This is a genomic window from Streptomyces sp. NPDC047079, from assembly GCF_040643755.1.
Classification (GTDB): Bacteria; Actinomycetota; Actinomycetes; order Streptomycetales; family Streptomycetaceae; genus Streptomyces.
The window spans coordinates 228,479-329,730 of sequence record NZ_JBEYUZ010000003.1; the positions used below are offsets into that span (position 1 = coordinate 228,479).

The following is a 101,252-nucleotide window of genomic DNA, read 5'->3' on the forward strand; positions in this document are numbered from 1 at the left end:
CGCCTGCGCCCGCATCGCGCGGCAGGCCACCGACCAGGGCTTCGGCGGGGACTGGGAGCCCTTCCTGGACCCGGACAACGCGGCCCACCCGCTGCGGGACCGCCTCGGCTACATCAGCGAGGGCAACACCGTGGCCGTGGGCATCGTCCCGCCGCGCGCTCGGTAAGCGTCACCGACATACCCCATGGTTTCCATCCACTCCACGTCGGCTGAGAGAGCCGACCGACAGAAGAGACGAAGCGCCTTGGCCACCGCTCACGTCCACGGTTCGCCGATTCACTACACTGCGCGAGGCAACGGCCCCGGTCTGCTGCTCGTCCATGCCACCGGCACCGACTCCGCGACCAACTTCGGCCATATGGTCGACTCCTTCACCGCCTGGCGAACCGTCATCGCCCCCGACTTGGCGGGCAGCGGCCAAACCCCCCTGGGCCGCTCCCCGCTGACCGTCGACCTCTTGGCCGACCAGGTGATCGCGGCCGCGGCGGCGGTGACGGACGACCCCGTCGACGTGGTGGGCTTCTCCCTCGGCGCGGTCGTCGCGGCGGCCGCCACAGCGGCCCACCCCGACCGCGTGCGCCGTCTGATCCTGCTCTGTCCGTGGTCACGCAACGACGATCCACGGCAGCGCCTGCTGATGGATCTGTGGCAGCGGCTGCCCCACCTCGACGAGCGGGCCTATCGGGAGTTTACCGCGCTGTCGGTGTTCTCCGCGCCGTATCTGGCCGAGCTCGGCGCGGAGAACATCAAGGCGGGGGTGGACCTGATCACGGCGGAGACCGGTGCGCTGCGCCAGATGGAGCTGGCCGCCACGGTCGACATCCGCGAGCGGCTCGCCAGGATCGACGTTCCGGTGCTGGTCGTCGGCGCCTCGTACGACTACTGGATTCCCGTGCGGCACGCGCGTGAGACGCATCGTGCACTTGCCGACAGCCGGTACGTGGAGCTGGACTGCGGACACATGGCCGTCTTCGAGCGCCCGCTCGAAGTGGTGCGGCTCATCCAGGACTTCATCGACGGATGACTCTGCGCACCGTCTCCTGCGCCGGACCGGACTGCCCGGTCAGGCCGACGGCAGCCCGGCCGTGGCCGCGACGGGGTGCGCACTGATGACGGAGTCGAGCAGGCTGCGCGACGCCTCCAGGGCGTCGATGGAACGCGTGATCCGCTCCCGCTCGCGGCGCAGCTCGGCGACCAGGTCCGAACACACCGGGACCAGACGCTCGTCCTGCTCACGGACGCACGGCAGCACCTTCGCGATCGTGTCAGTGGTCAGCCCGGCGGTGAGCAGCATCCGGACCCGGCGCACGGTGTCGACGTCCTTCTCGCAGTACACCCGGTAGCCGCTGGGCAGCCGCTCGGGTGTCAGCAGCCCCTGCTCCTCGTAGTAGCGCAGCAGTCGCTCGCTGACCCCGGTCCGCCGCACCATCTCGCCCATGCGCATGGAGCCACCCCTCGCCGACTTGACTCTCACATTGATGTCAGACTCTAGCGTCACCTTATGAAAAAGAGCTCCGTGATTCTCGCGGCCCTGTGCGTCAGCGTGTTCGTCGTGGGGACGTCCGAGTACCTCATCGCCGGACTGCTGCCCCAAGTGGCCGAAGACCTCGGCGTCTCCGTGGGTGCCGCCGGACAGACCGTCACCGCGTACGGGCTCGGTGTGGTCGTCGGTGGTCCTGTCATGACCCTGCTCACCGCGCGCCTGCCGCGCAAGGGCCTCGCCCTGTCGTTGATGCTGCTCTTCGCGGCAGGCAGCGCAGTCAGCGCGTTCGCCGGCTCCTACGAGGTCCTGCTGATTGGCCGGGTGCTGTCCTCGCTCAGCCATGCGGCGTTCTTCGCCCTGTCGCTGGTGGTCGCAAGCCGGGTCGTGCCCGAGGAGCGGGTGGGGCGGGCGACTGCGGCCGTCGTGTCCGGCCTGACCGTGGCGACCCTGCTTGGCGTGCCGCTGGGGGCGCTGCTGGGCGAGCGGACCACCTGGCGCACGCCGTTCGTCGTACTGACGGCGCTGACGCTGCTCGGCATCGTGCTCCTGGCCGCGGTCCTGCCGCGTCAGGAAGCCGAGTCGGCGGGCGCCCGAGCCGAGATCAGGGTCATGGCCCAGCGCCCGGTGCTGCTCGCCATCGCCACCACCGCCATCGGATTCGCCGGCGTCGCCACCGTCTTCACGTACATCGCACCGCTGCTCACCGAGATCACCGGATTCCCCGCATTCGTCGTCTCGGTCCTGCTGCTCGCCTACGGCGGCGGTAGCTTCCTCGGCAACATCATCGCCGGACGCCTGACCGACCGGGCCCCGGCCGCCACCCTGCGCGGCGTCTTCGCGGCGCTCGCCCTGCTGCTCGCCCTCACACCCTTGGCGGTCACATGGAAGCCAACCGCCGTCCTGGCCGTGCTGCTGCTGGGCTTGCTCGCCACCGCCACCATTGCTCCCCTGCAGGGTCTTATCCTGCGGCACGCACAGCAGGCACCGACCCTCGCTGTCTCGGTCAACGTCGGGGCCTTCCAGCTGGCCACCGCCATGGGTTCGGCCGCCGGCGGCGTCATCGTCGCGGCCGGCGCGCTGCGCTGGACCGGACTGGCGGGTGCTGTGTTCAGCGCTCTCGGCCTCATCGTCTCGTGCTACGCACTGCCCCTGCGGTCCAAGACCGCCCCTGGCGCCGCCACAGAGACCAGCGCCGCCACCGCGGCCTGATTCCACCGGTTTCCCCCCGATTCACCGCCGTGCACCCTCATTCCCCTTTGATCCCAAGGAGTTCTCGTCATGCGAGCTGTGCAGATCGATGCCCATGGAGGCCCGGAACTGCTGACGGTCCGGGAGATCCCCGATCCGAAGCCCGGGCCCGGCGAAGTCTTGGTGCGGACGGTCGCGAGCAGCCTCAACCCGGTCGACTGGAAGACCCGGGCCTGGGACGTGGGGCCCGCCTTCCCGATGACACTCGGCTGGGATCTGGCCGGCATTGTTGTCGAGAGCTCGTCGGCCGAATTCGCCGTGGGCGACCGGGTGATCGCCATGTCCGCTCAGGTTGCCACGGGCCGCGGCACCTGGGCGGAACTCGTCAGCCTGCCGGAGCATCTCCTCACCCGCGCTCCGGCTGCCCTGGCTCTCGCGGAGGCGGCCACGCTGCCGCTGGCCGGGACTACCGCCCTGCAGGCCCTTGCCAAGCTGGGGCTGAAAAGCCGTAGCCGCCTGCTGGTCACCGGGGCCGCGGGTGCGGTGGGAGGACTGGCCGTCCAGATCGCGAGGCAGGTCGGGGTCACGGTCGATGGTCTGGTATCCCGGCCCGAGCACGCGCCGCAGGTGCGGGAACTCGGCGCGGAGAGCGTGGTCCACCGCGTGGCCGATCTGCCCGGGGGAACGTATGACGCGGTGCTCGACACCGCAGGGGTGGACGTCTCCGCGGCGCTCGCCGACGCAGCGCTGTACGTTTCGATCTCCGACGAGCCCCTGCCGGCCGTTCCGGGCGCAGCCAAGAGCTATGTACAGGAGAACAAGAAGGATCTCGCCGAGTTGGTGGAACTGGTGGACGCCGGTCGACTGCGGGTGCGCGTGGCGGAGCACTACCCCGTGACGGCGGTGCGCGCGGCCCACGAGAGCTTCGAGGCGGGCGGACTGGCCGGCAAGGTCGTACTGCTTTTCTGAGGCTGCTCTGTCCCGCCGCTCTGGTGTGGGGCCCCGCGAGGTGGCCCCACACCGCAGGCATTATTCAGCTGGGCGGATCCTGGTGAGGAACGAGGACAGGGACGGGGACAGCGCCGCCATCTCGAACGCGGTCTGCAGCTCTCGGCTGAAGGTCTGCGTGTACAGGTCCAGTTGCTCTCGCCCCAGATCGGTGAGCTGGATGACGATGCAGCGCCGGTCGTGCTCACTGGGTGCGCGCTTGACCAGTTCGCTGCGCTCGAGGCGAGCGGCGACCCGGCTCAGCGTCGACTGGTTGACGCCCATCTCCTCCGCGAGCTCCTGCATCTGCAGGGCCTTCGCGTCGCTTTGCCGGATGGTGCTCAGCGCAATGAAGTCGGTCAGGCCGATGCCGTGAGAACGCATCAGCTTGCGCTCGAGGATCTGGGACATGTAACCGGACAACCGGGAGAGCTGCCACCACAGCTCGATGTCGCGCTCGCGCTGACGGGACACTGTCGTCACGGCCCATCCCCTTCGGGCTCACTCCGCCTCGGCGGTGTCGAGAGCCTCTGTCATATAAAGCTCCCCGTAGCGAGACCTTAACACATGCAGAATCAAATATTAATAGAAGGGACATGCATGGTTGGGTCGAATCTCACAGCTCCTGAACCCCCCAGCGCCGACAGTACCTTCCCCGATACTCGTTGAAGAGACCGGGAAGTCCCTCGTTGAGGAGGTGGGGGTGCCCGCGGTCAAGGCCCTCCTCCGGAAACCGGGAGAACTGCCTGCACTGCTCCAGGGCACGCCGTTCCACACTGGTCGGCAGCGGTGTCCCCAGGAACTCGCAGATGCGCCGCAGCGTGAGCAGAGGCGTATCCACCAGCTCCGGGTAGGTGACGTCGAGGACCTCGGCGCCGATCGGCAGGGCTTCGTGCCACTCGGGCAGGAACAGGGTCGACAGCAGGCGCCCGGCCCATTCGGCAGTGACCTCCCGCGGGTCCACCCGGTGGGACCAGGCACGGCGGCGCAGGATGCTGGTGCCGACCACATTGGACAGGGAGGCCAGGGGGTCCCTGTGCACCCGGATGACGCGGGCGGTCGGATAGATCCTGAGAAGTTCCGGGAGCTTGAGCGAGTGGAACTCGTTGACCAGCACGGGAACTCCGCCGCTGACCCGCTCGAGAATGACGGTCAGAGCGTAGCGATGGAATTCGTAGGCGGTGGTGGCGTCCTGAGCCTCAAGCCAGTCCGCGTAGCCCGGTATTCGGTACTCCAGCGAGGCCGACGGCGTGTGGAAGGCATACGTCAGCAGCAGGTGGTCTCCGTACGGAGCCCCCAGGTCCGGGGGCCGAAAACCACTGCGCTGGCCCAGGCGCGCCCACAAGGCGTATTCGAACGGGTCGTTGGGGGGACTCGAGCGCCAGGGGCGCCACTCCATACCGGGGGAGAGGATCTCCCACAGGGAGGGGATATTGAGGGCGGAATGCTGGCTCAGGAGCCGCTGGAGGCGGTAGAGCCCCGTGCCCGGCAGTCCCAGCACGAACACGGCGTCGTGACCATGCAAATGGGACTCGATGTCCTGACGCTCGATGAGTTCACGCACCGTGAGCTGGTTGGCGAGCGCGGTGACGAGTCGTCGGCGGGCGATCGCCAGTCCGGTCGGGGTGAGATCGGCCTCATCGGCGAGCGACGCGGTGAGCCGTGCGTATGCGGGGAGGAAACACGGGGGAAGCGAGCACGCTTCGCCCCGTTGCTGCTGCACGGTCGTCAAGACCTCGTCCAGCGCGAACGGGAAGTTCGGCCGCCGCAGGCTCGGCGCGATCTCGACCTCGTCGTTCGTCTTGCAGGATAAAGCGTGCCGGCCTGTCATCCGTACCCCCGATGCGACGCCGTGGTGGCCTGGTTCCCATCGACGGTAACGCAAGGGCACGCTCCGCTACTGATTGCAGAACCAAACGTAAGATCGAACACAGTCGAACACGTCTGGTTACGGGGACGACTCGGCCGTACACGGTCAGGCGGTATGTCGGCCGCCTCTGGGCCTGCGCGGCAGCGGTCCGGTCCGCGCTGACAGTCGCTCCCAGTCCTCCCGGCGGGCGTGATCGAGCAGCACGGGGTCTTCGCCGATCACTGTGGCGCGCCCCACACTGCGCAGCAGGGACAGGTCGCTGGAGTGGTCGCCGTAGGCGAAGCAGTCCCGGGTGCTGAGCCCCGCCTTGGTCAGGAAGGTGTGGACCGCCTCGGCTTTCGCCTCGCCGATCATGGGACGCACCGTCTCTCCGGTGAGGCGGCCTGAGGCGTCGGTGAGCTGCTCGGTGCACAGTATGTCGTCCGCGCCCAGATCCTCCGCCAGCGGTTCGAGGCAGGCCCGGTGCGAGCCGGAGACCAGCACGACGGCATGCCTGGCAGCGGAGTGCTCGTACAGTGCGGACACTGTGGCGACGACGAATGCGTCCGGATGGCTGCGGTAATCCTCGTACCACCCCCGGCCGGCCGCCGCGAGCCGTGCCTCAGGCAGGCCGGCGAAGGCGCGGTAGTAGTCCTGATTGAGCTCCGCGCGCGAGCCTCCCAGCCGGGCCCGGGCAAGCAGAGTGGTGAGGGGCGGCAGTGCACCGGGCTCCCGGGCCGCCCACCAGGACCAGAAATCGATCATGCTCTTGGCCGAGATCAGGGTCTCGTCGACATCGAAGAACGCCACCCGGCGCGCGGGGCCCAGTCGTGTGCTCTGCGGAGGGAACGGCTCGGTGGACATACGGCTGCCGGGGGCGGTGGCCATGGTCGCGGGCGGACGAGTCATACGACGCCTCCCAGCTCGATGCGGGCGCAGTCCTCGGCCGCGGCATCGGCGTCCAGGGCCGCATGCGCCGTCACGGCAGTCACGTCGTGCCAGAGACGTTGCATCGTATTGCCCTCCACCAGGCCGCGGGCACCGCTGGCGCGGAAGAGCGCGTCGACAGCTTGCGAACACCGGGCTGCCGCCGCGGTGGCGTCCCGCCGACACTCGGCGACGGAGAGCGATGTCACGTCGGCGCTGTCCGCGCGTTCCGCCACGTCGGCCAGGAGCAGCCCAGCGGCATGGATCTCGGCTGACGCTTGTGCGAACGTGCGCCGGGGACCGGCCGGGAGGCTCCTCCCCGGGCCGTCGGCGGCGACCCGCATGCGTTCCACTGCCTGGGTCATCCAGGCCGAGCGGGCACTGCGGGCGGCACCCAGGGTCGGGGCCGCGAACATCAGCGCCGCCACCATGGGGTACGGCACGCTGTGGCAACGAGCGGCACCCGGCCGCGAAGTCGCCAGATCGGCAACGGTGAATGAGCGGTGGGCGGGCACGAAGACGTCCTCGGCCGTGACGGTGTTGCTGCCAGTGGCCCGCAGTCCCAGAGAGCGCCAGGTGTGGTGCACGTCGACATCGGCCCGGGGGACCGCGAAGATACGGTGCTCGTGATTTTCACCCGGTCCGTCCACAGGGGGCGTCCAACTGGCGAGGAGCACCCAGTCCGCCCAGTCGATCCCGCTGGCGTAGCCCCAACTGCCGGTGAGCCGCCAGCCGTTGTCACAGGCGGTCGCTCGGCCGCTCGGCGGCACGACCGCCGCCGCGATCCGGACGTCCGGCGACGACGCCCACACATCGTGCTGGCCCTCCTCTGGAAGATAGGCGGACAGTCGCCCGTGGGCCGCGAACAGGGTGGCGCACCAGGAGGTCGAGGCGCATGCTTCGGCTGTCTCGAGGGCGGCGTCGAGGAGTTGACGGAACGTTCCCGCTCGGCCGCCCCAGCGTTCGGGGACGAAGTGTCGGGCGAAGCCGGCCTCGCTGATCGCCTCGGCGACGTCGCCGGTGAGACGGCTGTCCTGGGCCATCTGCGCTGCGTCCCGCGCGGCGGCGAGAACCACGGGCCCCGGTATCGGCGACTGCTTCAACATCTTCGTGGACGAGGACCCGCTCAGCACGCGGACGCCTCCCCACGGGCTGGAAATGTCAGATGGGCACGGACTACTGTCCGGTCTCCCTGTTCGACAGTGACGATGAAGGCGCGGTGGCCGTGAGCGGCGTTGGTGGCGGCGACGAGGACCGGCGCGTCGAGATCGCAGAAGCACTCGAAGTCTGCGACGAGGCAGGAGGGGTGCGTGCCTCGGGCCGGCCCCGCAAGCCGGGTGTCGGCCGCGTGCGCCGCTTGCCGGACGGCTTCGATCAATACCATGCCAGGAATATGGTCCGACTCGTGGTCGAAGAAAACCGGGTGGGTACGGTCCATGGCCAGAACCCAGGCCTGGTCCGGCAGGCCCGCGGCCTCGGCCAGGAGAACGTCGCCCGACCGCCGACGTCCCACCACCTCCGGTGACACTCCGATGGTGGGCAGCGTCGCGAGGTTACGCGAAGTAGCAGTGGGTGTCGGGCGGTTGCGCATGCGCAATGCCGCGTACTGCCGGGCGGGCAGGATGTTCCATCGCACCGCGGCGTACGCGTGACGCACTCCGTCGACGATGACGTCGGCCTTGATCGACATGGCGGCACTCCCTGACCTGCGCTCGGTGTGGGTGCAGGAGATGTCCAGCGTCGTGGGGACGGCGGCGCCGGCCACATGGGGCAGGCGGGGTGAGGTTACGTCGACCTCGAACCGGCTCAGAACGAACGCCCACCCCCGGTCGGGTATGCCGAAGAATCGATGACTGAGATGAATCGCGGCTTGGCGGACCGACTCCAGGACGAAGTTCGGATCGCCGGAACCTGAGGAGTCGGGCTGGTAGAGCAGGTGGTCGCCGGGCCAGAGCGCCGCGACGAGGAAGCGGTTGTCACCGATCTGTCTCGCGTCGGTCAGGAGCACTTGGTCGCCGACTGCCTTGTGAACGGCGGCCGGGGGGAGGTGCTGATGGCGCGCTAAGAACGTGTCGTGGGCCGACTGCAGTGACACGGGCATCCTCGGGTGGTGGGGCCCTGACCGGGTTTCCCGTATTCTTGCATGGTCATGGAAAATTCGTGTACTCGTACGGGTATTGGACGGGCCGCTGCCCCCTTCCCTGCGGGTGGTCTGCCCACTGGGCACAGTCGGGGATCTTGAAGGTCCCAGGTCATTTGCCGTCCAAGCTCGATTAGAGGTAGTGCCCGGCTCGGGGCGCGAGGCGTCAGGGCGCCGGTACGTGAGGTATCTCACCGTGGGGCCTGCTGCTGGCTCGCGTTGCTTGTCGGGGAACCCGCGGACGGATCAGCGGGGACCCTCGATGAGCTGTTCGGACCAGATGGTCTTGCTGTTCTGTCCGTGGCGGCAGCCCCAACGCGCGCCGAGTTGAGCCACGAGGAACAGGCCGCGTCCTCCCTCGTCGGTGGTGTGGGCGCGCCGCAGGCGGGGCTGGCTGCTGCTGGAGTCGGTGACCTCGCAGACCAGAACGTCATGGCGGATCAGCCGCAGCTCCGCCGGCGGACGACCGTGGCGGATGGCGTTCGTGACCAGTTCGCTGACGATGAGTTCGGTGGTGAAGAGGAGGTCGTCCAGCCCCCACCTGGTGAGCTGACGGGAAGTCCATTCCCGGGCCTCGCAGACGGCGGCCGGATCGGCCGGGATCTCCCAGCGGGTGGTGTCCTGCGCCGGGATGGCGCGGGTGCGGGCCAGCAGCAGGGTCGCGTCGTCGCGACGCGTCTGGTTCCGCAGGCCGGCGAGGACGGCCCGGCCGGTCTCGTCCAGGGCGCGATCCGGACGGCAGGACGCGGCGAGAGCATCCGTCAGGCGCCGCAGGCCTTGGTCGATGTCGTGGCCGCGCCGTTCGACCAGGCCGTCGGTGCAGAGGGCGAGGACGCTGCCCGGCTCGAGCTCGATCGTGGTGGTCTCGTACGGCATGCCGCTGAGGGCCAGTGGTGGCCCCGGGGAGATCCCGACGGCCTCGGCGGTTCCGTCGGGCCTGAGCACGACGGGTGGCGGGTGCCCGGCACTGGCCATGGCGCAGCGCCTGGTGACCGGGTCGTAGACCGCGTACAGGCAGGTGGCGCCGATGACGTCGTGGTCGCCGGGTGGGGCTTCGGCCGCGAGGCGCTGGACCAGGTCCGCGATCCGGGTGAGCAACTCGTCCGGCTCCAGTTCCAGGTCGGCGAGGGTCTGGATGGCGGCGCGCAGACGGCCCATGGTGGCGCTGGCGGCCATGCCGTGGCCGACCACGTCCCCGGTGACCAGGGCCAGCCGCAGGGAGGGCAGGGCGATGGCGTCGTACCAGTCGCCGCTGATTTCCGCCCCGCCGCCCGCGGGCAGGTAGACGCCGGCGGTCTCGGCTGCCGGAGTGTCGCTCGTCGCGGGGGGAAGGAGGCGTTGCTGCAGCGCCACGGCCGCCCGGTGCTCGCGCGTGTAGCGGCGGGCGTTGTCGATGGCGAGCGCGGCCCGCGAGGCGATCTGCTTCATGAGATCCGCCTCGTCCTCGGCGAACGGGTCGGATCGGCCGCAGCGCCAGACCGATATGTTGCCGAGGATGAGGCCGCGGGCGTACAGGGGCGCCACCATCACCGCATGGGCGTCTCGCGGGAGGAAATCCTCGGCCGACTGTGGGCCGCCGATCAGGGCGACCATGTCGTCGCGGCCGTAGACGACTGTCCTGCCGTGTTGCGAGCTGCGCAGGAGGGGGTGGTCGGACAGTGGGGGGACGGGGTTGCCGCGCCTGATGCCGGCCGGCCACCCAGCGGCGGCCGGCGCCAGGGCCGCGTTGCGCAGACGGAGATCTCCTCCGCCTACCCGCTTGGGGGGTTCGTCACCGTCGAACACGGACTGCGCAAGGTCGACCGTGGCGAGATCCCCGAACGCGGGTACGAGTACGTCCGCAAGGTCCTGCGCGGTGCGCACGACATCCAGGGACCCTCCCACCTGCTCGGCCACCTCACGGGCGAGGTCCAGAAGACGGCGGGCGCGCAACTGGTGGGTGCCGTCGACGTACAGGGCGGCGACCCCTGTGGGGCGTCCTCGGGCGTCCTCCAGCCGGAACGCGGACAGCGACAGCGCGTGCCGCCGCGCCGGATCGTGCCGTCGGCTCACCTGAAGGCTTCTGCGGACTGCCGGGGCGCCCGTCTCGAGCACCTGGCGCAGTACCGCCTCGATGTTCTCGGCGTCCGCGTCGCACAGCACGTCGTACAGCCGGGTGCCGGGCCGTACCGGACGGCCGTCGGGAGTGTCCGGCGTGGCGTTCGTCTGCACGGTGATGAGATCCGTGTCGTGCAGGGCGACGGTGATCCGGTCCTGTGGGGACAGCGCGCGCAACAGCGCTGTGCCGTGCTCGTGGTCGGCGACGTGCGCACGTGCCGCCAGCACGAGGACCTCCGCCGAGCCGTTCACCTTGGTGGTACGGAAGACGACGTCGACGGTGTTGCCGCACCGGTGTCGCAGCCGTACCCGGCCGGATGCCGGCATCTTCGTGACATTGCGCAGTGCGTCGGGGACGCCGGCCACCAGGTCACGCACGGGGCGGCCGCAGACCTCCTCGGCGGTGAACCCCGTCAGGTCCGCCGCTGCCTCGGTCCACCGCACCACCGCGCCCCGGCCGTCGAGCACGGCGGCCGCCAGGCCGGCGAAGACGCACGCGCTGCCGCCGGGAGGGGCCTCGGAGACGCTCAGCGGCTTTCGGGGGGTGCCCACCGAGTCGGTGTCATGTGTATTGCTGGCCATTTTCGGACTTCCCTGCATGAGCATGGGGCGACGAGGTCACATCGCGATGGCTGTGGGGGGCAGGTCTTGTTCGGCCCAGACCACCTTGCCGTCCGCCCCGGAGCGCGAGCCCCACCTGCGTGACATCCGAGCGACGAGGAAGAGGCCGCGGCCGTACTCGTCGAGGGTGCGGGGATGGCGGGCGCGTGGCTGGCTGGTGTTGGTGTCGGAGACTTCACACGTCAGAACGCGGTGCCGGATGAGCCGTAGGCGGCTCGGGCCGTCGCAGTGACGGATGGCATTGGTGACCAGTTCACTGACGATCAGCTCCATGGGCGTCACGATGCGCTGGAGGAGTACGCGCAGGCCATCGGCGAACGTCTGCACGGCCTCGACGATCCGGCCGAGCGCCTCGCCGGCGGTGTCCGGCTCAGCACCCGCATGGCTGGGGCACACCCCGAGATCATGCGCATCCTGTGTCACAGCGGGCTCGGCCGCATCTACGCTGCCAGCGGACTGGCTCCGAGTGCCAAGCACGACGTGGAGCGGGGCATAGCCTCGGGCCGCTTCACGGCCGTGGTCGACCCGGTCGTGGTTCTGGTCGCGCTGAACGGCAGCCTGCTGGCGCTCCTGGAGCTGTGGTTCACCCAGCCGGAGGCGGACAACAGCCCGGCCTCGGACAGCATGGCCGAGATGCTGCTGCGCATGCTCGGCCTCTGCGCGGACGAGGCCCACGACATCGCCGGGCGCCCTCTTCCTGCCGCAGCGTGAACGGCGCCGCTGGCGCGTACGCCCCAGCCGCCAGTCGGCGTCCGGATCCCGGCGCATCGGCAGCTCGGTGGTGTCCGCCGTCGCCAGGTCCCTGGCCTCGTGCGGCCACGCCGGGCCGGTCCCACGGGCGTGCGGGCCGGCCTTGGTGCGGTCGTGGGCGAAGGCCGAGCAGGTCGACGAAGCGCCGGCGCGGACCCTCTTCGGCGAGATGCCCTCGACGCTTCCATACATCGTATGGTAGAACTTGAGGGTGCTTCCATACAGCGTATGGAAAGCTGCTCGACAACGCCGGGCCGTCTCACGCGCCTGCACAAGCAGCCGTTGGTGCGGACCGCGCCGACCGGAAGGAAAGACCATGAAGAAGCTCACGAAGCGCATCGCTGTCACCGTGTCCTCCGTGGCGGTCGCAGGTGTCGCCGTCCTCGGTGCCGGGGGCACCGCTTCGGCCGCGACTCCTGCCTCCGCCCACGTCGAGCGCCCGGCCGTAGGGGTCAAGGCCGACGGCTACCGCTGGGACCACGGTGTCGGCTATCTGCTCGAGCAGGGCTACTCCTGGGACCGAGACCACGGCCGGCGCCGCAACGACCGCGTCACCCGCTCGGCCCGGTACGGACGTGACGGTCACTTCCACCGCTGGGACGACAAGGAATGCGGGTGGAAGTCCGATTGGTCGTACCGGCACGACCGGAACTGCTACGAGCACGACGGCCGGGACCGGCACCACCACGACCGGAACCGCTACGAGCACGACGGCCGGGACCGGCACCACCACGACCGGAACCACGCTGACCGGTGAGACGGGTGCCGCTTGTGCCCGGGCTGTGCGCGTCGTCGTGTTGCCCGCCGGAGGCAGGGACGCGACCGCCGGCCCAGGCGTCAGCGGTGCCTGACCGCCGCCCAGGCGGCCGGCTGAGTGAGGGCTTGTCCCCCTCAGCCCCGCCTGCGGACACCCACCCCGGGTCGGGGGCTCGCGTCGGCCCATTGCCTCGACGCCACGAACCATGCGGTCCGGTGATGCCGTCGGGCGCCCGGGCCCTGCTGTAACGCCTCTCCTTTCGTCGCCTCTTCGCCACCGACCCGAGGCGGTCCGGCGACGGGGCTCAGCCGAGGCAGAGGCGCCTTGTTGGAGTGCAATTCGATGGAATCTCTGAGAACCGTGGTGCGCGCGGTGGTCGTGCAGCTTGTGATCTCGCGGGACTACTCGCTGACCTTGTGCATGCGCCTGCGGTACGAGCCCACTGATCCCTATGTCGTCCGTGCCTGCTTTTTCATCGGCAACGAAGAGCCGGTGGAATGGGTCCTGGGCCGTGATCTTCTGGCTGACGGCCTGAAGGGTTCGGCAGGCGACGGGGACATCCGGATCTGGTCGGCCGTCGGCCGTGGTGACCCCGCGATGTACATCACCCTCGGGTCTTGCGGGGGCACCGCCTTGCTCGAGGTTCCCGTACGGGACGTCAAGAACTTCCTGGAGAACACGGAGGCTCTGGTGCCGCGTGGCACCGAGTCCGGACGCATCGACTGGGACAGGGAACTGGCGCACCTGCTCGCGGGCAACTGAGAGAGGCTCGCGGCAACTCAGGGAAGCCCCCACCTGCCTCGGCCTCCCAACTGCCCTGCCGGACACATCTGTTGCACGCACACTCCGGTGCCGGTCCGGCCGTTGCGGCATCAGTCTGCGCTCCTCGGCTCATGCCACGCCTGCGATCTCGGCGGCGGCACGACGCCGGAAAAGCACAGCGGCCGGGTCGGCGTCCCGGCCACGACGACCGACGGCTCAGGACACCGATCCCGACCGGAGCACGACTGGAGTGTCAGGCGTTCCAGTGCGCCTCAAGGACTGCAGCAAGCTCGGCCGGCGCCCAGGGACTCAACGGCCGGCGGCCTGGCCGTCGCGATCGGGGGTGAGCCGGCTTTCCAGACCCGTGATGATCGTGTCCAGCACCAGGCGGAAGATCCGCTCCTCATCGGGGTCCGAATTCGTGGATCCGTTGTCGTCGGCAGTGGGGGCGATGAGGGGCTTGATGTTCGCCCACTGGTGGAGCGCGCCGTTGAGTTCGGCGGTGAGGACACCGGTGACGACGGCGCATACGACGGCGGCGGTCTCCGGGATCTTCGAGAGCGGCACCCCTGCGGCGTCCAGGATCGCGGTGAGCGCGACCAGGAACGGGTCTTCGCGCTGGATGAAGTCCGGCTGGTGGCTGAACGAGTAGGCCATCAGCTTGGGGTGGCGGTGCGCCAGCGTCCGGAAATCGGTGGCGAGCAGGCGGATGCGTTCCTGCCAGGGAGCGTTCTCCAGCGTCACGGTGCGGAACTGGCTGCCCACCATTCTCGTCACGCCGCGCAGCACGGCCTCTTTGTTCGGCACGTGGTGGTACAGCGACATCGGGTTGGCGTCCAGCACGGTCGCGAGTTTGCGCATGGTGAGCGCCTCGACCCCGTCCGCGTCGATGAGCCGCAGGGCGGCGGCGTAGATCCCGGCCTCGGTCAGAGGCACGTCTCTCTTCCGGGTTCCCCGCGGGGGACGCTTCGGCTTTTCCATACCACGTAAGGTATCAATTTCGTACGGTGTATGGAATGAATCTGGTGGCGGTGCTTGCTCGCGCGGCCGGGGTTGCGCTCGACTTTCCGTACTGCGCACGGTACCGATTCCATACGACGTATGTTTCGTGGTGCACCGCGGCATCGACGCGGTGCGGTACCGAGTGCACAGCCGGCCCTTACGACACGGTCACCAGCCTCGGCTCGCCCACCGCGGGCGTCGACGCGGCCCTGGCGGCCATGAGGTAACCCTCCGAATGCGAGCACGCGGGGGCCCGGAGTCCATCTGGACGCCGGCCCCCGGTGGTGAGCGGGGGTCGCGCTCAGTCGAGGTCGGGCAGGGGGCGTCGGGTGACCTCGTGGGCGTCGTCCGAGGCGAGGCCGAGCATGCGCAGAACCATTTCCGCCAGGTCCGAGGCGGCCTCGTCGCCGTCGAGGTCCGGGCGGGCCAGCCTCAGCGCGACGAGGGACAGCAGGGTCCCGCCAATGGCGGAAAGGGCCGCGGTGGGGTTGGTGCAGGTGAAGCGGCCCGAGGCGATGCCGATCTCCACGTCGCGCAGGGCTCGTGGAGCCAGTCCCCGTTCGGAGTGAATCTGGGCCAGGCCGCGATCACGCAGGATCCGCATGAGTTCCGGGTGGGAGTCGGCCATCCGGGCGGTGAGCCGGAAGCCTGCCGCGACGAGCTCGGCCGGGTCGTCGAACCCTTCCACGCGCTCGTCGATGACCTGGCCGAACTCCTCCAGGGCGTCCGTCACCGCGGCGTCGAACAGCTCCGTCTTCGATGCGAAGTGGTTGTAGAAGGACCCGAAACCCACGTCCGCGCGCTCGGCGATCGCCTGGATGCTGGCGCTGGTGTCCCCGGTCTCCGCGAGGATCTGCCGCGCCGCACGGACCAGTGCCTGGCGGGTCTCGGCACGGCGTCGCTCGAAGCGGTTCTTGGGCGGGGCTGACGTCGGCATACGCCGAGTGTAACAACCGCAGCGATGGGTCTTCCATTACTGATGAGAGCATCAATTATTTGGGCCAAAGCTATTAACGATGGGTAACAGCAAAGTTGATGATTTCCTCATTACGGCAGTGTTGCTTGGAGGACACCATGTCCCACGTTGGCGTTAACAAGGCCGCTCCCCCGACGCCCCACCAAGACCTCCACAGCGAGCAGGGCGCCCTGCGCGGCGAGCATCCCGGGCGCTCGCGCAATCCCGTGATCAAGGTGGCGGATCTGGCCTGGCTGGAGTTCGAGAAGCCCGACCTCGACCGGGCCGAGGTGTTCGCCCGTGACTTCGGTTTCGGGATCAGTGCCCGCACCGAGCGGGAGCTGTGGCTGCGCGGCTCGTTCGCGGGCTCACCGTGCATGGTCATCCGACGCGGGGGTGCGTCCCGCTTCATCGGGCCGGCGTTCCGAGCGGCCGAACGGGCCGATCTCGACCGGCTGGCCCGCGCCACCGGCAGTACCGTCCGCGACACCGGCGCCCCGGGCGGTGGGCAGTCGGTCACCCTGCTCGACCCCTCGGGCTTCCCGGTCCGGGTCGTCCACAGCGCCGAACAGCTGCCCGCGCTGCCCGGGCAGCAACCGCTGATCCTCAACACCGGCACCGAACACCGCCGTACGAACGCCACCCAGCGACCGCCACGCGAGCCCTCGCGCGTCCAGCGGCTCGGTCACGTGGTGCTGGAGACGCGCGTGTTCCTGCGGGCCCTGGACTGGTACCTGGACACCCTGGGGATGATCGTCAGCGACTTCCTGTTCCTTGACGGGCAGCGCGAGCGCGGCCCCACCATGGCGTTCATCCGCTGCGACCTGGGAAGCGTGCCGGCGGACCACCACACGCTGGCCCTGCACCTGGGCCCGGGCAACGGTTACGTCCACTCGGCCTACCAGGTCACCGACCTCGACGCGATCGCGGCCGGTGGGGAGTACCTGGCCGAGCGCGGCTACCGGCGCAGTTGGGGGATCGGCCGGCACATCCAGGGCAGCCAGCTCTTCGACTACTGGCGCGACCCCGACCACTTCATGCTGGAGCACTTCGCCGACGGCGACCTCTTCTCCTGCGACCTCGAACCCGGCTGGGCGCCGATGTCGGCGAGCGGTCTGGCCCAGTGGGGACCACCGGTCACCCGGGACTTCCTGGGCACCAACCCGTCCCCCGCCAAGCTCCGCGAGGTCATGACGGCCCTGCGCGGCGACAACGAACTCGACCCCGCACGCCTGCTGGGCCTGATGAAAGCGATGAACTCATGAGCACCAACGTTCTGCGCACCGCTGGGGGCACCTCCCGCTCGAGCGGAGCCGAGAGTGGGGGAGGCTGGTGGGCCGTCCGCGACGAGCGCGCCGTACGCATCGAGACCAAGGCCGTCACCACCGCCGAACTGCTCGCCGACCGGGGCGCGATACAGGAGGCCGCCTCCTCCGCCGACAGCGGCACGCCCGTCGCCGACCTGGTGGCGCTGCCTCCCGTCACCACCCCCTGCCGGGTGGTCGCCCAGATGGTCAACTACCGCAGTCACGCCCGCGATTCGGGCTTCACCGGTGAGATCCCGCCCACCTTCTTCCGCAAGGCGTCCGGCTCGGTCAGCGGCCCGCATGACACGATCGTCCGGCCCGCGCACGTGAAGTTCCTCGACTACGAGGTGGAACTCGGCCTGGTCATGGGCGCGACCCTGCCCGTGGGCACGGTCGTCGAGGAGCGCGACCTGCCGCACTACGTCGCCGGGCTGGTCCTCACCAACGACGTCAGCGCCCGGGACGTCCAGCTGACCAAGACCCAGTTCTACGAGAGCAAGTCCTACCCGACCTTCACACCGACGGGACCCTACCTGGCCCTGCTGGAGCCCGAGGACTTCGACGATCTGCTGAACCTGCGGCTGCGGCTGTCGGTCAACGGCGAGCCGCGCCAGGACCGCACGCTGGCCGACATGATCGTACGGCCCGCGCAGGCGCTCACCCTGCTCGCCCGCTTCCAGACCCTCGACCCGGGCGATCTGCTGCTCACCGGCACACCCGGGGGCACCGCCCTGAAGGCCCCGCCCAAGCCGGTCGCCAAGATCAGTGCCCTGTTGCCGCCCGCCATGAAATGGAAGGCGTTCTTCAACAGCCAGGCCAAAAACCCCCATTACCTGCGCAACGGTGACGTCATCACCGCCACGATCGCCACCCCTGACGGCCGAATCGACCTCGGCGAGCAGCGAACGTCTGTCACGGACGCCCCATGAGCGCCGCACCACCGTCGCCTCATTCTGGTGGCTCAACGCCAGACAGGGGCGCCTGAAGTCCTGGGAACCTCATTCCTTCGCAGCCATCTCCACCTACTCCCTGGCTCGCCTGCGGATTCCGCTCGTCCTTCACAACACCGGTGCCAAACCCATCGTCGTCCAGGATCTCAGGCTGACCTTTCCTGACGAGCCCGCCTCTCATCTGCCACTCCTGTGGTCGTCTTCACCATCACGTCTCGAACCCGGGCCGGACGAGGAACCGAAGTTGCCGGCCGGATTCGTTGTGGCCGGCAGACAAGCGCAACAACTCTTCCTCGAGTTCGAGGCACCGTTTCCCGGATTCCTTCCCGAGGCCCGCGACTACACGGTCCAAATCCAGGTGGGGGTTGGCCACCGCAAGGGGTGGCGCCCGCTTCTGACGTTCCCCTTGAGGGCCACCAACATCGTTCACCCCGACCGGTGCACCGTCTACAACAACGGACTTCTCGAACTGACGAAGGAAGACCGGCAAAAGGCGGACGCCGCGCTCCTTGAGTTTTTGCACGAGCAGGACAAGGACGACTCCGCCCAGGGTGAGACCAGGCGGCGGGACTCTTCGAACGACGAGGGCAGCGCCGGCAGAGACCCCTAGGCCCGGGAAGACGGTCAGGAGTTCAGCCAGGGCGAACGTGCCGGCGCCCAGCGGTCACGAGTTCGTACGCCGCCGTCCGACCGCCGGTGGGCGCGTGGCCCGCGCCCACCCTCGGGCCGCCCTTGCTCACCGTGCCGCCCTCAGCCTGGCCGCGAACCGCGAACCCGGCGGGCAGACCGCCGCGACCGCGGCCGCGTCGGCGGCGGTGTCGACGTCCCGCAGCGGAGGCAGATCCCGCACCCGCAGACCCGCGTCGGTGAACCGGCGGCGCTGGATCTCCCCCGTGCGGTCGGTGGACATCGGCACGCCCAGGATCAGCGCGGGAGCCAGTGCCGCCTCGGCCAGCCCGAGAGCCCAGAACCCGCCGTCCGCTGCCGGACCGAACCACGCGTCGCAGCCCTCCCAGCCGTCGGACCGCAGAGCGGGGGCGAGGAGTTCCGGGGTGACCTGCGGTGTGTCCATGCCGACCAGGAGCGCGGGCCCGCCACCGCAGCCGGCGATGCCCACCGCCAGCCGCTCGTCGAGACCGCTCGAAACCTGCGGCACCACATCGAAGCCGTGCGGCAGCCATGGGCCTGACGCCCCGTCGAGCAGCAGTACGCGCCGCCGCGCCGGTGCCCGGAGCAGGGCGTGCAGCGTGTCCTCGAGCGCGGCCTCGGCGAGCTCCGCGGCCTGAGCCGGGCTGTACGGCGGGGTGAGCCGGGTCTTGACCCGGCCCGGCAGCGGCTCCTTGGCGATCACCAGCAGGGTGACCGGCCCCGCCGGCGCGGCGTCGTGGCCGGGCACGCCGGTCACCGGTCCGGCTCCTCGGTCCGGGCGGTCGTCCCCGGGTCCCGTACCACCGGAGGCGAGGGGCGCCCCGCCGCCTCCGCCTCCCCGGCGGATCTCCGCGCCACCCCGTGCGGGGGCGGCTCGTCGAGCACCGCTCGCATGTCGCGCACCGCGTGCCAGGCGCCTCGCCATGTCCCGGTCACTTTGGACCGGCCGGTCCGTGGCGCGTACGGCACGTCCACCTCGCGCACCCGCCAGCCCGCGTCGGCGGCACGGACCACCATCTGGAGCGGGTAGCCGGAGCGCCGGTCGGTCAGGCCGAGGCTGAGCAGCGCCTCGCGGCGGGCGGCCCGCATGGGCCCGAGGTCGCCCAGCCGCAGACCGGTACGGCGGCGGATCATCCGGGCCAGCACCAGGTTGGCGGCGCGGGTGTGCGGCGGCCAGGCCCCTCGCCCGGTCGGCCGGCGGCGCCCCAGCACGAGGTCGGCGGTGCCGTCCAGTACCCGCCCGGCGACGAACGGGAGCAGCGCCGGGTCCAGGGAGCCGTCGCAGTCGCAGAAGCACACCACGTCGGCGGTCGCGGCGAGCAGCCCCGCATGACAGGCGGCGCCGAAGCCTCTGCGCGGCTCGCGTACCACGTGGGCGCCGAGGGAGGCGGCCAGTTCGGCCGAGCCGTCGGTGGAGCCGTTGTCGACCACGATGGCCCGGCAGCCGGGTGGGACACGCCCCAGGACCCAGGGCAGGGCGGCGGCCTCGTCGAGGCAGGGCAGCACCACGTCGAGCGCGGAGGGGGGAGTCCCGGTCACCCTTGACACCCTACGAATACGAAACGGACATACCGGTGCATGACTGCTGACGAAACGCGGGCGTCGAAGGCGGGGAAGCGGCGGTGGCCGAACGGCAGCCGGACAGCAGAGCGCGGTCACCGTCGCCGTCGTGGCGCCGGCCCGGCCTCAACGGGGTCGCCGCGGCCCCGAGCCGTGAGGGCCGAGCGCGAGAAAGCAGCGGTGATCGCTCGTCCATTGGCCGGCGACGCTGAGGGACAGCCCTTCGGCGACCCTGTGGAGCGCCGGCGCTCCCAGACGGGCCCAGGGGAAGGACGGGCCCCGGTGGCCGTAGTCGTCTTCGAACCAGGCCGTGCCGGTCTCGTCGATGTCGTGCGGGTCCACTTCGACGAGGAGGACACCGGTGGGGGCGATGAGCTGGAGGCAGCGGCGCAGCAGTGCGGACGGGTTGCCGCCGATGCCGATGTTGCCGTCGGTGAGCAGGACGGTGTGCCAGCCGCCCTCGGCCGGCAGCCGGTCGAACACCGAGCGGTGCAGGGCGAGTCCGCCGAGGGCGGTGGTCCGGGCGACCGCCAGGGGCGCGACGTCGACGCCGAGGGCGAAGATCCCGCGGCGCAACAGCGCTCGGCACAGCCGTCCGGGGCCGCAGCCGATGTCGAGGACGGGGGCGGTACAGCGGTCCAGCACGGTCTCGTCGGCCGTGGTGGGCGGCGCATGCCAGCGTTGCACGGGCATCCGGATCCGGCGTCCGTCCGGCAGCCGCAGGTACACCGGGCCGTGGCCGGTGCGCAGGATCAGTGTGTAGGGATCGCTGCCGGCGCTCGGCGGCCGGTCCTCGTCGGTCGTCATCGCGGTGCCTCGTGGCCGGGGGCGGGCCGTTGCCCCTCGCTGCGGGCGGCCCGGCGCACCCGGCGCAGGCGCAACGCCAGGGCCACCGCGGAGGCGCCGAACAGCACACCGGTGATGGCCAGCCATCTGCCCAGGTAGATGTCTTCGGGCAGCCCGGCGGCGCCGGTGTAGGGGACGGCGAGAGCGAAGACGAGAGGGAACCAGACGAGCAGGAGCACACCGGAGAGGAACGCGGGAACGCGCAGGTGGTTGATCCACGGCAGCTGCGGTACGCGGGTGGTCCGGTGCCGCAGCACGGCGGGCGCGGCCAGGTCGGCGAGCGAGTACAGCGGAAGCAGGATCAGGTCGTGGAGGATCGCCGCGCCGACGAACCAGACCGCCACGGCGAGCGGCCGGACGGCGAACAGGCGCACCATGGCGTAGCCGGTGAGGGCGAAGGAGCAGATCAGAACCAGCAGGTGCAGAGGGGTGGAGCCGTACCAGCGGACGAAGCGTGCCATGGTCACGTCCTGAAGATGAGCCGGTGCACCCACTTGGTGTTGTTCACCCCAGGGTTGGCCGGGACGATGATGCGGGCCGGGAAGCCGTGATCGACCGAGAGGTCCGCGCCGTTGACGCGCAGGGCCAGCAGCGCCCGGGGGTCGTGGATCTGGTTGCCCCGTAGCACCACCGAGCTGTAGGGGCCGGGCGGCTGGACGGATTCCACCAGGACGCTGCCGGCGTGGGGCAGCCCGGCCATGGCGGCCAGATCGGTCAGCCGCAGCCCAGTCCAGTGCTGGTCGGCGGTGGACCACCCTTCCACGCAGGCGATCGGCAGCGCGGCGGCATGCCGGCGCATCACGAGGAGCTGCCCTCGGGTGAAGACCAGGGGCGGCCCGAGGCCGCGGACTTCCAGCCGCCAGCCCGGGCCGATGCGCGCCGGGTCGACGCCGACGGCCGCGGCTGTCTTGTTGATCTGGAAACCGTTCGGGCCGCGGCCCGGATCGCGGTTGTGCGGCGCGAGCAGAGCGCTCTCGCGGAGCCGGCCGCCGATGCTCTGCCCGGCTGTCACCACGAGCAGGAGCAGCGATCCGGCCCCCACCATGCCCACCGCGCCGCGACGGGTCATGGTCGGTGCCTGGGGGGCGACCGGGACCAGGCCGTCGGGGTCGGGCGGCTCGGGCCGGGTATGGGCGAGGTCGGTGCGCAGTTCGGCGGCCAGGCTGCGGGAGCGCAGGGCGCGCGTCATGCGGCCGAGCCTGATGCTGACGTGGACGACGAAGGCGGCGATGAACACCCAGGCCCCGTAGAAGTGCAGGGTGTAGAAGGAGCCCGGGAAGACGTAGAAGAGCTGGATGTTGAAGATGCCGGTGACGAACTCGAAGATGACACCGCCCACCAGCATCAGCAGGGACAGCCGTTCCAGACCGTGCGCCACGGTCCGCACCGGCGGCCACTCGAACAGCTTGGGGATGACGGACCACAGCTTGGCCAGCAGCACCGGCACGAGCACCACGCCCAGCGTGACATGCACGCCCTGGGTCAGCCGGTACAGCCAGTACGGGTGCGTGGGCCAGGCGAAGAGGTAGAACCCCAGCAGCCCTTTGTCCGGGGTCTGGTCGTTGAGCGGACCCAGATCCGGGTTGTAGGCGGCGTACGACAGCATCCCGGTGATGAAGATCAGCGGGATGCCGACCAGCAGAACCAGGCCGAACACGGACGTCAGCCAGGGCCCGCGGATCGGACTGCGCCAGAACCCGGGACGGAAGGGCCCCGGCGGCGGGGGCGCCTGCATGGCCCGCCGAACGACCGCCCTCATGCCGGCGGTGGCCCGGCCGGCGAACGCCGCCGCGGCGGCACGGAGGCGCTCGATGCGCCCCGGCGCCTGCTCCTCGTCCGGCGTCGGGGGCCGGGACCCGCCGGGCGGCCGCGAGGCCGGCGGCCCGCCGCCACTGTCCATCGGCCGTCTCCTTGGTCAGACGTTTCCCAGGGGCCTGAGAGCTCCGAACAAAAAGGGAGCTCCGACCCCATGGCGTGATCAGCCCGTGCACCTCAGGCACGTACAAGCTGGCACAGGTCCCGGCGCCCGGCAGCCGCTGGAGTCCACCGGGGTGTCCGCCACCGGCCGGACGGGCGAACCTGCCGCTCTGCCGGCCTTCCGCCGCCGGACGTGGTCGGCCGCCCGCCCTCCTCACAGCCCGATGCCGGGCTGCGCCACCCGGGGACGGGCGCGCAGGAGCGCGCCCGCGCACACCACCGCGGCGGCCAGCCCATAAGCAGCGGCCTGGGCCAAGCCGCCCCAGTGCAGCGCATCGCCGATGTACAGCACGGTGCCGGCGGCGGGGACAGCGAGCCACTCCCAACGGCCCCCCAGCGCCACCAGGGCCACGACGAGCAGTGCGTACCAGTAATACGCGGGCGAGGTGAGCAGCAGCGCGGTGCCCGTGACCAGCAGCGATCCCAGCCATGGGCGCTCCGGATCACCGCGCCGCAGGACGTACACCGCACTCAGCGCGATCAGTATGGCGGCGGCCGGAGCAGCCCACACATCGGGAAGAAACCGCTGCAACAGCGCGAAACGGCCGACGGCCGCGCCCTCGTAACCCTCCTCCCGCAGGTAGCCGGGAAGGTAGCCCAGGACCGTGGAACCGGACGCCAGCACATACGGCAGATAGGCGAGCACCACGACGAGCCCTATCGGGAGCAGTACCCACGCCACCCGCCGTAACCGGTCGCGGGGGCTGAGACCGGGTCCCATGACCCCGGACAGCGCACCGGGAAGAGCGAGTGCGGGCAGCAGCTTGACGGCGATCGCCGCCCCCATCAGCGTCCCCCGGCGCACTCCCGCCGTGCCGAGCGCCGCCACCGTCAGCAGGACACCGAGTGTGTCCACATGGGCGTCGTTGACCGCGGCGAACGGGACCGCGGGACACCATGCCCACAGCGCCACCCGCCGGGGATCACCACGCTCACGCCGCTGGACCAGCAACAGCACCACCGTCGTGGCGACCGCGAGCACCGCACCGGCCAGCTGAAGCGGCTTGTGACGCCCGCCTGCCGGAGAGACGGCATGCAGCAGCAGGAACCACCCCTCGGCCAGGGGCGGATAGATCGTGTGCACGGACGGCCTGTTGATCCGCGTGCACACACCCTCCACGGAGCGCAGGTCCCATCCTTGGCAAGCGGTCCGCTCGGGGAACAGCCAAGGGTCGCGCAACCGGCTCAGCCGGGCTGAGTCCGGCGGATACGCGTAGGGGGAGATCCCCGCGGCCTGAACCCGCCCGTCCCACGCATAGCGATACATGTCGTCGCTGGTGCGCGGGGGAGCCGACAGAGCCGCGGCGCACAAGGCGACCCCTTCGGCGACGATCAGCGTCACCGCGGCACGCACCGGCACCTTTCGCACCGCCCATGCCGCCGCGGCGAACAGCACCCACGCGGCCGCGTACCCGTACAGCAACGCGGCCGGACGGCCCAGATCGCCGCCGACGCGGACGGTGACGGCGACAACGGCGACGAGAGCGGCGAGCAGTGCCGCCGTACACAGCGTGCGTCCATTCACACCGACACGGTGACAGCTGTGAACGTGCCAGACGCTTCGCAGCGCCGCATGTCCCAGGGATCAGGCCTCGTCGCCCTGCGGAGGTGTCGCGGTCGCCCTGCTGAGGTTCTCCAACCTGGGCCCGAACAGTGACCGGTCTGGTGACATCACGTGACTTTGGGACCCGCCCGCTCAGGCGCGGTCCAGGCGCAGGCGCAGGCGCGCGGCCCGTGGCAGGCCCGCGACGACCAGGTCGTAGGAGTCCTCGATGAGTTCCCGGACCAGACGGTCCGGCAGTTCGCCGTCCACCGTCACCGTGTTCCAGTGGCGCTTGTTCATGTGCCATCCCGGGACGATCAGCCCCGGGTGCTCACCGCGGAGGCGCAGCGCGTCCTCCGGGTCGCACTTCAGATTCACCGTGAGCGGGCGGGCCTCCAGGCTCGCCAGGGCGAACGCCTTGCCCTGCACCTTGAACACGGAAAGCTCCCGGGCAGAAGGGAAGGGGAACTCCTCCACAGCCGCGTTGAAGGAAAGGCAGAAGGACCGCAACTGCTCGGGGGTCAATCCGGAGCCTCCTCGTCCTTGGCTGCAGGGCCCGCCGGAGCGCCCCGGCCGGGACCGAGCGCGAGCGTGAGCGCCTGGCGGACGGCACACGCCCATTGGACCACGCCCGACCGGAAACGCCCCCGAACGCACCTGTGTGCGAGGCGGTGAACAACCAAGCGCCCGCGTCCGAAGTCCCCATGGTGTCCTCAACTCGCATGTAGTTCCCGGAGGTTACTCAATGCGCTCTCCCCTCGTCAGCCACCGTGCGTTGGGTGCCGCATCGGTGCTGACACCGGCCCTCGGCGCCGGCCTCGCCGCGTCGGTGCTCGTCGACGCCGGCAAGGGCAACGACGTGATCCACGGTGGCGCGGGAGCGCAGAACCTGTCCGGCGGCGACGGCAACGACAGCCTCTACGGCGGCCCCGGCAGGAACGTCGTCCGCCAGGACTGACGACTCCGACCGCCCCGGGCCGGCGCCGCCCGGCCACCCGTGCGTCCGCAGACGGTCCTGGGAACAGGCTGTCCACAACCGCGGAGTTGTCCACAGGCTCTGACGCTCCCCGGCCACCAGCTGTACGGTCATCCGCAGTTGATGTTCGTACAGCTGCGTGGACAGCGGACAACGGGGGGAGGCGGTCGGTGTGACCGAGGCCGGCACGGAGACCGGGGCGGCGCTGCCGCCACAGACAAGCAGGATTTCCACGGTGCGGGGCTTCGCGCGATGGCCCGCACCGGAATCACCCAAGGACGAGGGCAAGGCACTGCGCGCACGGGTCCGGCGCCGGGCGCACGCCGAACTCGTGGTGGACGCCGACCGCCCCGACGCGGTCACCACCGTCGAGGAGTCCAACCACGGCCGCCTCCCCGAGCTAACCCCCCTACGGGTCGGCAGGATGGCCGCCACCCCCTTCGCGTTCCTGCGCGGCTCGGCAGGCCTCATGGCCTACGACCTCGCCCGCACCCCGACGACCGGCATCCGCACCCAGATCTGCGGCGACGCCCACGCGGCCAACTTCGGACTCTACGGAGACGCCCGGGGCGGCCTCGTCATCGACCTGAACGACTTCGACGAGACCGTCCACGGCCCCTGGGAATGGGACCTCAAACGCCTCGCCGCATCACTGGTCCTCGCAGGCCGCGAGGCCGGGGGCGACGAGGACATATGCAGGCAGGCAGCGCACGACGCGGTCGGCGCCTACCGCCGCACGATGCGCCTGCTGGCCAGACTCCCGGTCCTGGACGCGTGGAACGCGATCGCCGACGAGGAACTGGTCTCCCACACGGACGCCCACGACCTGCTCGGCACCCTGGAGCGGGTCTCCGAGAAGGCCCGGGCCAACACGAGCGGACGGTTCGCGGCGAAGTCGACCGAGACGCTCGACGGCGGCGGCCGCCGGTTCGTCGACGCACCACCGGTGCTGCGCCGCATACCGGACGCGGAGGCGGCGGCGGTCGCCGCATCGCTGGAGCACTACCTGACGACCCTCTCCGAGGACCGCCTCCCGCTGCTCGGGCGGTACGCGATACACGACGTGGCGTTCCGCGTGGTCGGAACGGGCAGCGTCGGCACGCGCTCGTATGTGGTGCTGCTGCTCGACCACCGGGGCGAACCGCTGGTCCTCCAGGTCAAGGAGGCGCGTCCCTCCGCCCTGCTCCCGCATCTGGCAACGGCCGGCCACCCGGTGCCGCAGGAGGAGCACGAAGGCCGCCGGGTCGTCCTCGGCCAGAAGCGCATGCAGGTCGTCAGCGACATATTGCTGGGCTGGACGTCGGTCGACGGCCGCCCCTACCAAGTACGGCAGTTCCGCAACCGCAAGGGCAGCGTCGACCCCGCGGCGCTCGCCGCCGACCAGATCGACGACTACGCCCGTATGACCGGAGCGCTGTTGGCCCGCGCCCACAGTCACAGCGTCGACCCCCGTATGATCTCGGGCTACTGCGGCAAGAACGAGGAACTGGACGAGGCGATCGCGTCATTCGCCGTGGCCTACGCGGACCGCACGGAGGCGGACCACGCGGAGCTGGTGGCGGCTGTGCGGAGTGGGCGTATTGCGGGGGAGATGGGGGTCTGAAGGAGTTCTGAGGGGGCGGGGAGGGGAGGGGGGCGGGGGCGGGGGAGCCCCCGGCACTACGTCGATCTGCCCGGGGGCCCACGACCTGGACGGACCGCGCAGCGCCCCTCCCTCCGTGTCATACGCTGGTCCGGTGACGACGCCCGAAGCCGAGCAGAGCGAGTCCCTGTCCGCTGCCGAGGAGCCGCTCGCGGAGCGGGCCGCTTCCGGCGGAACGATGCGGACCGGCGAGGACTCCGCTGGTTCCGGCGTCCCCGCCGCAACCGATGAGTCTGCTGGTGCCGGTGGGGCCTCGGGAACCGATGAGTCCGCTGGTTCCGGTGAGCCTGGGGAGACGACCGTGCACGGTGGCGGGGCCGGCCCGCGGCCCGAGGAGCGGCTTGAGCAGGCCGTGCGGGTCGCCGAGCAGGCGTTGATCGAGTACGAGATCGCCGTGGAGACCTTCCGCGTGGAGGTCGAGAACTTCTCGCGGTTGCACCACCAGAAGCTGGGGCCGATGTACACGCGCCTCGACGAGCTGGAGGCGGAGATCGCCGAGGCGCGCGCTGCCCGTAGCGGGGATCCCGAGGACATACGCCGCGCTCACGAGGCCCGTGCCCGGGTCATGCCGATGCCGGGTGTCGAGGAGCTGTTCCACGGCTGGATGGACTCCGACGGGCTGTTCCCGGAGGCCCAGGCGATGCTCACGGACCAGCCCGTGCGACCCCCGCAGCGGGTGCGGCCCAGTGAGGAGGCCCGCAAGCTCTACCGTGAGCTGGCCCGCAAGGCGCACCCCGACCTGGCCCAGGACGAGGCCGAGCGCAAACGGCGGGACGAGTTCATCGCCCGGGTCAATGCCGCATACGCGCGCGGCGACGAGGCTCAGCTTCGCGAACTGTCCGAGGAGTGGGCTGCCGGGCCTGTCCCCGAGGAGCCCAGGCCGAGCCGTAGCGAGGAGCTTTATGCCCGCCTGGAGTGGCTCGCCCAGCGCAGGGATCTGCTCACGGTCGTGGCTCATGAGCTGGAGGAAAGCGCCATCGGCTCGATGCTGAGGCTCGCTCCCGACGACCCCGACACCCTTCTGAACGAGATCGCCGAGCAGCTGCTGGCCCAGGTCACGGAGAAGGAAGCCGAGCTGGCGGCGCTGCGCGGCTGATCCGCCCGGTATGGCCCGTCATCGGGGGCGAGGCGGGTCCGTGCCTGCGTCGGGTAGCGTCGGGGGTATGGATTTCGGAGCTGGTGTGCCCACGGTCGGGGTCGCGGACCTCAAGGACGGCGACTTCCTGCTGGACGTCCGTGAGGACAACGAGTGGCAGGCGGGTCACGCCGAGGGGGCGCTGCACATTCCCCTGAGCGAGTTCGTCGCCCGGTACGGCGAGTTCACCCAGGCGGCGCCGCAGGACGCCCGGGTCCATGTGATCTGCCGCTCCGGTGGCCGTTCGGCGCAGGTCACGATGTATCTGGCGCAGCAGGGTGTCGACGCGGTGAACGTCGACGGCGGCATGCAGGTCTGGGCCGCGGAGGGCCGCCCGGTCGTGGATGCCAAGGGCGAGCCGGGTTTCGTGCTGTAGTCCCTCAGCCCCTGTTCCTGTAGTCCCGGGAGTGGGCTTGGGTCAGGAGCGGGTTTTCGTGCCGGTCACCCCCTGGGGTGTGCCGTCAGCAGTTCGCCTGGCGGAGCGTCAAACAGAACAGAAGGGGACGGGTTCGGGCAGCGTCGAGCGGTACGGGACCGGGGGACGCGTCGGTGGGAGCGACGCTCACCGGTCGAAGTCCAGCTCCACCTTCTCCGTGACCGGGTGCGACTGGCAGGCCAGCACATACCCCGCGTCCGTCTCCTCCGGTTCCAGCGCGAAGTTGCGGTCCATGCGCACCTGACCCGAGACGAGGAAGGCCCGGCAGGTCCCGCAGACTCCGCCCTTGCAGGCGTAGGGGGCGTCGGGCCGGTTGCGCAGGACCGTCTCCAGCAGCGACTCTCCGTCGCGGACCGGCCAGGTTCCGCCGCGACCGTCGAGCCGTGCGGTCACGGTGCTGTGTGCGGGAGCGGGTGCGGACGGTGTGACGGCGGCGCCCGCGTCCACGTGGAAGATCTCCTCGTGGATACGTGACCGCGGTACCCGCAGTCCGCGCAGTGCCCGCTCCGCCGACTGCACCAGCCCGAACGGTCCGCACAGGAACCAGCCCGCGACCTCGTCCACTGGGAGCAGCGCCGGCAGCAGACCGGACAGCCGGTCCCCGTCGAGCCGGCCGGTCGGCAGCCCGGCCTGCTGTTCCTCCCGGGAGAGCACCGTGGCCAGCTGGAACCGCTCGGGGAAGCGGTCCTTCAGGTCGGCGACCTCCTCCAGGAACATCGTCGAGGCGGACGTCCGGTCGCTGCGTATGAGGCAGAACCGGGCGCCGGGCTCCCGCTCCAGCAGTGTGGTCACGATGGACAGGACGGGGGTGATTCCGCTGCCACCGACGATCGCCGCGTACAGACCGGGTGCGGGCTCCAGCGTGAACCGTCCCGCCGGGGTCATCACCTCCAGCTCGTCGCCGACGGCGATCTCCTTGAGCGCGTAGGCGGAAAAGGCACCTCCGTCCACGAACCGGACCCCGACGCGCAGTGTGCGCGGACCCTCGCCGTCCGGGGCCGGCGCGGGGGAGCAGATCGAGTACGTACGCCGTATCTCCGTGCCGTCGACGGTACGGTGCAGGGCCAGGTGCTGGCCGGGTGCGTGCCGGTACTCCTCGCGCAGTGCGGGCGGCACGGTGAAGGTCAGGGCTACGGAGTCGTCGGTGAGCCGGTCGATGGCGGTCACGGGGAGCGGGTGGAACCGGGCCATCACAGCTCCTTGAAGTGGTCGAAGGGCTCACGGCAGGCAAGACAGCGGCGCAGCGCCTTGCACGCGGTGGACGAGAAGCGGCTGAGCAGCTCGGTCTCGGCGGATCCGCAGAACGGGCAGCGCACGGTCTCCCCGGGCTCGGGGGAGCCCGTGGCCGTGGGTGCGGTGCCGGCGGCCCGGGGGCCCATGGCCGTGCGGGTGGGGCCGAGTTCCAGGGGCATGGGTCCGGATGCCGGCCGTACGCGGGGCGGTGCTATCCCGAACTCCCTCAGCTTGCGCCTGCCCTCGTCGGAGATGTCGTCCGTCGTCCAGGCGGGGGTGAGCACCGTGCGCACCACGACGTGCGGTACGCCGTGTCGGTGCAGTACGCGCTCTATGTCCAGGGCCATCGCCTCGATCGCGGGGCATCCCGTGTATGTCGGGGTGAGCTCGACCTCCACCGTGTCCGGGCCGTGCATATGGACGGCCCGCAGGACGCCCAGTTCCTCCAGGGTGAGCACGGGCAGCTCGGGGTCGGGGACCGAGCCGGCGAGCCGGCGCAGTTCCTCTTCGAGGATCGTGGTCGTCACCATGACGCCCCCGGGTGGCTCCGGTGCAGATGCTGCATCTCGGCGAGCATGCGTCCGAAGGATTCGGTGTGCAGGCCCTGTCGGCCGGCGCCCGCGGTCCACGCCCCGGACCGCGGTCCTTGGGGAATGTCCAGGGTGGCGCGGCGCAGGACGTCGCCCACCGACTCCAGCCACGCCGTGTTCATGTCCGTCCAGTCGATGTCCAGGCCGTCGACCGGCTGGAACATCTCCCCCGTGTACCGCCACAGCGTCCGGCAGGCGTGCTGCATCCGCTGATGGCTGATGTCCGTGCCGTCGCCGAGGCGCAGGGTCCACTGTTCGGCGTGGTCCTGGTGGTAGGCGACCTCCTTGACCGCCTTGGCGGCGAGGCCCGCGAGCTCGCCGTCCGTGGCGGCCAGGCGCGTGTAGAGAAGCCGTTGGTAGGTGGAGAAGTAGAGCTGGCGGGCGATGGTGTGCGCGAAGTCGCCGTTGGGCTGTTCGACGAGTTGCAGGTTGCGGAAGGCGCGCTCCTCGCGGAGGTAGGCCAGTTCGTCCTCGTCGCCGACCATGGACAGCAGTACCCGGGCCTGGCCCAGCAGGTCCAGGGCGATGTTGGCGAGCGCCACATCCTCTTCGAGTACGGGCGCGTGGCCCGCCCACTCCCCCAGGCGGTGTGAGAGCACCAGGGCGTCGTCGCCGAGGGCCAGGGCGGCCGTGGTGTGCAGGGTGGCGGTCACAGGTGCTTCACTCCTTCCGGGATGTCGTAGAACGTGGGGTGCCGGTAGGGCTTGTCGGCGGCGGGTTCGAAGAAGGGGTCCTTCTCGTCCGGTGAGGACGCGGTGATCGCGGCGGACGGCACGACCCAGATCGAGACGCCTTCGCCCCGCCGGGTGTACAGGTCACGCGCGTTGCGCAGGGCGAGCTCGGCGTCCGGGGCGTGCAGGCTGCCGGCGTGGGTGTGCGAGAGCCCTCGGCGTGAGCGCACGAAGACCTCCCACAGCGGCCACTCTTCGGTCGTCATGGTCACGCCTCTCCGTTCTCGTCGGCGCGGTCCGCCGACGGTGCGCCGGCCGTCCGCGCGGACGCGCCCGTCCCGTTGTGCTTCGCCGCGTATGCCGCGGCCGCGTCCCGCACCCAGGCGCCTTCGTCGTGTGCCTGCCTGCGCTGGGTCAGCCGCTGCTCGTTGCAGGGGCCGTTGCCCTTGAGGACGTCCCAGAACTCGGCCCAGTCGATGGGCCCGAAGTCGTAGTGCCCCCGGTCCTCGTTCCATGTGAGGTGCGGGTCGGGGAGGGTGAGGCCCAGCGACTCGGCCTGGGGGACGCAGATGTCCACGAAGCGCTGGCGCAGCTCGTCGTTCGAGTGGCGTTTGATCTTCCAGGCCATCGACTGCGCGGAGTGCGCCGACTCGTCGTCGGGCGGTCCGAACATCATCAGGGACGGCCACCACCAGCGGTCCACCGCGTCCTGCGCCATCGCGTGCTGCTCCGGCGTGCCGTGGCTGAGGGCCGTCAGCAGTTCGTACCCCTGGCGCTGGTGGAAGGACTCCTCCTTGCAGATGCGGACCATCGCGCGGGCGTAGGGGCCGTAGGAGCAGCGGCACAGGGGGACCTGGTTGGTGATCGCGGCGCCGTCGACCAGCCAGCCGATGGCGCCGACGTCGGCCCAGGTCAGGGTGGGGTAGTTGAAGATCGAGGAGTACTTCTGGCGGCCGGTGTGGAGCTTGTCGAGCAGTTCGTCGCGGCTGGTGCCGAGGGTTTCGGCCGCGCTGTACAGGTACAACCCGTGGCCCGCTTCGTCCTGGACCTTGGCCATCAGGATCGCCTTGCGGCGCAGGGAGGGCGCGCGGGTGATCCAGTTGGCCTCGGGCTGCATGCCGATGATCTCGGAGTGCGCGTGCTGCGCTATCTGCCGGACCAGGGTGGCGCGGTAGGCGTCGGGCATCCAGTCGCGCGGCTCGATGCGCTCGTCCGCGGCGACGGCGGCGTCGAAGGCGGCCTCGTAGGCCGCCGTATCCGTCTCTGCCGTGCCGTCCGCGCGGGCCGTCCGGTGCGCTGCTGCTGTCGCCATGCGATCCCCCTCGACCACTCGCCTTGCCCGACCGATCGTTCGGTCGTGTCGATTCAATGGTGGGACGCGGCGCCGTAGGGTGTCAACCGCTGTGGACAACCTCCTGGCAGCCGTCCGGCCGCTGTGCCCGATGCGCTGTGCGGGGCGGGTGGGCCTGGGTACCGTTCCGTGGACACGCCGCGAGTGCTGCGAACCGGTGATGCGGTCCGCTCGGCCCATGCGGAGACGGTCGCGGACAGGGCCCGCGGCACGGGCGGCACCGAGGGCACGGAAGCTCGGGAGACGGGGCGGGATGGACGCGTACGACCAGGGACCGGGCGTCCGGCTTGGACAGCCGGACGACCCGCTGTCCCCCCTGCCCGCGGGCGCCGTCCGCGACGTACCCGGTGATCCGCGTCCGGAGGAGGCCACGGGTGCGGATCAGGCGGATCAGGCGGAGGGGCGGGCGCCGGACGCGGCGGCCCCGCGCACCGGTGTCGCGGCCCTCTCCCTGGGCTACCGGATCGCCGCCGCGCTGGCGCTCGGGGTCGTCGCCGTCGTCGCCTGTGTGCACCTGGGCATGGTGTTTCTGCACGTCGCGCCCGCGAACGTCGTCACAAAGGAGCACGGCAAGGCGATCGACGACTGGATCTACCCCGAGTTCGAGCAGAACTGGAAACTGTTCGCGCCCAACCCGCTGCAACAGAACATCGACGTCCAGGCACGTGCCGAACTGCGCACCGGGGACGGCGGCGAACGGACGACCGGCTGGTACGACCTGTCCGCGCTCGACGGAGCCGCCATCGAGGGCAATCCGCTGCCGAGCCACACCCAGCAGAACGAACTGCGCCGCGCCTGGGACTTCTATGTCACCTCGCACGACGAGGAGAACCGTCCCGTGGGCCTGCGCGGCGCCCTGTCCGAGGACTATCTGCGCCGGGTCGTCGCGCTGCGCCTCGGCCGCGAGCACACCGCCCGGCACGGCGAGACCGTCGAACGCGTCCAGGTCCGCTCCCGCACCACCAATGTGCCGCCCCCGAAGTGGAGCGACGAGCGGGTCGGCACGGCGCCCGCGTACCGGCCGCTGCCCTGGTGGCCGCTGCCGGACGGCGAGCGGGCGGGGGCGAGCGCCCCGTGAACCGGTTCGCCGTGCGCGTCTCGGGCGGTATCGCCCGCGTCACCGACACCGCCCTCGGCCCGTACCAGACCGCGGCCGTCCGCATCTGCTTCGCCGCCACCTGGCTGCTGTTCCTGCTGCGCGAGCTCCCGCACCGCCAGGAGCTGTACGGGCCCGACGGCCCCTGGAGCTGGGACCTGGCCCAGCAGCTGATCGCGAACAACCACGCCTTCACGGTCCTGATGTGGTCCGACAGCCAGGCGTGGTTCGAGACCGTGTACGCCCTCGCCGTGCTGTCGAGCGTCCTGCTGCTGGTCGGCTGGCGCACCCGCACGATGTCGGTGCTGTTCATGGTGGGTGTGCTGTCGCTGGAGAACCGCAGTGTCTTCATGGGCGACGGCGGTGACAACGTCCTCCACCTGATGGCGATCTATCTGGTGTTCACGCGCTGCGGGCGGGTGTGGTCGCTGGACGAGCGGCGGGCCCGACGCGCCCGTGCGGCACGCGCGCGTGATCAGCGGCCGCGGCCCGATCGGGCGGGCCCCGCCCTGTGGGGTGCGCTCGGCCTCGCGCTCGTCCTGGCGACGGGTGCGGACCGGATCGGCGGTGCCTGGCCCGCCGTGTTCTGGGCTCTGTGGGCCGTGCAGGGGCTGTGGTGGTACGTCGGCCGGCGTGGCCCTCATGGGCAGCCCCGCATCCTGCTGGACGTCGTCGGCAACCTCGTCCACAACGCCGCCCTGTTGGTGATCATGGCGGAGGCGTGTCTGATCTACTCGACCGCCGGCTGGTACAAGATCCAGGGCTCGCGCTGGCAGGACGGCACCGCGGTCTACTACCCGCTCCACCTCGACTACTTCTCGCCCTGGCCCGCCCTGTCCCACCTGCTGTCCGCGCATGGCGTGATCGTGCTGCTGGTGACGTACGGGACGGTCGCCACACAGGTCGCGTTCCCGTTCACGCTGTTCAACCGGCGGGTGAAGAACGCCCTGCTCGCGGCCATGATGACCGAGCACGCGGTGATCGCCGTGGTGCTCGGCCTGCCGTTCTTCTCGCTCGCGATGATCGCCGCCGACGCCGTGTTCCTGCCGACGTCCTTCCTGCGGGGGCTGGGCGGATGGGCGGCACGCGCGCGTGCACGGCTCGTGACGTCCGGCGCCCGGCTCCCGCTACCCGGCCCGCGCGGGCTCCGGCCGCCCGCCGAGGAGCCGGCCGAGCAGCCGCAGGCGAATCCGACGGTGTGAGCGCAACAGCGGGGCGGCCCGGGTATGCGACAGTGTGAGCCGCCCGGTGGCGCGTCCTGGCCCCGGCAGCACGCCCTGGCCCCGGATGGTGCGCCCTGTTCACGGTGGCACGCTCTGTTCACGGTGGCGCGTCCTGGCCCCGGATGGTGCGCCTGGCCCCGGATGGTGCGCCCCGGCGTGGCGGTTCCTCTCGCACAGCGGCTTCATGGCGGAGCCGCGCCGGTCCCACCGCCCAGCCGCCGGGAGCCGTGGGGCCTGCGGCACACGTAGGCTGCACGGCATGACGGCCCCCCACCGCAGCACCGCCCATCCGTTGGGCACCTGGCGCAGGCTCGCCGAGGTCTCCGTCCTCCTCGACGGCTTCCACGCGCTCAAGCACGCGCTGCGCTTCCAGGCGCGCGTGGAGGTCGCCGTCACCGCCGACCGGCGGGCGGCGCTCGCCCTGGCCGACGAACTGGCGCCCGATGTGCGCAACGTGCTGGAGGCGCTCCTGGCGGAGATCCCCGAGGACACCTACCGGTCCCTGGTGCCACGCCCGCATCCCACGGGGATCGCCGCTCTCGCCGCACGCCCCTCGCGCGCGGCCAATCTCGACACCCTTCGGCGCACGCCCCGCACCGCCCCCGTCGTCGTCCTCGACAACCCGCGGAACCTGGGCAACGCGGGGGCGGTGATCCGGCTCGCGGCCGGCTTCGGCGCGACCGGCGTGGTGACGACCGGCACGCTCGACCCCTGGCATCCCACGGTCGTGCGGGGCGGGGCCGGACTCCACTTCGCGACCGCCGTGGAGCGGCTGTCCGTGGCCGAGCTGCCGCGGGGCCCGGTCTTCGCCCTCGACCCGGAGGGCGATGACATCCGCACCCTGAAGCTGCCCGACGACGCCGTGCTCGCGTTCGGCTCCGAGCGCACCGGGCTGTCGGCCGAACTCCGCTCCCGCGCGGACCACTTGGCGGCCCTGCCGATGCGCCCCCAGGTCTCCAGCTACAACCTCGCCACCAGTGTGGCCATGACGCTGTACCACTGGAGCGCCACCGGGGGCGCACCCGCCTGAGCCGCCGCTACGCCTCCCGGCGGACCTCCACCACGCGGAAGCGGTTCGCCACCAACGCGGCGTCGCACAGGGTCGCGTTGGCCGCCGGGTTGCCGCCCGAGCCGTGGAAGTCGGAGAAGGCGGCCGTCTGGTTGACGTACACCCCGCCGGTCAGGTTGAGCGAGAGCTGGGCGCACTCCTCCAGGCAGGCCTCCTCCACGGCCTGCTCGACCTCCTCCGAGGTGGTGTACGCGCCGACGGTCATGGCGCCCTTCTCCCGGACGGTGCGGCGCAGCAGCTCCACCGCGTCGGCCGCCGAGTCCACGGCGACGGCGAAGGAGACCGGGCCGAAGCACTCGCTCATGTAGGCGGCCTCCGCGTCGGGCTTGGTGCCGTCGAGCTTCACGATCACCGGCGTCCGCACGACCGCCTTCGGAAACTCCGGGTTGGCGATCTCCCGGGAGGCCAGCGCGACCTCGCCCAGCCCGGCCGCCGCCTCCAGACGGGCCTTGACGTCCGGGTTCACGATCGCGCCGAGCAGCGCGTTCGCGCGCGCGTCGTCGCCCAGGAGGCCGTCGACCGAGCGCGCGAGATCCGCGACCACCTCGTCGTAGGACTTCGGGCCCTCGTCGGTGGTGATGCCGTCCCGCGGGATCAGCAGGTTCTGCGGGGTGGTGCACATCTGTCCGCTGTACAGCGACAGGGAGAACGCCAGGTTCGACAGCATCCCCTTGTAGTTGGCCGTCGACTCCACGATCACCGTGTTGACGCCGGCCTTCTCCGTGTAGACCTGGGCCTGGCGGGCGTGGGTCTCCAGCCAGTCGCCGAACGCCGTGGAGCCCGTGTAGTCGATGATCCGGATCTCCGGGCGCACCGCGAGCGTCTTGGCGACGCCCTCGCCCGGGCGCTCGGCGGCAAGCGCCACCAGGTTCGGGTCGAAGCCCGCCTCGGCGAGCACCTGGCGGGCCACCTGCACGGTGAGCGCGAGCGGCAGCACCGCGCGCGGGTGCGGCTTGACGAGGACCGCGTTGCCGGTGGCCAGGGACGCGAACAGGCCCGGATAGCCGTTCCACGTCGGGAAGGTGTTGCAACCGATGACCAGCGCGATGCCGAGCGGCACGGGCTTGAAGGACTTGGTGAGGACGAGCGGGTCGCGTTTGCCCTGGGGCTTGGCCCACTCCGCGGTGCCGGGCGTGCGGACCTGCTCCACGTACGCGTACGCCACCGCCTCCAGGCCGCGGTCCTGCGCGTGCGGGCCGCCCGCCTGGAACGCCATCATGAACGCCTGGCCGCTGGTGTGCATGACGGCATGCGCGAACTCGTGCGTCCGGTCGCTGATGCGCTTGAGGATCTCCAGACACACGACCGCGCGCATCTCCGCGCCCGCGTCGCGCCACGCCCGCTGGCCGGCGCGCATGGCGGGCAGCAGGACGTCGATGTCGGCGTGGGGGTAGGTGATCCCCAGCTCGATCCCGTACGGCGAGACCTCGTCGCCCGTCCAGTCGTCCGTGCCCGGCTGGCCGAGGTCCAGGCGGGTGCCGAGGAGGGCGTCGAAGGCGGCCTTGCCCGCAGCGGCGTCCAGGCTGCCGTGCTCCCCGTAGGCCTTGGGGTGCTCGGGGTGCGGGGACCAGTACGCGCGGGTGCGGATGGCTTCCAGCGCCTGATCGAGGGTGGGCCGGTGCTGGGCGATCAGTTGGTGCGCGGTGAGTTCGGCCATGCGGGACCAACTCCTCGTCTCGAGAGCTCTTCGTTGAGTTCATGACCTGGGCAGGAACAGGCGGACAGAGTTAGAGTAACCGAACGATCGGTCGGGACAAGGGGGCCTGCCGTATCTGTGGAAACCCCCGTGCGGGAGGATCGCGCACATGACAGCACTCGACCTCAGCAGCCCTGTGGCCGTCGTGGGCACCGGCACCATGGGCCAGGGCATCGCCCAGGTCGCGCTGGTCGCGGGCCACCCCGTGCGGCTCTACGACGCCGTTCCGGGCCGCGCCCAGGAGGCGGCCGCCGCGATCGGCGCCCGTCTCGACCGGCTCGTCGAGAAGGACCGGCTCACCACGGCCGAGCGGGACACGGCCCGCGCACGCCTCCTGCCCGCCGAGAGCCTGGCCGAGCTGGCGGGCTGCGCGCTCGTGGTGGAGGCGGTCCTGGAGCGGCTCGACGTCAAGCAGCAGCTGTTCCGCGAGCTGGAGACGGTCGTCGACGACGACTGCCTGCTCGCGACCAACACCTCGTCCCTGTCGGTGACCGCCGTCGGAGGTGCCCTGCGCAACCCGGGCCGGTTCGTCGGCCTGCACTTCTTCAATCCCGCGCCACTGATGCCGCTGGTGGAGGTCGTCTCCGGGTTCGCCACCGACGTCACGTCCGCCACGCGCGCGTACGAGACGGCCCGCGCCTGGGGCAAGACGCCGGTCGCCTGTGCGGACACCCCCGGCTTCATCGTCAACCGGATCGCCCGGCCCTTCTACGCCGAGGCGTTCGCGGTGTACGAGGCGCAGGCCGCCGACCCGGCCACGATCGACGCGGTCCTGCGCGAGTCGGGCGGCTTCCGGATGGGCGCCTTCGAACTGACCGACCTCATCGGGCAGGACGTCAACGAATCCGTCACCCGGTCCGTGTGGGAGTCCTTCTTCCAGGACGTGCGCTTCACGCCCTCACTCGCCCAGCGGCGGCTGGTGGAGTCCGGCAGGCTCGGCCGCAAGGCCGGATGGGGCTGGTACGGCTACGGGGACGGCGCCGAACGGCCCGAGCCGCACACCGCGGAGAAGGCGCAGGCGCCCGCCTACGTCGTCGCCGAGGGTGACCTTGGGCCCGCCTCGGAACTGCTCGCACTGATCCGCGAGGCGGGCATCGGCATCCGTGAGGACGACGAGGACCACGGCACCCGCCTGGTGCTGCCCGGCGGCGGCCAGCTGGCCCTCGCGGACGGGCAGACCTCCGTCGAGTTCCGGGACGTCGTCTACTTCGACCTGGCGCTGGACTACCGCAGGGCGACGCGCATCGCCCTGTCCGCCTCCCAGGACACCTCGCCCACGACCCTCGCCGAGGCCATCGGGCTCTTCCAGGCGCTCGGCAAGGACGTCAGCGTCATCGGGGACGTGCCGGGCATGATCGTCGCCCGGACGGTGGCCCGGATCGTCGACCTGGCGCACGACGCCGTCGCCAAGGGCGTGGCCACCGAGGAGGACATCGACACCGCGATGCGCCTCGGCGTCAACTACCCCCTCGGGCCCTTCGAGTGGAGCCGCAGGCTCGGCCGCGGCTGGGCCTACGACCTCCTGGACGACCTGCACATGCGCGACCCCTCCGGACGGTACGCCCCGTCCCTCGCGCTCTACCGCCACGCGTACGCCTCCGAGAAGCGGGAGGGCTCCTGATGACCACGGGCAAGCGTGACACCTACACCCCGGAGAGCCTGCTCTCCGTGGCCGTGCAGGTCTTCAACGAGCGCGGTTACGACGGCACGTCCATGGAGCACCTCTCCAAGGCCGCCGGCATCTCGAAGTCGTCGATCTACCACCATGTCGCGGGCAAGGAGGAGCTGCTGCGCCGCGCCGTCACCCGGGCGCTGGACGGCCTCTTCGGGATCCTCGAGGAGGACCACGCGCGCGTGGGCCGTGCCGTGGAACGGCTGGAGTACGTCGTACGGCGCATGGTCGAGGTGCTCACCACCGAGCTGCCGTACGTGACGCTGCTGCTGCGGGTCCGCGGCAACACCGACACCGAGCGGTGGGCGCTGGAGCGGCGCCGGGAGTTCGACCACCAGGTCGCCGAGCTGCTCAAGGCCGCCGCCGCCGACGGGGATGTGCGCGGCGACGTGGAGGTGCGGCTCGCGACACGGCTCGTCTTCGGGATGATCAACTCGATCGTGGAGTGGTACCGGCCCGACGGTCGCGGCATGGGTGAGCGGGAAGTCGCCGACGCGGTCGTCCAGTTGGTCTTCTCGGGGCTGCGCACCGACCGCTGAGGAGCCGGTCGGCGCCGCCGCTCACCCGTTGGGCCCCGGCCCGACCCATCGGCCCTCCGGTTCCAGGTCCTCCTCCTCGAACACCAGCAGGGTGCGCGTGCTGAGCACTTCGGGGATCGCCTGGAGCCTGGTGAGGACGAGTTCGCGCAGTGCCCTGTTGTCGGGCGTGTGGACCAGGAGCAGCACATCGAAGTCGCCGCCCACCAGGGCGATGTGGGAGGCCCCGGGGAGCAGGCGCAACTGCTCACGGACCGTTCGCCAGGAGTTCTGGACGATCTTCAGGGTGATGTACGCCGATGTGCCCTGACCGGCGCGTTCGTGGTTCACCCGGGCGCCGAAGCCGCGGATGACACCGTCCTCGATGAGCCGGTTGATCCGTGCGTAGGCGTTGGCGCGCGAGACGTGGACGCTCTCGGCGACCGACCGTATCGAGGCGCGGCCATCCGATTGGAGTATGTGCAGGATGTCCTGGTCGATGGCGTCGAGGGGGCGCGGGGGCGGCAGGGCGGGGCCGTGCTCCGGTGGCTCGGCCATTTGTTCAGGTGCCATGCGCCCCCACCTCTCTACCATGGACATACTGCGTCCATCTCAAGTTGTGGAGAACCGTTTGTCCACAGCCTGAAGGGGCCTGTAGCCAAAATGTGTCGACGACCGAACAATCGGTAGGTGAGGCGCATCACTCCCGTGGCGCGTCCGAAGCCGCTCCCACGAGGAGGTGCCGTCATGACGGTCATGGAGCAGCGGGGTGCCTATCGGCCGACTCCGCCGCCCGCCTGGCAGCCCCGTACCGATCCCGCTCCGCTGCTGCCCGACGCACTGCCGTACCGCGTCCTCGGCACCGAGGCGGCCGCGAAGGCCGACCCGGAGCTGCTGCGCCGGCTCTACGCCCAGCTGGTGCGCGGCCGCCGGTACAACGCGCAGGCGACGGCGCTCACCAAGCAGGGCCGCCTGGCCGTCTACCCCTCCAGCACCGGGCAGGAGGCCTGCCAGGTCGCCGCGGCGCTCGTCCTCGAGGAGCGCGACTGGCTCTTCCCCAGCTACCGCGACACGCTCGCGGCCGTCGCCCGCGGCGTCGATCCGGTCGAGGCCCTGACCCTGCTGCGCGGCGACTGGCACACCGGCTACAACCCGTACGAACACCGGGTGGCACCCCTGTCCACCCCTCTCGCCACCCAGCTGCCGCACGCCGTGGGACTCGCACACGCCGCGCGCCTGAAGGGCGACGACGTGGTCGCGCTCGCCCTGGTCGGTGACGGCGGCACCAGCGAGGGCGACTTCCACGAGGCCATGAACTTCGCCGCGGTGTGGCAGGCGCCGGTCGTCTTCCTGGTCCAGAACAACGGCTTCGCGATCTCCGTCCCGCTCGCCAAGCAGACCGCGGCGCCCTCCCTGGCGCACAAAGCCGTCGGCTACGGCATGCCGGGCCGTCTGGTCGACGGGAACGACGCCGCCGCCGTGCACGAGGTCCTCACCGAGGCCGTACGGCACGCGCGCGCGGGGGGCGGCCCCACCCTGGTCGAGGCGGTGACCTACCGCATCGACGCCCACACCAACGCCGACGACGCGACCCGCTACCGCGGCGACAGCGAGGTCGAGGCCTGGCAGGCCCATGACCCGATCGCCCTGCTGGAGCGGGAGTTGACGCAGCGCGGCCTCCTCGAAGAGGACGGGATACGGGCCGCGCGCGAGGACGCCGAGGCCATGGCGGCCGACCTGCGGGCGCGCATGAACCAGGACCCGGCGCTGGACCCCATGGACCTCTTCACCCAGGTGTATGCCCAGCCCACCACCCAACTCCTCGAACAGCAGGCGCAGCTGCGGGCGGAGCTGGACGCCGAGGCGGCCGGGCCGGAAGGAGCCGGGCGATGACGACCGTTGCCCTCAAGCCGGCCACCATGGCGCAGGCCCTCACGCGCGCGATGCGCGACGCCATGGCGGCCGACCCGTCCGTGCATGTCATGGGCGAGGACGTCGGCACGCTCGGCGGTGTCTTCCGGGTCACGGACGGGCTCGCCAAGGAGTTCGGCGACGACCGCTGCACGGACACGCCGCTGGCCGAGGCCGGCATCCTCGGCACGGCCGTCGGCATGGCGATGTACGGGCTCAGGCCGGTCGTGGAGATGCAATTCGACGCCTTCGCCTACCCCGCGTTCGAGCAGCTGGTCAGCCATGTCTCACGCATGCGCAACCGCACCCGCGGCGCGATGCCGCTGCCTGTGACGATCCGGGTCCCCTACGGGGGAGGCATCGGCGGCGTCGAGCACCACAGCGACTCCTCCGAGGCCTACTACATGGCGACCCCGGGCCTCCATGTCGTCACGCCCGCGACGGTCGCCGACGCCTACGGGCTGCTGCGTGCCGCCATCGCCTCCGACGACCCGGTCGTCTTCCTCGAGCCCAAGCGGCTGTACTGGTCGAAGGACTCCTGGAACCCCGACGAGCCCGAGGCCGTGGCACCGATAGGCCGCGCGGTGGTGCGGCGTCCGGGCCGCAGCGCCACGCTCATCACGTACGGGCCGTCGGTGCCCGTCTGTCTGGAGGCGGCGGAGGCGGCACGGGCCGAGGGCTGGGACCTGGAGGTCCTCGATCTGCGCTCCCTGGTGCCGTTCGACGACGAGACGGTCACCGCGTCGGTGCGCCGTACGGGCCGGGCCGTGGTGGTGCACGAGTCGACCGGCTTCGGCGGGCCGGGCGGGGAGATCGCCGCGCGGGTGACCGAGCGCTGCTTCCACTATCTGGAGGCGCCGGTGCTGCGGGTGGCCGGGTTCGACATCCCCTACCCGCCGCCGATGCTGGAGCGGCATCATCTGCCGGGAGTCGACCGGATCCTGGACGCCGTGGGGCGCCTGCAATGGGAGGCGGAGAGCTGATGGCCCAGGTGCTCGAGTTCAGGCTGCCGGACCTCGGCGAAGGGCTGACCGAGGCGGAGATCGTCCGCTGGCTGGTGCAGGTCGGGGACGTCGTCACGGTCGACCAGCCGGTCGTCGAGGTCGAGACGGCCAAGGCGATGGTCGAGGTGCCCTGTCCCTACGGGGGCGTGGTCACGGCCCGATTCGGCGAGGAGGGCGCGGAACTTCCGGTCGGGGCACCGCTGTTGACGGTCGCCGTGGGCGCCGCCGCGGAAGGGGGCGAGGAATCCTCGGGGAACGTGCTGGTCGGGTACGGGACATCGGCGGCCCCCGCCCGGCGCCGCCGCGTCCGGGCGCCCCGGCCCGGCGCCCGCACCACGGACGGGATTGCGGGGACGGCCGACCCCGTCGTGGCCCCGGCCCCGCATCCCCATGCCGGACCCACGCCTGCCGCCACGGCAGCGGCGCACCCCGCCGGGGCCATGGTCTCGGCAGGCCCGGCCGCCACCGCCGCGGTCCCGGCGGCCTCGGCCCGCGACCACCGCGCTGACGCCCCCCGGCACGTCGACGGACCCGTCCCGGTGATCTCCCCGCTCGTCCGCAGGCTCGCCCGCGACAACGGCGTCGATCTGCGGCAGTTGACGGGCTCCGGGCCCGACGGACTGATCCTGCGCGCGGACGTGGAGGACGCCCTGCGGGCCGCCACGGCCCGCAACGGCGCGTCGAGGGTCACGGCGGACACGGCCGCGCGCGCCACTCCCGCCGCAGCCACGCCGGACGCGCTCGCGTCGGCGGCGCGCACCGGCACGCCAGGACCGGCCACCACCGCCGGCACCCGGATTCCCCTCAAGGGCGTCCGCGGGGCGGTCGCCGACAAGCTCTCCCGGAGCCGGCGTGAGATCCCCGACGCCACCTGCTGGGTGGATGCCGACGCCACGGAACTGATGGGCGCACGGACGGCCATGAACGCGGCGGGAGGCCCCAAGGTCTCCCTGCTCGCCCTGCTGGCCCGCATCTGCACCGCCGCGCTCGCCCGTTTCCCCGAGCTGAACTCCACTGTCGACGTGGCGGCCCGGGAGATCGTCCGGCTCGACCAGGTGCACCTCGGGTTCGCCGCGCAGACCGAACGGGGACTCGTCGTCCCCGTCGTGCGGGACGCGCACGCCCGGGATGCCGAGTCGCTCACCGCCGAGTTCGCCCGGCTGACGGAGGCGGCCCGAGCCGGCACGCTCACGCCCGGGGAACTGACCGGCGGGACCTTCACGTTGAACAACTACGGAGTGTTCGGAGTCGACGGTTCGACACCGATCATCAACCACCCCGAGGCCGCCATGCTCGGCGTCGGCCGGATCGTGCCCAAGCCCTGGGTGCATCAGGGAGAGCTGGCGGTGCGCCAGGTCGTGCAGCTCTCGCTCACCTTCGACCACCGGGTGTGCGACGGCGGCACGGCGGGCGGATTCCTGCGGTACGTGGCGGACTGCGTGGAACAGCCGGCGGTGCTGCTGCGCACCCTCTGAGCCCGGCTCCACGACCGTCCGGTCGAAACTGTGAGCAAACTCCCGCGCACAGCCTAGGTGCGCGGGGGTGGCACTGATCGACCCGGCGCCCATACTCGGGGACATGACCGAGTACGGAGCCTCGGGCGACCCGGGTGCCGACGCGTACGACGCCGTCGTCCTGGCCGGCGGTGCCGCCCGGCGTCTTGGCGGGGCCGACAAACCGGGTGTGCGCGTCGGGGGGCGGGCGCTGCTCGACCGTGTCCTTACGGCGTGCTCCGGCGCGGCCACCACGGTGGTCGTCGCCGACCCCAGGGGCACCGCGCGCCCCGTGGTCTGGGCCCGCGAGGAGCCGCCCGGCGCGGGGCCCGTTTCCGCGCTCGACGCGGGGTTGCGCCGCACCACCGCCGGGTGCGTCGTCGTCCTCTCCGCGGACCTGCCGTTCCTGGAGGCGGGGACGGTGCGGCGGCTGCTGGCCGCACTGCGGGCGAACAGCGCCGAAGGGGTGGTGCTCACCGACCCCGAGGGGCGCGACCAGCCCCTCGTCGCCGCGTACCGGAGCGCGGCCCTGCGCCGCGAACTCGCACGGCTGGCCACCGAACAGGATGGTCTTGCAGGTCTTCCACTGCGGCGGCTGGTCGCCCGGCTCGTCCTCACCCGTGTGTCCGACCCGGTCGCGTCCTTCGACTGCGACACCTGGGACGACATCGCCGCCGCCCGGTCACGCATCAGGGAGCATGGGCACGTGTTGGATGAATGGATCTCCGCAGTCAAGGACGAACTGGGCATCGACCTCGACGTCGACACCGGCGTCCTTCTCGACCTCGCCCGCGACGCCGCGCACGGTGTGGCCCGTCCCGCAGCCCCGCTGACGACGTTCCTCGTCGGCTACGCGGCCGCACAGGCACAGGGCGGCCCCGAAGCGGTCGCCGAGGCCGCCCGCAAGGCCGCCGCCCTGGCCCTGCGCTGGGCGGACGAGGAGGCCGCCGAGGTCAAGCCGGACGCAGGATGACGGGCAGGGGCGTCCGGGGCGGCCCGGACACCGGGGACCGGTTTGTGGAGGAGGCCCTGGCCGTGGTCGACGACAGCGGCACGCCCGGCCGGGCGGGCGAGACCCGCTCCGCCCGGCCGTCCGGGAAGGGGTACGACCCGGCGCAGCACGACCGGGACCTCGAAGAGGCCCTCGCCCTCGTAAGGGACCCCGGACCCGGCGAGGGCCGGTCCGAGCCCCGTACGCCCGGGTCCGGGCCAGGCGCCCCGGACTCCGGCCGGGACCGTCCGGCGGGGGCCGCGGTCCCCTCCTCGGCCACATCCGGACACCATCCGCACCACAAGGCCACGCCGTGGGCCGAGGCCCGCGCCGCCGCCGAACGCGCGGCCCGTTCCGTGCCCCGGCGGGAACCCGTCGACGTGCCCCTCGATGCCGCCCTGGGCCTGGTTCTCGCCGCGCCCCTCACCGCGCTGACCGACCTGCCCTCCTTCGACACCTCCGCCATGGACGGCTGGGCGGTCGCGGGCCCCGGTCCCTGGGAGGTACGGGAGGAAGGAGTCCTCGCCGGGCACACGGAGCCGGCTCCCCTCGGGGACGGCGAGGCCGTGGGGATCGCCACCGGTGCGCGTATCCCCCCGGACACCACCGCGGTTCTGCGCAGCGAACACGGGCGCACCGACGACAAGGGCAGGCTCCATGTAGCCCTTCCCTCTGCTCCCGGGTCCTCGGGAGCGGGGGCGACTCCCACGGTCGCGCACGGACAGGACATCCGGCCGCGCGGCCAGGAATGCCACACCGGTGACCAGTTGATCCCCCCGGGGGCCGTGGTCACCCCGGCCGTCCTCGGGCTCGCCGCGGCCGCCGGATACGACACGCTGCGCGCACTGCCCCGCCCCCGGGTCGACGTCCTGGTGCTGGGAGACGAGCTCCTCACCAAGGGCCTGCCCAGAGACGGTCTGATCCGGGATGCGCTCGGCCCGATGCTGCCGCCGTGGCTGCGTGCGCTCGGCGCGGAGGTGGTGGCCGTCCGCAGGCTCGGTGACGACGCCGAGGCCCTGCACCGGGCGGTTACCTCCTCGACTGCCGACGTGATCGTCACGACCGGCGGTACGGCTGCCGGTCCCGTGGACCACGTCCATCCCACATTGCGCCGCGTCGGCGCCGAACTGCTCGTGGACGGCGTGAAGGTGCGCCCGGGGCACCCCATGCTCCTGGCGCGCGTCCGGGACGACCAGCACCTCGTCGGACTGCCCGGCAACCCGCTCGCGGCCGTCTCCGGCCTGCTCACGCTGGCCGAGCCCTTGCTGCGCGGCCTGGCGGGACGCATCACCCCGGAGCCGTACACGCTGGCCTTGAGGGACTCCGCTCACGGTCACCCGCACGAGACCCGGCTCGTGCCCGTCGCCGTACGCGCCGACCATGCAGTCCCGCTGCATTACAACGGTCCGGCCATGCTGCGCGGCATCGCCACCGCAGACGCCCTGGCGGTCGTACCGCCGGGGGGTGCCCGGGCCGGTCAGGAACTGGAACTGCTGGACCTGCCCTGGGTATGGGCGGAGTGAGCCGGAGCGGGAGTGTTTCACGTGAAACGTCGGGAACCGGAGTCAGAGTGAAGGCGGGCCGAGCGCCATCCCGCCTCAGTCGGCGCACTTCTCGTGCGGCACCGGGAACTTGGGGGCGGCGCGGCCCACGGTGAGGAGAGTAGCGTCCCCCTCATGTACGCGATCACGATTCCTGAACCCGGTGGGCCCGAGGCGCTGGTGTGGGCCGAGGTCCCCGACCCCGTCCCCGGCGAGGGCGAAGTGCTGATCGAGGTGGTGGCCACCGCCGTCAACCGTGCCGACCTCCTCCAGCGTCAGGGTCTCTACAACCCGCCGCCCGGTGCGCCCTCGTACCCCGGACTCGAATGCTCGGGGCGGATCGTCGCGCTCGGCTCCGGCGTCTCCGGATGGGCGGTCGGCGACGAGGTGTGTGCGCTGCTCGCGGGCGGCGGCTATGCCGAGAAGGTCGCGGTCCCGGCCGGGCAGTTGCTGCCCGTGCCCGAAGGGATCGAACTGCGGCAGGCGGCCGCGCTGCCGGAGGTGACCTGCACCGTCTGGTCGAATGTCTTCATGATCGCCCATCTGCGCCCGGGTGAGACGCTGCTCGCGCACGGCGGCTCCAGCGGCATCGGCACGATGGCGATCCAGCTGGCCAAGGCGGTGGGCGCGAAGGTGGCGGTCACGGCGGGCACCAAGGAGAAGCTGGACTACTGCGCCGGGCTGGGCGCGGACGTGCTCATCAACTACCGCGAGCAGGACTTCGTGGAGGAGGTCCGGGAGGCCACGGCCGGGGCGGGCGCGGACGTCATCCTCGACAACATGGGTGCGAAGTACCTGGACCGCAACGTCCAGGCGCTCGGGGTGAACGGCAGGCTCGCGATCATCGGCATGCAGGGCGGTGTGCAGGGCGAACTGAACATCAACGCGCTGCTGCGGAAGCAGGCGGCGATCACCGCGACCTCGCTCCGGGCGCGGCCCCTCGCGGAGAAGGCGGCGATCGTGGCAGCGGTACGGGAACACGTGTGGCCGCTGATCTCCTCCGGCCGTGTGCGCCCGGTCGTCGACCGCGAACTCCCGATGAGCGAGGCCGCCACGGCCCACCGGGTGCTGGACGAGAGCGGCCACATCGGGAAGGTCCTGCTGGTGAGGTCCTGAGGCAGCTGACGGCCGGCGTAGGCCACGTCACTCCCGGCGCAGTCGCAGGCCGAGGAGCGCGAGGGCCAGGCCGAGGCCTATGAGTATCAGGCCGGTGCCGAGGGGCAGGATCTCGACCACCGGCTGCGAGGTGGCGGCCTGCCGAGCGGGTACGGCGGAGGCGTGAGGAGCGGCGGGCAAGGTCTGCGCGGGATCGGCGCCCCCGATGGACGCCTCCGTGGCCGCGCCCGTGTCCTCGACGTCCGGTTCCGTCGACGTCGTCTCGTCGTCCGCCGGCGGCGTGAGGTCGGGGTTCGCGTACCCGGACTCCTCGTCCTCGTCCTCGTTCTCCTCCTCCCGCTCGGGGTCCGTCCGCCCAGGCCGTACCCGTCCCTCATCGGCCCAGTCGCCGGGCCGGGACGGCTCAGTCGAGGGCCGGGAGGGAGGGGAGGGAGAGAGGGAACGGGGAGCGGCGGGAGGCCCGGAAGCGGGTGCGTGACCGGGACCGGAGGACGCCTTGCCTCCGGGGCCGGACGGGTGAGAGGGCGCCGTGGACACCGGGTGCTTCAGCGCGGCTGTCCGGGCAGGTATGGCCGATGTCCTGGGGCCCGATGCCGCTGTGCCGGGGGAGGCCCCGGTCGTTCTCGCGCCCGGCGTGGTCACACGGCCGGGGGGCACGGGGGCCTTCGCTCCGCAACTGTGCGACGGCGTGGCGGGCGGGATCACGGAAGGACGGGCGGAGTGGTGGGCGGGCCGGGTGAGGTCCGGCTGCCGGGCGGCCGTGCACGGGAGGCGGACGGCGGGTGCGGGGCGGCCCTCGGATATCTCGGATATCGGGGGCGGCAGGGGCTGAACGGAGTACGAAGCGGTCCGGCCGGCGTAGGCGGGGCGTATCCCGGATCCGGGCGGTATGCCGTGGGCGGCGGGTATCCCGTATGCGCCGAGGACGGCGGTCGTCGTCAGGACCGGCGGCAGGACGGCGGCGCGGAGTGCGCGGAACGTGGACGGCGTACGCAGCCTTGGAGTCACGCGTGTGACCCCCTCCCGTGCTCGGAGGGCAAGATCAACGCCACCAGCGTCACACGGAGCCCGGTGTCCGGCATCTCGACCGGGACCGCTGCAGCCGGTCCGGACCGCAGCGCGCCGCCGCCCCGCCGCGCCGGTCGTCGTCCGGCCGGCCCTCCCCTGCCAGGAGGACAGACCGATGCCGGCCCGGCGGCGGAAGCAGGGTGGATCATCCTTGCGCGAGGGCACATGGCAGATGTTGTGTACAGGTGCGAGAGAATGGCGGCATGGAGATGCCGAGGAACGAAAGGTCGTCGGAGAACGCCCAGAAAATCCTGGTCGTAGGCCAGGATGGAATGGCTCTCGGCGGCACCGGAGACGATGACTCCCGCGAGATCCCGGTGACGGAACAGGTGGAGCAGCCGGCGAAGGTCATGCGCATTGGCAGCATGATCAAGCAGTTGCTGGAGGAGGTGCGCGCCGCTCCTCTGGACGAGGCGAGCCGACAGCGCCTGAAGGAGATCCACGCCAGCTCGGTGAAGGAGCTGGAGGACGGTCTTGCTCCCGAACTCGTCGAGGAGCTCGAGCGGCTCTCCCTGCCGTTCACGGACGAGGCGATCCCGAGCGACGCGGAGCTGCGCATCGCGCAGGCGCAGTTGGTGGGATGGCTGGAAGGCCTCTTCCACGGGATCCAGACCACGCTGTTCGCCCAGCAGATGGCGGCCCGGGCCCAGCTGGAGCAGATGCGCCGCGCTCTCCCGCCGGGCGTGGGTGCGCCGGACGGCGAGGACGACCGCCGCGCGGGCGGCCGTTCGGGCGGCCCGTACCTGTGATCCGGCCGCGCGAGCCGGTCGCACCCGGCAGCGCGAGCCCGTGACTCCGGACCTGCGAGGGGCCCGGCACCATGACGGTGCCGGGCCCCTTCCGCAGTGTCCGGGCGAGCGGCGCGTCCACCGCGGGCAGAAGGGGGGTGTCCGACCGACGACGGAGCCCTCGGCTCCTGCGGCATATGTGCGGACGCGATCGCCGTGTGCCGAGCGCCGTGCCGGCCCGCGTCGTCGAGGCTCCCGCCGAGGTCGTCGCCGCCGGTGCCGAAGACGGAGACGGTGGCCGCATGCGTGAGTTTCGCCACGGACCGCGCCTTGCGGCGGAACCGCTCACGGAGGGCCTGTTCGCGACCCGGCGCGGTGTGAAGTGTCTTGATCGCGACTTGGCAGACGAGAAGTGGGTCCTCCCCGGGAGCCCGCAAGCCGCCGAAGCCGTCCCGCCCTCGCCGAGCACGTCGTCGCAACCGGCGGCGGACACGGGTGGACGAACGCCCGCGTACGGGCCCGGCGCGCCGTCCCTGGCTCGGGGTCTGCTGCCTCCGCGGGCTCATCGGCAGCGGCTCGGCGTGCTTCCCGGTTTGTCACAGGCCTGCGGGCCGCCGGTGATCCACGGCTGCCGTTCCTTGAGGGACTGCCTTATTCCGGCCAAGTCTCTTCCGGGCGGTGGCAGGCGGGCCCGGGGCGCCTTTCCGTGACCGTACGCGAGAGTAGCGTCGCGCAAGCGTCATGGGGGTTGTACGGCGGGCACACGGAATTTGCACTTGTGACCGGGTGCGGGGTTTGATGACCGGTCCGTCTCGAGCCCATCTCGGACCGGCGCCTTGCGTGGAGCCTGTAGCGTGGCCCGTCGGAGACCGTAACAACCACCGCGCAGACCGCGGGCAGAAACGACGGCGAGGACTGATGGCACAGACGCAGCGCGCCCAGGGCCCGTCCGACCCCGAGGCGACTGGCGGCGGGATGTCAGACGCGCCGGAGAACTGGGGCAACGGCGGGCTTGTCGGGGACGGCCGGTACCGGCTGACCCGCAGACTCGGCCGGGGCGGCATGGCCGAGGTGTTCGCGGCCGAGGACGTGCGCCTCGGCCGGACGGTCGCGGTCAAACTGCTCCGCTCCGACCTCGCCGAGGACCCGGTCTCCAAGGCCCGCTTCACGCGCGAGGCCCAGTCGGTGGCCGGTCTCAACCACCATGCGATCGTCGCCGTGTACGACTCCGGCGAGGACCACGTGGGCGGCCAGTCGGTGCCGTACATCGTGATGGAGCTGGTCGAGGGGCGTACGATCCGCGACCTGCTGCTCAACGCGGAGGCACCCGGGCCCGAGCAGGCCCTGATCATCGTCTCGGGCGTGCTCGAGGCACTGGCCTACTCGCACCAGCACGGCATCGTGCACCGCGACATCAAGCCGGCGAATGTCATCATCACCCACAACGGCGCCGTGAAGGTGATGGACTTCGGCATCGCGCGCGCCCTGCACGGGGCGTCCACGACGATGACGCAGACCGGCATGGTCATGGGCACGCCGCAGTACCTCTCCCCGGAGCAGGCGCTCGGCAAGGCCGTCGACCACCGCTCGGACCTGTACGCGACGGGCTGCCTGCTGTACGAACTGCTCGCGCTGCGGCCCCCGTTCGTGGGGGAGACCCCGCTGTCCGTGGTGTACCAGCACGTGCAGGACATTCCGGCACCCCCGTCCCAGACCTCGGAGGGCGCGGCTCCGCCGGAACTGGACGGGCTCGTGATGCGGTCCCTCGCGAAGGACCCGGACGACCGGTTCCAGACCGCGGAGGAGATGCGCGGTCTGGTCCAGTACGCGTTGCAGATGCTGTACGACCAGGGCGGCCACACGGGCACCTGGAACACCGGCCCGGTGGAACTGCACGAGGGCCGGCACACCCCCGCGGGGGGCTTCGCCGGTACGACGGTGATGCCGCACCCCGGGGAGCCCGGCACCACGCAGATTCCGCAGCCCATCCTGCCCACGGGGTACGGCTCCGGGGACGACGGCGGATTCGAGGGACACGGCAACAGGGGCAGCGGACGCGGCAAGCTGTGGATCCTCGCGGTCCTCGCCGTCATCGCCGTCGCGGCCGGTGTCGCTCTGGCGCTGAACAACGCGGGCGGCAGCGGCGGTGGGACGAGCACCACGCAGTCCCCGACCGCCACGAAGTCCAAGGACGACAAGAAGTCCCAGGAGACCCCGACGGACCAGGCGACCGACACGTCCACGGGTGACAACTCGAACACGGGCGGCGGCACGGACTACACGCCCTCGTACACCCCGTCGCGGACCCACAGCGAGCAGCCGCCGCCGCAGCCGTCGACGACGCCGGACCAGCCGACCGACCAGCCCTCCGAGACGGTGCCCTCGGACCAGCCGACGGACTCGCCCACGGGCGGCGGCGACACCTCCCAGCCGACGGCGACCGGTGGGGCAGGGGGCGGGGACCCCACGGACGCAGGGGGCCCGCAGTTGCCCTGACGGGACCGAGGTCCACGCCGCGTCGAGGACGGCGGGACCACCGCCGGACGCCACCGGCGGCGTGACCGCCCCCCGCCCGGCGGCACACGAGGGGTGGCCGCCCTCTGAAGACGGCCTCCACGCGCGCGTGGGACCCGGAAACGGGCTCCACGCGCGCGTGCGTCGTCCGGACCCGGAAACGGGCTCCACGCGCGCGTGCGTCGTCCGGACCCGGGCCCGCGCGAGTCCGGGGCCCCACGAGTCCGGCCCCGGGCCCCGCGACCCAGGCGCGCGTCGAACGGCCTCCTGAGTGCCTGGGCGCGCCCGGTCGCACCGCGCGCCTCCCGGTCACGCCGCGCCCCCGGCGCGGCACGCGAGCGCCGCTTCCACGGCACCGGCTCTGCGGCGCCGTCCCGGGGCACGGGCCGGCCGCCGCCCAGCGACACCGGCACCACCCCGGAAGACGTCTTCCCGTGCTCCAGGTGAGCGGGATAACGTGCCGTTGTTCCGGCCCCCTGCAAGGCTGTGACCAGCATCTGTGCCCGACTTACTCGATTTACTTGGAAATCCAAGCAAAATCCCAGGTCAGGAGGGGTTTCACAGAAATGTGTCGCACTGGGTAACGTGCCCTTTGCAGGGCGCTCGCCGGGGCACCTGTCACGTCTGTTTCGAACGAGTCGCACCCACCCCGTGCGTCCGTGCGCTGCAGGCGGAGCCGCTCCCACCGGCCCCAAGCGGGCCGAGGGGACCCCCAGGCACCCGGCGAACCCGGGGGCCGGACCGACGGAGGAGCACACGTGACCGTGGAGAGCACTGCCGCGCGCAAGCCGCGACGCAGCGCCGGAAGCAAGGCCGGCACCACCGGCACCAGGCGCACCACAAGCACCACGCCCAAGAAGGGCGCGGACACCGATCTCGTCCAGTTGCTGACGCCGGAGGGCGAGCGGGTCGAGAACACGGAGTACGACCGGTATGTCGAGGGCATCACGCCGGAGCAGCTGCGCGGCCTCTACCGGGACATGGTGCTGACCCGCCGCTTCGACGCGGAAGCCACCTCCCTGCAACGCCAGGGCGAGCTGGGTCTGTGGGCCTCGCTGCTCGGCCAGGAAGCCGCCCAGATCGGTTCGGGACGGGCCCTGAACGACGAGGACTACGTCTTCCCGACCTACCGTGAGCACGGCGTCGCCTGGTGCCGCGGGGTCGACCCCACCAATCTGCTCGGCATGTTCCGCGGTGTGAACAACGGCGGCTGGGACCCGAACAGCAACAACTTCCACCTCTACACGATCGTCATCGGCTCGCAGACGCTGCACGCGACGGGCTACGCCATGGGCGTGGCCAAGGACGGTGCCGACTCGGCGGTGATCGCGTACTTCGGCGACGGCGCCTCCAGCCAGGGCGATGTCGCGGAGTCGTTCACGTTCGCGGCGGTCTACAACGCGCCGGTGGTGTTCTTCTGCCAGAACAACCAGTGGGCGATCTCCGAGCCGACCGAGAAGCAGACCCGTGTGCCGCTCTACCAGCGGGCGCAGGGCTTCGGCTTCCCGGGCGTGCGCGTGGACGGCAACGACGTCCTGGCCTGCCTCGCGGTCACGAAGTGGGCGTTGGAGCGGGCGCGCAACGGCGAGGGCCCGACCCTGGTCGAGGCGTTCACGTACCGCATGGGCGCGCACACGACCTCCGACGACCCCACCCGCTACCGTCACGACGACGAGCGGGCCGCCTGGGAGGCGAAGGACCCGATCGCCCGCCTGCGTGCCTATCTCCTGGCCTCAAACCACGCGGACGAGGGATTCTTCGCGGAACTCGAGGCGGAGAGCGAGGCGTTGGGAAGGCGAGTACGCGAAGCGGTCCGTGCCATGCCGGACCCGGACCACTTCGCCATCTTCGAGAACGTGTACGCGGACGGGCATGCGCTCGTCGATGAGGAGCGGGCCCGATTCGCCGCCTACCAGGCGTCGTTCGCGGACGTTGAAGGGGGCAAGTGACGTGGCCGAGAAGATGGCGCTCGCCAAGGCGATCAACGAGTCGCTGCGCAAGGCCCTGGAATCGGACCCCAAGGTCCTGGTGATGGGCGAGGACGTCGGCAAGCTCGGCGGCGTCTTCCGTGTCACCGACGGTCTCCAGAAGGACTTCGGCGACGAGCGGGTCATCGACACCCCGCTGGCCGAGTCGGGCATCGTCGGCACCGCGATCGGTCTGGCGCTGCGCGGGTACCGGCCGGTGGTCGAGATCCAGTTCGACGGCTTCGTCTTCCCCGCCTACGACCAGATCGTCACACAGCTGGCGAAGATGCATGCCAGGTCCCTGGGCAAGGTGAAGCTGCCGGTCGTCATCCGTATCCCCTACGGCGGCGGGATCGGCGCGGTCGAGCACCACAGCGAGTCCCCGGAGGCCCTGTTCGCGCACGTGGCCGGTCTCAAGGTGGTCTCTCCGTCGAACGCGTCGGACGCCTACTGGATGATGCAGCAGGCGATCCAGAGCGACGACCCGGTGATCTTCTTCGAGCCGAAGCGGCGGTACTGGGACAAGTCCGAGGTCGACGCGGAGGCGATCCCGTACCCCCTGCACAAGGCGCGGGTGGTGCGCGAGGGCGCGGATGTCACGCTGGCCGCCTACGGCCCGATGGTGAAGGTGTGCCAGGAGGCCGCCGTGGCCGCCCAGGAGGAGGGCCGGTCACTGGAGGTTGTGGACCTGCGTTCGGTCTCGCCGCTGGACTTCGACTCCCTTCAGGCGTCGGTGGAGAAGACCCGCCGCCTGGTGGTGGTGCACGAGGCGCCGGTGTTCTTCGGTTCGGGTGCGGAGATCGCGGCCCGGATCACGGAGCGGTGCTTCTACCACCTGGAGGCGCCGGTGCTGAGGGTCGGGGGCTACCACGCCCCGTACCCCCCGGCACGGCTGGAGGAGGAGTACCTGCCGGGCCTGGACCGGGTGCTGGATGCCGTCGACCGCGTCCTGGCGTACTGAGGAGAAGGTCGTGACGACGATGACTGACGCGTCCGTGCGCGAGTTCAAGATGCCCGACGTGGGCGAGGGCCTGACCGAGGCCGAGATCCTCAAGTGGTACGTCCAGCCCGGTGACACGGTCACCGACGGGCAGGTCGTGTGCGAGGTGGAGACCGCCAAGGCGGCCGTGGAACTGCCCATCCCGTACGACGGGGTGGTACGGGAACTGCGCTTCCCCGAGGGCACCACGGTGGACGTCGGCACCCCGATCATCGCGGTCGACGTGACGCCGGGTGCCCCCGCCGAGGAGGCACCGGCGCCGGCCGAGAGGACCCCTGCACCGCAGCCCCCGGCCGAGGAGCCCAAGCAGGAGGGCCGCAAGCCCGTCCTCGTCGGCTACGGCGTCGCCGAGTCCTCCACCAAGCGCCGCCCCCGCAAGACGACCGCGCCGGCCGCCGAGGACGCTCCCCCCGCGGCGACGGCGCCCCAGAGCGAGCTGAACGGGCACGGCGGGAAGAACCGCCCGCTGGCGAAGCCCCCGGTGCGCAAGCTCGCCAAGGACCTGGGTGTCGACCTCGCGACGGTCACCCCCTCCGGTCCGGACGGGATCATCACCCGCGAGGACGTGCACGCGGCTGCGGCCCCCGCTCCGGCGGCCCCCGCTCCGGCGGTGGAGCGTCCGGCCGCTCCGGCGCCCGTGGTGGCGTACGACACCGCGCGGGAGACCCGTATCCCCGTCAAGGGTGTCCGCAAGGCCACCGCGCAGGCGATGGTCGGCTCCGCGTTCACCGCGCCTCACGTCACGGAGTTCGTCACGGTCGACGTGACCCGCACGATGAAGCTGGTCGAGGAGCTCAAGCAGGACAAGGACCTCCAGGGCCTGCGCGTCAACCCGCTGCTGCTCATCGCCAAGGCCCTGCTGGTCGCGATCAAGCGGAACCCCGACGTCAACGCCTCCTGGGACGAGGCCAACCAGGAGATCGTGCGCAAGCACTACGTGAACCTGGGCATCGCGGCTGCCACCCCCCGCGGTCTGATCGTGCCGAACATCAAGGACGCGCAGGACAAGACGCTTCCGCAGCTGGCCGAGGCGCTCGGCGAGCTGGTGACCACGGCCCGCGAGGGCAAGACGTCCCCGGCGGCGATGCAGGGCGGCACGGTCACCATCACGAACGTGGGAGTGTTCGGCGTCGACACGGGCACGCCGATCCTCAACCCGGGCGAGTCGGCGATCCTCGCGGTCGGTGCGATCAAGCTCCAGCCCTGGGTCCACAAGGGCAAGGTCAAGCCCCGCCAGGTCACGACCCTCGCTCTCAGCTTCGACCACCGCCTGGTGGACGGCGAGCTGGGCTCGAAGGTGCTCGCGGACGTGGCGGCCATCCTGGAGCAGCCGAAGCGGCTGATCACCTGGGCCTAGCGTCCGGGGAGCAGGGACGGCGAAGGGGCCGGCCGCGACGAGCGGCCGGCCCCTTCGCGCCGAGTGGGGATCAGACGGCGAAGCCGTAGTTCAGCAGCTTCTTCGCATCGGCGAGGCGGTTGTCGATCGTCGACGACGCCAGGACCGTACCGATGATCGTCTTGCCGTTGCGGGTCGCGGCGAAGACCAGGCAGTACTTGGCCTCCGGGCCCGAGCCCGTCTTCACACCGATGGCGCCGCTGTAGGTGCCGAGCAGCGGGTTGGTGTTCGTCCAGTTGTAGTAGCGGTAGCCGCCGCTCTTGGTGGTGACCTTCTGCTTGGTCGACTTGGTGTTCACGACCGAGCGGAAGGTGGAGTTCTTCATCGCGTTGCTAGCGAGCTTCGTCAGGTCACGCGGCGTCGAGTAGTTGTTGCCGTTGCCGATGCCGTCGAACGAGTCGAAGTGCGTGCGTGTCAGGCCGAGGCTGCGGGCAGTGCTGTTCATCTTGCCGAGGAACGACTTCACGCGTGCGTCGCGCGTCGAGCCGGAACCGAACTTGTCCGCGAGCGCGTAGGCCGCGTCACAGCCGGAGGGCAGCATCAGCCCGTACAGCAGCTGACGGACGGTGACCCTGTCGCCGACGATCAGGTGGGCCTGGGAGGCGTTGTTCCGGACGACGTAGTCGCTGTAGGCCTTCTGGATCGTGACCTTGGCGTCCAGGTTCAGGTTCGACTGGGACAGCACCACCTTGGCGGTCATGATCTTGGTGGTGGAGCCGGTGGACAGCTTCGTGTCGGCGGCCTTGGTGTACAGGCCCTTGCCGGTGCTGTTGTTCATCACGAACCCGCCCTTGGCGGTGATCGTGGGCTGTGTGACGGCTTGCGCGGGTGCCGCGGTGAGGGCGGCGGCGGTGAGCACGGCTCCGGTGGTGACCACTGCCGCGGCTGCTTTGCGAACTCGCGCGCCCTTAATGCCGGTAATCAAGTTGAACGCTCCGATTGCGTCTCTGATGCTCTTTCTGCATCCAAATGCCCCTGGAGGACGGCCAGATGGCAAGGCCGCCTTCTCGTGAGACTCGTAACTAGCACAAAAAGATGTGCGGTTGCCGGGATGGGCGTGGGAGGAATCTCTCCGGTCCACATCATGGACGCGCATCGGCTTGAACACGCGTTGTATCTATCATGTGCGCATGCCTTCAGCGCCATCCGCCGCCCCCGCTCAGGAGAATCCGACCGCCAAGCAGCCGCCCGCCGCCGACCGTGTCTACACGCATGTCAAACGGGGCGTCCTGGAGCGCCGTTACGAGGGCGGCACGCTGCTCACCGAGGGAGAGCTCGCCGAGGAGGTGGGGGTCTCGCGGACTCCGGTACGCGAGGCGCTGCTCCGGCTGGAGGTCGAAGGCCTGATCAAGCTCTACCCGAAGAAGGGGGCCCTGGTCCTGCCCGTCTCCGCGCAGGAGATCGCGGACGTGGTGGAGACGCGTCAGCTCGTCGAGGAACACGCGGCACGCAAGGCCGTGCCCGCCCCGCCCCTGCTGATCCACCGCCTCGAGGAACTGCTCGCACGCCAGAAGGAGCAGGCCGCCGCCGGGGATCTGGCCGGGGCGGCGGTCACCGACCGCACCTTCCACGCCGAGATCGTGCGCAGCGGCGGCAACGAGATCCTCTCCCGCCTGTACGACCAACTCCGCGACCGCCAGCTGCGGATGGGGGTCGCGGTCATGCACTCGCACCCCGACCGGATCGCCAAGACGCTCACCGAACACGAGGAGATCCTCGAGGCCCTGCGGTCAGGCGACGCCGAGGCGGCCGTCGACATCGTCCACCGGCACGTCAGCTGGTTCTCCCACCTGGCGCGGGGTGAGGTGCGATGAGTTCCCGTTCCCTGAACTCCCAAGCGGTCTCCCTGCCCGGGGACCCGCCGGGCGGCCCGCGTGCCGTCGCGGTGTGGGCCATCGGCGTCTCGGTCTACTTCGTCGCCGTCATCTTCCGCACGTCCCTGGGCGTGGCCGGGCTCGACGCCGCGGACCGCTTCCACGTGAACGCGTCCGCCCTGTCCACCTTCTCGATCCTCCAGCTCCTTGTGTACGCGGGGATGCAGATACCCGTCGGCCTGCTGGTGGACCGGCTCGGCACCAAGAAGGTGCTGGCCATGGGCGTCGTGCTCTTCACCGCAGGCCAGGTGGGATTCGCGTTCTCCACCTCGTACGGAATGGCCCTCGCCTCGCGGGCGCTGCTCGGCTGCGGTGACGCGCTGACGTTCATCAGCGTGCTGCGTCTCGGCACCCGCTGGTTCCCGGCCCGCCGCGGCCCGCTGGTCGCGCAGCTCGCCGGTCTGGCCGGCATGGCGGGCAACCTGGTCTCGACGCTCGTGCTGGCCCGGCTGCTGCACCGTATCGGCTGGACGGCCGCGTTCGGCGGCAGCGCCTTCGCAGGGGCCCTCGTCCTCCTGCTGCTCCTCCTCTTCCTGAAGGACCACCCCGAGGGGCACGAGCCGGAGCCGTTCCCGCATCACGGGTCCGCCTATGTGAGGCGGCAGATCGCGGCGTCCTGGCGGGAACCCGGCACCCGCCTCGGCATGTGGGTGCACTTCACGACGCAGTTCCCGGCGATGGTGTTCCTGCTGCTGTGGGGCCTGCCGTTCCTGGTGCAGGCGCAGGGGCTGTCGCGGGCGACGGCCGGGGAGCTGCTCACGCTCGTGGTGCTGTCGAACATGGTCGTCGGCCTGGTCTACGGGCAGATCGTCGCCAGGCATCACGCGGCACGGCTGCCGCTGGCGCTCGGGACGGTCGGGGCGACGGCGGTGATGTGGGCGGCCACGCTCCTCTACCCGGGTACGCACGCTCCGATGTGGCTGCTGGTCGTGCTGTGCACGGTGCTCGGGGCCTGCGGCCCCGCCTCGATGATCGGCTTCGACTTCGCGCGCCCGGCGAACCCACCGGAGCGTCAGGGCACCGCCTCCGGCATCACCAACATGGGCGGTTTCATCGCCTCCATGACGACGCTGCTGGCGATCGGCGTGCTGCTGGACGCCACCGGAGACGACTACGCGGTGGCCTTCTCCGCCGTGTTCCTCCTGCAGGCGCTGGGACTGAGCCAGATCCTGCGGCTGCGCAAGCAGGCGGCGCGCAGGGAGCGGGAGCGGCTGGTGGCCAGCCGTGTGGAGACGGTGCACGTGCCGGCGTAGGGCCTGCCGGCACGGCGGAGGGGTGTGGGCGCGGGGGCGGGTGCACTGCCCCCGCTGGGCGGACGAGGCAAGCGAGGGGCCACAGGGGCCAGGCCACGGCCCGCGTGGCCGACCTTCAGCGCCGCGGGGGCTCCAGGCCCAGCACCCGGTCCTTCAGCGCCGGGAACTGTTCCCGTGTGGCCGCGACCTTCTCCGGGTCGAACTCCACCGTGAGAACTTCCTCGCCGGCGCCGGCCTCCGCGAGGACCTCGCCCCATGGATCCACCACGATCGAGTGACCCGCCTGCGGAACTCCCGCATGCGTCCCGGCCGTTCCACAAGCAAGGACGTACGCCTGGTTCTCGACCGCCCGTGCCTGGGCCAGCAGCGTCCAGTGGGACCGGCGGCGCTCCGGCCAGCCCGCCGGGATCACGAGCGTCTCGGCCCCCGCGGTCACGAGCGAGCGGAACAGCTCGGGGAAGCGGAGGTCGTAGCAGGTGGCCACGCCGACGGTCGTCTCCGGCAGACGCACCGTCACCAGCTCGGTCCCCGCGCCCATCAGCACGGCCTCGCCCTTGTCGAAGCCGAAGCGGTGGATCTTGCGGTAGGCGGCGGCCAGTTCACCGGAGGGGGAGAAGATGAGAGACGTGTTGTAGAGAGGGCTCTCGCCCGCGGGGGAGCCGCCGTCGGATGCGGCACGTTCGGGGATCGAGCCGGCGTGCAGCCACACGCCCGCGTCGCTCGCCGCCTTCGCCATCGCCTCGTGCGTGGGCCCGTCCAGCGGTTCGGCCTCGGTCCCGAACCTCTCATAGGCGAACGCGCCGGTGGTCCACAGCTCGGGCAGCACCACGAGGTCGACTCCGGCTTGATCGCGTACCAGAGAGGCGGCTCGCCGACGGCGCGCCTCGACCGATTCGTCCTCTTCCACCCGCATCTGGATCAAGGAGGCGCGCACACTACCACCGTCCTGGCATTCGAGCCTTCAGTACAGGCCTACGATCGTCACACGAAAGCACTGCCGGGGTGCCTCACAGCAGCGTAACTTAACGTTCCGAGACACCCGCCGACAGTCGCCTCCCGTCGACACAGCTGTCAATCGCCCGTGCACCGACCGCCCGAGGGGTCCCGTTCCGTGAGTCTGCATCCCACCCTCCAGCCCTACGCCGACGCCTGGACCCACTCCATCGAAGCGATATCCGAGTTGGTGCAGCCCCTTGTGGAAGGGGAATGGAACCGGCGGACGCCCTGCCCCGGCTGGTCGGTGCGGGACGTGATCTCGCACGTCATCGGCATGGACTGCGAGATGCTCGGCGACCCCCGCCCCATCCACACCCTCCCGCGCGATCTCTTCCACGTCACGAACGAGCACCAGCGCTACATGGAGATGCAGGTCGACGTCCGTCGTCACCACACGGCGCCGGAGATGACGTCCGAGCTGGAGTACACGATCATCCGCCGCAACCGCCAGCTGCGGAACGAGTCTCGGGATCCGGGCACCAAGGTGCGGGGCCCGCTGGGGAGCGAGCAGACCCTCGAGGAGGCCATGCGGTACCGCGCGTTCGACGTGTGGGTGCACGAGCAGGACCTGCGGGCGGCCCTGGGGGTCCCGGGGAACCTGGACTCGCCGGGCGCGTACATCACCCGCGACGAGCTGCTGGCCGCGTTGCCGAAGGTGGTGGCCGAGGGCGCGGGGGCGCCGCCCGGTTCGGCGGTCGTCTTCGACGTGCACGGCCCCGTCGAGTTCCTGCGCACGGTCCGGGTGGACGCGGAGGGACGGGGCTCGATCGACGGCACGCCCTCGCTGGGCCCGGCGGTGTCGCTCACGCTGGACTGGGAGACGTATGTCCGCCTCGCCTGCGGCCGCGTGACGGCGGACGCCGTGGCGGACCGCATCAAGGCGGAGGGCGACCCCGAACTGACGGCGGCGATCCTGCTGGCGTTCGCGGTCACCAGGTAGCGGACGGGGCCGGAGGCCACCCGCGGGGCACGCGGGTGGCGGACAGGCCGCCGGGCGGGCTGCGGACCGCCGGCGTCGGGTCCCGGCTCGGGCGTCCGTGCCGTGGCGGGCCGCTCAGACCGTCATCCCCCCTCGGCGGTCCGTGCCGCGGCGGGGCCGCTCAGTCCTCTTCCCGCTCCTTGTCCGCCAGGTGGATCACGCACACGGCCACCGCGATCATCAGCGCCGGATCCGCGTCCTCGCGGACGATGTCGACGCCGTACGTCTCGCGGATGGTCAGCCAGCGGCGGGAGATCTGCGCCAGCAGCTCCTCCTCGTACTCGATGGCGAACTCGCGGTCGAGGATCTTGCCGCTGACGTCGAGTTCCGTGCCGTCCACCAGCGAGACGCGGTAGTGGTTGCGCAGCAGGGACAGGCGCTTGCGACGGATCCTGGCCAGTGGTTCGCCCTCGCGCTCGATGACCATCGTGTCGCGCAGGGCGAACATCTTCTGGTGGATGTCGATCAGGACGCGCCCCTGTGTGTCCTTCAACTCGAACGTGTCCCGCAGCCGCAGCGCCTTGCCGTCGACCAGGAACACCTTGTTGCCGTGCTGGTCCTCGATCCAGTAGTCGTCACCGATGCCGAGGAGCCGGTCTCGTACGAGGAATCTCATACGGTGAGGGCTTCCCCCGCGGCCGGTCCGAAACGCCGCCGGTAGGCCGACGGACTGAGTCCGGCCTCGCGGCGCGGCCGCGCCCGCGGAGGGGCGATGCGCCACCGGGGCCGACGCGCGCCGGCCACGGCCAGTGCGGTTCCCGGCGCTTGTCCGCCGCGCCCGGCGCCCGGCACGATAGCCGTATGGAATCTCCGGCAACTCCGCCCCGTAGGGAACCCGTCGCCCTCGCCGAGGCTCTCGCCTCCTTCGCCGAGCTGTGGAGCCCGCGCATCGTCACCACCGTCAACGACTACGACGTGCGCGTCGCGAGGGTCGAGGGCGAGCATGTATGGCACACGCACGACCACACCGACGAGTTCTTCCTCGTCCTGGACGGCGAACTGAGCATCGCGCTGCGGGAGCCGGAGGGTGAGCGCACGGTCACGCTGTCCAAGGGCTCGGTCTTCACGGTCCCGCGCGGCACCGAGCACAAGCCGTCCGCCCCGGCCGGAGCGTCGATCCTGCTGTTCGAACCCACCGGCACGATGTCGGTCGGCGACCGTCACGAGGAGGTCCCGGGCCACGTCGACGCGACGACGGGGCACGCGCTGTCCTGAGTGCGCGCCACGCGTCCGGCCCGGTACGGGGGCCGGACGCGGACGAGTCCCCCGCCGCCGGTGGGGGACTCGTCCACGGACCGCGCGGGGACGCGGGCGGTCGGGCTACCGGTAGCCGTCCCGCATGTCCCGCATATCCCGCCTGTCGCGCAGGTCCTCGTCGTCCTCGTCCCACGACGAACGGCGCTCGTCGCGCTCCCGGCGCAGGCCGGAGCCCTCCACATCGCCGTCCGCCAAGTCGGACCCGCTCATGTCGGGGTCGTGGTCCCGGTCACGCCTGTCCTCGCCGGTGATCTCCCCGTGCTCGCGCTCACGGTCCCGTCGGCGGATCTGGTCGTCGATGTCTCGTGGCATGGAACTGCTCCCTTGCAATGGCCCCCCTGTATGCGTCGAGCATCCCTCCGTGACGGCATGTGCGCATCCCGTACGCGTACGCACCGTCACCCGGTTATCCACAGGCTTCCCGGGCCACCGATCACAGATGGCACCCTTGAGCCATGAACGACTCCACACCGCGCCGCGTCCGTGTCCGCGCCCCCGAGCTGGTCGGCAGGGGTGGCTGGCTGAACACGGGCGGAGAGCAATACACCCTCGCCGACCTGCGAGGACGCATTGTCATCCTCGATTTCTGGACGTTTTGCTGCATCAACTGTCTGCATGTCCTGGACGAGCTGCGCGAGCTGGAGGAGAAGCACCGCGACACCGTGGTGATCATCGGCGTGCACTCTCCGAAGTTCGTCCACGAGGCGGAGCACCAGGCGGTGGTGGACGCCGTGGAGCGGTACGGGGTGGAGCACCCCGTCCTCGACGACCCGGAGCTCGCCACCTGGAAGCAGTACGCCGTCCGCGCCTGGCCGACGCTCGTCGTCATCGACCCCGAGGGGTACGTGGTCGCCCAGCACGCGGGCGAGGGCCATGCCCACGCGATAGCGCGGCTCGTCGAGGAGCTGGAGCGGGAGCACGCGGCGAAGGGCACCCTGCGCCGCGGCGACGGCCCCTACGTGGCGCCGGAGCCGGAGCCCACCACCCTTCGTTTCCCGGGCAAGGCGCTTGCGCTGCCGTCCGGCACCTTCCTGGTCAGCGACACCACCCGGCACCAGCTGGTGGAGCTGGCGGCGGACGGCGAGACGGTGGTGCGGCGCATCGGTTCGGGTGTGCGGGGCTTCTCGGACGGCCCGGCCGAGGCGGCGAGCTTCAGCGAGCCGCAGGGTCTGGCGCTGCTGGACGACGGCGCGGTGGTCGTCGCCGACACCGTGAACCACGCGCTGCGCCGTCTGGACCTGGCGACCGGGGAGGTCGGCACGCTCGCGGGCACCGGCACCCAGTGGTGGCAGGGGTCGCCCACGTCCGGTCCCGCGCGGGAGGTGGACCTCTCCTCACCGTGGGACGTCGCGGTCTTCGGTGGCCGGGTGTGGATCGCCATGGCGGGCGTGCATCAGCTGTGGACGTACGACCCGGGGACGGCCACGGTCGCGGTGGCCGCGGGTACCACCAACGAAGGGCTGGTGGACGGCCCGGGAGCTCAGGCGTGGTTCGCGCAGCCGTCGGGTCTTGCGGTGTCGGCAGACGGGGAGCGCCTGTGGCTCGCGGACTCCGAGACGAGCGCCCTGCGCTGGGTGGACCGGGACGGCGCGGTGCACACGGCGGTCGGCACGGGGCTCTTCGACTTCGGGCACCGGGACGGCGCGGCCGAACAGGCCCTGTTCCAGCATCCGTTGGGGGTGACCGCGCTGCCGGACGGCTCGGTGGCGGTCAGCGACACCTACAACCACGCGCTGCGGCGCTACGATCCGGCGACGGGCGAGGTGACCACGCTGGCGACGGACCTGCGGGAGCCGTCGGACGCGGTGCTCGTCGGCGAGGACATCGTGGTGGTGGAGTCCGCCCGTCACCGGCTGACCCGGCTGCGGCTGCCCGAGGAGGCGGTGCAGGTCGCGTCGGTCGCCCACCGCACCCAGCGCGCGGCGACCGAAGTGGCTCCGGGTGGGCTGCGCTTGGAGGTGGTCTTCCAGGCCCCGGACGGCCAGAAGCTGGACACGCGCTACGGCCCCTCGACCCGTCTGCTGGTCTCCTCCACCCCGCCCGAGCTGCTGCTCCAGGGCGAGGGAGCCGGCACGGATCTCGCGCGCGAGCTGGAGCTGAACCCGTCCATATCCGAGGGCGTTCTGCATGTCTCGGCGATGGCCGCGTCCTGCGACGACGATCCGGCGAACGAGTACCCGGCGTGCCACGTCCACCAGCAGGACTGGGGAGTCCCGGTCCGTGTCACGGAGAGCGGGGCTACCCGGCTTCCGCTGGTGCTGGCGGGCATGGACGCGGAGTAGGCCGACGGGGCGGCCGGGCCCGGGGTCAGACCCCGTACCCGCCGTATCCGTCGCCGGGACGGTGCCGTTCCTCCTCGACGACGGGGGTGGGTGGCACCACGACCCGCCGCCGGCGGTAGATGCTGCTGAAGGTGGCCACCCCGATCAGCCCGACGATCATGAATATGACGCCGACCAGGTGAAGGTTGACGCCCTGCATGTGCCAGTCGGTCGCGAACGCGAGGATGGCCCCCACGGCGATCAGGATGATGCATCCACCCAGGCCCATGAGTCCTGCCCTCCCTGTGGGTCCGGTCCTTCCGGCCCGCAACCCGGGTACCCGGGAGGGCGGTGGGCATGCCGAGGCGGTCGCACGGGCGCGCGAGTGGTGTACGGGGAGAGGCGGGGAGAAGCGGGCTGCCACGGAGGGCGCAGCGCCTCAGCCCTCCAGGAACGCCACCAGCGCGTTCGCCAGCAGATGCGGGTCGTCCGCGGCGCACAGTTCGCGGGCGCTGTGCATCGAGAGGATCGCCGCGCCGATGTCGATCGTCTTGATGCCGTGGCGGGCCGCCGTGATGGGGCCGATGGTCGTGCCGCAGGGCATCGCGTTGTTCGAGACGAAGGACTGGAAGGGAACGCCCGCCTTCTCGCAGGCGGCGGCGAAGATCGCGCGGCCCGAACCGTCGGTGGCGTAGCGGTTGTTGACGTTCACCTTGAGGATGGGGCCGCCGCCCGCACGCGGGTGGTGGGTCGGGTCGTGCCGCTCCGGGTAGTTGGGGTGGACGGCGTGCCCGGTGTCGGAGGACAGGCAGACGGAGCCGGCGAAGGCCCGGGCCCGGTCCTCGTAGGAACCGCCCCGGGCGAACACCGAGCGCTCCAGCACGGATCCGAGCAGCGGGCCGTCGGCGCCGGTGTCGGACTGGGAGCCGTTCTCCTCGTGGTCGAAGGCCGCGAGCACCGGGATGCAGGACGAGGCGGTGCCGGAGCCGGCGACGGCCGCGAGCGCCGCGGTGGCCGCGTGCACGGACAGCAGGTTGTCCATCCGCGGGGCCGCCATCAGCTCCTTGTCCCGGCCGAGATACGCGGGCGGCTCCACGGAGTGGGTCATCAGGTCCCAGCCCGTCACCTCGCCCGAGGCCAGTCCCAGCTCCTGCTCCAGGAACGCGATGAGGTCGCCGTCCCGCACATCGTCCCCCAGACCCCAGATGGGCTGGAGATGGCGCTGCTTGTCCAGCTTCAGTCCCTCTGTGGAGACCGAGCGGTCCAGGTGCACGGCCAGCTGCGGCACCCGCAGCAGCGGCCGGTCGACGTTCACGAGGCGGGTGGAGCCGTCGCGCAGGGACAGCCGGCCCGACAGGCCGAGGTCGCGGTCCAGCCAGGAGTTGAGCAGCGGGCCACCGTAGATCTCGACCGCGATCTGCCGCCAGCCGTGGCCGCCGCTGTCCGGCCGCGGCTTCACCCGCAGGTTCGGGGAGTCGGTGTGGGCGCCCACGACCCGGAACGGGGTGTGCGGATCGGCGCCCTCGGGGACGTACCAGGCGACGATCGCGCCCCCGCGGAGCACGAACTTGCCGCCGCTCGCCCCGTCCCACGCGTCCGTCTCCGCGACCTGCCGGAAGCCGGCCTTCTCCAGCCGCTCGGCGGCGTGTGCCACGGCGTGGTACGGCGACGGGCTGGCCGCAAGGAAGGACATGAGGTCGTCGGTGTGGCCGCGGTCGAAGCGAGGGCTTGTGCTCATGGGTTCACCTTAACGACGGGCGAGGGCCCGCTCCCGGTGATGGGGAGCGGGCCCTCGTAAGGAGGATGTGGAGGTTGGACGGGACCGGGCGGGATGCCGCGGGCGACGGCGCCCGCCAGGCCGGGGGTGTCCTAGAACGCGGCCTCGTCCAGCTCCATGAGGTCCAGGTCCACGCCCTCGGCGACCTTGCGGGCCAGGGTCACGCTCGGCAGGACGTTGGCCGCGAAGAACTTCGCCGCCGCGATCTTGCCGGTGTAGAAGGCCACATCCTTGGCAGAGGCCGTCTGGAGCTTCTCGGCGGCGACCGCGGCACCCTTCAGCAGCAGGTAGCCGACGATCACGTCACCGGAGGCCAGCAGCAGGCGGGTGGTGTTCAGGCCCACCTTGTAGATGTTCTTGACGTCCTGCTCGGTGGCCGCGAGGTCGGTCAGCATCAGGCCGACGATCGCCTCCAGCTCGACGGCCGCCTTTGCGAGGTGCTCGCGGGCCGTGGCCAGCTCCTCGCCGCCGGTGCCGATGGCCAGGAACTTCTTGATGTCCTCGGCGAGCGAGTTCAGCGCGGCGCCCTGGTTGCGGACGATCTTCCGGAAGAAGAAGTCCTGGCCCTGGATCGCGGTGGTGCCCTCGTAGAGGGTGTCGATCTTGGCGTCGCGGATGTACTGCTCGATCGGGTACTCCTGGAGGAAGCCGGAGCCGCCGAAGGTCTGGAGGGACTGCGCGAGCTGCTCGTAGCCCTTCTCGGAGCCGTAGCCCTTGACGATCGGCAGGAGCAGGTCGTTCAGGGCGTGCTCGGTGGAGGCGTCCTCGCCGTTCGCCTCCTTGACCGCGATCGCGTCCTGCACGGAGGCGGTGTAGAGGACCAGGGCGCGCATGCCCTCCGCGTACGCCTTCTGCGTCATCAGCGAGCGGCGCACGTCGGGGTGGTGGGTGATGGTGACCTTGGGCGCGGTCTTGTCCATGAAGTTGGCCAGGTCCGGACCCTGGACGCGCTCCTTGGCGTACTCCAGGGCGTTCAGGTAGCCGGTGGACAGTGTGGAGATCGCCTTCGTGCCGACCATCATGCGGGCGAACTCGATGATGCGGAACATCTGGCGGATGCCGTCGTGCTTGTCGCCGATCAGCCAGCCCTTGGCGGGGTGGCGGTCGCCGAAGGTCATCTCGCAGGTGTTGGAGGCCTTCAGGCCCATCTTGTGCTCGACGTTGGTGGCGTAGACGCCGTTGCGCTCGCCCAGCTCGCCGGTCTCGAAGTCGAAGAGGTACTTCGGGACCAGGAAGAGGGACAGGCCCTTGGTGCCGGGACCGGCGCCCTCGGGACGGGCGAGGACGTAGTGGAGGATGTTCTCCTCCATGTCGTGCTCACCGGAGGTGATGAAGCGCTTCACGCCCTCGATGTGCCAGGAGCCGTCCTCCTGCTGGATCGCCTTGGTGCGGCCGGCGCCGACGTCCGAGCCGGCGTCCGGCTCGGTGAGCACCATGGTGGAGCCCCAGGTCCTGTCGACGGCTATCTGAGCGATCTTCTTCTGGACCTCGTTGCCCTCCTCGAAGAGGATGCGGGCGAAGGCCGGGCCCGAGGAGTACATCCACACCGCCGGGTTGGCGCCGAGGATCAGCTCCGCGTACGCCCAGATCAGGGACGGCGGGGCGGTGGTGCCGCCGATCTCCTCGGGCAGGCCGAGGCGCCAGTACTCGGAGTCCATGAAGGCCTTGTAGCTCTTCTTGAAGGACGCGGGGACCGGCGCGGTGTTGGTCTCCGGGTCGAAGACCGGCGGGTTGCGGTCGGCGTCCGCGAAGGACTCCGCCAGCTCGTTCTCCGAGAGGCGGGTCAGCTCTTCGAGGACGCTTTTCGCGGTGTCGGTGTCCATCTCCGCGAACGGGCCGCTGCCGTACAGCTTGTCGCGGCCGAGCACCTCGAAGAGGTTGAACTCGATGTCGCGGAGATTCGACTTGTAGTGCCCCATGGCGACGGCTCCGTAGAGGGATCGGCGAGGCACTGTCTCCTCGCATCCAGTTCACGTACTGACAAGTAGCTCCGATGATGCTACCCGTCGGTAATAAGAATCAACCCCTCACGGCCTATATGTGGCCCACTACTCTTTGGGGCATGTACGGCTACCAGAACGCGGGTGCGCAGCAGCAGTACGCCTCACCGCAGCAGCAGATGCCCGGGCAGCAGATGCCGGGCGGGCAGATGCCCGGCGGATACGGCCAGCAGCCTCCGCTGTACCCCGAGCCGTCGCCGCCCTCCCTCGCGGACGCGGTCCGCGCGTTCACCACCGGGTCGATGTCCGCCGAGGACTTCCAGCAGATCTTCGCCACGTCCAAGGTGTACTGCCCGCGCGGTGACAACCCCGGGTTCCTGGCGCTGCACAACACCCAGCAGCCGGTGATCCCGATGTTCACCTCGCTGAAGGAGCTGCGCCGGTACGCGGGCAAGGAGTCGAAGTACTTCGTGATCACCGGGGCGGAGGTGATCGATCTGCTGCCGACGGGGTACGGGTTCGTGCTCGACATGGAGGGGGAGCACCGGATGGTGTTCGACGCGAAGGCGGTCGAGCAGATGGTGGAGTTCGCCATGCGGCGTATGTACGGCTAGAGGCCATCGCTGTCGCTTCACGGACGGCCGGGGGCGTTGCTCCCTGGACGGCTCTGGAGGTCGTCTGCGCGCGCGGCTGGAGGTCGTTGCTTCGCGGAAGACCGGACGGCCGGACGGCCGGACAGCCGGATGGCCGGACAGCCGGATGGCCGGACAGCCGGATGGCCGGACAGCCGGACGCCGTTGCCGCGCTGACGGCTGGACGCCCCTGCCGCGTCGACGCCGACCCTGCCCGGCCGCGCGGCGGCCCGTCGCCGCCGGGAATTCCCCAACCGTTGTCACGGCCATGCCATAGAGTTCCCCCGGCAGCCGCGCCCCGCACGCCACCGCTCTCACGCGGTCGCGTCCGGGTGCCGCGCGGCGCTTCTCATCTCCCGGCCATCCCGGGATCTCTTGTGGGGGTTCATCACTGTGCGCATGCGCAGCACCTCGGCCGCGACGGCGCTCGCGGTCCTCTTCAGCTCGGTCGCGCTGAGCCTTGCCGCGGCGGGCTCCGCCTCGGCCGAGCCGGCCGTACTCACCCAGCCCGTGGGCCTCGTCGCCGACGGCGCCCTCCAGCGTGTCTTCGTCGCCGACCAGGACAACGGACGGATCCTGGCCACCGACTACAGCGGCACCCTGGCCGGCCTGAACGTCGGCTTCGGCCGCCCCAGCGACCTCGCGCTCTCCGACGACGGCCTCACCCTGTACGCGGCCCTGCCGACCAGCCACGAGATCGTGGCTCTCGACGCGGCCACCCTTCAGGTCAGGACCCGCTACGACATCGGCGCCGGCGCCGAACCGCGCGAGGTCGCCTTCGCGGGCGGACGGCTCTGGTTCTCGTACCGGATCACGGGTGAGGACGGCTTCTTCCACGGCAACCTGGGATCCATCGATCCCGCCGCCACCGACGCCGCCGCAGCGGTGGCTCTCGGACAGCTCCCGGACACGGTCGCCCCGTACTACAACGCGGCGATCCTCGACGCCGACCCGTCCGCGCCCGGTCTGCTGTCCTTCGCCGACAGCGGCGACAGCCCGGGCGCGCTGAACGTGCTCGACGTCTCGGGAGCCACCCCCCAGGTGGTCGCCAAGAGCGGCGGCGAGCAGTACTTCGGCGACATCGACCTCGGACCCGGCGGCTCCCAGGTGCTGTGGAACGGCTCCCGGAAGCTCTCGTACGCCGACGGCACCTTCACGGAGGCCGGGAACCTCACGGAGACGGGCTGGTCCGGCGACGTCTCGCCGAGCGGTCTGGTCGCCCAGGCCTACGACCGTCACGTCTCCGTCTACAAGCCGGGCGCCGTCACCCCGGTGCGCCGCTTCGACACGGGGACGTCCAGCATCGGCGAGGTGGCGTGGGCCCCCGACTCCTCGCGGCTGTTCGCCCTGTCCGGTACAGGTGGCACCTACACCCTCAAGGCGTTCACCGGCCCGTCGCTCAGCGTGCCGACCCTCACGGTCGACGCGCCCGCCTCCGCGACCCGCGCCAAGCAGCTCACCGTCAAGGGCAGGATCACGGCGAACGTGCCGCTCCCGGCGGGCGCGAAGCTCGCGGTCACCCGCACCGACCTGGACAGCCCCAGCGGCAAGGCGCTCCCCGCCGTCGCGGTGAAGGCGGACGGCACCTACTCCTTCACGGACACCCCGCCGGCCGGCGGCACCGTGACGTACAAGGCCGGTTACGCGGGCGACGCCGAGCACACGGCGGCCACCGCCTCCGACAAGGTCCAGGTCTCCCGTACGGCGACCACGCTGACCCTGAACAACAACGGCAAGCTCTACAACTACGGCACCGACGTCACCTTCACCGCGCACCTCGGCTCGACGTACAAGAACCGCACGGTCGAGATCTGGGCGGACCCCTTCGGTGGCGACAAGCCGAAGAAGCTGCTGAAGACCGGGAGGGTGAACTCCAGCGGCAACCTCTCGGCGGTCGTGGACATGACGCGTGACACGGCCGTCACCGCGGTGTTCAAGGGTGACGCCCGCTTCGCGCCCAAGACGGTGAAGGCCACGGCCTACGCCAGGGTCAGGGTCTCCACCGCCGTCTCCCGGCACTACAAGACGGGCAAGATCGGCTCGACGACGTACTACTGGTTCCACAAGAGAACCGACCCGCTGCTCACGACGACCATGACCTACTACCCGGGTCGTCAGCAGCGCTTCGACCTGGAGGTCTACTACGACGGCAGGTGGTACTCGCTCGACTCCCAGTACTTCCGGCTGGGGACCAACGGCAAGTCGGCCGTGAGCCTGGAGGCGCCCGGCGAGGCCGGGATCAGGGCGCGGATGCGGTCGGTGTACGTCAACGGCTCGTCCGGCGACAGCGTGAACTCCACGACGTACGGCGACTGGAAGTACCTCTACTTCAGCAACTGAACCAGCACTCGCGCGGCGGCGGGAGCCCGGAGGGAATGCCCTCCGGGCTTTCCGCGTTGGGGTGGCAGAAAGTTCAACAGTCAACTAAAGTGGAAGCACAAGGAGGTACCGACATGCCTGCAGTGACCGTAGAGAACCCGCTGACCCTGCCCCGTGTGGTCGCGCCGGCCGACGCGGTGTCCCGTCCCGTGCTCGGTGTCACGACCGCACCCAGCGGCTACGAGGGCGAGGGCTTCCCGGTCCGACGCGCGTTCGCCGGGATCCACTACCGCCACCTCGACCCGTTCATCATGATGGACCAGATGGGTGAGGTGGAGTACGCGCCGGGCGAGCCCAAGGGCACCCCCTGGCACCCCCACCGCGGCTTCGAGACCGTCACCTACATCATCGACGGCGTCTTCGACCACCAGGACTCGCACGGCGGTGGCGGAACCATCACCAACGGCGACACCCAGTGGATGACCGCGGGCTCGGGCCTCCTGCACATCGAGGCTCCGCCGGAGGCGCTCGTCGTGTCCGGCGGCCTGTTCCACGGCATCCAGCTCTGGGTCAACCTGCCCGCCAAGGACAAGATGATGGCCCCGCGCTACCAGGACATCCGTGGTGGCCAGGTCCAGCTGCTGACGACCCCCGACGGCGGCGCGCTGCTCCGCGTCATCGCCGGTGAGCTGGACGGCCACAAGGGCCCCGGCATCACGCACACGCCGATCACCCTGATCCACGCCACCGTGGCACCGGGCGCGGAGATCACCTTGCCCTGGCGCGAGGACTTCAACGGCCTTGCGTATGTCCTGGCCGGCCGCGGCAGCGTCGGTTCGGAGCGCAGGCCGATCCACCTCGGCCAGACCGCGGTGTTCGGCGCGGGTTCCTCGATCACCGTCCGCGCGGACGAGAAGCAGGACTCCCACACGCCGGACTTCGAGGTCGTCCTGCTGGGCGGGCAGCCGATCCGTGAGCCCATGGCGCACTACGGTCCGTTCGTGATGAACACCCGCGAGGAGCTCCAGCAGGCCTTCGAGGACTTCCAGAAGGGGCGCCTCGGCACCATTCCGGCGGTGCACGGGATGACCGAGCAGGGCCCGCAGGAAGCCTGACCAGCGGCTCCGCGCCGAAGCCGGCCTGACACGGCGTCATCCGGAACGGGCCGCTGATACGGCGTCGCCCGGACGGGCGGCTGATACGGCGTCACCCGGGCGGGCTGTCCGCACAGGACAGCCCGCCCTTCGCGTGTTCGGCTGGGAGGGTGCAGCTCCTCCCCGACCCCGTACGCCGGCTCGCCGCGTGGTGTGCCGCCGTGCTGCTGGTCGCCGGGGTCGTCTGGATCGTGATCCGGTTGTGCGGGCAGTTCCGTACGGCCGTCGTGCCCGTGCTGCTCGCGCTGCTCGGCACCGCGCTGCTCGGGCCGCTGCACCGGTGGCTCGTGCGGGCCGGGGTCCACCGTTCGCTCGCGGCCGGGATCACCTGCGTCGCCGTGGTGGCCGTGGTGGGCGGGGCCGTGTACATCGTCGTCGCCGCGCTCGTCGACACCGGCGACCAGATCCTGGCCTCGCTCAAGCGGGCCGCGATGTCGATCGCGTCGCGTTTCGGGGCGGCCGGCACCTCACTGGACGACCTGGCCACCAAGTCCAAGGACCTGCTCTCCAAGTTCGGGGGGACCGCCGCCTCCAACGTGATCAGCGGGGTCAGCGTCGTGGCCGAGTACATCGCCATGGCCGTACTGGCACTGCTGCTCGTCTTCTTCTTCCTGCGCGACTCGCACCGGGTGGCGGACCAGCTGCGCTCGCTCTCCCCGCGCGGCACCGTCGGCACCGTCGAGGCCGTGGCGCGGCGCGCCTACGAGGCCGTCGAGGGGTTCATGCGCGGCACCACGGTCATCGCGCTCATCGACGCGACGCTGACCACCGTGGGGCTGCTGATCCTCCACGTTCCGGGCGCGATCGGGCTCGGCGCCCTCGTCTTCGTGGGCGCCTACATCCCCTACCTCGGGGCCTTCCTCTCCGGCGCGGTCGCGGTCCTGGTCGCCCTCGCGGACCGCGGAGTGGTAATCGCGCTGTGGGCGCTCGGTGTCGTCGTCGCCGTGCAGGTGCTAGACGGGCATGTGCTCCAGCCGGTCGTGCAGAGCCGGACCGTGCGGATGCACCCGGCGGCGGTGCTGCTCGCGCTCACCGCGGGGGCGTCGGTCGCCGGGATCCTCGGGATGCTGCTGGCGGTGCCGCTGACCGCGGCGGCGTTCGGCGTCGGCCACGAGCTGCGGGCGCGGTACGGAGGGGCCGGACCGGAAACAGCGGCGCCGGGCGCGCGAGGGGAGCCACCGGGCGCGTGACGCGCGCCATGGGGACGAGGGGGCCTCCGGCGGTGGGCCACGGGCGGCCACCGGACGCGGACAGCCCGCCGCCGGATCAGCGAAAGCTCCGCGCCCGATCAGCGAAAGCTTGCCGCCGGATCAGCGGAAAGCTCGCCGCGGGCTTTATGCGTCGCCGTCCTTCACAGGAGCCTCGTACAGCTCGAACCAGGTGCTCTTGCCCTCGCCCCGCGGCTCCACCCCCCAGCCGTCCGCGAGCAGTTCCGCGAGGACCAGGCCGCGTCCGGAGGAGGCGAGTTCGCCGGGCTGGCGCTTGTGCGGCAGGTCGTCGCTGCCGTCGGTGACCTCCACCCGCAGCCGGCGCCCGCCCGTGCCGCCGAAGCCGTCCCCGTCGCAGGAGATCTCCGCGAGGAGCAGGGCGTCCGCGTCGGTGTGCACGAGAACGTTCGTCAGCATCTCGGACACCAGGAGCACGGCCGAGTCGACCTGGTCCACCGAGGACCAGTCGTGCAGCAGCTCGCGCAGCTGCTGCCGGGCGCCCGCGACCCGCTGGGGATCGGCCTGCGCGACCGTCAGCATCGTGCGGCGCACGGTCGGCCGGCGGTCGGCGCCGGCACAGGCGAAGCCCTCGCCCGTCCGGCACAGCAGCACCATGGCTATATCGTCCTCGCGACGATCGGTGAGCGGCCCGGTGGCGTGGTGCGAGGAGGGCCCGTGGACGGCCTGCACCAGCGCGTCGGCCAGCGCCTCCATATCCCCGTCGTGCTCCTCCAGGATCCTCCGGATGCGCCGCCAGCCGGTGTCCAGGTCGTGCCCGCCGGTCTCGATCAGCCCGTCCGTGCACAGCAGCATGGTCTCGCCGGCGCCCAGGACGAGCCGGGTGGTCGGGTAGTCCGCGTCCGGGTCGATGCCGAGCGGCACCCCGCCCGCCGTCGGCCGCATCAGCACGGTGCCGTCGGCCATGCGGATGGCGGGGTCCGGGTGGCCGGCGCGAGCGATCTCCAGCGTGCCGGTCGCCGGGTCCACCTCGACGTAGAGGCAGGTCGCGAAGCGCAGGTCGGCGCCGTCGTCGCCGTAGGTCATCCCGTGCAGGAAGCGCGAGGCGCGGGAGAGGACCGCGTCCGGGCGGTGCCCCTCGGAGGCGTACGCGCGCAGCGCTATGCGCAGCTGGCCCATGAGGCCGGCCGCACGCACGTCGTGGCCCTGGACGTCGCCGATGGTGACCGCGAAGCGCCCGCCCCCGCGCTTCGTCCGGGAGGTTCCCCCGGGGAGCTGGATCATGTCGTACCAGTCGCCGCCGACCTGGAGCCCGCCGCCGGTCGGTATATAGCGCGCGGTCACGGTCATGCCGGGTATCTGCGGGCCCAGTGTGGGCAGCATCGAGCGCTGGAGCCCGTCCGTCAGCTCCCGTTCCGTCTCGGCGGCGCCCGCGCGGGAGAGGGCCTGGGCGAGCATGCGGGCGACCGTGGTGAGCACCGAGCGCTCGTCGGGCGTGAAGGTGACGGGGTACTTGAACGCCGCCATCCACGCGCCCATCGTGCGCCCCGCCGCGGTCAGCGGCAGGAACGCCCAGGAGTGGCGGTCGAAGGGCTCGGCGAGCGGCCAGGACACCGGGTAGCGGGCCCGGTACTCATCGGGCGAGGACAGATAGACGGCGCGGCCGGTGCGGACGACCTCGGCGGCCGGGTAGTCCGTGTCCAGCGACATCTGGGTGAAGGGTCCCTCGTCCCCAGGCTTCTGGCCGTAGTGGCCGATGACGGTCAGCCGGTCGCCCTCGGCTCCGAAGACCGCGAGCCCGTCCGGCGAGAAGCCGGGCATCGACAGCCCGGCCGCGACCCGCAGCACCTCCTCCGTGGATCCCGCCTCGGCCAGGGCGCGCCCCGCGTCCAGCAGGAACGCCTCACGCGAGCGGCGCCAGTCGCCGGTGACGGGGGAGCGCGCGGCTCCGGTCGGGGACTCGGTGACCTCCTGAAGAGTGCCGGCCAACCGGTATTCGCGGGTCTTCGGATCCAGCGACGGCTTGGAGCGGCTGCGGACGATGCGGATCACCCGCTGGTGCTCGTCCATGATCCGCATCCGGACCTCGGCGATGGTGCCTTCGGCGAGGGCGAGCTGGACGATCCCGTCGACCTCGTTCCAGTCCACCGGGTGGAACCGGGCCCGGATACCCGCCTCCGTGAGCGTGGTCGGCCGGGCAGGCAGTCCGACGAGCCGCGCGGCCTCGGCGTCCAGGGTGACGACTCCCGCGGCGGCGTCGTAGCGCCACAGACCGGTCGCGAGAGCGCCCAGGACGTCCCCCACGGCGGGCAGGGGCTCACCAGTGCGCATTGCCCCACTGTAAGAAAAGCTGATCGAAACATGCCACCGAAGGGCAAAGAGTGACGATCTCGGGCATGCCCGGCCTGACCCCAGGATCCGCCCAAAACCGCTCGGACCCGCCTGGAACCGCGTGGACCAGCACGAGCTTGCTCGGATCCGCCCGGACCTGACTGGATCCCCCCGTATGCCCCCGGATTCCCTCGGGAGGTCACCGTGTATGTCCCCGCGGAGCGTCGGCCCTCAATGAGGGGGAGTCGACGTCGGGGCGGCCGGTACCCTTGGGAGGTCCGGGCCGTGGCAGCCCGGAGGCGCCGGGGCGCTACCCCGGGAAGACCCGACCCGCGAAGACTGGATGAACGACGATGCATCGGTACAGGTCCCACACCTGCGGCGAGCTCCGCGCCTCTGACGTCGGCAGCGACGTCCGGCTGAGCGGCTGGCTGCACAATCGGCGCGACCTGGGCGGCATCCTCTTCATCGATCTGCGCGACCACTACGGCATCACGCAGCTCGTCGCCCGCCCCGGCACGCCCGCGTACGAGGCGCTGGACAAGGTCTCCAAGGAGTCGACCGTCCGCGTCGACGGCAAGGTCGTCTCGCGCGGCACGGAGAACGTGAACCCGGACCTGCCGACGGGCGAGATCGAGATCGAGGTGAGTGAGGTGGAGCTGCTCGGCGCGGCCGCCCCGCTCCCCTTCACGATCAACACCGAGGACGGGGTGAACGAGGAGCGGCGCCTGGAGTACCGCTTCCTGGACCTGCGCCGTGAGCGCATGCACCGCAACATCATGCTGCGCACGGCCGTGATCTCCGCCATCCGCCACAAGATGGCGGCGATGGGCTTCAACGAGATGGCGACCCCGATCCTCAGCGCCACCTCCCCGGAGGGTGCCCGTGACTTCGTCGTCCCCTCACGTCTGAACCCGGGCAAGTTCTACGCGCTGCCGCAGGCTCCGCAGCAGTTCAAGCAGCTGCTGATGATCTCCGGTTTCGACCGGTACTTCCAGATCGCGCCCTGCTTCCGTGACGAGGACGCCCGCGCGGACCGCTCGCCGGGCGAGTTCTACCAGCTCGACGTCGAGATGTCGTTCGTCGAGCAGGAGGACGTCTTCCAGCCGATCGAGAAGCTCATGACGGAGATCTTCGAGGAGTTCGGCGGTGGCCGTCATGTCACCTCGCCCTTCCCGCGGATCCCGTTCCGCGAGGCGATGCTGAAGTACGGCTCCGACAAGCCGGACCTGCGCGCCAAGCTGGAGCTCGTCGACATCACCGACGTCTTCGAGGGCTCGGAGTTCAAGGCCTTCGCGGGCAAGCACGTGCGCGCGCTGCCGGTGCCGGATGTCTCGTCGCAGCCCCGGAAGTTCTTCGACCAGCTCGGCGAGTACGCCGTGGAGCAGGGTGCGAAGGGCCTGGCGTGGGTGCGCGTCGGCGAGGACGGCTCGCTGACGGGCCCGATCGCGAAGTTCCTGACGGAGGAGAACGTCGCGGAGCTGACGAAGCGGCTCCAGCTGGCCCCTGGCCACGCCGTCTTCTTCGGCGCGGGCGAGTTCGACGAGGTCTCGAAGATCATGGGTGCGGTGCGGGTGGAAGCCGCCAAGCGGGCCGGCCACTTCGAGGAAGGCGTCTTCCGCTTCTGCTGGGTCGTCGACTTCCCGATGTACGAGAAGGACGAGGAGACCGGAAAGATCGACTTCTCGCACAACCCGTTCTCGATGCCGCAGGGCGGCCTGGAGGCGCTGGAGACCCAGGACCCGCTGGACATCCTGGGCTGGCAGTACGACATCGTCTGCAACGGTGTCGAGCTGTCCTCCGGCGCGATCCGGAACCACGAGCCGGAGATCATGCTCAAGGCCTTCGAGATCGCCGGCTACGACCGTGAGACCGTCGAGGAGCAGTTCGCCGGTATGCTGCGCGCCTTCCGCTTCGGCGCCCCGCCGCACGGCGGTATCGCCCCGGGCGTCGACCGCATCGTGATGCTGCTGGCCGACGAGCCGAACATCCGCGAGACGATCGCGTTCCCGCTCAACGGCAACGCGCAGGACCTGATGATGGGCGCCCCCACGGAGCTTCCGGAGGAGCGGCTGAGGGAGCTGCACCTGTCCATCCGGAAGCCGCAGCCGAAGTAGGACACAGCAGGTGCAGGTGGCCCGGAACCGACGGTCGGTTCCGGGCCGCTTTCACGTGGGCCACGGGAAACACGGCTCAGTCCCATGGTTTCGGCAGGCGCAGTGACCGGCGCCGGCATGCCGACCACATACCCGGGGCCGGAAAGCCTCGCGCTTTCCGGGCCCCGGGTACGTGCGGGCGGTGTTACTCCGTCTCGCCGCCGAAGCGCTCCTTGTACGCGGCCAGGTCCTCGTCCGTCAGCTTCGCGAACAGCACCGGGGGAACCGTGAAGGGCGTACCGGCCGGGATCGACGCGAGGGACTTCGCCTCCTCCCGCGTCACCCAGGTGGCCGTGTCGTCCTTCAGGTCGAAGGCCGCGCGCATGGCCGCCGAGGACGTCGGGATGAACGGTTCCGAGACCACCGCGTAGAGGTGGATCAGGTTCATCGCCGTGCGCAGGGTGAGAGCCGCGCCCTCCTTGTTGGTCTTGATCTCCAGCCAGGGAGCCTTCTCCTCCAGGTAGGAGTTGCCGGCCGACCACAGGGCGCGCAGCGCGGCCGCCGCCTTGCGGAACTGGATGGCCTCCATGTGCTCCTCGTACTCCGCGAGGAGGCGCGCGATCTCCTCACCGAGCCGCGCCTCGGCCTCGCCCGGCTCGCCGCCCTCCGGCACCGCGTCGCCGAAGCGCTTGCGGGAGAAGGACAGCACCCGGTTGACGAAGTTGCCCAGGGTGTCGGCGAGGTCCTTGTTCACCGTGGCCGTGAAGTGCTCCCAGGTGAAGGACGTGTCGTCCGACTCCGGGGCGTTCGCCATCATGAAGTAACGCCAGTAGTCGGCGGGCAGGATCTCCAGCGCGTCGTGGGTGAAGACACCGCGCTTCTGCGACGTGGAGAACTTGCCGCCGTAGTAGTTGAGCCAGTTGAAGGCCTTGATGACGTCGACCTTCTTCCACGGCGAGCGGGTGCCCAGCAGGGTCGCAGGGAACATCACGCTGTGGAAGGGCACGTTGTCCTTCCCCATGAACTGGGTGTAGTGGACGTCGGCGTCCGACTCCCACCACCACGAACGCCAGTCCCGGTTGTCCGGGTCCTGGTCCGCCCACTCCTTCGTCGCGCCGATGTACTCGATCGGGGCGTCGAACCAGACGTAGAAGACCTTGCCCTCGGCGGCCAGGTCGGGCCAGGTGTCGGCCGGGACCGGGACGCCCCAGTCCAGGTCACGGGTGATGGCACGGTCGTGCAGGCCCTCGGTGAGCCACTTGCGGGCGATGGAGGAGGCGAGCACCGGCCAGTTGTCGGCGCGCTCGTCGACCCACGCCTCGACCTCGTCGGCCAGCGCGGACTGGAGCAGGAAGAGGTGCTTGGTCTCGCGGATCTCCAGGTCGCTGCTGCCGCTGATCGCCGAGCGCGGGTTGATCAGGTCCGTGGGGTCGAGGACGCGCGTGCAGTTCTCGCACTGGTCGCCGCGGGCCTTGTCGTAGCCGCAGTGCGGACAGGTGCCGATGATGTACCGGTCGGGCAGGAAGCGGCCGTCGGCGTTCGAGTACACCTGGCGGATGGCCCGCTCCTCGATGAACCCGTTCGCCTTCAGCTCGCGGGCGATCTCCTGCGTGATGTCCCGGTTCTGCGGGGAGGAGCTGCGGCCGAAGTAGTCGAAGGCCAGGTTGAAGCCGTCGTACACCGCCTTCTGCGCGTCGTGGGCCTGGGCGCAGAACTCGTCGACCGGCAGGCCCAGCTCCTTGGCCGCCAGCTCGGCGGGGGTGCCGTGCTCGTCCGTCGCGCAGATGTAGAGCACGTCGTGGCCGCGCTGGCGCAGATAGCGGGAGTACACGTCCGCCGGGAGCATGGACCCCACCATGTTGCCCAGGTGCTTGATCCCGTTGATGTACGGAAGGGCGCTGGTGATGAGGTGTCGAGCCATCGCGGGCTGCTCCCAAGTCGCTACGTGGGGTGACGACCGTCGGTTTCCGCACCGTCTGTCATCGTCTACGAACCTTGAAATCGTAGCCGACATGGCTAGGCCGCCCGCCTCTCGTTTTACGGGGTGAGAAGCGGGCGGCGTCGGTGCACCGGGTGCTGCCTGCGGGGCTTACGGGCGCCAGTTCCCCAGTACGCCCTCGTAGACCTCCGTGTCCGTGAGCTCGCGCGGGGTCTCTCCGGCCAGGAAGTGGGCCGTGTTGTCCGTCTTCAGCTTGCGGAGGTAGTCGAAGGCCTTGTTCTCCGGGTCGCCGAAGGCGATGAAGGAGAAGAAGACGTCGGGGTGGCTCTTCGCGGCGTCCGTGAGGGCCTGGGTGGCGGGGGTCTTCGCGTCCGGCGCGCCGTCCGTCTGGAAGATCACCAGGGCGGGGAGGGCCGGGTCCGCGGACTTGTCGTGGTGCTCGGTGACCGCCTCCACCGCCGCGTGGTAGCTCGTACGGCCCATGCGGCCGAGACCCGCGTGGAGGTCGTCGATCTTGTTCTCGTGCTCCGCGAGGGTCAGTTCTCCGGTGCCGTCCAGCTCGGTGGAGAAGAAGACGACGTGCACCGTGGCGTCGGGGTCGAGGTGGGCGGCGAGGGCGAGGGCCTGCTCGCCGAGCGCCTGGGCCGAGCCGTCCTTGTAGTACGGGCGCATGGAGGCGGAGCGGTCCAGCACGAGGTAGACATTGGCGCGGGTGCCGGTGAGGCCGTGCGTGTCGAGGACGGTCGCGGCGGCCTTGTAGGCGGTGACGAGGCCGGGTGCGCGGGACTTCACGCCGGCGAGGGTCAGTACGGACGCCGCCCCGGCCTCGGCTTCGCCCTCGGACGATTCGGGGCTGGCGGCGACCGGCTCGGGGGCGGGGTCCACAGGCTCGGGTTCGGGGGCGGCGGCGACCGGTTTCGGCTCGTTCGCGGGTTCCGGCTCGGTGGCGGCGGCGAGCGGTTCGGGTTCGGGGGCGGCGGCGACCGGCTCCAGGGCCTTCGCGGGCTCGGGTTCGGGGGTCGTTCCGGCGATGGGTTCGGGCGTGGGCTCGGGGGTCGTTTCGGCGACCGGTTCCGGCTTCGGCTCGTTCGTGATCTCGGCGGGCGCCTCGGCGGCGGCGTGCGCAGCCTCCGGCTCCGGGGTGGCCTCCGGCTCCGGGGTGGCCTCCGGCTCCGGGGTGGCCTCCGGCTCCGGGGTGGCCTCCGGCTCCGGGGTGGCCTCCGGCTCCCCCTCCACGGCCGACTCCGGCTCCGCGGCAGCTTCCGGCTTCGTGGTCACCTCGGGGGCAGCCACGCCTTCGGGCTCCGCGCCCTCGGACCCGGGTTCCGGCGTCACCGCCGGCTCGGGCTTTGCCTCGGCCACGGGCTCGGGTTCCGGCGTGACCTTCGGCTCGGGTTCCGTCGCGGCTTCCGGTTCCGGCTTCTCTTCGGCTTCCGGTTCGGGCTTTGCCTCGGCCACGGGCTCGGGTTCCGGCGTGACCTTCGGCTCGGGTTCCGTCGCGGCTTCCGGTTCCGGCTTCTCCTCCGCTACCGGCTCGGGCTGCTCCTCCGCCACCGGTTCCGGCTGCTCCTCCGCAACCGCTTCCGACTCCTCGATGGCCGTCGGTTCCTGTTCCGTGGGTCCCGGTTGCGGTTCCGCCGTCTGGGCGGGCTCGTCCTGGGGGGTCGCCTGCCTGGGTACCGTCACGTTGTCGAACGCGGCCGACACCAGCTCGTGCTCGTCGTCCGGGCCCGACGGCTGTGCCGGGACCTCAGCCGACGTCGGCGGCTCGGCTGTGACCGTGGCGACCGATGCTGTTTCCGTGGCCTCCGCTGTCTCCCGCGAGGGCTCCCCCTCGGCGGTGCGACCCTTGCGTGAGCGGCCGAGCGCGTTCCGCAGGAGAGTGAGAATGCCCATGTGCGCAACCCTTCGCGTGAGTTGATGCCCGTCAATCCCTGGCCAGGACGGACACGTAAGGTTAGCCGCCGAAGGCGCCGATCTTGGGCAGGGTCCGGCCATCGGATGCGCCGTTGTCAATACCGCTATCTCGTCGTTACCGGCACCGTGCCCGGCCCTCGGGAGCCCGCTCTCCGTGCGCGCCCCCTCCCTATGCCCCAAATGCCGCACAGAACGGCCTGGTTCACCGGCCGTTCACCCGTCAGCCCAGCTCTCGCACATCCATCCCCTTACCGTCAAGCGCACGCCAAGAGATCGTATGGGGAGACTAAAGTGCGTAAAATGCTGCCGCTGCTCGGCACGCCGTCCGGCTCGCATCCCGGCGGTCGGTCCGCCCTGACCTGCCGCTTCCGGTGCGGCGACGCCTGTTTCCACGAGGTTCCCAACACCAGCTCCAACGAGTACGTCGGCGACGTCATCGCCGGTGCCCTCAGTCGCCGTTCCGCCCTCCGTGCCGCCGCCGTCGTGACCGTGGCCACCGCCACCGGTACGGCCGCCGTCACGGCCACCGCCCCCAAGGCCCAGGCCGCCATCCCCACCGCGGGCCCCTCTCGCACCGACGGCGCCCGCGGCCTCCGGTTCGCGCCGGTCGCACCCAACACCGACGACACCGTCACCGTCCCCGACGGCTACCGCCAGAACGTCGTCATCCGCTGGGGCGACCCGATCCTGCGCGGCGCGCCCGCCTTCGACCCCGAGAACCAGACCGCCGCCGCGCAGGCCATGCAGTTCGGGTACAACAACGACTTCCTCGCCCTCCTGCCGCTCCCCGGTGAGGGCCACCGGCAGCTCCTCGTCGCCAACCACGAGTACACCGACGAGGTGATCATGTTCCGGGGGTACGACCCCCAGAACCCGACCCGGCAGCAGGTCGAGGTGGCCTGGGCCGCCCACGGCCTGACCGCCGTCGTCGTGGAGGAGGACCGCAAGACGGGGCGCCTCACCGCCGTGCCCCGCCACCCCCTGAACCGGCGTGTCACCGCCACCAGCGAGTTCCGCATCACCGGCCCCGCCGCCGGTTCGGACCTGCTGAAGACCTCCGCCGACCCGACCGGCCGCAAGGTTCTCGGCACCCTGAACAACTGCTCCGGCGGCACCACCCCGTGGGGCACCACGCTGCACGGAGAGGAGAACTTCAACCAGTACTTCGCGGGCGGGTTCCGCGACACCGACAAGCGGTACGGCATCGGCACCTCCGCCACCGAGCGCAAGTGGGAGCGGTTCGACCGCCGCTTCGACATCGCGCAGGAGCCCAACGAGGTCCACCGCTTCGGCTATGTCGTCGAGTTCGATCCGTACGACCCGACCTCCACGCCCCGCAAGCACACCGCGCTCGGCCGCTTCAAGCACGAGGCCGCGACGGTCAGGCTCACCGAGGACGGGCGGCCGGTCGTCTACTCCGGGGACGACGAGCGGTTCGACTACTTCTACAAGTTCGTCGGCAGCAAGCGCATGCGGCACGGGAACTCCCGGACCGTGCGCGAGCACAACCTCTCGCTCCTGGACGAGGGGACGCTGTACGTCGCCAAGCTCACCGGCGACTCCCCGGCATCCGACTTCGACGGCAGCGGCAGGCTTCCGGGCGACGGCGAGTTCGACGGTTCCGGTGTCTGGATCCCGCTGGCCACCGCGACCGCGCACGGGGCCGTCTCGCATGTCGAGGGAATGACCGCCGAGGAGGTCTTCGTCTTCACCCGGCTGGCGGGCGACAAGGTGGGCGCCACCAAGATGGACCGGCCCGAGGACATCCAGCCCTCCCCGCACACCGGCAAGGTGTACGTCGTCCTCACCAACAACACCAACCGCGGCAAGACCGGCAACGCGCCGGCCGACGAGGCCAACCCGCGCAACGCCAACAAGCACGGGCACATCCTGGAGCTCACCGAGCGCCACAACCGGCCCGAGAGCACCACGTTCGCCTGGTCGCTCTTCCTCGTCGCCGGTGACCCGGCCGATCCCGCCACCTACTTCGCCGGGTACCCCAAGGACCGGGTCAGCCCCATCTCCTGCCCGGACAACGTCGCCTTCGACCCGCACGGCAACCTGTGGATCTCCACCGACGGCAACCAGCTCGGCTCCCACGACGGCCTGTTCGGCGTCGCCACGCGCGGGGACCGGCGGGGTGAGCTCAAGCAGTTCCTGACCGTGCCGACCGGCGCCGAGACCTGCGGGCCGATCATCCAGGACCGGCGCGTGCTCGTGGCCGTGCAGCACCCGGGAGAGGTCGACGGCGCGACCGTCGAGAAGCCGGCCAGCACCTGGCCCGACGGCCCTGGCAAGATCGTCCGCCCCGCCGTGGTCGCGGTGTGGCGCACGGACGGCCACGACGTCGGAGTCTGACGAGTCCGACCACCCCGGCGAGTCCGACCGCTCCGATGAGGCCGACCACTCCGATGAGGCCGATCACTCCGACGAGTCCGACGGACACGGGCGGGGGCGGCGCCCGATGCGGCGCCGCCCCCGTTGCCGTACGTGGGACCCCGACCCCGTAGGCGGCACCCCGTTCCCGTACGAGCCGCCCCCGTCCCCCTGCCCGGTCCTCCGGTTCTCAGTGCGGGGACGCGACCGCCCTCGCTGCCGCCACCTCCTGGCGCAGCGGTTCCAGGATGCTGTCCGCCGGGCCGGTGAGGTCCGTGCGGACCGCGATCAGGACCTCGGTCTCCCGCAGGCTCTCCGCCAATTCCCGCAGTTGCAGGGCGACCTGGGCTATCTCGGCCGACGACGGGGACGGCGCGCCCTGCTTCACCCGCACCCGTGCCGCCGTCGTCGCGTCCACGATCCGTTCCACCGCGACGACCAGCGGCCACCAGGCGGCGGCCCGGCGCCCGGTCGGCGGCGGCTCGGTCAGCGCCCGCTGGAACTCCGTACGGATGGCGGACAGATCGCGGTACAGGCGGCGCCGCATCCGGGCGCGCGCCGCCGGGTCGGCGGTGTCGCCGAACGCGGTCTCCACGTACCGCGCGGTGTCGGCGACCGCGTCCGCGAGCCGGGCGCCGACCCGGGCGTGCCAGCTCTCCGGCCACAGCAGATAGCCGGCGACGAGCGCGATCGCGCAACCGATGAGCGAGTCGACCAGCCTGGGCACCAGCAGCCCGGTGCCCAGGTGGTTCAGGACGTCCGAGAGCAGCAGGATCACCGGCGTGATCGCGGCGGTCTGGTAGCCGAACCCGCGCGGGGTGAGCGCGGGGATGAGCGGGGCGAGGACCGCCAGGACCACCACGTCCCACCAGCCGAGCGGCACCCAGGCCAGGACCACGGCCGCCACCACCAGGCCCGCCACGGTGCCCAGCGCACGCAGCAGAGCCCGGGCGAAGACCGAGCCGAAGTCGGGTTTCATGACGAAGGTGACGGTGAGTGCGATCCAGTACGAGCGCTGGACCGGAACCAGCGACACCAGGGCCTGCGCGATGCCGATGCACAGGGCGAGGCGCAGGCCGTAGCGCCAGGAGGTCCCGGACAGCAGGACGTTGCGGGCCGCGCGGTAGGCGCGGACGCTCAGGGAGGCGGGCCGGCCGAGGCGGTCGACGATGGTGCGCGGGTCGACGTTCTGGGCCGTGACGACCTCGGCGGCGTGACGCAGCGCGTGGTCGAGGGCGCGTTGTGTCTCTCCGACCGGCTCGGGCAGGCGGAGGGGGAGGGGGCCCCGGTGACCTGCGTCGACGGCGTCGGCGAGGTGGCGTACGGCGTCGACCGACCCCTCCGGCAGCGGCTTGCCGTACCGGTGGGCGGCCGGGGCGGCCTCCACGATCGGGGTGAGGGCGTTCAACTGGGCGAGCAGGAAAACCAGTTCGGGGCTGCGGCCGTGCTGGCGGGCGCGCCGGGCGAGGACGAGGTCGTACGCGTCGTTGAGGGAACGGGTGACGTCGTACCGTGCGGCGTCGTACGCGTCCGTGCCGCAGGCCGCGAGCAGCCCGGCGACCGCCCGGTACGCGGCCGCGACCGAGGTCCGCTCCGGTACGCCCGAGCGCAGCGGCCAGGAGAGCAGCGCGAGGGCGAGGACGAGCAGTCCGCCGCCGGACATGAGCAGGGGTGGCAGCCACCAGTCGCCGGGCATCGGGAGGCCGGCCCCGATCACGGCGTTGAGCAGCAGCAGCAGTCCGGAGACGGAGGCGACCGCGCCGATCGAGGAGATCATCCCGGAGAGCAGCGCGACCCCGGTCAGGGCGGTGACCGCGAGCCAGCCCTGCTCGAACACCAGCGCGCCGACAGTGACACCGAGGGCGCCGAAGAGCTGGGGGACCGCGATGTTGAGGATGCGCATGCGGTAGGCGTCCGCGGTGTCCCCGATGACGCCGGACACGGCGCCCATGGAGGCGAGCGCGCCGTAGGCGGGCCGGCCCGCCGCGAGTCCCAGTGCCAGGGGGAGTGCCATGGCGATCACGGCGCGGGCGACGGCGGGTCGGTTGACGGGTGACCGCTGCGGTCGCAGGCTCCTGACCAGCCAGTCTGGAGGGATGAGGCCGATGGGGAACTCGCGGGACATGACCTCATTATGGCCATTCGTTCGAATGTTGCTGAGGAAGGAGGGTGGCCCCTGGGGCCGGGGCCCTAGCGGCGCCGGTGGAGGGTGACGTCGAGGACCAGGGCCCGGTGGTCGGTGTCCGCGAGGGCGAGGAAGTGCGCGGAGCGTGCCGAGAAGTCCCGGGAGACCAGAACGTGGTCGATCTGGGCGCCGATCAGCGGCGCGGTCCGCGCGGGCCACGAGGGCGTACGGGCGTCGTCGGCGAGGCGGGCGCCGTCGTGCAGGCCGGTGCCGAGGATGCGGCGGAAGGCGGCGTGGTCCTGGGAGGCGTTGAAGTCCCCGGCGAGAATCGTGGGGGTGTCGCCGCCGGCCGCCGCGTAGGCGCGCAACTCCCCCAGTTCGCGGCGCCAGACGGAGACCTGTCCGGGCAGCGGGGGCATGGGGTGGGCGAGTTGGAGGCGTACGGGGTGGCCGTGGACGTCGGCGACGGCGCCGGGCATGCCCATGGTGCCGGGCACGCCGGGTGCGGCCGTCAGCGGGAACCGGCTGAGGATGACCGATCCGTCGGAGCCGGCGCCGTCGACGGCCCGCCGGTAGGGGTAGGTGCCGTTCGTGCCGCCGAAGGCGCGCTCCAGGAGGGCTGAGCAGCGGGACTCGCACTCCTCGACGAACACGACGTCGGGTCGCTCCCGGCGGAGGGCCGGCACCAGGGAGGCGGTGCCGCGGCCGAACTGCACGTTGGAGGTCAGCACCCGGAACCCGGCGAGCGCGGTGCCGGTGGGTTCCCCCGCCCTGCCGTACGGCTCGGTGAACCAGGCGAGGGCGGCGAGCACGAGGAGGCCCCAGACCAGTCCGGTGCGCCAGCGGAGGAGCAGGGCGAGGAGGAGGGCGAGGACGGCGGGGGCGAGCAGCCAGGGCAGGAAGGCGAGCAGCTGGGGCACCGGAGTGAGGGCGTCGGTGTCCGCGGCACGGCAGCCGACGACGACACTGACCCCGGCGAGCAGCACCCCGGCGCACCACATGCCCGAGGTCCGCCGCCGGGACCGCGTGCGGGTGCGGGTCGGCCCGGTCGGCTCCACGGTCGCAGTCTCCACGGACCGGCCCCTCTTCCCCTCGATGCGCTGGATGCCCGAATCCTCCCCCAGGGAGAGGGGTGAGGGGGAGAGGTGTGCCGGATGCACTCGGCCGGCCGGTGCGCTGCCGGAGGGCGCCCCGCTTTCGTCACAGGGTGTCGCGGACGCCCCCGGAGGGCCCGGGCGGCCGTTCCGCGCGGCCCGCCGTGACCAGGGACCAGATCACGAAGGCTCCGATCGCGATGGCGATGACCGACCAGACCGGGGCGTACGGCAGGAACATGAAGTACTCGACCATGTACAGGGCCGCCAGGCCCACGCCGACCCCGCGGGCCCAGTCCCTGCCCTGGAGCACACCCCAGCCCGTGACCGCGACGAGAGCGCCGATGATCACGTGGATCCAGCCCCAGGCGGTGAGGCTGAAGCCGTACACGTAGTTGCCGACCCGGGCGTAGACGTCGTTCATGGCAATGCCCGCGATGCCGTTCAGCACGCCCAGGATGCCGCTGACCAGCATCAGGACACCGGCGAACGCGGTGCCGCCGGTGGCCCAGGCCGTGTGCCTCGGGGGTGGTGTCGCGGTGGTGCGTGCGGTGTGCTGGACCATGGGGGCCGCCTCCTCGGGACCTCGGGGTCTTCATCCGCAGGTTCGCCCGGCCGGCGGCGGTGCGCAGGGTGATGTAGGCCGAACGGGTGGCCGTGGCCTGTCGGTGGTCCTGCCCGCGGCTGTGCCCGTGGCCCGGCGCGGGTGCCAGGTGTCCGTCCGCGCGTCCCGGCCGGGCCGGGAACGCCTTCGGCACCTCGTCGGACTCCTCCGGCCGCTCCGGGTCCGGCGGGTACGCCGCGCAGGCCGCGCGGATCCGGGGCGATGACCCGGCGAGTACGGGGAAACCGGGTCAAGGGAGGCATGGGCATGGCCCCGACTCCTCAACTTCCCGGCGAAATAGGGAAATTGTTCTCGGTGCGATCCAAGGGGGGATGGTGGAGGACTACCGCAGCCTCGCCGACCGGATCGCCGCGGACATCAGCGCGGGTCGGCTGAAGCCGGGCCAACGACTGCCGCCGCAAAGGCAGTTCGCGCGCCGACGCGGCATCGCGGCGTCCACGGCGGGGAGGGTGTACGGCGAACTCGTGCGGCGGGGGCTGGTGGTGGGTGAGGTCGGGCGGGGCACCTTCGTACGGGCCTTTCCGGTCCCCTCGGGCCGCGCGCTCGCCGAGCCGGCGACGCGGGCGCCCGTCGACCTGGAAGTCGACCACCCTTCCGTGCCGGGCCAGTCGGAGCTGCTGGCGGCCGGGATCGAGCCGCTGCTGCGGCCCGATGTCCTCGAGGAGGCGACCCGCACGGCCCCCGCCGCGGGAACCCCCGCCGCCCGTGAGGCCGCCGCGGGTCTGCTCGCCACGGCGGGCTGGCGTCCCGCCCGGGACCGGCTGCTGTTCGCGGGCAACGCGCGGCAGGCCATCGCGGGCGCCCTCGCCACCCTGGTACGGCCCGGGGGTCGCGTCGGGGTGGAGCGGCTGACGTATCCGCCGGTCAAGGAGGTCGCCGCGCGTCTCGCCATCGTCCTGGTCCCGCTCGCCACGGACGAGCAGGGCCTGCGCCCGGACGCCCTGGCCGCCGCACACCGCTCCTCTCCGCTGTCCGCGGTCTATGTGCAGCCGACGCTGCACAATCCGACCTCGGTGACGACGGGGCAGGAGCGCAGACGCCGGCTGGCGGCCACCGCGCACGCGCTGAAGCTGCCCGTCATCGAGGACCGCGTCTGGTCGTTCCTGTGCGGGGCGGAGGACGGAGTTCCGCTGGCCGCGTACGCGCCGGAACGCACCTACGTTGTCGACGGACTGTCCAAGCGGGTCGCGCCCGGGCTCACCGTCGGGTTCCTCGTGGTGCCCGAAGGGCGCGGCGAGGACGCGGCCCGGGCGCTGCGGTCGGGCGGATGGACGGCGGGCCGGTTCGCGCTGGAAGCGGCGGTCCGGTGGATGGAGGACGGCATCGTGACACGGCTGGTGGAGGCCAAGCGGGCGGACGCGGCCGCGCGGCAGCGGCTGGTCGCCGAGCACCTCCACGGCCTCGCCGTACGGGCCGATCCGCGGGCCTGCTTCGCGTGGTGGCGGCTGCCCCGGCCCTGGCGCGCGGAGCGCTTCGCGGCGGCCGCGGCCGAGCGGGGCATCGCGGTGACGCCGGGGCCCGCCTTCGCGGCCGCCGGGCGCGCGGCGGAGGGTGCCGCCGCGGACTGCGTCAGGCTCGGACTTGCGTCCGTTCCTCTGCCGGAACTGGCGCGGGCGCTGCGGACCCTCGCCGGCGTCGCACGTACAGGCCCGTGAGCCAGGCGCCCAGGGCGACCGCCAGGCCGACGCCCATCAGCACCCAGGAGACCAGGCGGAGCGTCTCGGTGAGCGCGTCGTAGACCGCGCCGGCCGCCGGGTGCGAGACGCCCGGCGGGAGGTCCGCCAGCGTCATCCGGCGGCCCACCGCGATGGCCACGGCCAGCAGCGCGGCGCCCAGGGCCGTGCCGAGTCCGGTCGCGAGGACGGCCCGCCGGCGTGACACGGAGAAGAGGATCCCGGTCAGGGCGAAGCAGGCCGAGGCGACGGGAAGCCAGAAACCGGCGACTTCGAGCACGTGGAACCCCTTCCGGAGCTTCGTCAGGTCCTTCGACTGGAGGAGGGTGATCTCCATGTGGGCGACCGGGATGCGGCCCGCGAAGGGCACGTGGTCGTCGGCCAGTTGCCGTTTCATGCGCTCGGTGGCGGGGGCGAGGTCGAGGGTGACGGGGCTGTCGTCGTCCTCGCGCAGGGCGCGCATCACGGCGTCGTGGGCGTCGAGGTTCGCGGTGTCCCAGGCGCTGCGGAAGGCCGCGGTGGCGGTGAAGGAGCGGACCGCCTCATGGACGAAGGCGTGCACGGACCCCTGAAGGGGCGGGCCGACGTGCACCTCGCGCATGATGCCGTCGGTGACGGCGCTGGCGATGGCGTCCTGCACCTGGGCGTCGGAGGCGAGCGGGGCGGTGGTGGCGGCGTAGCGGGCGCTGTCCTCGATGCCGTACTTCGCCCACACGGCGAGGACGCCGAACGGTACGAGCAGGCAAGCGAGGCCGACCAGCACGACGGAGAGAGGGCTCCGGACACGTTGAGACACGCCATCAGCGAACCGCGCCTGTGCGCCCTGTGCGAGTAATATGCCTGCAAATGGGTGGATATGACAAGCCGATGGGTGAGTGCCGGGGACGAGGCCTTGTCCGTGCCGTGCTCTCTCCGGTGGAGGGTTCGCCCGAAGGGGTGTTACCTGGTGGGTGGGGAGAGGAACGGACGGCATCCGGCGGGGAGACGTCTGTGGGTGGGTCCGCCGTGTCCTCTCCGGCTTCAAGGGCTCCTCGACCGGCGCCCGGAGCGCATCGCGCCCCGGGTGGCGGGTGAGTGAGGGAGACGCACGAGGCCCCGGCACCCGGAGTGGGCCACCACACCGGGGTCTCGTGCGCCGAACGCGTCCCATCGCCCGAGGCCCGCCTACCGACCAGGCCGCCCCGCAGGTCAGGCGACTGCGCGGCTCAGGCGACCCTGCGGCCCGACGCGTCCTCGTGGGTGTAGTAACGGTAGAAGTCGAACGCGTACACGGCCACGGCGACCGCGAGTGCGATGCCCGTCGAGAGCAGCACCGTCTCGCCGGTCTGGCTGTACAGGAAGCCGAACGCGACCCCGGCGAACACCGCCCACAGCAGCGCATGCAGCTCGCGCCGCAGCCTGGGCGCCACGACGAACAGGCCCATGCACACCGCCGCGAACACGATCGCGCACACGAAGCCGAACAAAAGGTTCCAGCCGGTGATGGGACCGGCGTCGCGGCGGTTGGCGGCGGCCCAGTAGCCGTAGAGGAGCCCGAGGACGACGGGCACCGCCAGTCTCCCCATCGCGTGCGTGCGGCGATCGAAGAGGTCGGGCGGGCGGTAGCGCGTGACGGGGCCACGGGATGGGGTGACAGGCGTACGCGGAGTCCCTGACGCGGGTGTCGCATGAGCCATGGGAGCACTCCTCTCTCTTCTCGTCTTCTCCTCGTTTTCCTCTCGTCCTGGCCGTGTGTCCTCGCCCCGTACTCCAGGGCACACCTGGCCGGGGCGGCAGGCAAGTCGGGATGCGCGGGCCCCCGGGCCGTGTTTCGCTGGGGCTCATGAGGATCGTGCTGTTCGGCGCCACCGGCATGGTGGGCAGCCGGATCGCCGCGGAGGCGACGCAGCGCGGACACCGGGTCACCGCCGTGAGCCGTTCCGGCCGGTCGCCCGTTCCGGGAGTGACCGCCGCCGCGGCGGACGCCTCGGACCCGGCGAAGGTGGCCTCGCTGGCGGCAGGGGCGGACGTGGTCGCGAGCGCCTGCGTACCGCCGCGGGACGGCTCGGATCCGACGGAGCCGTTCCTCGTCCTGAACCGCGTACTCGTGCAGGGCGTACGGGACGCCGGGGTGCGGCGGCTCGCCGTGGTCGGCGGCGCCGGCAGCCTGGAGGTCGCCCCCGGCCGGGAACTCTGGGACCAGCCCGGCTTCCCCGAGGCGGTGCGGCCCGAGGCGCTCGCCCACCGCAGGGCCCTGGAGTGCTTCCGCACCGGACGTACATCTCGCCCCCCGGGCAGGGGACGTACCCCAGGGGCTTGCGGGGAGGGAGCTTCGACGTCTCGGGGTGGTCGCCTGGTGGGCACCGGCACCGCCCTTCCGCCTCGTCAGTACGCGACCGACATGCGGGCGCGCACATGGGCGCCCCGCTCCAGTTCGTCGACGAACGCGACCGCGCGACGACGACACGACGATCTTCGCGGTACGGCGGCGGTGTGCGCCCGGCGGCCCGTGAGCCGCCACCTCACCCCCTGCGGCACACCGCGGGCCGTGGAGGGGCGTTTGTCCGTCCTTCGTCGCAGCTTTGCAGGCGCAGCGGTTACCGTGCTGCCGTACGTGATCGATCGGGGAGGGAACGATGCCCGGAACCGTGCTGTTGCTCGCGGCCTCGCCGGCGGGCAGGGGGTGCCTGGTGGACGCGGCCTCCGTGCTCCCGGTGCTCGCGGCCGTCGCCCCGCCGGTGCTGTCCGGCACGGACACGGCGAACGTGGTCGAGCTCGCCGACCCGCTGGAGCCACAGGCCGTCCTCACCCGGCTACGGGCCGCCGCGGGCTCCCCCGGCCCGCTGACGGTCTTCCTGGTCGGACAGCTCCAGCTCGACCGCCGTGAGCGACTGCCCCATCTGGCGCTGGCCCGTACCACCCCTTCGACCGTGCGCTACACCGGCTTCCCCTGGCACTGGATCCGTGAGGAGCTGCGGCTGAGACCGCCCGGTGCGACGACGGTGTTCGCGGACCTGCACGCGGATCCGGAGACCTGGCAGCATCTGCGGACCCGGTCGCTGGACTGCGGCCCGTCCGTGCTTCTCTACGGCCGTGTCGCCCCGCCGCCACCGCGCCGCGCGCTGGCGGCTCCGGCGTACATGAAGGCCGTGGCGACGATCCTGCGCAGCGGCCACCGCCCGGACCCGGAGACCCTCCACCACCAGGCCCTCACGCGGTCGTCGGCCGAGACGGGGGCACCGGTGGGCGCGGCGGGGGACGTCATCCTGTCGCCGACCGTGAACTCCCCGGTCGCCTACCGGCCTTGGCGCACCCCGCCCGCCGGGTACACCCCGGCCGACACGCACACCGCGCACCCCGGGCCCGCGCGGCATCCCGGGCATTCCGCTCACTCCGCGCACCCTTCTCATCAGGAACATCACAGGCAACAGGCGGCTCCGGCTCAGGAGGAGCACTCCGTGCATCGGGCGGCTCCCGGTCAGGGGGAGCACTCCGTGCATCAGGCGGCTCCCGCCGGTGAACACCGGGCCGGTGCTGCTCCCCAGGCCCTCCATGCGCTTCCGCCCGCCGGCGGACCCCAGGCTGCCGGTGAGCCCCGGCGCGTCGGCGCGCCTCCGCCCGCCGCCGGCCCTCAGGCCCCCGGCAAACCCCAGCCCGTCGGTGCTCCCCAGCCCCTCGGAGTACCCGAGGCCCAGGCCGCCGTCCCCCCGCCGCCGGACCCGCACGCCGCGCTCACGGCCGCCGTGCAGGAGGGCAGGCATGCGGAGGCGGCGTCACTGGCCGCGCGGTGGGAGCAGGCCGCACTGCGGGAGCACGGTGCCGGCTCCGAGGAGGTGCTGCACTGGATGGAGGTCCGCGCCGACCTCGCGATGCTCGCGGGTGACCCCGGCCGCAGCTGTGAGACATGGCTGGCGGTCGCCGTCGCCCGGCTCTCCGCCGGGCAGGCCCCCGGGGACCCGGCGGTGGAGGCGGCCGTCGACCGCGCCCACCACCAGTGGGGCCGTATCAGCGACACGGCCCGGGCCCGCGAACTGGGCCCGGGGCTGGCCGAGTTGAGGGAGCGGGTCCCGGGACGCCGCGAAGGCGCCCTGCACCATGTCCGGGAGCACCTTCGCCGTCTCCAGGGCGGGCTTCAGACCCAGCCCTGACGAGGTCAGGCCGCCGACAAGTGGGCCAGCGCCCCCGACACCAGCGCCCGGACGCCGGGGGCGAGTGTGGACAGGTCGGGCGCGAAACGGGGGCTGTGGTTGCTCGGGACCTCCGCGAACTTCTCCATGAGGTCCGCGCCCGGTGCCGCCTCCCAGACGTCGGCCGGGGTGCTCGTCACGAACCAGTAGGCGTACGGGATCCCGTCCGCCGCCAGGTGCGGGAAGTCCTCGCTGCCCATCGCCGGGCCGGGGTCGAAGACCGTGGCGGCACCGAACACCTCCCCGTGGACGGCGGCCACGCGGCCTTCGGCGGCGGTGTCGTTGACCGTGACGGGGAAGTCGGCGCCGACGGTCACCTCGGGTTCGCGCGGGCAGCCCGCGGCCAGGCACTCGCCCGCCGCGATCCGCCGGACCGCGGCGATCATGCGGTCGCGCACCTCGGCCGACTGTGTGCGCAGGTTCAGGGCGATGTGTGCCTCGGACGGGATGATGTTGTGCCGGGTGCCCGCCTCGATCCGGCCCACCGTCAGCACCGCGGAGTCGCGTGGCGCGATCTCCCGGCTGACGACGGTCTGTAGACGCGTGACGAGGTAGGCGGCCGTCACCACGGGGTCCACGGTCGCCTCCGGGCGCGAGCCGTGGCCGCCCCGACCGTGCACGACGACGTCCACGTCCGTCGAGGCGGACAGGATCAGGCCCGGGCGGTGCGCGTAGAACCCGGCCGGGCCCGGTGCCGCGTGCTGGGCGAGCAGGACGCCGGGGCGCGGGAAGCGCTCGTACAGCCCGTCCGTGACCATCGCCCGCGCGCCCTCGCCGGTCTCCTCGGCGGGCTGCCCCACCACCAGCAGCGTCCCCGACCACGTGTCGCGCCCGGCGGCCAGTGCCCCCGCCGCGCCCGCCAGCCAGGTGACGTGCAGATCGTGCCCGCAGGCGTGCATCACGCCCGGTGTCGTCGAGGCGTACGGCAGTCCCGTCTCCTCGGCGACCGGCAGGGCGTCCAGGTCGGCGCGCAGCAGGACGGTGGGTCCGTCGCCGTTGCGCAGCACCCCGACGACCCCGGTGCCGCCGACGCCCTCGGTGGTCTCGTATCCGGCCGTGCGCAGCCGCTCCGCGAGCCTTCCCGCGGTCCGGTGCTCACGCAGGGACAGCTCGGGGTGGCGGTGCAGGTCCAGGTAACAGTTCTCCAGGTCGGCCACGGGGAGGTCGGCGGTGAGGTCCAGCGCGGTGCGTGCGGCGGCAGAGGTCACGGGGCCCAGGGTATGCGGCGCTGTGGTGAGCCGACCCGGCTATCGCGTGGAACCGTGGTGCGCGGGGACGCCCTGGACGTGGCGGACCGGCTCCTGCTGGGCGGCCCGCGCCGGGCCCGCGTTGGCCGCGGTGACCAGGGCGGCCACGGCGACGACGGCTGCGCCGAATCCTCTGACGTAACGCGCGGATATGCGTCCGTGGAGCACGGAAAGGCGTTCCAGCACGGCAACCCACCTCGCAACTACAGCGACGGATTAAGCACGCTTAACGTGACTTCCAACCTAGGGGGTGAGGTGACACCCTGGGAAGTACCCACCTGTTGACGTAAAGTCAGAAACCGGCCTTCTCGACTGCGCTTACTGAAATGATTGATGCATGGTGAAGCGGGACGACCCGGAGACCATCGGGCGCAGGGTGCAGCAGCTCCGCCGCGAGCGGGGCATGACCCAGCGGCAGTTGGCCGAACCCGCCTACACACCCGCGTACATCTCCACCCTGGAGGCAGGCCGGGTCCGTCCCTCCGACGAGGCGCTGCGGCACATCGCCGAACGGCTCGGCATCGCGTACGAGGAGCTGGTGACCGGCCGCCCGGCCCATCTCGCCACTGCCCTGCGGCTCCGGCTGACCGACGCCCAGCGCACCCTCGCCACCGGGGAGGCCGAGGTCGCGGCCGAGCAGTACGGCACGCTGCTGGCGGAGGCCGAAGCCCACGGCCTGGACGCCGAGCAGGCCGCCGCGCTGCTCGGGCTCGGCGAGAGCGCACTGGAGCTGGGTGACCTCGCGAGGGGCCGGCAGTACTTCGAGCGGGCCGAGAAGTGCCTGGCGGACGCACCGCTGCCGAGCCGGGTACCGGCGCTGCGCGGACGCGCCGTCTCCCACTACCTCGCCGGTGAACTGCGCTACGCCTGCTATCTGCTGGAGTCCACCATCGACGAGCTGAACCGCTCCGGACTGCACGACCCGGACGCGCTTCTGCTGCTCTACGCGAGCGCCATCGGCCCCTACATGGACATGGGCGCGCATGTGCGGGCGGCCCAGGCGGCCGAGGTCGCGCTGGCACTGGCGCCCCAGGTGCAGGACCCCGCGCTGGTGGCCCGTATGCACCGGTCGGTCGCCCGTACGCTCCTCGCGGAGGGACGCGTCGCCGAGGCGGACACCCACCTCGCCAAGGCGGCCGAACTGTACCGGCAACTGCGGATCCGCACCGAGCTGGCCAACTGCCACTGGATGCGCGGCTATCTGTACGCCCAGAACGGCGAACTGAAGCGCGCCGAGACCGAGTTGCGCGAAGCCCTCGCCATGCTCGCCGAGAAGCGGGCCGCCCTCTACAGCAGCCAGGTCGCGGTGGAGCTCGCGGACGTGCTGCACCGGCGCGGGAAGTCGGAGGAGGCCGCGGAGCTGCTGCACGGCGTCCTCGGTGACATAGGCCCCGAGCGGGGCGCGGTGCACTCGGCCGCCGCGCACCGCCTCCTCGGCATCATCGCGGAGGACGCCCGCGACACGGAGACCGCGGAGGAGCACTACGTCCGGGCGCTGAGTCTGCTGGAGCGGGCGGGCGCGGCGGGCGACCTGGCGGACCTGTGCCGTCTGCTGGGCGATCTGCTGCGGCGCACCGGCCGGGTGGAGGCGGCCCTGGACGCCTACCGCACGGGCCTTGGCCACCGCACCGCCCCGGGCACCACGACCCTGGGCCCGGCACCGGCACAGCCACCGCTGTGACCCCGCCTCATGGCGTGACGCCCTGCCCCCGCCTCACGGCGTGACGATCGCGAACTTCTCATCCGGCCGCGTCACATACGAGAACAGCCGCTTCAGCAACCCCCGGTCCCCCTCCGTCTCGATCCCCGCTAGTCCGCTGCCCGCCAGCAGCCCCTGGAGCTCGGGGCGGGTCAGGGTGAGGGTCAGGCCCGCGTGCGGCTTCGGTGTGCGGTGCAGCGGCATGCTGCGGTGCGTCAGGGCGCCGTGCTCCAGATTGAGCCGGTGCCGAAGCTGCTCGTCGATCACGACCAGGTCGATGATCAGGCGTTGCTCCTTCGCCGCGCGGGGCCCGTCGATACGGACCGCGATGGCGTCGAGCAGCATGCTCACGCTGAGCGCCGACGTCATTCCGGCCGGGTCGCCGGGGACGGCGGGGCCGCCCGCTCCCTCGCGCAGCTCCAGCGCGCCGGTCAGATAGATATTGCGCCAGGGACCGTTCTCCGCCCCGTGCCCGAGCCGCTCGTACACGCCCGCCAGCGTCTCCTTCGCCTCCTCGTCGTCCGGGTCGGCGAAGACCAGATGGTTGAGGAGGGTCGCGGCGAAGCGCAGGTCACCGGCGTCGGTGTAGCGGCGGGCCGCCGCGCGCATCGCCTCCGGACCGCCCGCCACCTCCACGTACCGCCGGGCGAGTGCGGCCGGCGGGTGCTCCCACAGATGCGCGGGATTGCCGTCGTACCAGCCCAGGTACCGCTGGTAGACGCCCTTGACATTGTGGTTCAGGGACCCGTGGTAGCCGCGCGCGTGCCAGGCGCCCTCCAGCGCGGGCGGCAGCCGCAGCTCCTCGGCGATCTCCGCGCCCGTCAGACCGCTGTTCAGCAGCCGCAGGGTCTGGTCGTGCAGGTACGCGTACAGGTCGCGCTGCTCGGCCAGCAGCCGGACCACGTTCTCGTGCCCCCAGGTCGGCCAGTGGTGCGAGGCGAAGGCCACGTCGTAGGCGTCCTTGAAGAAGTCGATGGCCTCGTCGAGGTAGCGGGACCACGCGCGGGCGTCGCGGACGGGGGCGCCGCGCGGCGTCAGGATGTTGTGCAGGGTGTGCGTGACGTTCTCGGCCAGGCACAGCGCGCGCCGCTCCGGGAAGAGGAAGTTCATCTCCGCCGGTGCCTCGGTGTCCGGGGTCGGCTGGAACACGATGGGCACGCCGTCGACGGTCTCCCGCTGCCCGGTGTGCGTGATGTCGACGGTCGGCGGGACGAGGGTGACCGTGCCGGTGGCCAGGGTGGTGCCGAGGCCCGTGCCGATGTGCCCGTCGGGGGCCTTCGGCAGCCGGGTGCCGTGCATGAACGCGGCCCGGCGGGCCATCGCGGGCCCCGCGTGCACGTTCTCGCTGACCGCGTGGTCCAGGAACCCGGCAGGCGCGAGCACCGGCACCCCCGCCTCGGCCTCGCGTGGCAGCACACCCCGGGCGCCCCCGAAGTGATCGACGTGGGAGTGGCTGTAGACGAGCCCGGTGACGGGCCGCTGCCCGCGGTGCCGCCGGTACAGGGCGAGGGCGGCCGCCGCGCACTCGGCGGAGACGAGCGGATCGACGACGATGACGCCGCTGCCGCCCTCGACGAGGGTCATATTGGCCGGGCCGAGCCCGCGCACCTGGTACACGCCCTCGGTCACCTCGTACAGGCCCTGCCGCGCGCACAGTTGCGACTGCCGCCACAGGCTCGGGTGCGCGGTGGCGGGACAGTCCCCGTCGAGGAAGCCGTACGCGTCCCCGTCCCACACCACCCGCCCCTCCCCGTCCGTCACCACACCCGGTACGAGGGCGGCGACGAACCCGCGGTCGGCGTTCTCGAAGTCGGTCCGGTCCTCGAAGGGCGGCAGACCGTCACGGGGCGCGGCGTCCATGGGGCCAGCTTCGGGGCGCAAGGCGGGGGAGGCCAGCGGTGGGGGCCCGTTCGAGGCGACCCACGCCACTCGCCCGCCCCCTGAGACCTGCTGTGCGGCCACGTTCGTCCGATCGACGCTTTCCTCAAGGACTGATCAACCGCATGTGCGCCGCCGGGCGCGGCCGACGGGGCCGGACACAGGCCGCTCCTGGGTGAGCGTGGACCGGATGGGTCAGTCGTCCCCGCTCTCGTCCTCCTCTCCTTCGAAGAAGTCCCCGATCTCGTCGACCACTTCGGCCGCGACCATCCCGCCGACGACCCCGACGGCCAGCCCCGCCGCGCCCGTGGCGACCGCCGTACCGATGCCGGGTCCCGAACGGTGCCCGCCGTGATGGTCCCCGTGGTGCCCGCCGTAGTGGCTTCCGTAGTGGTGGCCGTGGTCGCCGGTATAGGGGGCGGGGGTCCCGTACCCCGCTCCCGCTCCGTACGCGGCCCGGTGTTCGACCAGTTGTCCGACCCAGCCGTCGACTTCCGTGTTCCAGTCGCGGGTGTGGACCTCGTGGTGGCCGACCGCGAAGCGGGCGAGTGCGTCATGGCCCGAGGAGAAGAGGCCGCCGCGCTTGTCGGCCTCGAGGACGATCTCCACACCCTCGGGGGAGGGGAGGAAGGTCAGCTCGATCTCGTTCACCCCGTGCGCGTACCGCGGGGAGGGGGTCAGCTCGATCTCCTGGTAGAAGGGAAGCTGCTGGTAGGCGCCGCCGATGCGGCCGTACTCCAGGTCGGCCGAGCGGAAGCCGAAGCCGAGCTGTCCGAGGGCCTCCAGGACCGCCTCCTGCACCGGCAACGGGCGCACCGCCAGCTGGTCCAGGTCGCCCTTGTCCCTGGCGCCGGCCACCGCCAGTTCCGTCCGCACACCCAGGACGATGCCCAGCTGCTGCCCGTACAACTCGGTGATCGGCGTCTCCCATGGCAGGGTCACGCTGAACGGGACGCTGCGCTGCTCCTCCTCGCCGAGCCGGAAGCCGCCGCCGACCGTGAACCGGGCGAAAGGGACCACGCCCTCGCTCTCGCCCTCCTCGTGCTCCGCCTCCACGCGCGCGACCAGCTCGAGCGCGATGTGCTCGATCTCCACCGCCGCACCGCCGCCTCGCAGGCGCACCTGCCCGGACAGCGCCCCGCCGGGCAGCGTCGCGCCGCCGTCAAGGACCGTGTCCACCGAGGGGCCTCCCATGCCGATCGCCCCCAGCAGCCGTTTGAACACCATGCCCGTGCCGCTCCTTCACTGATCGCCTCTGTCGTCCGTCCGCACCGGCCGACGTCCGTAAACGGCCCGCGCCGACCCGCTGCCCGTTGAACCGACCGCGAAGGTAAAGAGGTTCCCAAGCTCCTTGGCTCCGCCCGCAATTCACCCGTACGCGCCACAGGTTCCGGCTCCTGGGGTCACGCGCGTTCCCCGCGGCAGGCGAAGCCTTTACTGCGACTTGATTGCAAGTGATAGATCTATGCAGCAAGGTGAGGATCGCGGTACCCGATGAGAGGCCCCATTCCATGCCTCCGTCCTCCTCCCGGACGCGGATGCCCATCCCATGGCAGGAGTGGGGCCTCACGGCGCGGGGGCGCATCAGTCCGCGGTCGGCTCTGAGGCTGCCTCGGCCGCCGCGTGATCCGGTCCGCCGCTGCCCTCTGGTCGGTGATGACGGGGATGTCTCTCGCTCGGCGACTGGAAGGTTCCGTTCCTGATGTGGCCGAATTGTGATGAGGCGGAGAACTCGTCGTCGTTTCAACAAGGTTGACAGCCCCGGCGCGTTGATCGACTATGTGCTCGAACCGCGGCTCAAGTGACCAGTGAGCCCACTGTTTCTCTTCGACCACTCTTTCCCGGGGCGCCGTGGCGCTCGTGGCGGCCGGTGCGGGTATCGCGGTCGCCGTCCGGCGCCGCACCTCACGCACCCGCGCATGACGCCTTCGGCGTCCCTTTGACCACCCTCCACGGGCCCGGCGCTCTTCTCCCCCGGTGAGCGCCGGGCCCACCTTTCGATCCGCCGATCCGCCGATCCGCCGATCCGCCGATCCGCCGATCCGCCGATCCGCCGATCCGCCGATCCGCCGATCCGCCGATCCGCCGATCCGCC

The 101,252-nt window shown here is 71.4% G+C and carries 87 protein-coding genes and 3 pseudogenes (1 of these 90 cut by a window edge); 45 read left to right on the forward strand and 45 right to left on the reverse strand.

What is annotated here, in order from left to right; translation table 11 throughout:
* Positions 1-166 carry the end of a class I SAM-dependent methyltransferase gene (locus tag ABZ823_RS05915; protein WP_361654161.1) on the forward strand. 689 nt of this gene lie to the left of the window's left edge, so 166 of the gene's 855 nt are visible here — the last part of the coding sequence; the start codon falls outside the window, past its left edge; it ends in the stop codon at positions 164-166.
* Positions 167-244: 78 nt separating this feature from the next.
* A complete protein-coding gene (locus ABZ823_RS05920) occupies positions 245-1,024 on the forward strand; it encodes an alpha/beta hydrolase (protein WP_361654164.1) in 780 nt (259 codons plus the stop codon).
* A 39-nt stretch (positions 1,025-1,063) separates the two neighbouring features.
* Here the strand turns inward: ABZ823_RS05920 and ABZ823_RS05925 are convergent, their stop codons facing one another.
* Positions 1,064-1,444 (reverse strand): MerR family transcriptional regulator, encoded by a 381-nt coding sequence (locus ABZ823_RS05925; RefSeq protein WP_361654166.1) that lies wholly within the window; start codon positions 1,442-1,444, stop codon positions 1,064-1,066.
* 57 nt (positions 1,445-1,501) lie between these two features.
* Here ABZ823_RS05925 and ABZ823_RS05930 point away from each other — a divergent pair, with 57 nt between their 5' ends.
* Positions 1,502-2,692 carry an MFS transporter gene (locus ABZ823_RS05930; RefSeq protein ID WP_361654169.1) on the forward strand — a complete coding sequence of 397 codons (1,191 nt, stop codon included), beginning with the start codon at positions 1,502-1,504 and terminating at the stop codon, positions 2,690-2,692.
* 69 nt (positions 2,693-2,761) lie between these two features.
* Positions 2,762-3,640 (forward strand): NADP-dependent oxidoreductase, encoded by an 879-nt coding sequence (locus ABZ823_RS05935; RefSeq protein ID WP_361654172.1) that lies wholly within the window; start codon positions 2,762-2,764, stop codon positions 3,638-3,640.
* A gap of 60 nt (positions 3,641-3,700) precedes the next feature.
* Here ABZ823_RS05935 and ABZ823_RS05940 read toward each other — a convergent pair whose 3' ends face one another.
* The 7 genes and pseudogenes from ABZ823_RS05940 to ABZ823_RS05970 all read right to left on the reverse strand — a co-directional run.
* Positions 3,701-4,141 (reverse strand): MarR family transcriptional regulator, encoded by a 441-nt coding sequence (locus tag ABZ823_RS05940; protein WP_361654175.1) that lies wholly within the window; start codon positions 4,139-4,141, stop codon positions 3,701-3,703.
* A 133-nt stretch (positions 4,142-4,274) separates the two neighbouring features.
* Entirely contained in the window at positions 4,275-5,489 is a 1,215-nt protein-coding gene (locus ABZ823_RS05945; protein WP_361654178.1) for a sulfotransferase, read from the reverse strand.
* Positions 5,490-5,633: 144 nt separating this feature from the next.
* Entirely contained in the window at positions 5,634-6,416 is a 783-nt protein-coding gene (locus ABZ823_RS05950) for an HAD-IB family hydrolase (RefSeq protein ID WP_361654181.1), read from the reverse strand.
* Positions 6,413-7,510, reverse strand: coding sequence for an oxidoreductase (locus ABZ823_RS05955; RefSeq protein WP_361654183.1), 1,098 nt, complete (start codon positions 7,508-7,510; stop codon positions 6,413-6,415). Before ABZ823_RS05955 ends, ABZ823_RS05950 begins: the two co-directional genes overlap by 4 nt.
* A gap of 50 nt (positions 7,511-7,560) precedes the next feature.
* Positions 7,561-8,535, reverse strand: a complete 975-nt coding sequence (locus ABZ823_RS05960; RefSeq protein WP_361654186.1) for a ScbA/BarX family gamma-butyrolactone biosynthesis protein — start codon at positions 8,533-8,535, stop codon at positions 7,561-7,563.
* A gap of 285 nt (positions 8,536-8,820) precedes the next feature.
* Positions 8,821-11,253 (reverse strand): SpoIIE family protein phosphatase, encoded by a 2,433-nt coding sequence (locus ABZ823_RS05965; protein WP_361654189.1) that lies wholly within the window; start codon positions 11,251-11,253, stop codon positions 8,821-8,823.
* A 36-nt stretch (positions 11,254-11,289) separates the two neighbouring features.
* Positions 11,290-11,586, reverse strand: a pseudogene (locus ABZ823_RS05970) (ATP-binding protein); the annotation flags it as partial.
* An 87-nt stretch (positions 11,587-11,673) separates the two neighbouring features.
* Between ABZ823_RS05970 and ABZ823_RS05975 the strand changes: the two are divergent.
* From ABZ823_RS05975 to ABZ823_RS05985, 3 genes are all read left to right on the forward strand, one after another.
* Entirely contained in the window at positions 11,674-12,003 is a 330-nt protein-coding gene (locus ABZ823_RS05975; protein ID WP_361654192.1) for a hypothetical protein, read from the forward strand.
* Positions 12,004-12,358: 355 nt separating this feature from the next.
* A complete protein-coding gene (locus ABZ823_RS05980) occupies positions 12,359-12,799 on the forward strand; it encodes a hypothetical protein (protein ID WP_361654195.1) in 441 nt (146 codons plus the stop codon).
* Between the two features lie 342 nt (positions 12,800-13,141).
* The gene (locus tag ABZ823_RS05985) at positions 13,142-13,561 is read left to right on the forward strand and encodes an SsgA family sporulation/cell division regulator (protein WP_361654198.1); all 420 of its coding nucleotides are present in this window, start codon (positions 13,142-13,144) and stop codon (positions 13,559-13,561) included.
* Positions 13,562-13,870: 309 nt separating this feature from the next.
* Here the strand turns inward: ABZ823_RS05985 and ABZ823_RS05990 are convergent, their stop codons facing one another.
* Together ABZ823_RS05990 and ABZ823_RS05995 are read right to left on the reverse strand one after the other, a co-directional pair.
* Complete coding sequence (locus ABZ823_RS05990) at positions 13,871-14,497, reverse strand: TetR family transcriptional regulator (protein WP_361654200.1); 627 nt, start codon at positions 14,495-14,497, stop codon at positions 13,871-13,873.
* A 367-nt stretch (positions 14,498-14,864) separates the two neighbouring features.
* A complete protein-coding gene (locus ABZ823_RS05995) occupies positions 14,865-15,500 on the reverse strand; it encodes a TetR/AcrR family transcriptional regulator (protein WP_361654203.1) in 636 nt (211 codons plus the stop codon).
* A 137-nt stretch (positions 15,501-15,637) separates the two neighbouring features.
* Here ABZ823_RS05995 and ABZ823_RS06000 point away from each other — a divergent pair, with 137 nt between their 5' ends.
* From ABZ823_RS06000 to ABZ823_RS06010, 3 genes are all read left to right on the forward strand, one after another.
* A complete protein-coding gene (locus ABZ823_RS06000; RefSeq protein WP_361654206.1) occupies positions 15,638-16,783 on the forward strand; it encodes a VOC family protein in 1,146 nt (381 codons plus the stop codon).
* Positions 16,780-17,754: a fumarylacetoacetate hydrolase family protein gene (locus ABZ823_RS06005; RefSeq protein WP_361654209.1), complete on the forward strand. Its 975-nt coding sequence runs from the start codon at positions 16,780-16,782 to the stop codon at positions 17,752-17,754. The genes ABZ823_RS06000 and ABZ823_RS06005 overlap by 4 nt, the downstream gene beginning before the upstream one ends.
* 265 nt (positions 17,755-18,019) lie before the next feature.
* Positions 18,020-18,385 (forward strand): hypothetical protein, encoded by a 366-nt coding sequence (locus ABZ823_RS06010; RefSeq protein WP_361654211.1) that lies wholly within the window; start codon positions 18,020-18,022, stop codon positions 18,383-18,385.
* Positions 18,386-18,511: 126 nt separating this feature from the next.
* Here the strand turns inward: ABZ823_RS06010 and ABZ823_RS06015 are convergent, their stop codons facing one another.
* The 7 genes from ABZ823_RS06015 to ABZ823_RS06045 all read right to left on the reverse strand — a co-directional run bounded on the left by ABZ823_RS06015 (position 18,512) and on the right by ABZ823_RS06045 (position 24,874).
* On the reverse strand, positions 18,512-19,171 hold the full coding sequence (locus ABZ823_RS06015; RefSeq protein ID WP_361654757.1) for a DUF2064 domain-containing protein: 660 nt from the start codon (positions 19,169-19,171) through the stop codon (positions 18,512-18,514).
* A gap of 5 nt (positions 19,172-19,176) precedes the next feature.
* Positions 19,177-19,971, reverse strand: a complete 795-nt coding sequence (locus ABZ823_RS06020; RefSeq protein ID WP_361654214.1) for a glycosyltransferase family 2 protein — start codon at positions 19,969-19,971, stop codon at positions 19,177-19,179.
* 138 nt (positions 19,972-20,109) lie between these two features.
* Complete coding sequence (locus tag ABZ823_RS06025; protein ID WP_361654217.1) at positions 20,110-20,790, reverse strand: methyltransferase domain-containing protein; 681 nt, start codon at positions 20,788-20,790, stop codon at positions 20,110-20,112.
* Positions 20,787-21,290: a hypothetical protein gene (locus tag ABZ823_RS06030; protein ID WP_361654220.1), complete on the reverse strand. Its 504-nt coding sequence runs from the start codon at positions 21,288-21,290 to the stop codon at positions 20,787-20,789. Before ABZ823_RS06030 ends, ABZ823_RS06025 begins: the two co-directional genes overlap by 4 nt.
* 2 nt (positions 21,291-21,292) lie before the next feature.
* Entirely contained in the window at positions 21,293-22,564 is a 1,272-nt protein-coding gene (locus ABZ823_RS06035; protein ID WP_361654760.1) for a molybdopterin-dependent oxidoreductase, read from the reverse strand.
* 396 nt (positions 22,565-22,960) lie between these two features.
* Positions 22,961-24,331, reverse strand: a complete 1,371-nt coding sequence (locus tag ABZ823_RS06040; protein WP_361654223.1) for a glycosyltransferase 87 family protein — start codon at positions 24,329-24,331, stop codon at positions 22,961-22,963.
* Between the two features lie 171 nt (positions 24,332-24,502).
* Complete coding sequence (locus ABZ823_RS06045; protein ID WP_361654225.1) at positions 24,503-24,874, reverse strand: MmcQ/YjbR family DNA-binding protein; 372 nt, start codon at positions 24,872-24,874, stop codon at positions 24,503-24,505.
* 220 nt (positions 24,875-25,094) lie between these two features.
* Between ABZ823_RS06045 and ABZ823_RS06050 the strand changes: the two genes are divergently transcribed.
* The 4 genes from ABZ823_RS06050 (at position 25,095) to ABZ823_RS06065 (ending at position 28,478) form a co-directional block, all read left to right on the forward strand.
* Positions 25,095-25,307: a hypothetical protein gene (locus ABZ823_RS06050; protein ID WP_361654227.1), complete on the forward strand. Its 213-nt coding sequence runs from the start codon at positions 25,095-25,097 to the stop codon at positions 25,305-25,307.
* 190 nt (positions 25,308-25,497) lie between these two features.
* Positions 25,498-26,928: a DUF2252 domain-containing protein gene (locus tag ABZ823_RS06055; RefSeq protein ID WP_361654230.1), complete on the forward strand. Its 1,431-nt coding sequence runs from the start codon at positions 25,498-25,500 to the stop codon at positions 26,926-26,928.
* Positions 26,929-27,061: 133 nt separating this feature from the next.
* Positions 27,062-28,063, forward strand: a complete 1,002-nt coding sequence (locus tag ABZ823_RS06060; protein ID WP_361654233.1) for a J domain-containing protein — start codon at positions 27,062-27,064, stop codon at positions 28,061-28,063.
* 85 nt (positions 28,064-28,148) lie between these two features.
* On the forward strand, positions 28,149-28,478 hold the full coding sequence (locus ABZ823_RS06065; RefSeq protein WP_361654763.1) for a rhodanese-like domain-containing protein: 330 nt from the start codon (positions 28,149-28,151) through the stop codon (positions 28,476-28,478).
* Positions 28,479-28,664: 186 nt separating this feature from the next.
* On the opposite strand, the gene ABZ823_RS06070 is transcribed toward ABZ823_RS06065, so the two are convergent.
* The 5 genes from ABZ823_RS06070 to paaA are packed head-to-tail and all read right to left on the reverse strand — an operon-like array spanning position 28,665 to position 32,344.
* The gene (locus ABZ823_RS06070; RefSeq protein ID WP_361654236.1) at positions 28,665-29,729 is read right to left on the reverse strand and encodes a 2Fe-2S iron-sulfur cluster-binding protein; all 1,065 of its coding nucleotides are present in this window, start codon (positions 29,727-29,729) and stop codon (positions 28,665-28,667) included.
* Positions 29,729-30,301: a 1,2-phenylacetyl-CoA epoxidase subunit PaaD gene (gene paaD / locus ABZ823_RS06075; RefSeq protein WP_361654239.1), complete on the reverse strand. Its 573-nt coding sequence runs from the start codon at positions 30,299-30,301 to the stop codon at positions 29,729-29,731. Before paaD ends, ABZ823_RS06070 begins: the two co-directional genes overlap by 1 nt.
* The gene (gene paaC, locus ABZ823_RS06080; protein ID WP_361654243.1) at positions 30,295-31,014 is read right to left on the reverse strand and encodes a 1,2-phenylacetyl-CoA epoxidase subunit PaaC; all 720 of its coding nucleotides are present in this window, start codon (positions 31,012-31,014) and stop codon (positions 30,295-30,297) included. Before paaC ends, paaD begins: the two co-directional genes overlap by 7 nt.
* Positions 31,011-31,298, reverse strand: coding sequence for a 1,2-phenylacetyl-CoA epoxidase subunit PaaB (gene paaB / locus ABZ823_RS06085; RefSeq protein WP_361654246.1), 288 nt, complete (start codon positions 31,296-31,298; stop codon positions 31,011-31,013). Before paaB ends, paaC begins: the two co-directional genes overlap by 4 nt.
* A 2-nt stretch (positions 31,299-31,300) precedes the next feature.
* The gene (paaA, locus tag ABZ823_RS06090) at positions 31,301-32,344 is read right to left on the reverse strand and encodes a 1,2-phenylacetyl-CoA epoxidase subunit PaaA (protein WP_361654249.1); all 1,044 of its coding nucleotides are present in this window, start codon (positions 32,342-32,344) and stop codon (positions 31,301-31,303) included.
* Positions 32,345-32,636: 292 nt separating this feature from the next.
* On the opposite strand from paaA, the gene ABZ823_RS06095 reads away from it, so the two are divergent.
* From ABZ823_RS06095 to ABZ823_RS06105, 3 genes are all read left to right on the forward strand, one after another.
* Positions 32,637-33,461 (forward strand): DUF5819 family protein, encoded by an 825-nt coding sequence (locus tag ABZ823_RS06095; protein ID WP_361654252.1) that lies wholly within the window; start codon positions 32,637-32,639, stop codon positions 33,459-33,461.
* Positions 33,458-34,681: an HTTM domain-containing protein gene (locus ABZ823_RS06100; RefSeq protein WP_361654255.1), complete on the forward strand. Its 1,224-nt coding sequence runs from the start codon at positions 33,458-33,460 to the stop codon at positions 34,679-34,681. The genes ABZ823_RS06095 and ABZ823_RS06100 overlap by 4 nt, the downstream gene beginning before the upstream one ends.
* 280 nt (positions 34,682-34,961) lie before the next feature.
* Positions 34,962-35,732 (forward strand): TrmH family RNA methyltransferase, encoded by a 771-nt coding sequence (locus ABZ823_RS06105; RefSeq protein WP_361654258.1) that lies wholly within the window; start codon positions 34,962-34,964, stop codon positions 35,730-35,732.
* A 7-nt stretch (positions 35,733-35,739) separates the two neighbouring features.
* Here ABZ823_RS06105 and paaN read toward each other — a convergent pair whose 3' ends face one another.
* Entirely contained in the window at positions 35,740-37,428 is a 1,689-nt protein-coding gene (gene paaN, locus ABZ823_RS06110) for a phenylacetic acid degradation protein PaaN (RefSeq protein WP_361654260.1), read from the reverse strand.
* Positions 37,429-37,576: 148 nt separating this feature from the next.
* On the opposite strand from paaN, the gene ABZ823_RS06115 reads away from it, so the two are divergent.
* Entirely contained in the window at positions 37,577-39,088 is a 1,512-nt protein-coding gene (locus tag ABZ823_RS06115; protein WP_361654263.1) for a 3-hydroxyacyl-CoA dehydrogenase, read from the forward strand.
* Positions 39,088-39,678, forward strand: coding sequence for a TetR/AcrR family transcriptional regulator (locus ABZ823_RS06120; protein WP_361654266.1), 591 nt, complete (start codon positions 39,088-39,090; stop codon positions 39,676-39,678). Before ABZ823_RS06115 ends, ABZ823_RS06120 begins: the two co-directional genes overlap by 1 nt.
* A 21-nt stretch (positions 39,679-39,699) precedes the next feature.
* On the opposite strand, the gene ABZ823_RS06125 is transcribed toward ABZ823_RS06120, so the two are convergent.
* Positions 39,700-40,212 carry an Lrp/AsnC family transcriptional regulator gene (locus ABZ823_RS06125; protein WP_361654766.1) on the reverse strand — a complete coding sequence of 171 codons (513 nt, stop codon included), beginning with the start codon at positions 40,210-40,212 and terminating at the stop codon, positions 39,700-39,702.
* Between the two features lie 189 nt (positions 40,213-40,401).
* Between ABZ823_RS06125 and pdhA (ABZ823_RS06130) the strand changes: the two genes are divergently transcribed.
* The 6 genes from pdhA (ABZ823_RS06130) to ABZ823_RS06155 all read left to right on the forward strand — a co-directional run bounded on the left by pdhA (ABZ823_RS06130) (position 40,402) and on the right by ABZ823_RS06155 (position 47,710).
* Positions 40,402-41,547: a pyruvate dehydrogenase (acetyl-transferring) E1 component subunit alpha gene (pdhA, locus tag ABZ823_RS06130; protein WP_361654268.1), complete on the forward strand. Its 1,146-nt coding sequence runs from the start codon at positions 40,402-40,404 to the stop codon at positions 41,545-41,547.
* Positions 41,544-42,548 (forward strand): alpha-ketoacid dehydrogenase subunit beta, encoded by a 1,005-nt coding sequence (locus ABZ823_RS06135; RefSeq protein ID WP_361654271.1) that lies wholly within the window; start codon positions 41,544-41,546, stop codon positions 42,546-42,548. The genes pdhA (ABZ823_RS06130) and ABZ823_RS06135 overlap by 4 nt, the downstream gene beginning before the upstream one ends.
* On the forward strand, positions 42,548-44,044 hold the full coding sequence (locus ABZ823_RS06140; protein WP_361654274.1) for a dihydrolipoamide acetyltransferase family protein: 1,497 nt from the start codon (positions 42,548-42,550) through the stop codon (positions 44,042-44,044). Before ABZ823_RS06135 ends, ABZ823_RS06140 begins: the two co-directional genes overlap by 1 nt.
* A 103-nt stretch (positions 44,045-44,147) precedes the next feature.
* A complete protein-coding gene (locus ABZ823_RS06145) occupies positions 44,148-45,035 on the forward strand; it encodes an NTP transferase domain-containing protein (protein WP_361654278.1) in 888 nt (295 codons plus the stop codon).
* Positions 45,032-46,576 (forward strand): molybdopterin molybdotransferase MoeA, encoded by a 1,545-nt coding sequence (locus tag ABZ823_RS06150; protein ID WP_361654281.1) that lies wholly within the window; start codon positions 45,032-45,034, stop codon positions 46,574-46,576. Before ABZ823_RS06145 ends, ABZ823_RS06150 begins: the two co-directional genes overlap by 4 nt.
* A gap of 153 nt (positions 46,577-46,729) precedes the next feature.
* On the forward strand, positions 46,730-47,710 hold the full coding sequence (locus ABZ823_RS06155) for an NAD(P)H-quinone oxidoreductase (RefSeq protein ID WP_361654284.1): 981 nt from the start codon (positions 46,730-46,732) through the stop codon (positions 47,708-47,710).
* Between the two features lie 27 nt (positions 47,711-47,737).
* Here ABZ823_RS06155 and ABZ823_RS06160 read toward each other — a convergent pair whose 3' ends face one another.
* On the reverse strand, positions 47,738-48,247 hold the full coding sequence (locus ABZ823_RS06160) for a hypothetical protein (protein WP_361654287.1): 510 nt from the start codon (positions 48,245-48,247) through the stop codon (positions 47,738-47,740).
* A 734-nt stretch (positions 48,248-48,981) separates the two neighbouring features.
* On the opposite strand from ABZ823_RS06160, the gene ABZ823_RS06165 reads away from it, so the two are divergent.
* Entirely contained in the window at positions 48,982-49,527 is a 546-nt protein-coding gene (locus ABZ823_RS06165) for a bacterial proteasome activator family protein (RefSeq protein ID WP_361654290.1), read from the forward strand.
* A gap of 230 nt (positions 49,528-49,757) precedes the next feature.
* Here the strand turns inward: ABZ823_RS06165 and ABZ823_RS06170 are convergent.
* Positions 49,758-49,978, reverse strand: a pseudogene (locus ABZ823_RS06170) (serine/threonine protein kinase); the annotation flags it as partial.
* A gap of 446 nt (positions 49,979-50,424) precedes the next feature.
* On the opposite strand from ABZ823_RS06170, the gene ABZ823_RS06175 reads away from it, so the two are divergent.
* The 4 genes from ABZ823_RS06175 to ABZ823_RS06190 all read left to right on the forward strand — a co-directional run bounded on the left by ABZ823_RS06175 (position 50,425) and on the right by ABZ823_RS06190 (position 56,344).
* The gene (locus tag ABZ823_RS06175) at positions 50,425-52,002 is read left to right on the forward strand and encodes a protein kinase (protein ID WP_361654293.1); all 1,578 of its coding nucleotides are present in this window, start codon (positions 50,425-50,427) and stop codon (positions 52,000-52,002) included.
* Positions 52,003-52,778: 776 nt separating this feature from the next.
* A complete protein-coding gene (pdhA, locus tag ABZ823_RS06180; protein ID WP_361654295.1) occupies positions 52,779-53,969 on the forward strand; it encodes a pyruvate dehydrogenase (acetyl-transferring) E1 component subunit alpha in 1,191 nt (396 codons plus the stop codon).
* Position 53,970: 1 nt separating this feature from the next.
* Positions 53,971-54,948: an alpha-ketoacid dehydrogenase subunit beta gene (locus ABZ823_RS06185; protein ID WP_361654298.1), complete on the forward strand. Its 978-nt coding sequence runs from the start codon at positions 53,971-53,973 to the stop codon at positions 54,946-54,948.
* A gap of 10 nt (positions 54,949-54,958) precedes the next feature.
* On the forward strand, positions 54,959-56,344 hold the full coding sequence (locus ABZ823_RS06190; protein ID WP_361654301.1) for a dihydrolipoamide acetyltransferase family protein: 1,386 nt from the start codon (positions 54,959-54,961) through the stop codon (positions 56,342-56,344).
* A 70-nt stretch (positions 56,345-56,414) separates the two neighbouring features.
* On the opposite strand, the gene ABZ823_RS06195 is transcribed toward ABZ823_RS06190, so the two are convergent.
* Complete coding sequence (locus ABZ823_RS06195; RefSeq protein ID WP_361654303.1) at positions 56,415-57,308, reverse strand: serine hydrolase; 894 nt, start codon at positions 57,306-57,308, stop codon at positions 56,415-56,417.
* 205 nt (positions 57,309-57,513) lie between these two features.
* Here ABZ823_RS06195 and ABZ823_RS06200 point away from each other — a divergent pair, with 205 nt between their 5' ends.
* Both ABZ823_RS06200 and ABZ823_RS06205 read left to right on the forward strand, forming a co-directional pair.
* The gene (locus tag ABZ823_RS06200; RefSeq protein ID WP_361654305.1) at positions 57,514-58,197 is read left to right on the forward strand and encodes a GntR family transcriptional regulator; all 684 of its coding nucleotides are present in this window, start codon (positions 57,514-57,516) and stop codon (positions 58,195-58,197) included.
* Complete coding sequence (locus ABZ823_RS06205; RefSeq protein ID WP_361654308.1) at positions 58,194-59,510, forward strand: MFS transporter; 1,317 nt, start codon at positions 58,194-58,196, stop codon at positions 59,508-59,510. Before ABZ823_RS06200 ends, ABZ823_RS06205 begins: the two co-directional genes overlap by 4 nt.
* Before the next feature lie 115 nt (positions 59,511-59,625).
* On the opposite strand, the gene ABZ823_RS06210 is transcribed toward ABZ823_RS06205, so the two are convergent.
* Complete coding sequence (locus ABZ823_RS06210; RefSeq protein WP_361654311.1) at positions 59,626-60,444, reverse strand: carbon-nitrogen family hydrolase; 819 nt, start codon at positions 60,442-60,444, stop codon at positions 59,626-59,628.
* Positions 60,445-60,621: 177 nt separating this feature from the next.
* On the opposite strand from ABZ823_RS06210, the gene ABZ823_RS06215 reads away from it, so the two are divergent.
* Positions 60,622-61,446, forward strand: coding sequence for a maleylpyruvate isomerase family mycothiol-dependent enzyme (locus tag ABZ823_RS06215; protein ID WP_361654314.1), 825 nt, complete (start codon positions 60,622-60,624; stop codon positions 61,444-61,446).
* A gap of 160 nt (positions 61,447-61,606) precedes the next feature.
* Here the strand turns inward: ABZ823_RS06215 and ABZ823_RS06220 are convergent, their stop codons facing one another.
* Positions 61,607-62,101 carry an LURP-one-related family protein gene (locus ABZ823_RS06220; RefSeq protein WP_361654317.1) on the reverse strand — a complete coding sequence of 165 codons (495 nt, stop codon included), beginning with the start codon at positions 62,099-62,101 and terminating at the stop codon, positions 61,607-61,609.
* A gap of 185 nt (positions 62,102-62,286) precedes the next feature.
* On the opposite strand from ABZ823_RS06220, the gene ABZ823_RS06225 reads away from it, so the two are divergent.
* Complete coding sequence (locus ABZ823_RS06225) at positions 62,287-62,700, forward strand: cupin domain-containing protein (RefSeq protein WP_361654319.1); 414 nt, start codon at positions 62,287-62,289, stop codon at positions 62,698-62,700.
* 105 nt (positions 62,701-62,805) lie between these two features.
* On the opposite strand, the gene ABZ823_RS06230 is transcribed toward ABZ823_RS06225, so the two are convergent.
* Positions 62,806-63,054 (reverse strand): hypothetical protein, encoded by a 249-nt coding sequence (locus ABZ823_RS06230; RefSeq protein ID WP_361654322.1) that lies wholly within the window; start codon positions 63,052-63,054, stop codon positions 62,806-62,808.
* A 143-nt stretch (positions 63,055-63,197) separates the two neighbouring features.
* Here ABZ823_RS06230 and ABZ823_RS06235 point away from each other — a divergent pair, with 143 nt between their 5' ends.
* Positions 63,198-65,024: an NHL domain-containing thioredoxin family protein gene (locus tag ABZ823_RS06235; RefSeq protein WP_361654324.1), complete on the forward strand. Its 1,827-nt coding sequence runs from the start codon at positions 63,198-63,200 to the stop codon at positions 65,022-65,024.
* A 25-nt stretch (positions 65,025-65,049) separates the two neighbouring features.
* Here ABZ823_RS06235 and ABZ823_RS06240 read toward each other — a convergent pair whose 3' ends face one another.
* The 3 genes from ABZ823_RS06240 to ABZ823_RS06250 form a co-directional block, all read right to left on the reverse strand.
* On the reverse strand, positions 65,050-65,292 hold the full coding sequence (locus ABZ823_RS06240) for a DUF6458 family protein (protein ID WP_361654327.1): 243 nt from the start codon (positions 65,290-65,292) through the stop codon (positions 65,050-65,052).
* A gap of 150 nt (positions 65,293-65,442) precedes the next feature.
* Entirely contained in the window at positions 65,443-66,741 is a 1,299-nt protein-coding gene (locus tag ABZ823_RS06245) for a M18 family aminopeptidase (RefSeq protein ID WP_361654330.1), read from the reverse strand.
* Between the two features lie 131 nt (positions 66,742-66,872).
* Positions 66,873-68,699 carry an acyl-CoA dehydrogenase gene (locus ABZ823_RS06250; protein ID WP_361654769.1) on the reverse strand — a complete coding sequence of 609 codons (1,827 nt, stop codon included), beginning with the start codon at positions 68,697-68,699 and terminating at the stop codon, positions 66,873-66,875.
* 143 nt (positions 68,700-68,842) lie between these two features.
* Here ABZ823_RS06250 and ABZ823_RS06255 point away from each other — a divergent pair, with 143 nt between their 5' ends.
* The 4 genes from ABZ823_RS06255 to ABZ823_RS06270 all read left to right on the forward strand — a co-directional run bounded on the left by ABZ823_RS06255 (position 68,843) and on the right by ABZ823_RS06270 (position 74,015).
* Positions 68,843-69,334 carry an SseB family protein gene (locus ABZ823_RS06255; protein WP_234512551.1) on the forward strand — a complete coding sequence of 164 codons (492 nt, stop codon included), beginning with the start codon at positions 68,843-68,845 and terminating at the stop codon, positions 69,332-69,334.
* A 417-nt stretch (positions 69,335-69,751) separates the two neighbouring features.
* Positions 69,752-71,692, forward strand: coding sequence for an Ig-like domain repeat protein (locus ABZ823_RS06260; RefSeq protein WP_361654334.1), 1,941 nt, complete (start codon positions 69,752-69,754; stop codon positions 71,690-71,692).
* A 113-nt stretch (positions 71,693-71,805) separates the two neighbouring features.
* On the forward strand, positions 71,806-72,786 hold the full coding sequence (locus tag ABZ823_RS06265; RefSeq protein WP_361654337.1) for a pirin family protein: 981 nt from the start codon (positions 71,806-71,808) through the stop codon (positions 72,784-72,786).
* A 149-nt stretch (positions 72,787-72,935) separates the two neighbouring features.
* Positions 72,936-74,015: an AI-2E family transporter gene (locus tag ABZ823_RS06270; protein WP_361654340.1), complete on the forward strand. Its 1,080-nt coding sequence runs from the start codon at positions 72,936-72,938 to the stop codon at positions 74,013-74,015.
* Positions 74,016-74,159: 144 nt separating this feature from the next.
* Here the strand turns inward: ABZ823_RS06270 and ABZ823_RS06275 are convergent, their stop codons facing one another.
* A complete protein-coding gene (locus ABZ823_RS06275) occupies positions 74,160-76,322 on the reverse strand; it encodes a SpoIIE family protein phosphatase (RefSeq protein ID WP_361654342.1) in 2,163 nt (720 codons plus the stop codon).
* A gap of 353 nt (positions 76,323-76,675) precedes the next feature.
* On the opposite strand from ABZ823_RS06275, the gene aspS reads away from it, so the two are divergent.
* Entirely contained in the window at positions 76,676-78,439 is a 1,764-nt protein-coding gene (gene aspS, locus ABZ823_RS06280; protein WP_361654345.1) for an aspartate--tRNA ligase, read from the forward strand.
* A 184-nt stretch (positions 78,440-78,623) separates the two neighbouring features.
* Here aspS and metG read toward each other — a convergent pair whose 3' ends face one another.
* Entirely contained in the window at positions 78,624-80,339 is a 1,716-nt protein-coding gene (metG, locus tag ABZ823_RS06285) for a methionine--tRNA ligase (RefSeq protein WP_361654348.1), read from the reverse strand.
* A gap of 168 nt (positions 80,340-80,507) precedes the next feature.
* The gene (locus ABZ823_RS06290) at positions 80,508-82,253 is read right to left on the reverse strand and encodes a VWA domain-containing protein (RefSeq protein WP_361654351.1); all 1,746 of its coding nucleotides are present in this window, start codon (positions 82,251-82,253) and stop codon (positions 80,508-80,510) included.
* A gap of 312 nt (positions 82,254-82,565) precedes the next feature.
* On the opposite strand from ABZ823_RS06290, the gene ABZ823_RS06295 reads away from it, so the two are divergent.
* Complete coding sequence (locus ABZ823_RS06295; protein ID WP_361654353.1) at positions 82,566-84,632, forward strand: PhoX family protein; 2,067 nt, start codon at positions 82,566-82,568, stop codon at positions 84,630-84,632.
* A gap of 208 nt (positions 84,633-84,840) precedes the next feature.
* On the opposite strand, the gene ABZ823_RS06300 is transcribed toward ABZ823_RS06295, so the two are convergent.
* The 3 genes from ABZ823_RS06300 to ABZ823_RS06310 form a co-directional block, all read right to left on the reverse strand.
* Positions 84,841-86,775: an FUSC family protein gene (locus ABZ823_RS06300; RefSeq protein ID WP_361654356.1), complete on the reverse strand. Its 1,935-nt coding sequence runs from the start codon at positions 86,773-86,775 to the stop codon at positions 84,841-84,843.
* A 65-nt stretch (positions 86,776-86,840) separates the two neighbouring features.
* On the reverse strand, positions 86,841-87,776 hold the full coding sequence (locus tag ABZ823_RS06305) for an endonuclease/exonuclease/phosphatase family protein (RefSeq protein WP_361654772.1): 936 nt from the start codon (positions 87,774-87,776) through the stop codon (positions 86,841-86,843).
* Positions 87,777-87,975: 199 nt separating this feature from the next.
* Positions 87,976-88,434 (reverse strand): hypothetical protein, encoded by a 459-nt coding sequence (locus ABZ823_RS06310; RefSeq protein WP_361654358.1) that lies wholly within the window; start codon positions 88,432-88,434, stop codon positions 87,976-87,978.
* A 374-nt stretch (positions 88,435-88,808) separates the two neighbouring features.
* Between ABZ823_RS06310 and ABZ823_RS06315 the strand changes: the two genes are divergently transcribed.
* Positions 88,809-90,149 (forward strand): PLP-dependent aminotransferase family protein, encoded by a 1,341-nt coding sequence (locus ABZ823_RS06315; RefSeq protein WP_361654775.1) that lies wholly within the window; start codon positions 88,809-88,811, stop codon positions 90,147-90,149.
* Here ABZ823_RS06315 and ABZ823_RS06320 read toward each other — a convergent pair.
* Positions 90,064-90,963: a hypothetical protein gene (locus tag ABZ823_RS06320; protein ID WP_361654360.1), complete on the reverse strand. Its 900-nt coding sequence runs from the start codon at positions 90,961-90,963 to the stop codon at positions 90,064-90,066. The two genes, ABZ823_RS06315 and ABZ823_RS06320, sit on opposite strands and share 86 nt — an antisense overlap.
* Positions 90,964-91,372: 409 nt before the next feature.
* Entirely contained in the window at positions 91,373-91,717 is a 345-nt protein-coding gene (locus ABZ823_RS06325; protein ID WP_361654363.1) for a hypothetical protein, read from the reverse strand.
* A gap of 272 nt (positions 91,718-91,989) precedes the next feature.
* Between ABZ823_RS06325 and ABZ823_RS06330 the strand changes: the two are divergent.
* Together ABZ823_RS06330 and ABZ823_RS06335 are read left to right on the forward strand one after the other, a co-directional pair.
* Positions 91,990-92,397: pseudogene (locus tag ABZ823_RS06330) on the forward strand (NAD(P)H-binding protein); the annotation flags it as partial.
* A gap of 385 nt (positions 92,398-92,782) precedes the next feature.
* Positions 92,783-94,294, forward strand: a complete 1,512-nt coding sequence (locus ABZ823_RS06335; protein WP_361654366.1) for a hypothetical protein — start codon at positions 92,783-92,785, stop codon at positions 94,292-94,294.
* Positions 94,295-94,299: 5 nt separating this feature from the next.
* Here the strand turns inward: ABZ823_RS06335 and ABZ823_RS06340 are convergent, their stop codons facing one another.
* Positions 94,300-95,541, reverse strand: a complete 1,242-nt coding sequence (locus ABZ823_RS06340; protein WP_361654369.1) for an amidohydrolase — start codon at positions 95,539-95,541, stop codon at positions 94,300-94,302.
* 39 nt (positions 95,542-95,580) lie between these two features.
* Positions 95,581-95,766 (reverse strand): hypothetical protein, encoded by a 186-nt coding sequence (locus ABZ823_RS06345; protein WP_361654372.1) that lies wholly within the window; start codon positions 95,764-95,766, stop codon positions 95,581-95,583.
* 151 nt (positions 95,767-95,917) lie between these two features.
* Here ABZ823_RS06345 and ABZ823_RS06350 point away from each other — a divergent pair, with 151 nt between their 5' ends.
* Positions 95,918-97,261 (forward strand): helix-turn-helix domain-containing protein, encoded by a 1,344-nt coding sequence (locus ABZ823_RS06350; RefSeq protein WP_361654375.1) that lies wholly within the window; start codon positions 95,918-95,920, stop codon positions 97,259-97,261.
* Between the two features lie 33 nt (positions 97,262-97,294).
* Here ABZ823_RS06350 and ABZ823_RS06355 read toward each other — a convergent pair whose 3' ends face one another.
* A complete protein-coding gene (locus tag ABZ823_RS06355; RefSeq protein WP_361654378.1) occupies positions 97,295-99,139 on the reverse strand; it encodes an alkyl sulfatase dimerization domain-containing protein in 1,845 nt (614 codons plus the stop codon).
* Between the two features lie 213 nt (positions 99,140-99,352).
* On the reverse strand, positions 99,353-100,384 hold the full coding sequence (locus tag ABZ823_RS06360; RefSeq protein WP_361654381.1) for a sporulation protein: 1,032 nt from the start codon (positions 100,382-100,384) through the stop codon (positions 99,353-99,355).
* Between the last annotated feature and the right edge of the window lie 868 nt (positions 100,385-101,252).

Coding starts and splice junctions, on each gene's coding strand:
- ABZ823_RS05925 (WP_361654166.1), bottom strand. CDS start 1,444: ATGCGCATGGGCGAGATGGTGCGGCGGACCGGGGTCAGCGAGCGACTG.
- ABZ823_RS05930 (WP_361654169.1), top strand. CDS start 1,502: ATGAAAAAGAGCTCCGTGATTCTCGCGGCCCTGTGCGTCAGCGTGTTC.
- ABZ823_RS05935 (WP_361654172.1), top strand. CDS start 2,762: ATGCGAGCTGTGCAGATCGATGCCCATGGAGGCCCGGAACTGCTGACG.
- ABZ823_RS05945 (WP_361654178.1), bottom strand. CDS start 5,489: ATGACAGGCCGGCACGCTTTATCCTGCAAGACGAACGACGAGGTCGAG.
- ABZ823_RS05950 (WP_361654181.1), bottom strand. CDS start 6,416: ATGACTCGTCCGCCCGCGACCATGGCCACCGCCCCCGGCAGCCGTATG.
- ABZ823_RS05960 (WP_361654186.1), bottom strand. CDS start 8,535: ATGCCCGTGTCACTGCAGTCGGCCCACGACACGTTCTTAGCGCGCCAT.
- ABZ823_RS05965 (WP_361654189.1), bottom strand. CDS start 11,253: ATGGCCAGCAATACACATGACACCGACTCGGTGGGCACCCCCCGAAAG.
- ABZ823_RS05975 (WP_361654192.1), top strand. CDS start 11,674: ATGGCTGGGGCACACCCCGAGATCATGCGCATCCTGTGTCACAGCGGG.
- ABZ823_RS05980 (WP_361654195.1), top strand. CDS start 12,359: ATGAAGAAGCTCACGAAGCGCATCGCTGTCACCGTGTCCTCCGTGGCG.
- ABZ823_RS05985 (WP_361654198.1), top strand. CDS start 13,142: ATGGAATCTCTGAGAACCGTGGTGCGCGCGGTGGTCGTGCAGCTTGTG.
- ABZ823_RS05995 (WP_361654203.1), bottom strand. CDS start 15,500: ATGCCGACGTCAGCCCCGCCCAAGAACCGCTTCGAGCGACGCCGTGCC.
- ABZ823_RS06000 (WP_361654206.1), top strand. CDS start 15,638: ATGTCCCACGTTGGCGTTAACAAGGCCGCTCCCCCGACGCCCCACCAA.
- ABZ823_RS06005 (WP_361654209.1), top strand. CDS start 16,780: ATGAGCACCAACGTTCTGCGCACCGCTGGGGGCACCTCCCGCTCGAGC.
- ABZ823_RS06025 (WP_361654217.1), bottom strand. CDS start 20,790: ATGACGACCGACGAGGACCGGCCGCCGAGCGCCGGCAGCGATCCCTAC.
- ABZ823_RS06030 (WP_361654220.1), bottom strand. CDS start 21,290: ATGGCACGCTTCGTCCGCTGGTACGGCTCCACCCCTCTGCACCTGCTG.
- ABZ823_RS06035 (WP_361654760.1), bottom strand. CDS start 22,564: ATGCAGGCGCCCCCGCCGCCGGGGCCCTTCCGTCCCGGGTTCTGGCGC.
- ABZ823_RS06050 (WP_361654227.1), top strand. CDS start 25,095: ATGCGCTCTCCCCTCGTCAGCCACCGTGCGTTGGGTGCCGCATCGGTG.
- ABZ823_RS06070 (WP_361654236.1), bottom strand. CDS start 29,729: ATGGCCCGGTTCCACCCGCTCCCCGTGACCGCCATCGACCGGCTCACC.
- paaD (WP_361654239.1), bottom strand. CDS start 30,301: ATGGTGACGACCACGATCCTCGAAGAGGAACTGCGCCGGCTCGCCGGC.
- paaB (WP_361654246.1), bottom strand. CDS start 31,298: ATGACGACCGAAGAGTGGCCGCTGTGGGAGGTCTTCGTGCGCTCACGC.
- paaA (WP_361654249.1), bottom strand. CDS start 32,344: ATGGCGACAGCAGCAGCGCACCGGACGGCCCGCGCGGACGGCACGGCA.
- ABZ823_RS06095 (WP_361654252.1), top strand. CDS start 32,637: ATGGACGCGTACGACCAGGGACCGGGCGTCCGGCTTGGACAGCCGGAC.
- ABZ823_RS06105 (WP_361654258.1), top strand. CDS start 34,962: ATGACGGCCCCCCACCGCAGCACCGCCCATCCGTTGGGCACCTGGCGC.
- paaN (WP_361654260.1), bottom strand. CDS start 37,428: ATGGCCGAACTCACCGCGCACCAACTGATCGCCCAGCACCGGCCCACC.
- ABZ823_RS06115 (WP_361654263.1), top strand. CDS start 37,577: ATGACAGCACTCGACCTCAGCAGCCCTGTGGCCGTCGTGGGCACCGGC.
- ABZ823_RS06120 (WP_361654266.1), top strand. CDS start 39,088: ATGACCACGGGCAAGCGTGACACCTACACCCCGGAGAGCCTGCTCTCC.
- ABZ823_RS06125 (WP_361654766.1), bottom strand. CDS start 40,212: ATGGCCGAGCCACCGGAGCACGGCCCCGCCCTGCCGCCCCCGCGCCCC.
- pdhA (WP_361654268.1), top strand. CDS start 40,402: ATGACGGTCATGGAGCAGCGGGGTGCCTATCGGCCGACTCCGCCGCCC.
- ABZ823_RS06135 (WP_361654271.1), top strand. CDS start 41,544: ATGACGACCGTTGCCCTCAAGCCGGCCACCATGGCGCAGGCCCTCACG.
- ABZ823_RS06140 (WP_361654274.1), top strand. CDS start 42,548: ATGGCCCAGGTGCTCGAGTTCAGGCTGCCGGACCTCGGCGAAGGGCTG.
- ABZ823_RS06145 (WP_361654278.1), top strand. CDS start 44,148: ATGACCGAGTACGGAGCCTCGGGCGACCCGGGTGCCGACGCGTACGAC.
- ABZ823_RS06150 (WP_361654281.1), top strand. CDS start 45,032: ATGACGGGCAGGGGCGTCCGGGGCGGCCCGGACACCGGGGACCGGTTT.
- ABZ823_RS06155 (WP_361654284.1), top strand. CDS start 46,730: ATGTACGCGATCACGATTCCTGAACCCGGTGGGCCCGAGGCGCTGGTG.
- ABZ823_RS06165 (WP_361654290.1), top strand. CDS start 48,982: ATGGAGATGCCGAGGAACGAAAGGTCGTCGGAGAACGCCCAGAAAATC.
- ABZ823_RS06175 (WP_361654293.1), top strand. CDS start 50,425: ATGGCACAGACGCAGCGCGCCCAGGGCCCGTCCGACCCCGAGGCGACT.
- ABZ823_RS06200 (WP_361654305.1), top strand. CDS start 57,514: ATGCCTTCAGCGCCATCCGCCGCCCCCGCTCAGGAGAATCCGACCGCC.
- ABZ823_RS06205 (WP_361654308.1), top strand. CDS start 58,194: ATGAGTTCCCGTTCCCTGAACTCCCAAGCGGTCTCCCTGCCCGGGGAC.
- ABZ823_RS06220 (WP_361654317.1), bottom strand. CDS start 62,101: ATGAGATTCCTCGTACGAGACCGGCTCCTCGGCATCGGTGACGACTAC.
- ABZ823_RS06225 (WP_361654319.1), top strand. CDS start 62,287: ATGGAATCTCCGGCAACTCCGCCCCGTAGGGAACCCGTCGCCCTCGCC.
- ABZ823_RS06230 (WP_361654322.1), bottom strand. CDS start 63,054: ATGCCACGAGACATCGACGACCAGATCCGCCGACGGGACCGTGAGCGC.
- ABZ823_RS06235 (WP_361654324.1), top strand. CDS start 63,198: ATGAACGACTCCACACCGCGCCGCGTCCGTGTCCGCGCCCCCGAGCTG.
- ABZ823_RS06240 (WP_361654327.1), bottom strand. CDS start 65,292: ATGGGCCTGGGTGGATGCATCATCCTGATCGCCGTGGGGGCCATCCTC.
- ABZ823_RS06245 (WP_361654330.1), bottom strand. CDS start 66,741: ATGAGCACAAGCCCTCGCTTCGACCGCGGCCACACCGACGACCTCATG.
- ABZ823_RS06250 (WP_361654769.1), bottom strand. CDS start 68,699: ATGGGGCACTACAAGTCGAATCTCCGCGACATCGAGTTCAACCTCTTC.
- ABZ823_RS06255 (WP_234512551.1), top strand. CDS start 68,843: ATGTACGGCTACCAGAACGCGGGTGCGCAGCAGCAGTACGCCTCACCG.
- ABZ823_RS06260 (WP_361654334.1), top strand. CDS start 69,752: ATGCGCAGCACCTCGGCCGCGACGGCGCTCGCGGTCCTCTTCAGCTCG.
- ABZ823_RS06265 (WP_361654337.1), top strand. CDS start 71,806: ATGCCTGCAGTGACCGTAGAGAACCCGCTGACCCTGCCCCGTGTGGTC.
- ABZ823_RS06275 (WP_361654342.1), bottom strand. CDS start 76,322: ATGCGCACTGGTGAGCCCCTGCCCGCCGTGGGGGACGTCCTGGGCGCT.
- aspS (WP_361654345.1), top strand. CDS start 76,676: ATGCATCGGTACAGGTCCCACACCTGCGGCGAGCTCCGCGCCTCTGAC.
- metG (WP_361654348.1), bottom strand. CDS start 80,339: ATGGCTCGACACCTCATCACCAGCGCCCTTCCGTACATCAACGGGATC.
- ABZ823_RS06290 (WP_361654351.1), bottom strand. CDS start 82,253: ATGGGCATTCTCACTCTCCTGCGGAACGCGCTCGGCCGCTCACGCAAG.
- ABZ823_RS06300 (WP_361654356.1), bottom strand. CDS start 86,775: ATGTCCCGCGAGTTCCCCATCGGCCTCATCCCTCCAGACTGGCTGGTC.
- ABZ823_RS06305 (WP_361654772.1), bottom strand. CDS start 87,776: ATGTGGTGCGCCGGGGTGCTGCTCGCCGGGGTCAGTGTCGTCGTCGGC.
- ABZ823_RS06310 (WP_361654358.1), bottom strand. CDS start 88,434: ATGGTCCAGCACACCGCACGCACCACCGCGACACCACCCCCGAGGCAC.
- ABZ823_RS06335 (WP_361654366.1), top strand. CDS start 92,783: ATGCCCGGAACCGTGCTGTTGCTCGCGGCCTCGCCGGCGGGCAGGGGG.
- ABZ823_RS06350 (WP_361654375.1), top strand. CDS start 95,918: ATGGTGAAGCGGGACGACCCGGAGACCATCGGGCGCAGGGTGCAGCAG.
- ABZ823_RS06355 (WP_361654378.1), bottom strand. CDS start 99,139: ATGGACGCCGCGCCCCGTGACGGTCTGCCGCCCTTCGAGGACCGGACC.
- ABZ823_RS06360 (WP_361654381.1), bottom strand. CDS start 100,384: ATGGTGTTCAAACGGCTGCTGGGGGCGATCGGCATGGGAGGCCCCTCG.